This window comes from Ruegeria sp. CDSC021 (assembly GCF_059610845.1).
Genome location: NZ_JBXWOK010000001.1, coordinates 170,398 through 282,211, shown reverse-complemented (window position 1 = coordinate 282,211; position 111,814 = coordinate 170,398). Strand labels below are relative to the sequence as shown.

Annotated in this window: 115 protein-coding genes (2 of these 115 running past the window's edge); 47 read left to right on the top strand and 68 right to left on the bottom strand. The window is 56.8% G+C overall.

Annotated features, from left to right (window positions below):
• The 4 genes from AC2FGB_RS01405 to AC2FGB_RS01390 form a co-directional block, all read left to right on the top strand.
• A protein-coding gene (locus tag AC2FGB_RS01405; RefSeq protein WP_142633305.1) for a DUF2852 domain-containing protein crosses the window boundary here: on the top strand, positions 1-310 show its 3' portion. Its footprint begins 113 nt before the window's first position; 310 of the gene's 423 nt are visible here — the last part of the coding sequence; the start codon falls outside the window, past its left edge; it ends in the stop codon at positions 308-310.
• Positions 311-373: 63 nt separating this feature from the next.
• Complete coding sequence (locus AC2FGB_RS01400) at positions 374-805, top strand: RDD family protein (protein WP_142635100.1); 432 nt, start codon at positions 374-376, stop codon at positions 803-805.
• Between the two features lie 75 nt (positions 806-880).
• Positions 881-1,705 carry an arginyltransferase gene (locus AC2FGB_RS01395; RefSeq protein ID WP_496688360.1) on the top strand — a complete coding sequence of 275 codons (825 nt, stop codon included), beginning with the start codon at positions 881-883 and terminating at the stop codon, positions 1,703-1,705.
• Positions 1,706-1,711: 6 nt separating this feature from the next.
• Positions 1,712-2,101 (top strand): VOC family protein, encoded by a 390-nt coding sequence (locus AC2FGB_RS01390; RefSeq protein ID WP_496693418.1) that lies wholly within the window; start codon positions 1,712-1,714, stop codon positions 2,099-2,101.
• A gap of 136 nt (positions 2,102-2,237) precedes the next feature.
• On the opposite strand, the gene AC2FGB_RS01385 is transcribed toward AC2FGB_RS01390, so the two are convergent.
• The 3 genes from AC2FGB_RS01385 to AC2FGB_RS01375 form a co-directional block, all read right to left on the bottom strand.
• Positions 2,238-4,592 (bottom strand): TRAP transporter large permease, encoded by a 2,355-nt coding sequence (locus tag AC2FGB_RS01385; RefSeq protein WP_496693417.1) that lies wholly within the window; start codon positions 4,590-4,592, stop codon positions 2,238-2,240.
• A gap of 17 nt (positions 4,593-4,609) precedes the next feature.
• Positions 4,610-5,536 carry a TRAP transporter small permease subunit gene (locus AC2FGB_RS01380; protein WP_142633297.1) on the bottom strand — a complete coding sequence of 309 codons (927 nt, stop codon included), beginning with the start codon at positions 5,534-5,536 and terminating at the stop codon, positions 4,610-4,612.
• Positions 5,537-5,655: 119 nt separating this feature from the next.
• A complete protein-coding gene (locus AC2FGB_RS01375) occupies positions 5,656-6,738 on the bottom strand; it encodes a TRAP transporter substrate-binding protein (protein WP_142633295.1) in 1,083 nt (360 codons plus the stop codon).
• Positions 6,739-6,983: 245 nt separating this feature from the next.
• Between AC2FGB_RS01375 and AC2FGB_RS01370 the strand changes: the two genes are divergently transcribed.
• Both AC2FGB_RS01370 and AC2FGB_RS01365 read left to right on the top strand, forming a co-directional pair.
• Positions 6,984-8,417: a cache domain-containing protein gene (locus AC2FGB_RS01370; protein WP_142633292.1), complete on the top strand. Its 1,434-nt coding sequence runs from the start codon at positions 6,984-6,986 to the stop codon at positions 8,415-8,417.
• Complete coding sequence (locus AC2FGB_RS01365) at positions 8,414-9,061, top strand: response regulator transcription factor (RefSeq protein ID WP_142633290.1); 648 nt, start codon at positions 8,414-8,416, stop codon at positions 9,059-9,061. Before AC2FGB_RS01370 ends, AC2FGB_RS01365 begins: the two co-directional genes overlap by 4 nt.
• A gap of 78 nt (positions 9,062-9,139) precedes the next feature.
• On the opposite strand, the gene AC2FGB_RS01360 is transcribed toward AC2FGB_RS01365, so the two are convergent.
• Positions 9,140-9,985: a HalD/BesD family halogenase gene (locus tag AC2FGB_RS01360; RefSeq protein WP_142633288.1), complete on the bottom strand. Its 846-nt coding sequence runs from the start codon at positions 9,983-9,985 to the stop codon at positions 9,140-9,142.
• A gap of 422 nt (positions 9,986-10,407) precedes the next feature.
• Between AC2FGB_RS01360 and AC2FGB_RS01355 the strand changes: the two genes are divergently transcribed.
• The 4 genes from AC2FGB_RS01355 (at position 10,408) to AC2FGB_RS01340 (ending at position 14,156) form a co-directional block, all read left to right on the top strand.
• On the top strand, positions 10,408-12,159 hold the full coding sequence (locus AC2FGB_RS01355) for an acetolactate synthase 3 large subunit (protein WP_496693416.1): 1,752 nt from the start codon (positions 10,408-10,410) through the stop codon (positions 12,157-12,159).
• An 8-nt stretch (positions 12,160-12,167) separates the two neighbouring features.
• The gene (locus AC2FGB_RS01350; protein ID WP_271947534.1) at positions 12,168-12,560 is read left to right on the top strand and encodes a hypothetical protein; all 393 of its coding nucleotides are present in this window, start codon (positions 12,168-12,170) and stop codon (positions 12,558-12,560) included.
• Positions 12,561-12,566: 6 nt separating this feature from the next.
• Positions 12,567-13,127: an acetolactate synthase small subunit gene (ilvN, locus tag AC2FGB_RS01345; RefSeq protein WP_142633282.1), complete on the top strand. Its 561-nt coding sequence runs from the start codon at positions 12,567-12,569 to the stop codon at positions 13,125-13,127.
• A gap of 186 nt (positions 13,128-13,313) precedes the next feature.
• The gene (locus AC2FGB_RS01340; protein WP_496693415.1) at positions 13,314-14,156 is read left to right on the top strand and encodes a helix-turn-helix domain-containing protein; all 843 of its coding nucleotides are present in this window, start codon (positions 13,314-13,316) and stop codon (positions 14,154-14,156) included.
• A gap of 16 nt (positions 14,157-14,172) precedes the next feature.
• On the opposite strand, the gene AC2FGB_RS01335 is transcribed toward AC2FGB_RS01340, so the two are convergent.
• The 4 genes from AC2FGB_RS01335 to prfB all read right to left on the bottom strand — a co-directional run bounded on the left by AC2FGB_RS01335 (position 14,173) and on the right by prfB (position 18,306).
• A complete protein-coding gene (locus AC2FGB_RS01335) occupies positions 14,173-14,952 on the bottom strand; it encodes a DUF2189 domain-containing protein (RefSeq protein WP_271947537.1) in 780 nt (259 codons plus the stop codon).
• Between the two features lie 29 nt (positions 14,953-14,981).
• The gene (locus tag AC2FGB_RS01330) at positions 14,982-16,376 is read right to left on the bottom strand and encodes an amidase (protein WP_496693414.1); all 1,395 of its coding nucleotides are present in this window, start codon (positions 16,374-16,376) and stop codon (positions 14,982-14,984) included.
• A gap of 95 nt (positions 16,377-16,471) precedes the next feature.
• Positions 16,472-17,164, bottom strand: a complete 693-nt coding sequence (locus AC2FGB_RS01325) for a M50 family metallopeptidase (RefSeq protein ID WP_496693413.1) — start codon at positions 17,162-17,164, stop codon at positions 16,472-16,474.
• A 14-nt stretch (positions 17,165-17,178) separates the two neighbouring features.
• Positions 17,179-18,306 (bottom strand): peptide chain release factor 2, encoded by a 1,128-nt coding sequence (gene prfB / locus AC2FGB_RS01320; protein ID WP_496693412.1) that lies wholly within the window; start codon positions 18,304-18,306, stop codon positions 17,179-17,181.
• A gap of 77 nt (positions 18,307-18,383) precedes the next feature.
• Here prfB and AC2FGB_RS01315 point away from each other — a divergent pair, with 77 nt between their 5' ends.
• Positions 18,384-19,217, top strand: coding sequence for an aminoglycoside phosphotransferase family protein (locus tag AC2FGB_RS01315; protein ID WP_496693411.1), 834 nt, complete (start codon positions 18,384-18,386; stop codon positions 19,215-19,217).
• On the opposite strand, the gene AC2FGB_RS01310 is transcribed toward AC2FGB_RS01315, so the two are convergent.
• The 3 genes from AC2FGB_RS01310 to AC2FGB_RS01300 form a co-directional block, all read right to left on the bottom strand.
• Entirely contained in the window at positions 19,211-21,700 is a 2,490-nt protein-coding gene (locus tag AC2FGB_RS01310; RefSeq protein ID WP_496693410.1) for a penicillin-binding protein 1A, read from the bottom strand. The two genes, AC2FGB_RS01315 and AC2FGB_RS01310, sit on opposite strands and share 7 nt — an antisense overlap.
• Before the next feature lie 95 nt (positions 21,701-21,795).
• Positions 21,796-23,016 (bottom strand): N-acetylmuramoyl-L-alanine amidase, encoded by a 1,221-nt coding sequence (locus tag AC2FGB_RS01305; RefSeq protein WP_142633265.1) that lies wholly within the window; start codon positions 23,014-23,016, stop codon positions 21,796-21,798.
• Between the two features lie 66 nt (positions 23,017-23,082).
• Positions 23,083-24,246, bottom strand: coding sequence for a pyridoxal phosphate-dependent aminotransferase (locus tag AC2FGB_RS01300; RefSeq protein ID WP_271947547.1), 1,164 nt, complete (start codon positions 24,244-24,246; stop codon positions 23,083-23,085).
• Between AC2FGB_RS01300 and AC2FGB_RS01295 the strand changes: the two genes are divergently transcribed.
• Positions 24,245-25,627, top strand: coding sequence for a M48 family metalloprotease (locus tag AC2FGB_RS01295; RefSeq protein WP_496693505.1), 1,383 nt, complete (start codon positions 24,245-24,247; stop codon positions 25,625-25,627). The two genes, AC2FGB_RS01300 and AC2FGB_RS01295, sit on opposite strands and share 2 nt — an antisense overlap.
• On the top strand, positions 25,624-26,382 hold the full coding sequence (locus AC2FGB_RS01290) for a DsbA family protein (protein WP_271947549.1): 759 nt from the start codon (positions 25,624-25,626) through the stop codon (positions 26,380-26,382). Before AC2FGB_RS01295 ends, AC2FGB_RS01290 begins: the two co-directional genes overlap by 4 nt.
• A 39-nt stretch (positions 26,383-26,421) precedes the next feature.
• Here the strand turns inward: AC2FGB_RS01290 and AC2FGB_RS01285 are convergent, their stop codons facing one another.
• The 4 genes from AC2FGB_RS01285 to hemA form a co-directional block, all read right to left on the bottom strand.
• Positions 26,422-27,843, bottom strand: coding sequence for a pectate lyase family protein (locus tag AC2FGB_RS01285; RefSeq protein ID WP_142633256.1), 1,422 nt, complete (start codon positions 27,841-27,843; stop codon positions 26,422-26,424).
• A gap of 305 nt (positions 27,844-28,148) precedes the next feature.
• Positions 28,149-29,270 (bottom strand): flavodoxin-dependent (E)-4-hydroxy-3-methylbut-2-enyl-diphosphate synthase, encoded by a 1,122-nt coding sequence (ispG, locus tag AC2FGB_RS01280; protein ID WP_142633254.1) that lies wholly within the window; start codon positions 29,268-29,270, stop codon positions 28,149-28,151.
• A gap of 70 nt (positions 29,271-29,340) precedes the next feature.
• The gene (locus AC2FGB_RS01275) at positions 29,341-30,552 is read right to left on the bottom strand and encodes a helix-turn-helix domain-containing protein (protein ID WP_142633252.1); all 1,212 of its coding nucleotides are present in this window, start codon (positions 30,550-30,552) and stop codon (positions 29,341-29,343) included.
• Between the two features lie 128 nt (positions 30,553-30,680).
• Entirely contained in the window at positions 30,681-31,904 is a 1,224-nt protein-coding gene (gene hemA, locus AC2FGB_RS01270; RefSeq protein WP_496693409.1) for a 5-aminolevulinate synthase, read from the bottom strand.
• A 324-nt stretch (positions 31,905-32,228) separates the two neighbouring features.
• Here hemA and AC2FGB_RS01265 point away from each other — a divergent pair, with 324 nt between their 5' ends.
• Positions 32,229-33,614: a M20/M25/M40 family metallo-hydrolase gene (locus AC2FGB_RS01265; RefSeq protein WP_496693408.1), complete on the top strand. Its 1,386-nt coding sequence runs from the start codon at positions 32,229-32,231 to the stop codon at positions 33,612-33,614.
• A gap of 109 nt (positions 33,615-33,723) precedes the next feature.
• Here the strand turns inward: AC2FGB_RS01265 and lpdA are convergent, their stop codons facing one another.
• Entirely contained in the window at positions 33,724-35,118 is a 1,395-nt protein-coding gene (gene lpdA, locus AC2FGB_RS01260) for a dihydrolipoyl dehydrogenase (protein ID WP_496693407.1), read from the bottom strand.
• A gap of 214 nt (positions 35,119-35,332) precedes the next feature.
• On the opposite strand from lpdA, the gene AC2FGB_RS01255 reads away from it, so the two are divergent.
• Complete coding sequence (locus AC2FGB_RS01255; RefSeq protein WP_271947558.1) at positions 35,333-35,767, top strand: hypothetical protein; 435 nt, start codon at positions 35,333-35,335, stop codon at positions 35,765-35,767.
• On the opposite strand, the gene AC2FGB_RS01250 is transcribed toward AC2FGB_RS01255, so the two are convergent.
• The 4 genes from AC2FGB_RS01250 to AC2FGB_RS01235 form a co-directional block, all read right to left on the bottom strand.
• Positions 35,764-36,342, bottom strand: coding sequence for a DUF924 family protein (locus tag AC2FGB_RS01250; RefSeq protein WP_271947560.1), 579 nt, complete (start codon positions 36,340-36,342; stop codon positions 35,764-35,766). The genes AC2FGB_RS01255 and AC2FGB_RS01250 overlap by 4 nt on opposite strands.
• 108 nt (positions 36,343-36,450) lie before the next feature.
• Positions 36,451-37,725, bottom strand: coding sequence for an MFS transporter (locus AC2FGB_RS01245; RefSeq protein ID WP_496693406.1), 1,275 nt, complete (start codon positions 37,723-37,725; stop codon positions 36,451-36,453).
• A 111-nt stretch (positions 37,726-37,836) separates the two neighbouring features.
• Positions 37,837-38,883 carry a tRNA preQ1(34) S-adenosylmethionine ribosyltransferase-isomerase QueA gene (gene queA, locus AC2FGB_RS01240; protein WP_496688390.1) on the bottom strand — a complete coding sequence of 349 codons (1,047 nt, stop codon included), beginning with the start codon at positions 38,881-38,883 and terminating at the stop codon, positions 37,837-37,839.
• 44 nt (positions 38,884-38,927) lie between these two features.
• On the bottom strand, positions 38,928-42,311 hold the full coding sequence (locus tag AC2FGB_RS01235; RefSeq protein WP_496693405.1) for a YhdP family protein: 3,384 nt from the start codon (positions 42,309-42,311) through the stop codon (positions 38,928-38,930).
• A 68-nt stretch (positions 42,312-42,379) separates the two neighbouring features.
• On the opposite strand from AC2FGB_RS01235, the gene AC2FGB_RS01230 reads away from it, so the two are divergent.
• From AC2FGB_RS01230 to AC2FGB_RS01215, 4 genes are all read left to right on the top strand, one after another.
• Positions 42,380-42,841 (top strand): peroxiredoxin, encoded by a 462-nt coding sequence (locus AC2FGB_RS01230; RefSeq protein ID WP_496688394.1) that lies wholly within the window; start codon positions 42,380-42,382, stop codon positions 42,839-42,841.
• Positions 42,842-42,906: 65 nt separating this feature from the next.
• Positions 42,907-43,743, top strand: coding sequence for a ferritin-like domain-containing protein (locus tag AC2FGB_RS01225; protein WP_425595905.1), 837 nt, complete (start codon positions 42,907-42,909; stop codon positions 43,741-43,743).
• 210 nt (positions 43,744-43,953) lie between these two features.
• Positions 43,954-45,279 (top strand): M23 family metallopeptidase, encoded by a 1,326-nt coding sequence (locus AC2FGB_RS01220; protein ID WP_281994469.1) that lies wholly within the window; start codon positions 43,954-43,956, stop codon positions 45,277-45,279.
• Entirely contained in the window at positions 45,269-45,769 is a 501-nt protein-coding gene (locus AC2FGB_RS01215) for a bactofilin family protein (RefSeq protein WP_271947570.1), read from the top strand. The genes AC2FGB_RS01220 and AC2FGB_RS01215 overlap by 11 nt, the downstream gene beginning before the upstream one ends.
• A gap of 76 nt (positions 45,770-45,845) precedes the next feature.
• Here the strand turns inward: AC2FGB_RS01215 and AC2FGB_RS01210 are convergent, their stop codons facing one another.
• Positions 45,846-46,619: a hypothetical protein gene (locus tag AC2FGB_RS01210; RefSeq protein ID WP_496693404.1), complete on the bottom strand. Its 774-nt coding sequence runs from the start codon at positions 46,617-46,619 to the stop codon at positions 45,846-45,848.
• Positions 46,620-46,796: 177 nt separating this feature from the next.
• Here AC2FGB_RS01210 and aqpZ point away from each other — a divergent pair, with 177 nt between their 5' ends.
• Positions 46,797-47,483, top strand: a complete 687-nt coding sequence (aqpZ, locus tag AC2FGB_RS01205; RefSeq protein WP_271947574.1) for an aquaporin Z — start codon at positions 46,797-46,799, stop codon at positions 47,481-47,483.
• A 59-nt stretch (positions 47,484-47,542) separates the two neighbouring features.
• Here the strand turns inward: aqpZ and AC2FGB_RS01200 are convergent, their stop codons facing one another.
• On the bottom strand, positions 47,543-48,091 hold the full coding sequence (locus AC2FGB_RS01200) for a peptidylprolyl isomerase (RefSeq protein WP_142633219.1): 549 nt from the start codon (positions 48,089-48,091) through the stop codon (positions 47,543-47,545).
• Positions 48,084-48,590, bottom strand: a complete 507-nt coding sequence (locus tag AC2FGB_RS01195; RefSeq protein WP_271947577.1) for a peptidylprolyl isomerase — start codon at positions 48,588-48,590, stop codon at positions 48,084-48,086. Before AC2FGB_RS01195 ends, AC2FGB_RS01200 begins: the two co-directional genes overlap by 8 nt.
• 133 nt (positions 48,591-48,723) lie before the next feature.
• Here AC2FGB_RS01195 and AC2FGB_RS01190 point away from each other — a divergent pair, with 133 nt between their 5' ends.
• The 5 genes from AC2FGB_RS01190 to AC2FGB_RS01170 all read left to right on the top strand — a co-directional run bounded on the left by AC2FGB_RS01190 (position 48,724) and on the right by AC2FGB_RS01170 (position 54,211).
• A complete protein-coding gene (locus AC2FGB_RS01190) occupies positions 48,724-49,914 on the top strand; it encodes a phosphoglycerate kinase (protein ID WP_496693403.1) in 1,191 nt (396 codons plus the stop codon).
• Positions 49,915-50,040: 126 nt separating this feature from the next.
• Positions 50,041-50,340 carry an FtsB family cell division protein gene (locus tag AC2FGB_RS01185; RefSeq protein WP_185956602.1) on the top strand — a complete coding sequence of 100 codons (300 nt, stop codon included), beginning with the start codon at positions 50,041-50,043 and terminating at the stop codon, positions 50,338-50,340.
• A gap of 175 nt (positions 50,341-50,515) precedes the next feature.
• Positions 50,516-51,505, top strand: coding sequence for a pyruvate dehydrogenase (acetyl-transferring) E1 component subunit alpha (pdhA, locus tag AC2FGB_RS01180; RefSeq protein WP_142633213.1), 990 nt, complete (start codon positions 50,516-50,518; stop codon positions 51,503-51,505).
• A gap of 15 nt (positions 51,506-51,520) precedes the next feature.
• Positions 51,521-52,891: a pyruvate dehydrogenase complex E1 component subunit beta gene (locus tag AC2FGB_RS01175; RefSeq protein ID WP_271947583.1), complete on the top strand. Its 1,371-nt coding sequence runs from the start codon at positions 51,521-51,523 to the stop codon at positions 52,889-52,891.
• 15 nt (positions 52,892-52,906) lie between these two features.
• Positions 52,907-54,211, top strand: coding sequence for a pyruvate dehydrogenase complex dihydrolipoamide acetyltransferase (locus tag AC2FGB_RS01170; RefSeq protein ID WP_496693402.1), 1,305 nt, complete (start codon positions 52,907-52,909; stop codon positions 54,209-54,211).
• A gap of 60 nt (positions 54,212-54,271) precedes the next feature.
• On the opposite strand, the gene cysE is transcribed toward AC2FGB_RS01170, so the two are convergent.
• Positions 54,272-55,081: a serine O-acetyltransferase gene (cysE, locus tag AC2FGB_RS01165; RefSeq protein ID WP_142633207.1), complete on the bottom strand. Its 810-nt coding sequence runs from the start codon at positions 55,079-55,081 to the stop codon at positions 54,272-54,274.
• Between the two features lie 84 nt (positions 55,082-55,165).
• On the opposite strand from cysE, the gene AC2FGB_RS01160 reads away from it, so the two are divergent.
• A complete protein-coding gene (locus tag AC2FGB_RS01160) occupies positions 55,166-55,504 on the top strand; it encodes a TraR/DksA family transcriptional regulator (RefSeq protein WP_496688408.1) in 339 nt (112 codons plus the stop codon).
• Here AC2FGB_RS01160 and AC2FGB_RS01155 read toward each other — a convergent pair.
• From AC2FGB_RS01155 to AC2FGB_RS01060, 20 genes are all read right to left on the bottom strand, one after another.
• Positions 55,485-55,781 (bottom strand): DUF7742 family protein, encoded by a 297-nt coding sequence (locus AC2FGB_RS01155; RefSeq protein ID WP_496688410.1) that lies wholly within the window; start codon positions 55,779-55,781, stop codon positions 55,485-55,487. The genes AC2FGB_RS01160 and AC2FGB_RS01155 overlap by 20 nt on opposite strands.
• A 5-nt stretch (positions 55,782-55,786) precedes the next feature.
• The gene (locus AC2FGB_RS01150) at positions 55,787-59,749 is read right to left on the bottom strand and encodes a baseplate multidomain protein megatron (RefSeq protein ID WP_496693401.1); all 3,963 of its coding nucleotides are present in this window, start codon (positions 59,747-59,749) and stop codon (positions 55,787-55,789) included.
• Positions 59,750-60,196: an NlpC/P60 family protein gene (locus tag AC2FGB_RS01145; protein ID WP_496693400.1), complete on the bottom strand. Its 447-nt coding sequence runs from the start codon at positions 60,194-60,196 to the stop codon at positions 59,750-59,752.
• Positions 60,193-61,080 carry a phage/gene transfer agent baseplate hub protein gene (locus AC2FGB_RS01140; RefSeq protein WP_496693399.1) on the bottom strand — a complete coding sequence of 296 codons (888 nt, stop codon included), beginning with the start codon at positions 61,078-61,080 and terminating at the stop codon, positions 60,193-60,195. Before AC2FGB_RS01140 ends, AC2FGB_RS01145 begins: the two co-directional genes overlap by 4 nt.
• Complete coding sequence (locus AC2FGB_RS01135) at positions 61,080-61,712, bottom strand: DUF2460 domain-containing protein (protein WP_271947592.1); 633 nt, start codon at positions 61,710-61,712, stop codon at positions 61,080-61,082. The genes AC2FGB_RS01140 and AC2FGB_RS01135 overlap by 1 nt, the downstream gene beginning before the upstream one ends.
• A 15-nt stretch (positions 61,713-61,727) precedes the next feature.
• The gene (locus AC2FGB_RS01130; RefSeq protein ID WP_496688416.1) at positions 61,728-62,390 is read right to left on the bottom strand and encodes an RcGTA-type gene transfer agent tail tape measure protein; all 663 of its coding nucleotides are present in this window, start codon (positions 62,388-62,390) and stop codon (positions 61,728-61,730) included.
• On the bottom strand, positions 62,377-62,586 hold the full coding sequence (locus tag AC2FGB_RS01125; RefSeq protein ID WP_496688418.1) for a rcc01693 family protein: 210 nt from the start codon (positions 62,584-62,586) through the stop codon (positions 62,377-62,379). Before AC2FGB_RS01125 ends, AC2FGB_RS01130 begins: the two co-directional genes overlap by 14 nt.
• Positions 62,583-62,903 (bottom strand): gene transfer agent family protein, encoded by a 321-nt coding sequence (locus tag AC2FGB_RS01120; protein WP_496688420.1) that lies wholly within the window; start codon positions 62,901-62,903, stop codon positions 62,583-62,585. Before AC2FGB_RS01120 ends, AC2FGB_RS01125 begins: the two co-directional genes overlap by 4 nt.
• A 2-nt stretch (positions 62,904-62,905) precedes the next feature.
• Positions 62,906-63,319 (bottom strand): phage major tail protein, TP901-1 family, encoded by a 414-nt coding sequence (locus tag AC2FGB_RS01115; RefSeq protein ID WP_496688422.1) that lies wholly within the window; start codon positions 63,317-63,319, stop codon positions 62,906-62,908.
• 20 nt (positions 63,320-63,339) lie between these two features.
• A complete protein-coding gene (locus AC2FGB_RS01110; protein ID WP_496693398.1) occupies positions 63,340-63,753 on the bottom strand; it encodes a DUF3168 domain-containing protein in 414 nt (137 codons plus the stop codon).
• Complete coding sequence (locus tag AC2FGB_RS01105; RefSeq protein WP_496693397.1) at positions 63,750-64,088, bottom strand: phage head closure protein; 339 nt, start codon at positions 64,086-64,088, stop codon at positions 63,750-63,752. The genes AC2FGB_RS01110 and AC2FGB_RS01105 overlap by 4 nt, the downstream gene beginning before the upstream one ends.
• On the bottom strand, positions 64,085-64,684 hold the full coding sequence (locus tag AC2FGB_RS01100) for a head-tail connector protein (protein ID WP_496688428.1): 600 nt from the start codon (positions 64,682-64,684) through the stop codon (positions 64,085-64,087). The genes AC2FGB_RS01105 and AC2FGB_RS01100 overlap by 4 nt, the downstream gene beginning before the upstream one ends.
• A gap of 171 nt (positions 64,685-64,855) precedes the next feature.
• Positions 64,856-66,034, bottom strand: a complete 1,179-nt coding sequence (locus tag AC2FGB_RS01095) for a phage major capsid protein (protein WP_281971923.1) — start codon at positions 66,032-66,034, stop codon at positions 64,856-64,858.
• A gap of 35 nt (positions 66,035-66,069) precedes the next feature.
• A complete protein-coding gene (locus tag AC2FGB_RS01090) occupies positions 66,070-66,627 on the bottom strand; it encodes an HK97 family phage prohead protease (RefSeq protein ID WP_496693396.1) in 558 nt (185 codons plus the stop codon).
• A 14-nt stretch (positions 66,628-66,641) separates the two neighbouring features.
• Positions 66,642-66,860 carry a GTA head formation protein, RCAP_rcc01685 family gene (locus tag AC2FGB_RS01085; protein WP_142633175.1) on the bottom strand — a complete coding sequence of 73 codons (219 nt, stop codon included), beginning with the start codon at positions 66,858-66,860 and terminating at the stop codon, positions 66,642-66,644.
• Entirely contained in the window at positions 66,853-68,016 is a 1,164-nt protein-coding gene (locus tag AC2FGB_RS01080; RefSeq protein ID WP_496688431.1) for a phage portal protein, read from the bottom strand. Before AC2FGB_RS01080 ends, AC2FGB_RS01085 begins: the two co-directional genes overlap by 8 nt.
• 167 nt (positions 68,017-68,183) lie before the next feature.
• Positions 68,184-68,996: a class I SAM-dependent methyltransferase gene (locus tag AC2FGB_RS01075; RefSeq protein WP_496688433.1), complete on the bottom strand. Its 813-nt coding sequence runs from the start codon at positions 68,994-68,996 to the stop codon at positions 68,184-68,186.
• A 119-nt stretch (positions 68,997-69,115) separates the two neighbouring features.
• Positions 69,116-70,486 (bottom strand): DNA-packaging protein, encoded by a 1,371-nt coding sequence (locus tag AC2FGB_RS01070; protein ID WP_496693395.1) that lies wholly within the window; start codon positions 70,484-70,486, stop codon positions 69,116-69,118.
• Positions 70,395-70,739: a hypothetical protein gene (locus AC2FGB_RS01065; RefSeq protein WP_281994458.1), complete on the bottom strand. Its 345-nt coding sequence runs from the start codon at positions 70,737-70,739 to the stop codon at positions 70,395-70,397. Before AC2FGB_RS01065 ends, AC2FGB_RS01070 begins: the two co-directional genes overlap by 92 nt.
• A gap of 206 nt (positions 70,740-70,945) precedes the next feature.
• Positions 70,946-71,323, bottom strand: coding sequence for a VOC family protein (locus AC2FGB_RS01060; RefSeq protein ID WP_271947618.1), 378 nt, complete (start codon positions 71,321-71,323; stop codon positions 70,946-70,948).
• 40 nt (positions 71,324-71,363) lie between these two features.
• Between AC2FGB_RS01060 and AC2FGB_RS01055 the strand changes: the two genes are divergently transcribed.
• The gene (locus tag AC2FGB_RS01055; RefSeq protein ID WP_142633164.1) at positions 71,364-71,900 is read left to right on the top strand and encodes a winged helix-turn-helix transcriptional regulator; all 537 of its coding nucleotides are present in this window, start codon (positions 71,364-71,366) and stop codon (positions 71,898-71,900) included.
• 317 nt (positions 71,901-72,217) lie between these two features.
• Complete coding sequence (locus tag AC2FGB_RS01050; protein ID WP_142633162.1) at positions 72,218-73,480, top strand: DEAD/DEAH box helicase; 1,263 nt, start codon at positions 72,218-72,220, stop codon at positions 73,478-73,480.
• A gap of 33 nt (positions 73,481-73,513) precedes the next feature.
• Here the strand turns inward: AC2FGB_RS01050 and mltG are convergent, their stop codons facing one another.
• The 7 genes from mltG to fabD all read right to left on the bottom strand — a co-directional run bounded on the left by mltG (position 73,514) and on the right by fabD (position 79,833).
• Positions 73,514-74,674 (bottom strand): endolytic transglycosylase MltG, encoded by a 1,161-nt coding sequence (mltG, locus tag AC2FGB_RS01045; protein WP_271947623.1) that lies wholly within the window; start codon positions 74,672-74,674, stop codon positions 73,514-73,516.
• Entirely contained in the window at positions 74,675-75,940 is a 1,266-nt protein-coding gene (gene fabF / locus AC2FGB_RS01040; RefSeq protein WP_142633158.1) for a beta-ketoacyl-ACP synthase II, read from the bottom strand.
• A 204-nt stretch (positions 75,941-76,144) separates the two neighbouring features.
• A complete protein-coding gene (locus AC2FGB_RS01035) occupies positions 76,145-76,888 on the bottom strand; it encodes a 1-(5-phosphoribosyl)-5-[(5-phosphoribosylamino)methylideneamino]imidazole-4-carboxamide isomerase (protein WP_271947626.1) in 744 nt (247 codons plus the stop codon).
• Between the two features lie 120 nt (positions 76,889-77,008).
• A complete protein-coding gene (locus AC2FGB_RS01030; protein WP_342781993.1) occupies positions 77,009-77,509 on the bottom strand; it encodes a GNAT family N-acetyltransferase in 501 nt (166 codons plus the stop codon).
• A gap of 177 nt (positions 77,510-77,686) precedes the next feature.
• A complete protein-coding gene (locus AC2FGB_RS01025; RefSeq protein WP_005982462.1) occupies positions 77,687-77,920 on the bottom strand; it encodes an acyl carrier protein in 234 nt (77 codons plus the stop codon).
• 209 nt (positions 77,921-78,129) lie between these two features.
• Complete coding sequence (fabG, locus tag AC2FGB_RS01020) at positions 78,130-78,867, bottom strand: 3-oxoacyl-[acyl-carrier-protein] reductase (protein WP_142633152.1); 738 nt, start codon at positions 78,865-78,867, stop codon at positions 78,130-78,132.
• Positions 78,868-78,894: 27 nt separating this feature from the next.
• Positions 78,895-79,833: an ACP S-malonyltransferase gene (gene fabD, locus AC2FGB_RS01015; RefSeq protein ID WP_271947631.1), complete on the bottom strand. Its 939-nt coding sequence runs from the start codon at positions 79,831-79,833 to the stop codon at positions 78,895-78,897.
• Positions 79,834-80,004: 171 nt separating this feature from the next.
• Here fabD and AC2FGB_RS01010 point away from each other — a divergent pair, with 171 nt between their 5' ends.
• Positions 80,005-81,231, top strand: a complete 1,227-nt coding sequence (locus AC2FGB_RS01010) for a cytochrome b/b6 domain-containing protein (RefSeq protein ID WP_496693394.1) — start codon at positions 80,005-80,007, stop codon at positions 81,229-81,231.
• A gap of 58 nt (positions 81,232-81,289) precedes the next feature.
• Here the strand turns inward: AC2FGB_RS01010 and AC2FGB_RS01005 are convergent, their stop codons facing one another.
• Both AC2FGB_RS01005 and AC2FGB_RS01000 read right to left on the bottom strand, forming a co-directional pair.
• Positions 81,290-81,862: a YceI family protein gene (locus AC2FGB_RS01005; protein ID WP_496693393.1), complete on the bottom strand. Its 573-nt coding sequence runs from the start codon at positions 81,860-81,862 to the stop codon at positions 81,290-81,292.
• 126 nt (positions 81,863-81,988) lie between these two features.
• A complete protein-coding gene (locus AC2FGB_RS01000; RefSeq protein WP_142633144.1) occupies positions 81,989-82,507 on the bottom strand; it encodes a hypothetical protein in 519 nt (172 codons plus the stop codon).
• 285 nt (positions 82,508-82,792) lie between these two features.
• On the opposite strand from AC2FGB_RS01000, the gene rpsF reads away from it, so the two are divergent.
• The 6 genes from rpsF (at position 82,793) to AC2FGB_RS00970 (ending at position 86,511) form a co-directional block, all read left to right on the top strand.
• Positions 82,793-83,146 carry a 30S ribosomal protein S6 gene (gene rpsF / locus AC2FGB_RS00995; protein ID WP_142633142.1) on the top strand — a complete coding sequence of 118 codons (354 nt, stop codon included), beginning with the start codon at positions 82,793-82,795 and terminating at the stop codon, positions 83,144-83,146.
• 28 nt (positions 83,147-83,174) lie between these two features.
• Entirely contained in the window at positions 83,175-83,402 is a 228-nt protein-coding gene (gene rpsR / locus AC2FGB_RS00990) for a 30S ribosomal protein S18 (RefSeq protein WP_005608650.1), read from the top strand.
• Positions 83,403-83,414: 12 nt separating this feature from the next.
• Positions 83,415-84,035, top strand: coding sequence for a 50S ribosomal protein L9 (gene rplI, locus AC2FGB_RS00985; RefSeq protein ID WP_142633139.1), 621 nt, complete (start codon positions 83,415-83,417; stop codon positions 84,033-84,035).
• A gap of 152 nt (positions 84,036-84,187) precedes the next feature.
• Positions 84,188-84,664, top strand: coding sequence for a transglycosylase SLT domain-containing protein (locus AC2FGB_RS00980; protein WP_281994455.1), 477 nt, complete (start codon positions 84,188-84,190; stop codon positions 84,662-84,664).
• A gap of 191 nt (positions 84,665-84,855) precedes the next feature.
• Positions 84,856-85,557, top strand: coding sequence for a helix-turn-helix transcriptional regulator (locus AC2FGB_RS00975; RefSeq protein WP_185956601.1), 702 nt, complete (start codon positions 84,856-84,858; stop codon positions 85,555-85,557).
• A 96-nt stretch (positions 85,558-85,653) separates the two neighbouring features.
• A complete protein-coding gene (locus AC2FGB_RS00970) occupies positions 85,654-86,511 on the top strand; it encodes an acyl-homoserine-lactone synthase (RefSeq protein WP_142633135.1) in 858 nt (285 codons plus the stop codon).
• 97 nt (positions 86,512-86,608) lie between these two features.
• On the opposite strand, the gene tig is transcribed toward AC2FGB_RS00970, so the two are convergent.
• From tig to AC2FGB_RS00955, 3 genes are all read right to left on the bottom strand, one after another.
• Complete coding sequence (tig, locus tag AC2FGB_RS00965; RefSeq protein WP_142635092.1) at positions 86,609-87,940, bottom strand: trigger factor; 1,332 nt, start codon at positions 87,938-87,940, stop codon at positions 86,609-86,611.
• A 183-nt stretch (positions 87,941-88,123) separates the two neighbouring features.
• Positions 88,124-89,248, bottom strand: coding sequence for a porin (locus AC2FGB_RS00960; RefSeq protein WP_246097124.1), 1,125 nt, complete (start codon positions 89,246-89,248; stop codon positions 88,124-88,126).
• Between the two features lie 271 nt (positions 89,249-89,519).
• Positions 89,520-91,226, bottom strand: a complete 1,707-nt coding sequence (locus AC2FGB_RS00955; RefSeq protein WP_496688451.1) for an NAD(P)H-hydrate dehydratase — start codon at positions 91,224-91,226, stop codon at positions 89,520-89,522.
• Between the two features lie 169 nt (positions 91,227-91,395).
• On the opposite strand from AC2FGB_RS00955, the gene AC2FGB_RS00950 reads away from it, so the two are divergent.
• The 5 genes from AC2FGB_RS00950 (at position 91,396) to AC2FGB_RS00930 (ending at position 95,892) form a co-directional block, all read left to right on the top strand.
• Positions 91,396-91,734: a P-II family nitrogen regulator gene (locus AC2FGB_RS00950; protein ID WP_142633129.1), complete on the top strand. Its 339-nt coding sequence runs from the start codon at positions 91,396-91,398 to the stop codon at positions 91,732-91,734.
• Positions 91,735-91,769: 35 nt separating this feature from the next.
• Positions 91,770-93,176 (top strand): type I glutamate--ammonia ligase, encoded by a 1,407-nt coding sequence (gene glnA / locus AC2FGB_RS00945; RefSeq protein WP_142633127.1) that lies wholly within the window; start codon positions 91,770-91,772, stop codon positions 93,174-93,176.
• 105 nt (positions 93,177-93,281) lie between these two features.
• Positions 93,282-93,926 carry an MSMEG_1061 family FMN-dependent PPOX-type flavoprotein gene (locus tag AC2FGB_RS00940; protein WP_281994452.1) on the top strand — a complete coding sequence of 215 codons (645 nt, stop codon included), beginning with the start codon at positions 93,282-93,284 and terminating at the stop codon, positions 93,924-93,926.
• Between the two features lie 65 nt (positions 93,927-93,991).
• Positions 93,992-94,780, top strand: coding sequence for a lytic murein transglycosylase (locus AC2FGB_RS00935; protein WP_281994451.1), 789 nt, complete (start codon positions 93,992-93,994; stop codon positions 94,778-94,780).
• A gap of 197 nt (positions 94,781-94,977) precedes the next feature.
• Positions 94,978-95,892: a hypothetical protein gene (locus AC2FGB_RS00930; protein ID WP_281994450.1), complete on the top strand. Its 915-nt coding sequence runs from the start codon at positions 94,978-94,980 to the stop codon at positions 95,890-95,892.
• 37 nt (positions 95,893-95,929) lie between these two features.
• Here AC2FGB_RS00930 and AC2FGB_RS00925 read toward each other — a convergent pair whose 3' ends face one another.
• A complete protein-coding gene (locus AC2FGB_RS00925; protein WP_496693392.1) occupies positions 95,930-96,673 on the bottom strand; it encodes a heme-dependent oxidative N-demethylase family protein in 744 nt (247 codons plus the stop codon).
• Between the two features lie 122 nt (positions 96,674-96,795).
• On the opposite strand from AC2FGB_RS00925, the gene dddP reads away from it, so the two are divergent.
• Positions 96,796-98,139 (top strand): dimethylsulfonioproprionate lyase DddP, encoded by a 1,344-nt coding sequence (gene dddP, locus AC2FGB_RS00920; RefSeq protein WP_496693391.1) that lies wholly within the window; start codon positions 96,796-96,798, stop codon positions 98,137-98,139.
• A gap of 4 nt (positions 98,140-98,143) precedes the next feature.
• Here the strand turns inward: dddP and AC2FGB_RS00915 are convergent, their stop codons facing one another.
• A complete protein-coding gene (locus tag AC2FGB_RS00915) occupies positions 98,144-98,326 on the bottom strand; it encodes a hypothetical protein (protein WP_496693390.1) in 183 nt (60 codons plus the stop codon).
• A 232-nt stretch (positions 98,327-98,558) separates the two neighbouring features.
• Between AC2FGB_RS00915 and AC2FGB_RS00910 the strand changes: the two genes are divergently transcribed.
• Positions 98,559-99,773: a bifunctional alpha/beta hydrolase/OsmC family protein gene (locus tag AC2FGB_RS00910; RefSeq protein WP_496693389.1), complete on the top strand. Its 1,215-nt coding sequence runs from the start codon at positions 98,559-98,561 to the stop codon at positions 99,771-99,773.
• A 6-nt stretch (positions 99,774-99,779) separates the two neighbouring features.
• Here the strand turns inward: AC2FGB_RS00910 and AC2FGB_RS00905 are convergent, their stop codons facing one another.
• From AC2FGB_RS00905 to AC2FGB_RS00885, 5 genes are all read right to left on the bottom strand, one after another.
• The gene (locus AC2FGB_RS00905; protein ID WP_496693388.1) at positions 99,780-100,118 is read right to left on the bottom strand and encodes a hypothetical protein; all 339 of its coding nucleotides are present in this window, start codon (positions 100,116-100,118) and stop codon (positions 99,780-99,782) included.
• A 10-nt stretch (positions 100,119-100,128) separates the two neighbouring features.
• Positions 100,129-100,686 (bottom strand): hypothetical protein, encoded by a 558-nt coding sequence (locus AC2FGB_RS00900; protein ID WP_246097122.1) that lies wholly within the window; start codon positions 100,684-100,686, stop codon positions 100,129-100,131.
• Positions 100,687-100,822: 136 nt separating this feature from the next.
• Positions 100,823-101,410 carry a biotin transporter BioY gene (locus AC2FGB_RS00895; protein ID WP_142633110.1) on the bottom strand — a complete coding sequence of 196 codons (588 nt, stop codon included), beginning with the start codon at positions 101,408-101,410 and terminating at the stop codon, positions 100,823-100,825.
• 75 nt (positions 101,411-101,485) lie between these two features.
• Positions 101,486-101,908, bottom strand: coding sequence for a DUF6314 family protein (locus AC2FGB_RS00890; protein ID WP_496693387.1), 423 nt, complete (start codon positions 101,906-101,908; stop codon positions 101,486-101,488).
• Positions 101,905-102,336 (bottom strand): hypothetical protein, encoded by a 432-nt coding sequence (locus AC2FGB_RS00885; protein WP_496693386.1) that lies wholly within the window; start codon positions 102,334-102,336, stop codon positions 101,905-101,907. The genes AC2FGB_RS00890 and AC2FGB_RS00885 overlap by 4 nt, the downstream gene beginning before the upstream one ends.
• Between AC2FGB_RS00885 and purB the strand changes: the two genes are divergently transcribed.
• The 4 genes from purB (at position 102,327) to AC2FGB_RS00865 (ending at position 106,550) form a co-directional block, all read left to right on the top strand.
• A complete protein-coding gene (gene purB, locus AC2FGB_RS00880) occupies positions 102,327-103,631 on the top strand; it encodes an adenylosuccinate lyase (RefSeq protein WP_496693385.1) in 1,305 nt (434 codons plus the stop codon). The genes AC2FGB_RS00885 and purB overlap by 10 nt on opposite strands.
• A 182-nt stretch (positions 103,632-103,813) precedes the next feature.
• Positions 103,814-104,359 carry a tetratricopeptide repeat protein gene (locus AC2FGB_RS00875; RefSeq protein WP_496693384.1) on the top strand — a complete coding sequence of 182 codons (546 nt, stop codon included), beginning with the start codon at positions 103,814-103,816 and terminating at the stop codon, positions 104,357-104,359.
• 69 nt (positions 104,360-104,428) lie between these two features.
• On the top strand, positions 104,429-105,520 hold the full coding sequence (locus AC2FGB_RS00870) for a flagellar motor switch protein FliG (RefSeq protein WP_281994443.1): 1,092 nt from the start codon (positions 104,429-104,431) through the stop codon (positions 105,518-105,520).
• 106 nt (positions 105,521-105,626) lie between these two features.
• The gene (locus tag AC2FGB_RS00865; protein ID WP_142633100.1) at positions 105,627-106,550 is read left to right on the top strand and encodes a lysophospholipid acyltransferase family protein; all 924 of its coding nucleotides are present in this window, start codon (positions 105,627-105,629) and stop codon (positions 106,548-106,550) included.
• Here AC2FGB_RS00865 and AC2FGB_RS00860 read toward each other — a convergent pair whose 3' ends face one another.
• Entirely contained in the window at positions 106,551-107,252 is a 702-nt protein-coding gene (locus AC2FGB_RS00860) for a DUF1223 domain-containing protein (RefSeq protein WP_281994442.1), read from the bottom strand.
• 227 nt (positions 107,253-107,479) lie between these two features.
• Between AC2FGB_RS00860 and acnA the strand changes: the two genes are divergently transcribed.
• Positions 107,480-110,170: an aconitate hydratase AcnA gene (gene acnA / locus AC2FGB_RS00855; RefSeq protein WP_496688480.1), complete on the top strand. Its 2,691-nt coding sequence runs from the start codon at positions 107,480-107,482 to the stop codon at positions 110,168-110,170.
• A gap of 172 nt (positions 110,171-110,342) precedes the next feature.
• Here the strand turns inward: acnA and AC2FGB_RS00850 are convergent, their stop codons facing one another.
• The 4 genes in view from AC2FGB_RS00850 to AC2FGB_RS00835 are tightly spaced (at most 15 nt apart) and all read right to left on the bottom strand, a layout consistent with a single transcriptional unit that may run on beyond the window.
• On the bottom strand, positions 110,343-110,996 hold the full coding sequence (locus tag AC2FGB_RS00850; RefSeq protein WP_496688482.1) for a hypothetical protein: 654 nt from the start codon (positions 110,994-110,996) through the stop codon (positions 110,343-110,345).
• 15 nt (positions 110,997-111,011) lie between these two features.
• Positions 111,012-111,551 (bottom strand): DsbE family thiol:disulfide interchange protein, encoded by a 540-nt coding sequence (locus AC2FGB_RS00845; protein ID WP_496688484.1) that lies wholly within the window; start codon positions 111,549-111,551, stop codon positions 111,012-111,014.
• Positions 111,544-111,702, bottom strand: a complete 159-nt coding sequence (gene ccmD, locus AC2FGB_RS00840) for a heme exporter protein CcmD (RefSeq protein WP_281971899.1) — start codon at positions 111,700-111,702, stop codon at positions 111,544-111,546. The genes AC2FGB_RS00845 and ccmD overlap by 8 nt, the downstream gene beginning before the upstream one ends.
• Positions 111,699-111,814 carry the 3' portion of a heme ABC transporter permease gene (locus tag AC2FGB_RS00835; RefSeq protein ID WP_142633092.1) on the bottom strand. Its footprint extends 658 nt past the window's final position, so only the last 116 of its 774 coding nucleotides appear in the window; its start codon lies beyond the right edge, outside the window; the stop codon is at positions 111,699-111,701. The genes ccmD and AC2FGB_RS00835 overlap by 4 nt, the downstream gene beginning before the upstream one ends.

Here is a 111,814-nt window from a genome sequence, read left to right as displayed (position 1 = left end):
CTTTATCTTTTTCTGGCCCGTCGGCCTGGCCCTTCTGGCCTACATGATCTGGAGCAAACGTATGTTCAACAAATCCTGCAGCCGTCGCAAATCCTGGCACAGCCACATGAGCGCAATGAAACCCTCGGGCAACAGCGCATTCGACGCCTACAAGTCCGACACTCTGGCTCGGCTGGAGCGTGAGCAACAGGAATTCGAAGCGTTCCTGCATCGCCTGCGCGAAGCGAAAGACAAGGCCGAATTCGACCAGTTCATGGATGAACGCGTCCGCGAGAACCGCGAAAGCGATGAAACCGGCGATAACGCCTGATCGACCTTGCCCTGTTCCGACAATCGGGACAGGGTATTTGAAACATCTACCGGAATGACCCGTATGCACTCCTTGCCAGACCCGAACCGACAGCCCGAGTTTTACCAGTCCGTCACGACCAAACGGTTCCTGGCCTGGCTGTTCGATATCGCCTTTATTTCGCTGCTTTGTACCGTCGCCATCGTCCTGACCCTCGGGCTAGGCGTACTGATACTCGCCCTGATTTATGCGGTGGTCAGTTTTGTCTATCGCGTCGTCACAATCGCCAACGGCTCGGCCACTCTGGGTATGCGTTTCATGGGGGTCGAACTGCGCGACGCTTTTGGTGAACGAATGGACACAGGTAAAGCGGTCGCACACACAGCCGGTTATTTTGTCAGCATGGCATTTCCGGTGCTGCAAATCATTTCAGTCATCATGATGCTGACCGGCGCGCGCGGCCAGGGCCTGACTGACACCCTTCTCGGAACTGTTATGATTAACCGTCGCGCTTAAAAGACTGTCGCGTGAATCACTTGGCGGCTCCGGGAACGGTTGTTATCATCCCGTTTCAGGAACCATAGGACATTCATGCGACACACGCTGCCAATCGCGCCGCAATTCTACGTTACGGCCCCTCAGCCTTGCCCTTATCTTGAGGGCAAGATGGAGCGTAAGCTGTTCACAGCGCTGCAGGGCGAAGGCGCAAATCAACTGAATGACTCCCTTTCCCAGCAAGGGTTTCGACGGTCTCAGAACGTCCTATACCGCCCTTCCTGCACCGATTGCGCCGCGTGTTTGTCCGCGCGGATTGACGTTTCGGCCTTTCAACCCAGCAAAAGCCAGAAACGCGCGGTCAGGCGGAACTCATATCTGCGACGCCGGGCGAATTCCCCATGGGCTACCGACGAACAGTATGACCTGTTCCGCACCTATCTTGACACCCGACATGCGGATGGCGGCATGGCGGATATGGACGTCTTCGAATTTGCAGCCATGATCGAAGAGACCCCCATACGCAGCCGAGTGGTCGAATATTCAGACCCGGAATCCGGCAATCTGATCGCTGTCAGTTTGACCGATGTCTTGGATGACGGGCTGAGCATGGTCTATTCATTCTATAGCCCGGAACAGCCTCAGAATTCACTGGGCACGTACATGATTTTGGATCACATCGACATCGCACGCGAGGCGGGTCTGCCCTATATTTATCTTGGCTACTGGGTGCCTGGCAGCCCGAAAATGGGATACAAATCCCGCTTTGCAGGGCTGGAAGTTTACAGTCAGGGCGAATGGAAACGGGTCAAGGATCCCTATGACATTGCACATGACGGCCACCACCCGCTGTCCACAGCCCCCATCGCCGAACAGGTTGCCAGCATCCAACTGCCTGATCGTCACCCGACCAAAGGCTGAAACCTGATGCAACAAAGCCTCCACGCCGTTACGCTTGTCGTGCCGGATTACGATGATGCCATCGCCTTTTTCACGCATACACTCAGCTTTTCCCTGACGCAGGACATCGACTTGGGCGCTGGAAAAAGATGGGTCCGCGTAAGCCCACCCGGATCCACCGGGGGCTCACTTCTACTCGCCAGGGCCATCGATGCAGATCAGAGAACCGCAATCGGCAACCAGACAGGTGGTCGGGTCGGCTTCTTTCTGGAAACAGACAATTTCGACCGCGACTATAAGGACATGCTGGCCAAAGGCGTCCATTTCGAAGAAGCCCCGCGCCATGAACCATATGGAACCGTAGCAGTCTGGCAGGACCCGTTCGGAAACAGATGGGATCTGATCCAATTCACCTGATCCGCATCTTCATCTGGCCAAAAATACCTCGGGGTTGAATTGACCGCAGGCCAAGAAGGGGCTGGCCCCTTCTACCTACAAACAAAGCAAAGGGGGCCAGCTGGCCCCCCTTTTCATTTGAACACCTGATCTTTGATCAATTCGGGATCAGATCCGGCACGATGGTCACAATCGCAGGGAAGAACCAAAGGATTCCGATACCGACCACCTGGATCAGCACAAACGGTACAATCCCACGATAGATGTGGCCGGTGGTCACTTCTTTCGGCGCGACCCCGCGCAGATAGAACAGCGCAAATCCAAAAGGTGGCGTCAGGAACGAGGTCTGCAGGTTCACCGCCACCATGATCGTCACCCATTTCGGATCAAAAGACCCGCCATAGATTACCGGGCCTACAATCGGGATCACGATGTAGATGATTTCTAGGAAATCCAGTACGAACCCAAGGAAGAACAGCACCAGCATCACGATCAGGAAGACTGTGAATTCATTGTCAAAGCTCTTGAGGAACTGCTGGATATAGTGCTCACCGCCGAACGAGATCACCACCAGATTCAACAGCTGTGACCCGATCAAAATGGTGAACACCATTGAGGTCACCTTGGCGGTTTCCCGCACCACCGGGGTCAGTACGCCGCTGGAATACAGAACCCAACAGCCGAACAGCAAACCAAACAGGGCATACAGATAGGCCGCATAGGCTATGATGAAGGCAATCCAGGTTTCGGCCGAGGCGCTGCTCTGATTGATGCGCAGATCAAAATTGACCCCCATCAACAGGGCAATGACCACGGCGAAGGTGGCCCAAATGATGACCTTGCCGGACCGCTCCTGGTCTTGCAGCTTACGATAGGCCGCCAGCATGATCGCGCCACCCGCGCCCAGTGCCGCCGCCGGGGTCGGGTTGGTCACCCCGCCCAGGATCGACCCCAGCACTGCGATGATCAGAACCAGCGGTGGAAAGACCACCCGGATCAGATCATTGGTGGCACAGCGCGCCGCAGCCTCTTTGCAGCCATAGATGGCCAAGGCAAAGGGCAACGCCAGCATCACAAAGGTCAACCCTGACGACGTTGTTGGCGACACGAACAGAATATCGACAAGCAACATCAGGATCAGACCAATGGACCCAAGGATCAGCGGCTGTGGCGACCGTGACGGCGCAATGCCCCGACCCAGCACAATGGTCAGACCCAGCAACAGAACCATCACCGCAACACCCGTTCCAATCGGAGCGGCGTTGGCAATCTTCTCTTGCTGCGCGGTGGCCAGTTCTTCCTCGGTCAGACGGGTCGATTCTGCGGCACCACCTGCGTCATCAATGGCCGTTTGCTCGGCCACGGCCTGATCCCAGGCGGATTGACCATGCAGCTCAATCATCGAGGCTTTGCAGGTTTCGGAAACGTTGGTCCGCAGCGATGCGCCCTGCCCGATATCAGAGAAAGCCGAGACCGAGACGTTCTGGCTGCCGATAACCCCCAGATTGCCCAGCAGAACTGTACCCACGATCAGCGCGACAGGCGCACCCAGCAACCAGGTGAAACCTTCTGAACGGGTAATGGGCTCTCCGCTGCCGCCGGTCATGGGCACCGCAGGCGCCTTATGCGGGTTGAGCAGCGCATAGCCAAAGGCATAAAGCGCATATAGCAGCGCCAACATGATCCCTGGCAGCAAGGCGGCCTGGAACAAAGTACCGACCGAGACAACCGCAGGCTCACCCAGATAGGTCAGTGCGTCCGTGCATCCTGCGTCAACCGCGCGGGTCTCTTGAGCCGTCGAATACAAGTCACCGGCCAGCGTTCCCAGCAGAACAATCACGATCGAGGGCGGGATGATCTGCCCCAGCGTACCTGAAGCCGCAATGACACCCGTCGCCAATTCAGGCGAATAGTTGTTGCGCAGCATGGTTGGCAGCGCCAGCAAGCCCATGGTCACCACAGTCGCGCCCACGATCCCGGTTGAGGCCGCAAGAAACGCCCCCACGACCACAATCGAAACGGCCAGACCACCCGGCAACGGTCCAAAGACGCGCGCCATTGTGGTCAGCAGATCATTGGCGATCTTCGACCGTTCAAGCGTGATGCCCATCAGCACGAACATCAAAACCGCCAGAAGGGTTTCAATGGACTGACCGGCCAGAACCCGCTCGTTCATGCGGTTCACGATGAACGACACGTTGCGGTCCAGCGCGGTTTCCCAGCCCGAGACAAAAACAGGCTCGGCAATCCTTGGTAAGTCCGGGAAGCGGAACACTGATATGGTATCGGGTTTAACCCCGGTGCTGACCAGATCCCGATACGCCGCAGAGCCGGTGTCGATCGCCTGGTGAATCAGCAAACCTGCGCTGTCCAATGCGGCGATGATGCCGAATGAGATCACTCCTGCCCCGCCGATGGCGAAGGCCACCGGAAAACCGGATAGAATACCTCCGAAGAGGCAGAAAAATACGATAATGAGGCCTATCTCGACGCCATCAAGTCCGAATAGCATTGTCTGGTTCTCCGTCCCTAATGCGCGCCTTCGTAGGCTTCTTCACCCTCGCCAAGGCTGTCCTTGTCGAGGTATTTTCCAACACTTTCCGGGCCTTCCACATATTCCAGATACGAGCGGTACAGGAATGCAATCGCGTGCAGGAACACCATCGCTGCGAAGGCGATTAGTAGGATCTTGAACAGGAAATAGCCGTTGAATCCGTTGGGGCTGAACCCGATGGTTTCCACGTTCCAGCGCAGCGCGCGGGACTTGGCCACCAGCCGGTCCAAAGTATCACTGGCCGAGGGCTTCGGCACGATCAGATGCCGCCACATGAAGTACCAGCCATACATCCAGGTCAGCACCGCCATCGGCATCATGAACAGTATGGCACCACACATGTCGACCACACGTTTGGCGCGGTGGCTGATGCCCGCATAGATCAGGTCAACGCGGACATGGCCGCCCTGTACAAAGGTGTAGGTGCAGCACAGGCACACGACCATGGCGTTATACAGTTTCAGCTCTTCCGCGAACCAGCTGATATCCATCTGAAACGGGATACCCAGCCCAAAGGACATATCCGGGCGGGTAAAGACCCGCTGCATGAACACGATGATGATCTGCTGAACCACCATCAAAAGGCCTGCCCAGGCGAAGAAACGCCCCGTCGTGTTGGCAAAGCCTTCAAGCCCGCGCACCATCGCCCACATGAAGTTGCGGTAGTACAGACCAATGGCCGTCAACACCAGAAACAGCGTGAAAACCACAAAGAAGAACTCGACCGACCCGCCGTAATAGACAAAGCGCATGACTGCTTCTTTGTCCGACCAGTCCAGCCAGAGTTGCGGATGCGTGATGGCGTATCCGAAATTAATGAAGGCTTCGGCAATGCTCTGAATGAACCATATCAGTCCATTCCACAGGGCGCCGAAGAACGAGATACCGTTTTCGTCCTGCATGTTGTCCCCAGGTCGCGTCAGTTGCACATCTGAGAGTTACAGTTTGTCCGACCGTCAGATGCGCAACGGGAAAGGCTCCCCCGACATGCGGGGGAACCGATTTCAAAGATCGAAGTGACTTAGCCGCGAACGCGGTCGCGCTGCGAGGTGTAGACACCCGACGACAGATTGTTCCAGGCCGAAGACGCGGCCATGGATTCCATCGCGCTGTCGTGGATGCGCTTGAACAGCTCGTCGCCCATGTTCTCGTCCAGGACTTCCTGGCTTGCGGCACCAAACGCGTCCCAAACGCTGTCCGGGAACTCCATGACCTTGACGCCACCAGCCTGCAGACGCTGCAGCGCCGCGCCGTTGTTGGCCAGGAATTGCGCTAGGTTCCACTGATGGCATTCACCTGCGGCGATCTCGATGATCTTCTGCTGCGAGGCAGACAGGCTGTCATAGACCTCGCGGTTGGTTGCCAGCGAAAGACCCGCACCCGGCTCATGGAAGCCCGCGGTGTAGTATGTCTTGGTGATTTCCTGGAAACCGGCTTTTTCGTCAGCCCACGGACCGATCCACTCGGTTCCGTCGATCGCGCCGGATGACAGCGCCTGATACACTTCGGAGCCCGGAATGTTCTGCACGGATGCGCCCAGTTTACCCAGAGCTTTACCGCCCAGCCCCGGCATGCGGAACTTCAGGCCGTTGAAATCTTCGGGGCTGTTGATCTCTTTCGAGTACCAGCCACCCGCCTGCGCACCGGTGTTACCAGCCAGGAAGGATTTAAGGCCAAAGATTTCGCCCAGCTCGTCATGCAGTTCCATACCACCGGCATGGTAGTACCAGTTCACCAGTTCCTGGGCGGTCATACCAAACGGAACAGCGGTAAAGAATGCATAGCCCGGATGCTGACCCACAAAATAGTAGTCTGCCGCGTGGTACATGTCGGCCTGACCGGATGATACCGCGTCAAACACTTCGAACGCGCCAACCAGCTCACCGGCTGCTTTGATCTCAACGTTCAGGTTGCCGTCCGACATGGTGGTGATGCTGTCGGCGCAACGCTGCGCGCTGTCGAACACACCTGCAAGGCCACGGCCCCAGGATGTGACCATGGTCAGCGTGCGCTTGCCCTGTGCATAGGCCGGTGCCGCCAGCGTGGTCGCTGCAGCAGCCGAGCCGCCCAGTGCGGATGTTTTCAGAAATGAACGACGGTCCATATGAGTGATCCTCCCCTTCATAATCATGACCCGGATTGTCCGGGCCTGTCGTATTCAACAGCGGCAAGACTAGTCACAAGGAAGTGAAAGGGAATACCTACTACTGCGTAGAAACGCGGCTTTCTGCGCGAATTGCACAGGCAATAACGGCCCAATCATAGCAAAACAGGGATTTTTGGTGCCGTTTTCCCGCCAGACGCCCAATCTTTTTGCAATTTTGCTGTGGCTTGCGTATCGATTCGTCCATGCAAAGACTTCGACAACTGGTCTCGTTGACCTATGCTCAAAAGCTGTCGCTGGTGGCGGCGATCCCGCTGGTCGTGGCGGTGGCCGCGATTGCGGTGATGGTTGCCTATGAGGCGCGCGCCACTGCCGAGCGCGAAATTGAAGCACTGGAACGCTCTTTGATTCAGGCCAAGAAGGAAGAGCTGCGCAACTATGTGACTCAGGCGCGCAATGGGTTTGCCTATATCTACGGGCGCGCGGCTCCGGATGACACCGCCGCCAAAACTCAGGTCGCGCAAATCCTGTCGGCCATGATCTATGGGCAGGACGGGTTCTTTTTCGTCTATGACTATGACGGCACCAATCTGGTCAGCCCCCGTCAGACTGAGTTCATCAACCGAAATTGGGAGGGTCTGACCGACAGCGACGGCACACCGGTGGTGAATGAGTTCATCCGCCTCGCCAGGCAGGGTGCGGGTTGGCACAGCTTTATGTGGCAAAAGCCCTCGACCGGGGAAGAGGCGCAGATGATCGCCTATGTCGTCGGCCTTCAGGATTGGCGCTGGGTCGTGGGCACCGGGGTATTCATCGATGACATCGTTGCTGCAGTTGCCAGCGCACGGGCCGAGGTTGAAGCGCGCGTGCAGCGTACCTTCATGTATATCGGTGCCATTGTTCTGGCCGCTGTTCTGATTGTCTTTGCCTCAGGCATGTTGCTCAACATCCGCGAAAGACGTCTGGCCGATGCCAAACTTAAACAGCTGACCCAGCGGGTATTCGACGCGCAAGAGGAAGAGCGCGGCCGTGTGGCACGCGAGCTTCATGACGGGATCAGTCAGATCCTTGTGGGCGTGCGCTTTGCGTTGGACAACGCCCGCCGTCGCCTGTCGCGCGGCGATGATGTGGGCGCGCATGATCCACTGGACAAGGGGATCGAGCATCTGGGAACCGCCATCAGCGAGGTCCGCCGCATCAGTCGCGACTTGCGCCCCGGCGTGCTGGACGATTTGGGCCTCGGCCCCGCGCTTGAGGCTCTGACAGATGATTTCCGCGAGAGAACCGGGATCGAGACCGATTTCTCGACCGTTGTTTTCCGCAACCGGCTGGATCAGGATAGCAAGATCGCCCTCTATCGCATTGCCCAAGAGGCCCTGACCAATATCGAACGCCATTCCGGTGCCACCCATGTCACCATCGATCTGCGCGGGCACAAGAAAGGCGCAACCATGCGAATAACCGACAATGGCCGCGGTTTGCGCAACTCTCCGGGTCGGGGCAGTACCGGGATTGGGTTGCGCAATATGCAGGAACGGATCGAGCAACTTGACGGATCGCTGCGTATTCTGTCATCACGCGGCCACCGCAGCGGCACAGTGATCGAGGTCAGCCTGCCACTCAGCCACCTGTTGCCGCCACAGGAAGACGCAACTCCGAACCGAAAGGCCGGTACATGAGCGACCAGACGATCCGGGTCCTGATTGTCGACGATCATCCAATGGTGGCCGAGGGGATCCAGTCGATCCTCGAAAGCTATGATGACATTACCGTGGTCGGGACACTCAGCAGCGGAAAGAAAGCGGTTGATCAGGTTGCCGATCTGAAGCCTGACGTCATCCTGATGGACCTGAACATGCCCGGGCTAAGCGGTCTGAGCGCAACCGAGATCATCCTTGAACGCATACCGGACACCTGCATTCTGATCCTGTCCATGCATGACAGCCCCGAATATATTTCGACTGCTCTCAGCCATGGTGCAAAAGGGTACGTGCTCAAGGACGTCCCAACGGATGAAATCAAAAAGGCCATCGACGCCGTCATGCGGGGGGAACAATATTTGTGCACGGGCGCAAGCGGTTCCCTCAAACCCAAAGGCGACACAACGCGCGAGGCTTTGACCGGGCGCGAGCAGACGATCTTGCTGGAGCTGGCACAAGGGAAATCGAACAAGGAAGTCGCCCAAACACTTGATATCTCAGTGCGAACGGTCGAAACCCATCGCAAGAACATCAAACGAAAATTGGGCATATCCTCAACTGCCGGCCTGACCCGCTATGCGCTGGAGCACGGCGTTCTACAGGGCACCAGCCCAGGGTTCTGATCCCGTAGCGCGGCACGCGCTGCTCGGCCTAGCCGCCGCAGGCAGGCGGGCAACGGGCGAGAGCACTCTTAGTTACCGTCAATCCAGAAGGGCGTCGCGCCGGACTCCTTCCTTGTCATGGTGATGCTGAAGAACACGCCCATATAACTGACGGGTCCGTTCCACCCCACCGCACATGCCTTCGGTTTCGACAAAAGAAAAGATCCCGACATATCGTCTGCGCTCTCCTTTCACGGGAGCGACCCGGTGCAAGGAATAGCGCCCTTTGAAAATCTGCAGATCCCCTGGGTTCAACACCAACTGGTGCACCCGTGTCCGATCACCGCCCAGAACCGCAGAAACAGCCGCGAAATTCTCATCCTCGGCGCTTCGCAGGTTGGGGGCATATTCGAATTCACCACCGAATTCTCCATTCTGAATGGCCAGCGTCACGGTGTAGTTGTTGGTGTCAAAATGCCAGGGAAACCCCTGCCCTTCTTCGACCACGTTGATGATGACATCAGCCAAAGGATCATCGTAGCGAAAGAACCGGTCTTCGGACTCGTTCAATGCCGTTCGAATGAAAGGTAAAAAACCAGCGAACTCATAAATACGTCGCAGCGGTCCGGATTTGGAAAAACTGTCCGCTGGCACAAAGGCATTCGACCGATCATAAAATCGACGCACCGGATGGCTTGGCGCCAATGCCGGGTCGTCTTTGGTGAAATACGGATTCGTTCGGCTAAATGACCTATGTGCACCAACGGCAGTCTTATCGGCTTCTTTCAGCAAACGCGCCACGCCATCCTCGTGTACGAAACCTGGAAGAACAGCACAGCCGTCCCGATCCAGCTCGCGCCTCAGATCACCTATCAGCTGCTCATATGCCCATGAACCGGGGCGGTCTATCGGGTATCGCCCGAGATCAACCAGATCCTGCAACATGTTCGGCCTCCCTCGCCACTGCAATTAAGTCCAGCGTGACTCAGCCTAAAATCACGATCATGCCCGTTTCGGACATCGGCATGACGCATTTCGACACTTCCGTGCCACTCGCCAAGCATTGCAAAGGGCCGAAAATCCCGAAAGTTCCGAACATGCGTCAAAATGCGCAATAAAATGTCGCAAAATACCACCCAGAAGTTAGAAAATTGGTGCAATTGCCTGTTGACGCCCCTTTCCACCGCCCATAATGTCCAACCCACGCAAAAAGGAGCCTCTGGCGATGAGAACGCTAGTCGTAATCGTAGGAACCACGCGCATGGGCCGGTAACGGTAAACCATAATCGAACCCATGCGCCTCCGAAAATCTCGGGGGCTTTTTTTATGCGAAACGCAAGACACATGTCGCGAACGGAGCAAAGCAGATGACACGTGAGATGACCGGCGCAAAGATGGTAGTTCAGGCCCTCAAGGATCAGGGCGTGGACACGGTATTCGGATACCCCGGTGGCGCCGTGCTACCGATCTATGATGAGATCTTTCTGCAAAACGACATTCGCCACATTCTGGTGCGTCACGAACAGGGTGCGGTTCACGCCGCCGAAGGCTATGCCCGCTCGACCGGCAAGCCCGGCGTTGCACTTGTGACCTCGGGCCCCGGCGCTACCAATGCGGTGACCGGGCTGACAGATGCGCTTCTGGACTCGATCCCGATTGTTGTTCTGACCGGACAGGTTCCAACCTTCATGATCGGCTCGGACGCCTTTCAGGAGGCTGATACTATTGGCATCACCCGCCCCTGCACCAAACATAACTGGCTGGTAAAGGACACGAATTCGCTGTCCGATACCCTGCACGAGGCGTTCCATGTCGCCACCTCGGGCCGCCCTGGTCCGGTTCTGGTCGATATCCCCAAAGACGTTCAGTTCGCAACCGGTGACTATAGCGCCCCAAAGCCCTCGACCTCGCACTACCAACCGATAGTGAAGGGCGATCTGGAAGAGATCACCGAGTTGGTTGCTGCGATTGAGATCGCCAAGAAACCCGTCTTTTACACCGGCGGCGGCGTCATCAATTCGGGCCCGGCAGCCAGCCAGTTGCTGCGGGAACTGGTAGACGCAACAGATTTCCCGATCACTTCGACCCTGATGGGTCTGGGCGCCTATCCGGCGTCGGGCAAAAACTGGCTTGGTATGCTGGGCATGCACGGGTTGTATGAGGCCAATCTGGCGATGCATGATTGCGATCTGATGATCAATATCGGCGCTCGTTTTGATGACCGCATCACTGGACGGATCGACGCGTTCTCGCCCGATTCCAAAAAAGCGCATATCGACATCGACCCGTCTTCGATCAACAAGGTGATCCGCGTTGATATCCCGATTGTTGGCGATGTGGCCCACGTGCTTGAGGACATCCTCAAGGTCTGGAAATCGCGCGGTCGCAAGACCAACACCGCAGCTATTGCGAAATGGCAGGAACAGATCGGCGAATGGCGCAAGGTGAACTGCCTTGCCTATACCAACAGCGAAAAGACCATCAAACCGCAATACGCGCTGCAACGCCTTGAAGAACTGACCAAAAAACATGACCGTTACATCACGACCGAGGTTGGCCAACACCAGATGTGGGCCGCTCAATACCTTGGCTTCGAAGATCCCAACCGCTGGATGACCTCAGGTGGTCTGGGCACGATGGGTTACGGATTCCCGGCCTCGATCGGTGTTCAGATGGCACATCCCGACGCGCTGGTGATCAACGTGGCTGGTGAGGCCTCGTGGCTGATGAACATGCAGGAAATGGGCACTGCTACGCAGTATCGCCTGCCGGTAAAACAGTTCATCCTGAACAACGAACGCTTGGGCATGGTGCGCCAGTGGCAGGAACTGCTGCATGGCGAACGGTATTCGCATTCCTGGTCCGAAGCGCTGCCTGATTTCGTCAAGCTCGCCGAGGCGTTTGGCGCCAAGGGTATCTTGTGTTCTGACCCCGCCGATCTGGACGATGCGATCATGGAGATGATCAACTATGACGGCCCCGTGATCTTCGACTGTCTGGTCGAAAAGCACGAGAACTGCTTCCCCATGATCCCGTCGGGCAAGGCCCATAACGAGATGCTGCTGGGCGAGGCCGAGACGCAGGGCGTGATCGATAGCAAAGGTTCGGTTCTGGTATGACAGCGCAGATGATCAGTTTTGACGCAACGCGCTTCCAGCCTACCCCGGACGAGTTGAACGAAGAATCTGATGATTTCATCAATCCGGATGTGTTTGGCAAGGAACTCAGCATCTTTCTGAGTGAAGAGCTTGCCGCATCCGGGTTTGAGGTTTCCTTCGCCTGTGCCGAGGACTGGGGATGGTATCACGAAATTGATCACGACGAGCCGTTTGCCCTGGTTTTCGGCTGCTCAAACTATGGTGATGGCCATCTGGTTCAGTTCTCACCAAAGACTGAGCATGTGAGAAAGATGTTCAAGAAATACCACGCAGCCCCCAAGGTGGATGCATTGCGTGGCGCAATTTGGAAAATTCTGGAGAATGCCGAAGGTGTATCGAACCTTCGCTACGAAGAGGACTAGCTCAGCATGTCTGCCCTACATATCAAAAAAGGCTCCACCCGCCATTCGGCCTATAACCTACGACCCACGTTTTCCGACGTGCAGGAACGCCATACCATTGCAGTTCTGGTCGAGAATGAACCGGGGGTTCTAGCCCGCGTCATCGGCCTGTTCTCGGGCCGTGGTTATAACATCGAAAGCCTGACCGTGGCCGAGGTTGACCATACCGGCCACCTCAGTCGCATCACCATCGTCACCACCGGCACACCGCAGGTGATCGAACAGATCAAGGCGCAGCTGGGCCGGATCGTATCGGTACGCGACGTGCATGACCTGACGGTCGAAGGCGCGTCGGTCGAGCGGGAATTGGCCATCATCAAGGTGGTCGGCGACGGCGACAAGCGGGTCGAGGCGCTACGTCTGGCCGATATTTTTCGCGCCAATGTCGTGGACAGCACGTTGAATTCGTTCATTTTTGAGATCACCGGCGCACCTGACAAGATCGACGCCTTTGCCGATCTGATGCGCCCGCTGGGTCTGATCGAAATCGCCCGAACCGGCGTTGCAGCCCTGTTGCGCGGCGATTGACCAAAACTGCCCCGCCGGCGCATCCAGTTGGCGGCGGGGTATCGGCAATACCCAATTTGCAAGATCACAATACGCCAAACGTGAACATCAACGTCACATTTGCCCAAAAAGTTTAAGCTAAATCAGAATTAACCTATTGCGTCTGTGCATCATCGCGTTAGCCTTCAAGGGTAGCGCGGCGTTGGGATGCGTCCGCTGGGTCATCTGTACGATTTCAGACAGCGCCTGGTTTGTTGGCCAGTTGTGTCGCGGTTATTCGGAATACACACAAGTACCGGGACGAAAATGACGAACGACAGCCGCAGCCCCGACGACCTACGCAGGATGTTCGGCGCCAATCTGAGAACTCTTGCTGGACAATATAATTCAGTTTCCGAGCTGTGCCGCCAGCTTGGAGTGAACCGAACTCAGTTCAATCGCTATCTTGGCGGCGAAAGCTTTCCCCGACCCGATGTCCTTGACCGAATATGCCGCTTTTTTGATGTTGATGCTCGGATTTTGCTCCATCCCTTGGATCAGATTGACCAACCGTCCAAGCACCCGGCTGCGGTCGCCCTGACCGATTTTCTGGGGTCCACCCCTGCCACCCTGACTGAAATTCTGTTTCCCGGCGGGTTCTATTATGCGACCGAGACAGAACTTGATGGCACAAAACCCCTGAGACACAGGCTTTTTCACGCCAGAAGGTTACCGCAATGTACTTTGGTTAGAGGGTTTGAACCAATTTCCGAGACACCCGGAGCATCAGTCGCAGAGCGCGAAGTACAGGGTATCGTGGCCTGTGCCGGGCGGCAGATTTATATGCTCATGTCCTGTCGTGCGTCTCAGAAAAGTAGGATCTATCTGGTGACACGTGGAATTGAAAATCAAACAAACTGTTGGCGCGGTGTCGCAATTTGCCTGTCAAAAACTACAGCTACCGCAACGACGACACGGCGGATATTGCTCAGACATTTAGGGGACGACACCTCGACAGTCCTGGCCGCCGCGCGCATTGCACGCCGACCAGAAGTCATGGCCCGCGCTTGACAACGAACCTGGCGTGTTAACCCGCGATTTCCCCGCCCTGAGAGATCAGCCAGTATAGGTGCCAACTGGCGTGCCCCAATAGCGGCAGTACGATCAACAAGCCGAAAAACCAGGGAATCATTGCGGCAAACGTCAGAACCGCAATCAGCGCGCCCCACCCCAGCATCAATCTGAGGTTTGCGGCCACATAGCTATAGCTGGCAATCATTGCGGTCACAAAATCCAGCTCTCGGTCCAAAAGCATCGGAATTGAAAGCACCGTGATCATGTAGAGGATGGTCACAAAAATCGCGCCAACAGCTGTTCCAACCGCCAACATCGTCAACCCGTTTGATGTAAGGAACACCTCAAGGGACGAAGACACATTGGTCATGGTCGATAGCCCCATAAAAAGGGCAAAGATCATGTGGCCAAGAAAGAACCAGAACAGAAACATCACAACGATGATGGCGCAGATCGAAGGTAACTGACGGCGGCTTTGACCCAGGATTACGCCAAATATGGCCCGAGAATCCAAACCTTCACCCTCTTGAATGCGCCGCGATACCTCATACAGCCCCACCATGGCAAAGGGGCCCAGCATCGGGAAACCGATTGCGGCCAAAATCAGCCAATAGGTCGTTCCGGTCGTGAGAGTGACCCAAACCATCAGCCAACCCATCAAAACATAGAACCCGGAAAAGAGCAGCCCAAAGAGCGGAGCGCGGCGAAAATCGCTCCAGCCTCGCCTTAGGGCCTCGTGCAGCATTTCGACATCTACCCGCCCCATGTTCGGAACACCAAACTGTTTGTCCATGGCTTTTATCCTTCGTATCCGGTCGATTTTCAGGCGGGTCGTTTTTGCGGCCAACTGGTGGCAGAATGATATGCAGATCCGATGGACAAAATGCGAGAATCCGCTCCGCGCGGACCAAAGATCTGCATTCCCATCGGCAAGCCTTCGGCTCCAAATCCAACAGGAACCGAGAGGCAAGGCAGTCCGATCAGGCTGACCGGCACCACGACCTGCATCCAACGGTGATAGGTATCCATCCGGGTGCCGTTGATTTCGGTGGGAAATGCAAGCTGCAAGTCGAAGGGCCAGACCTGGGCCGACGGCAGGATAAGCGCATCATAGTCCTGGAAAACTTCGGTCGCACGTCGGAACCACTCGGTTCGCACAACACTGGCACGATGGACCTGCATCGCTGTCAGCGCCAGACCACGGTCCAGTTCCCATTGCGCAGTATCCTTCAGTGACGCGCGGTGTTCTGTCAGAGACGCAAGACCGGCGGCCACGCTCCACGAACGCAATGTAATCCAGCTATTCCACATCTGGTCTGCGTCAAAGGGCGGTGTGAGGGGTTCGACCTTGGCCCCGAGTTGAGTGAACACCTCGAGCGCGTCACGGCAAATCTCGCGGATACCAGGTTCGAATGGAAAGGCTCCGCCCCAGTCATCCAACCACCCGATACGCATTCCGGTCAGATCTGCGGGTTGGACCGGAGACACGGTTTCCCCCGGATGACCCAAAGGTTGAGACGGATGAGTGCCGCTGATCACATCAAGCAATAGACCAATATCTTCGGGGCTCCGCGCCATCGGGCCCAATGTAGAAAGCTGGTGCAAGTACCCGTCACCGTCGGGTTCGTTTGGCACCCGCCCCCAACTGGGCCTGAAGCCATAGACGTTGTTCCATGCCGCAGGGTTGCGCAGGCTGCCCATCATGTCAGACCCATCGGCCAGCGCCACCATGCCAGACGCCAGCGCAACTGCTGCCCCACCGGATGAACCGCCGCAGGTACGCTCGGGGTCATATGGGTTGCATGTGACGCCATATACAGGGTTGAACGTATGTGAGCCCAACCCGAATTCCGGGGTATTGGTTTTACCGATCAGGATTGCCCCGGCCTCTTTCATCCGCTGGGCTAACAGATCGTCTGTTTCCGGAATGAACCCATTCAGGATTGGTGATCCTTGGGACGAAACGACGCCCGCAACATTCACCAAGTCTTTGACGGCAATCGGCAGACCATGCAGCGGACCACGGTTTGGTCCGGCATCAACAGCACGGGCCTCGGCCATCAAATCATCAGGATCACGCATTGCCACGATTGCATTCAGGCGCTCGTTCACTGCGGCGATCCGCTCTAGCGTCAGTTGCATCAGCTCAGCCGCCGATAAACGCCCAGAGGACAATGCACTCAACAATTCCGCAGCTGTTATTTGGCCTAGATCCATCCCTGGGCTCCACCTTTTTGGTCAGCCTAGCCGGAGCGTATCCTCATTTAAACCCTCAGTTTGAATGCATCTTTTTTAGCAAAGACCACCCGAAGTCACTTGGATCGAGACTCAAAATGCAAATTGCTGTCGTGCCCAAGAAAGTGTTTTACGCACAAAAGGATGGAAAGGACGCTTAACACAAGCCAGATCCCGCCCCACATCATGGTCGTGCCGCCGAATTCTTGGGCCAGCATGTAGGCATCCGAGCGGACACCCGAGCGCCGGATCGTGTCATCAAAGATATCATAAGGCACATAGATCACGCTGGTCAGCCCGATCACGCGTAAAGCCAGATCACAGATCGGCCGACTTAGATAGAACGCCATGCCGATCATTACCGCCCCAACACCTGCACAAAACGCCATGGCAAAGGGATCGCGAACATAAAGCGCTGTTACCAACAGCATCACGCCGCCAAATCCACCCAGCACCGCCCGGTCCCAATGCGTGCGCAATGCTATCAGCAACAACCCCATCCCTAGCGCCAGCGACCCGAGATAACCGGCGGACAGGCTGAAGAATCTTTGCCCACCACGCGCTGTGACAAGACCACCCTGCTGCGGTGAGATCGAGAAGCTCTCGACCGAACCACCGGTTAGGACGACGGTTATCGCGTGCGACAGCTCGTGCAGGAAAACGATGAGTATCTTCAGAGGCACCACAATCGGCGTAGACCAGAACACAAAAACCAAAGCGACAAGCGCGATCAGTTGCCAATGTCCTTTGATCAGCTTCATCATGGGCATCGAACGCGCTGCTATCAGCCTTCGCCCTGCGCTTCGGACCGGCTTTTGCCAGCCACGTTCAAGGCCAGTGTGGCGGCCATGAACCCGTCAAGATCCCCATCCAAAACCCCCTTGGTATCCGAGGTTTCATGGTTAGTCCTCAGGTCCTTCACCATCTGGTAGGGCTGCAGAACATACGACCGGATCTGGTTGCCCCAGCCCGCATCGCCCTTTGCCTCGTGGGCTGCATTGATGTCAGCATTGCGGCGGTCCAGCTCTTGCTGGTACAGGCGGGATTTCAGTGCTTTCATCGCAATATCACGGTTCTGGTGCTGGGATTTCACGGATGATGTAACAACGATCCCGGTCGGGATATGCGTGATCCGCACGGCCGAGTCCGTGGTGTTCACGTGCTGGCCTCCTGCCCCCGAGGACCGGTAGGTGTCGATGCGAATCTCGGACGGGTTGACCTCGATCTCGATATTGTCGTCCACCACCGGGTAAACCCAGACCGAACTGAACGAGGTATGCCGTTTGGCCGCCGAGTCATAAGGTGAAATTCGCACCAGCCGATGCACGCCGCTTTCCGATTTCAGCCAGCCATAGGCGTTGCGGCCAGAAATTTTGTACGCCGCGGATTTAATACCCGCCTCTTCGCCCGAGGTCTCGGATTGCAACTCGACCGTATAGCCCTTTTTCTCGGCCCAGCGGACATACATCCGCGCCAGCATCGAAGCCCAGTCGCAGCTTTCGGTGCCGCCTGCGCCCGAATTTATCTCAAGGAAAGTGTCGTTGCCGTCGGCCTCTCCGTCCAGCAGCGCCTCAAGCTCTTTCTTGGCGGCCTTGGCCTTCAGCTTACTGATTGCCTCTTCGGCGTCGGTGACGACTTCTTCGTCCTCTTCCATCTCACCCAGTTCGATCAATTCCATATTGTCGCTGAGGTCGGTTTTGATGGATTCATAGATTTCAATAGCATCGACCAGCATCTGCCGCTCGCGCATCAGTTTTTGCGCATTCTCGGGGTTGTCCCACAGGTTTGGATCCTCAACCCGGGCATTGAATTCCTCAAGGCGATGGGGTGCGGTTTCATAGTCCATGCGCTGCGCCAGCAGCTCTAGCGACTTTTCAATTTCCGCCACGGTATTCTGGGTTTCGGCGCGCATGGTTACGTCCCAACTTGCTCAATCAGGCCTGCGTGATAGCAAGAGCGTGGGGCCACCACAAGACAGCGGAGACCTGAATGCATATTGTTCCGGGTGATATCATGGATTGCTGGGGATTATGCCGTGCCACACTGATCGCCGAAGCCCAGCATGCGTTAGTCTGGAAAGTTCACGCGCGGGACTATGGGCCGGCTGCGCTAAAGCTATACCACCGCGCAGATCGCGGGAACGAAGCTGCTTCGACCAGGCTTTTGTCGCTCTGGCGGGATCGTGGCGCGGTTGCCATTTATGCCGAAGCGGGCAAAGCCGTATTGATGGAGTGGTTGGAGGGTCCGACACTGGGTGACATCGCGCGTGACGGAAACGCCGAAAGCGCGCTGCAGGTTTTCTCGGATATGGCCCACCGCCTTCACCAAAAGCCCACGGATGCGTTCGACGAGCTGCGACCATTGCACGAGGTATTCAATCCACTGTTTGACTGCACGTTTGCCCGCGATTGCCCTGATGCGCTACAACGAGATGTGATCCGCGCAACGGAACTGGCATCAAACCTTCTGACGAGCCAACCGCAGGTGGTGCCGCTGCATGGTGACCTTCACACCGATAACGTAATTCAAACGCCTTCAGGGGCACGGGTAATTGATGCAAAGGGGTATCTGGGCGATCCTGCTTTTGAACTTGCAAACGCATTGCGGCACCCCAAAGGCATGCCCGATCTGGTTCGCAGCCGCGACCAGATCGAACGCTGCCTCCAGCTTTACTCCGGAGCGTTAGGTGTGTCGCGGAAACGTCTTGCCCAATGGGCCGCTGCAAAATGTGCGCTATCCATCATGTGGCGCGGCCATGGGATAGTTTCAGCAGCGCCTGAGGCAACGCTCTTGAACCTATTGTTGCGCGCGGCGGATCAATAAAGCCCGCCGCCCTGCAAATCGCCCTGGCTGGCATTTGGGCCAACGGTGATGGTGTCGCCGGTCGACGTGGTCACCTGACGACCCGAGCTGTTGACCTCTTCAAACAGCGGCAGGTCGGAACCCATCGCAAAACCACCGTCATAGATGCGGTCGATAAAGCCGTCGGCGCCATCGCGGAAATACTCGGCCACGACAAAGTCTCCGGACGCATCAGAGGGCAAGCGCGCACCGCTGAACCGGTCGATTTTGATAAAGTGACCACCCGGTGGCACCTCGAACGGACCTCCGCCGTATTTCTCGACAGCTGTCTCCATGAAGCTTTGGAACACGGGACCGCACAAAGTGCCACCATAAGCGCCCCGGCCCATCGGGCGCGGACGGTCGTAGCCGATATAGCAGCCAGCAACGATGTTCGAAGTAAAGCCGATGAACCAGGCGTCTTTGGATTCATTGGTTGTCCCGGTCTTACCTGCGGTCGGCACCGGCAGATTGACAACACGGGATGCCGTCCCACGATCCACGACACCTTTCATCATCGACGTCAGCTGATAAGCGGTGATCGCATCCATGACCTGACTGCGGTTGGTCTCGATCGTGGGGGATTCATCAGGTTCCAGCCAGGCCGAATTACAATCCAGGCACTGGCGGTCATCGTGGCGATAGATTGTCTTGCCGAACCGATCCTGAATACGGTCTACCAGAGTGGGTTCAACCCGCTCGCCGCCATTTGCGAACATCGCATAGGCCGCAACCATCTTGTACAGCGTCGTCTCTTCGGACCCCAGCGAGTTGGCCAAGAAAGCACCCATCCGGTCATAAACGCCAAAGCGTTCCGCGTATCCGGCAACCACGGGCATCGTGACTTCTTGCGCCAGACGGATGGTCATCAGGTTCCGCGACTGTTCAATCCCGGTACGCAGTGGCGTCGGCCCGTAGAATTTGTTGGTCGAATTCTTGGGTCGCCACAGGCCCTGCGGTGTGTTCACTTCGATCGGAGCGTCGACCACAATGGTCGCAGGGCTATACCCGCTGTCCAACGCAGCGGCATAGACGAAAGGCTTAAAGCTTGACCCGGGTTGACGCTGCGCCTGCGTGGCACGGTTGAACACAGAATCCTGATACGAGAATCCGCCCTGCATCGCCAAAACCCGGCCCGAGTTCACATCCATCGCAACAAAGCCGCCCTGAACCTCGGGGACCTGACGGGCCGACCATAGGCCTTCTTCCCCGGCCATTACCAGAATGACGTCACCGCGTTTGAAGTTGTCGAAGAAGCTGCCCTGCATCCACTTGATGTCCGAGCGCGGGACGATGCCGTCAGCCGGACCATTTTCAATGCCGACGGTCAGGGCCTGCTCACCGACATCCAGTACTACTGCGGGATACCACTGCGTTGGCAGAACCACATCACGGGGGATTTCCAAAATCGCCAAGGCCTCACGCCACTGCACCTCATCCGCCAGAATTTCTTCGGCGATCACTTCGTCAGTCCCGTGCCATTTTCCACGAGATCGGTCGTATTTCTGCAGCGCCTCGCGCAGGGCGTGCGCGGCTTTGACTTGCATTTCCTCATCCACAGAGGCGCGGACAGTAAAACCACCTGTGAAGAACTCGCCCTCGCCGAAATCTTCGCTCAGCTGGCGGCGGATTTCGTCGGTGAAGTAATCCCGCGGCGGCAAGGCGGTGCGGAAACTTTCGAAATCACCATTCTGAACAGACCGCAAAGGCATCTCGACCTCGGCCTCATAGGTCGCCGTGTCGATATAACCGTTTTGGTTCATCTCGCGCAGCACGTAATTGCGCCGGTTCACAAGGCGTTCTTTCTGCCGAACCGGGTGATAATCCGACGGCGCCTTGGGCATAGCCGCCAAAGTGGCGGCCTCATGCGGAGCCAATTCCTGAAGGGTCTTGTTGAAATAGGTTTGCGCTGCTGCGGTTACACCATACGAGTTCTGGCCCAGAAAAATCTCGTTCATGTAGAGTTCTAGGATCTGTTCCTTATCCAGCGTGTTCTCAAGCCGTGTGGCCAGGATGATCTCTTTGATCTTGCGCTCGGCCCGACGGTCCCCCGACAACAGGAAGTTCTTCATTACCTGCTGTGTGATCGTCGATGCACCCCGTACATTCTCGCCCTTGGATTTCACTGCCTCGACACCAGCGGCAATAATCCCGCGCGGATCATAGCCCTTGTGGTTATAGAAATTCTTGTCTTCGGCCGAAATAAAGGCCTGCTTAACCAGTTCGGGGATTTCTTCTGACGGGGTGAACAGACGGCGTTCCTGCGCAAATTCGTCGATCAGCTGACCCTCGCCAGAATAAATCCGGCTGATCGTGGGCGGTTTGTACTGCGCCAGGGATTCGTGACTGGGCAGGTCGCGCCCATACATCCAGAACACCGCGCCGATAACCAGCGCAGCCATAAAAATACCCAAGGTCACGAGGCTGAATATCGCCCCGAAAATCGAAAGAATGAAACGGATCACGTTACTGCCTTTTGCTCGCGGTGCCGCCTATATAGTGTCGCACCTGTGCAGGGTCAAAACACCATGGCCAATAATAGCCGGTTTGCGCCACGGGGTCACTGTCCAATCAGGGATCGTTTTACCATATCGTCCTGGCGCCATTTCTCTAGCCCATCCCGAATACCGCGCGCCATTCCCATGCGCCACTCCTGATTTCGTATATTTTTCAAATCTCTAGGGCTGGAAAGGAAGCCAAGCTCAATCAGAACGGAAGGAATATCCGCTGCCTTCAGAACCGAAAATGAGGCGGTGCGAATTGGCTTGTTGTTCATCGGACCGCCCTGTTGCGTCATTCCATTCGCCAGCATTTGTGCCAACGCATCCGTACGCGGCCTGGTTTCCTGACGCGCAAGGTCCAGCAGAACATCTGCAACCTGATCATCCGCACCGCTCAGATCGACGCCCGAAATCAAATCACTGCGGTCGTGCCGCTCGGCCAGTTTGTGGCTTGCTACATCCGAGGCATCTTGAGACAGCGTATAAACGGCCGCGCCATGAGCCCGCCCTTCTGTCAGAATGTCGGCATGTATAGAGATGAACACATCTGCACCTGCACGGTGTGCCAATGCAATACGACGTTCAAGAGAAACGAACTGATCATCGGTCCGCGTCATCTCAACCTCGTATCCGCCCGTGCGCAATAGCATCTCGCGCAGCTCTCGGGCAAAGGTCAGCATCAGCGTTTTCTCATCATCACCGTCAACTTCGGCGCCGGGATCAATTCCTCCATGCCCGGGATCCAACATGACACGCAAAGTTCCGTTGCCCTGCCCCCTAGGCGTGACAGATGTTACCGCCGGTTCCGGCAAATCCCAGCCGGTTTGCCGGGGCGTGCCAGCGCTGGCTGCGAAACTGTCGAAATCTGTCCCTTGCAGCCCAAGCGTCAAATGCGCGGCCCCAGTCGCAGAGTCCACTCGCATATCCGCCGTCTCGACCATCAGAGGCGCGCCCAACTCTAGCACCATGCGGGACCAGCCCGGTACGTAAGAGCCGAACTGCACACCACTGATACGACCAGTCTGTAGAAAGCGGTCACGATCAAGACCGGTCCAGTCTACCTCCTGGAAATCCAGGATCATCCGATACGGGTCGCGCAGGGTAAAAACGCGATAAGGCACCCCCTGGCTAAGCCCAAGCTGGATGCTTACACCGGACCGCCCGTCATCAACAATCGAACTTTGGTCTGGCAAAACACGGGCGAGTGCGCTGAAATCCTGCGCAACGGCGGTACTGCCTAGCGCCCAGATCAGCGCGATGGCGTAGATAATTCTGCTCATGGCCTCAAGTTTTCCCGAGATCGATTGAAGCGCAGCCTACCCGACCCGCACTTGGATGTGAACGCTTTAGGCTTGGGCAGAAATCAAGCCCCGATCAGCCATGAAACGCTGAAGCCGCCGCAGCCCCTCTTCGATATCCCCAGTCGAACGTGCATAGGAAAAACGGATGGTGCCGTGCCCGCGCTGAGGATCGAAATCCAGCCCCGGAGTGACCGCCACGCCGACCTTATCCAAAATCTCAGCCGCAAAGGCACGGCTGTCGTCGGTCAGGTCAGACACATCGGCGTAGACATAGAATGCCCCATCAGGTGGCGCGATATTGGTGAAACCGGCTTTGGGCAGACCGTCCAGCATCAGCGCCCGGTTCCGCCGATAGACATTAAGATTGGCCTGCAATTCCTCATCACAATCCATCGCCGCCAGCGCTGCCACCTGGCTGGCGTGAGGCGCGCAGATAAACATGTTCTGCGCAATCCGCTCAACGACGCGCACATGATCCTCAGGCACAACCATCCAGCCAACGCGCCAACCTGTCATAGAGAAATACTTGGAGAATGAGTTGATCACATAGCACTCATCTGTCAGCTCCAGCGCGGTGACGGCTTTGGCTTCGTATTCCAGACCGTGGTAAATCTCATCACTGATGAAAGACGCACCCTGCCCCTGAGCGGCCTCGATCAGCGTCCCCATTGCGGAGCGATCCAGCATGGTGCCTGTCGGGTTGGCGGGCGAGGCCACCATCAGTCCCTGCAAATTTAGCCCTGCGAAATCGGCTGGCACCGGCTGCAGGCGGTGTTCCGGAGCGGTGGGCAGATCAACCGCGACCAGCCCCAGGGCCCGCAATATCTGCCGATATGACGGATAGCCGGGGGCCCCAATACCCACGCGATCCCCGCTGTCGAACAGCGCGGTGAACGCCAGCAGAAATCCGCCTGACGAACCGGGGGTTACCACCACCCGTTCGGGATTGAGATCGACATTATACCACTCGCCATACATCTGCGCGATCCGGCGGCGCAGTGCTGGCAGACCCAATGCAACGGTATATCCCAGCGGGCCTTGCTCCATTGCCTTAGCCAATGCCTCGGTCGCCCCTTTGGGTGCGCCGGTTCCAGGCTGGCCGACCTCCATGTGGATGATGTGGCGGCCAGCTTCTTCGGCTTTGCGGGCAGCCTCCATCACGTCCATCACGATGAACGGATCGACCCCGGACCGGGTTGAGTTTCGCATGGCCATCTCCCATGTTGCAATCATGGCTTTTGAACGCGTATCCAGGCTGGCGTCAATCCCAGCCCTGTTGCTGTTTGCAGTGACTTGGCTCGTAGGCGCTGTTCAGGCCCAAAGCCTGATCCGTGATCCAGATATTGAACACGGTCTGCGAGAGTTGGCCTTTCCCGTTCTGCGCGCCGCCGGTCTGAATACCAACCGGGTCCAGATACTGGTGGTCAATGACAGCACGTTCAATGCCTTCGTTCTGGATTACAATGCGATCTATCTGAACTATGGGCTAATTCTTTCAGTTGAAAGCCCCGAGATGTTGCAAGCGGTTATCGCACATGAGGCGGCCCATATCGCCAACGGGCACTTATCGCGCCGTTACGAAAACCTGAATGCAGCACGGCAAAAAGCCGGGCTTGGGACGGCTTTGGCACTGATTGCTGCAGCTGCTGGCGGCGGCGAGGCCGCATTCGGAATTGCAGCCGGTACTAATTCGGCAGCCCTGCGCAGCTTTCTTGGCCACACCCGCGCTGAAGAGTCCTCGGCGGATCGCAGCGCAGCAAGCTATTTACGTTGGGCCGGCATCTCGCCCAGTGGCATGGTGTCTCTGCACCGTAAATTCGCGGGGCAAGAGCTGTTAAACACGGTCAACCAGGACCCATACATGCGATCACACCCCACCAGCCGCGAGAGGCTGCGCGCCGCCGAGGCGTTTCTGGAAGAGTTCGGCGATAAAGCCAAACCCAGCCAGAATGCCGATTACTGGTTCGCAAGGGCGAAAGGTAAGCTTTCGGCCTTCATCCGCTCGCCCACATGGACGATGCGGCGCGCCAAAGAAGAAACCGCCCAGGACATACGACTGATGCGCGAGGCAGCAGCCCACCATCAAAACCGTGATCTGACCAAAGCGCGCGCTGCGATTGATGGTGCTTTGGCAATCCGGCCCAATGACCCCTATTACTATGACCTCAAAGGCCAGATCATGCTTGAAAACCGTCAAGTGGCTGATGCGGTAGCAGCATATGGCAAAGCCGTTGAATTGGCGCCGAATAACCCACTTATCCTAGCCGGATTCGGGCGGTCCCTGTTGGTTCAAGGTAAGACATTGGAAGCCTTGGCCATTCTTGAAAAAGCACGGGCCAGAGATTTTCGTAACGCAAGATTGATGCAAGACCTGGGTGCAGCTTATGCCAAAACAGGCAATACTGGCATGGCATCGGCGGTTACAGCCGAAAGATATGCCCTGCAGGGCCGTTTGGATGACGCCGGTATTCACGCGAAACGCGCGGTTGCGCAGTTGCCGGTCGGATCACCGGGTTGGCAACGGGCCCAAGATGTGTTGATTGCGTTTGAACAAGCAAACAAGAGTAATTCGAAAAGGAAACGGAAATGATCCTCAGACACGCTGCACCAGCCCTTCTGGGGCTTTCCCTGATCGCAGGATCGGCGCAGGCCCTGGACCTGAGCCAGCTGACCGACGCCGAAAAACAACAATTCGGAGAGCAGGTACGCGAATACCTCCTAGAAAACCCCGAAGTCATCATCGAAGCGATCAACATTCTGGAACAACGCAACGCCGTGGAAGAAGCGCAGGCGGATAAAGAGCTTGTCGCCAGCAATGCTGATGAGCTTTTCAACGACGGGTACAGCTGGGTGGGCGGCAATCCGGACGGAGATATTACTCTGGTCGAATTCATGGACTATCGCTGCGGATATTGCCGCCGTGCGGTTCCCGAAGTGGCCAGCCTGCTGGCCGAGGATGGCAATATTCGGCTTGTGATCAAAGAGTTTCCGATCCTCGGAGACGCGTCGATGATCTCATCCCGCTTTGCCGTTGCCGCCAAACATGTTGCCGGGGACGATGCCTATAAACAGGTTCACGATGCCCTGCTCGAATTCACCGGGGAACCGTCGCCGGTTACTTTGCGCCGTATCTCGGACGGGCTGGGTTTAGACAGTGACGCGATTCTGGCGGCAATGGACAGCGAACAGGTCACCGAGGAAATCCAAAAGACCCGTGAATTGGCGCAGCGGATGCAGATTTCGGGCACGCCTTCGTTTGTGCTGGGCACCGAAATGCTGCGCGGGTACCTGAAAGCAGATCAGATGCAGCAAATTGCGAATGCCGTTCGCGCCGAGCAAGGCTGATTTGGCAGGCCGGTTCCGCAACAGGAGCCGGCCATTCCGTCAGGGCATCGGGTCGCCAGCAAGGTGGCTTAGATATTCCTCTAGATTAGACCAGCCATCGCCGTCCCGGTCCGCCCAGACATCTGAGGGATCATTCGGGTCCAGGCCAGTCCGCCCTGTTTCCCAAGTATCAGACATTCCGTCCCGGTCAGTATCAACTGCCGCGTGAACAATGGGCAAATCCGGCCAACCGCCCACCTCGCCCGGATCGTTTATCCGATGTCCATCACAGCCGCGGACGTTTTCGATCACCATCGCATCCAGACTGTCCAAAGCTTGGTCATCCCCGTGCCGGGCCCCCACGGTTCCAAGAACGGTTTCGTATGTCGTGCTCACCTCGGCAGGTTCAACCGACAGCGGCTGGTGAGGTTCAGCCACAAGGAATTCGACCGCCGCATCATCCGCAATCTTGCCCTTCACTGATCTGTCGCATAGCAGCTCAATACGGCTGTCCAGATGCAGGTTATCTTGTTCGAAAACCGAGATGCTGAACCCTTTGTCTGCGCCATAAGGGAACACCTCGAATGCGGCGGGGGGCGGCCTGTTCCGTGTACTGGGGCCCGGCAGGACGACGTTTCCCACATAGGCGATCCATGTGTCGCCGTAATGGTTCCAGAACTCACCGAATTGCGAGGTCGCGTCGTAGAACACGTTGTTAATAATGTCGACTTGCCCAGATGGTGACGACTGGATGTCTGGATTTCTGTCGCGGTTATGGGCAAACAGGTTTTGATACAGGGTGACCCGCCCACATTGCCTTGCCGTTCCATCATCGGAACACAGCAGAGCACCTTTTGAATGCTTTCCCTTTGTATGGGTGGACTTATCCAGAGCCAGGGCTGAGATGCTGCGGGCTATCGTGATATCTTCGCTTGGCAGGTTTTCCGTTCCAACGCCCAGATTCTCATCCGTGGCAAATTGGATCGAGACACGGTCAACGTAGATATTCGAACTGCTCTCTATGGAAAGCCCGTCCACGTTCGACGAGGGCTTGTAACTGGGTCCAGGCCGAAATTTGAGGTTCCGCAGCAAAACGTCCTGCGCCTCAAAAATCATCAGGGGTGAATCCAGAACCTTGCCAAGTTTGATCTGCACCCCCTGTCCCGGCGCGGTCTGTCCGGAGATATAGGTGTTCGAAGCCACTTTCATCTGGGTGTCTACAGTGATCGTCCCTGAAATATCGAAAACGCAAACCCGTCCGGAGCCGTCATTTTCGACGCACTCACGCAGGCTGCCCGGGCCGGTATCGTCCAGGGTTGTGATATGAAACACTTCGCCGCCACGCCAACCCGTAGCGTTCTGCCCATATCCCACCGCACCGGGAAATGCGGGCTGATCGGCCACTACGCTATCTGCCACCATGAAACCCGAACACCCGGCGATCACTGCACCCAGGCCGAAGGCTTTCAAGTTACGGCGCATTGCATAAGCCCCCTGTTAGAGTCCGGACCGCAAAGACCGAGGGCCGAAGAGGCAGGAGACAATCTAATCTTCAAACGATCGCTTACTGGCATACGACTAAGAAACCCATGAAACAAAAACAACAAATCTAAGCGGGAATGAAAATCTCATTCCTCACAATAATGTGGACCAACAGCGTCGCGTTTTCAATGAGGTGTCTGGGATTGGGGTCCACCAGATACACGCGGCCAATAACATGCAGGCCCTATGAATTGACCCTGCATGCCTGCCGAACTGGTCATTCAACGGCCAATCAAGCTGGAAAATTACTCAGCGGCTTCCTGCGCAGCGTCCAATTCAGCGGCCTTCTTCTCGACCTCTTCAACAATGTGGTCGACCATCTGATCGTTGGACATCTTGTGGCTGGCCTTGCCCGCCAGATACACCATACCCGATCCGGCACCGCCGCCGGTAAAGCCGACATCGGTCATCAGCGCTTCGCCCGGGCCGTTCACGACACAGCCGATGATCGAAAGGCTCATTGGTGTTTTGATATGTTCAAGACGCTGTTCCAACGCCTCGACCGTTTTGATCACATCGAACCCCTGCCGCGCACAAGAGGGGCATGAGATGATATTAACCCCGCGATGGCGCAGGCCCAGAGATTTCAGGATCTCGAACCCTACCTTGACCTCTTCGACAGGATCCGCGGACAGGCTGACGCGGATCGTGTCGCCAATGCCCATCCACAGCAGATTGCCCAGACCAATCGCCGATTTAATGGTGCCCGAAACCAGTCCTCCGGCCTCGGTAATACCCAGATGGATGGGGGCGTCCGTGGCCTCGGCGATGCCCTGATAGGCAGCTGCCGACAGGAAGACATCGCTGGCTTTCACGCTGATCTTGAATTCGTGGAAATCGTTGTCCTGAAGAATACGGATATGCTCTAGCCCGCTTTCAACCATCGCTTCGGGGCAAGGCTCGCCGTATTTCTCGAGCAGATGCTTTTCCAAGCTTCCCGCATTCACCCCGATCCGGATCGAGCAATTATGGTCACGCGCAGCCTGAATGACCTCTTTCACCCGACTTTCATTGCCAATGTTGCCAGGGTTGATCCGCAAGCATGCTGCGCCTGCCTCGGCGGCCTCGATCCCACGGCGATAGTGAAAGTGGATATCCGCCACGATAGGTACCGGACTTTCGCGCACGATCTCTTTCAGCGCCTTGGACGAGGCCTCATCCGGGACCGAAACGCGCACGATATCCGCACCCGCCTCTGCGGCAGCCTGCACCTGAGCCACAGTCGCCGCAACATCCGTCGTCAGCGTGTTGGTCATCGTCTGCACCGCAATCGGAGCGTCACCTCCGACGGGGACGTTTCCAACCATGATCTGACGAGATTTGCGGCGGTAGATATTGCGCCATGGGCGCACGTGATTAAGGGACATGTGGACGGGTCCAAGACTGTCTGAGTTGGTCTTTAAATAGTCAGCCTAACTGGCCACTGCAATGGCCAGATCATTCTGTCGGTGCGGCAGAGCTTTGCGCCTGAAGTTCCGCAACCAATTGCTTGAGGGCGACGTTTTGCTCGGCTTCAAGATCAGCTACCGTATAGCGTTCGGAAACCGCATCCTTGGACAGAACGACACCTTTGGCGACAGTTCCTGGTGCTCCGACCGGGCCGAAATGGTCACCATTCATCGAGAAATAGACAGATCCAGCGGCACCTGCACGTAGGTTAGGCGGTTCTTCTGTCAGCGGTACCTCGAATGTACTGCCCTGTTCGACGGTTCCAAGCGTACCCTCGAAGATGATACTTCCATCCGCAGCGGTGACCCGCATCCACGCCGGATCAACGGCGACGATTTTCAGGGTCGTATCAATCTGTTCAACCACCTGCGGCAATGCCGGGCGAAGAACCGTATGGACTTCAGCAACCTCAACCTTGGGCGGCTCAGGCGGCTGGAAGGTGCCAACGGTACGCGGGTCCAGTGTTGAAATCGGTGCATCACGGGCAACGAGCACCGGCAAATCCAGGGCCTGTGGGCGATACAGCCTATCCAGAGCCTCAGCCGAGGGGGTGTCGATCAGCGCGACTTGATCTTCGGTGGTGCCACGCGCCGCCTCAAGCGGGTCCAAATCAGACAAGACAACCGGAGCCTGTTCAACCGGGCTTACCTGCACTTGCTGAATCCGGTTCAGGACGGACCATCCGCCATACCCAATACCGCCGATCACAGCCAACAGAACCAGAGACGACCCGATAGCACGCGGCTCGATCTGGCTGACCAACGATTCCCGTCCGGGAATATAGGGAGTGTTTGGCGAGATAAACGGATCGCGGCCCATCGGACCGCGAGCCGGCAAGCTGCCCGAGGTCTTTCGAACCACCGACGCCTCGGCCGACATGCCATGTGCGACCTCAAACCCGCTTTCCTTACAAAACGCAAAGAAAGTTTCGTCGGGGTTCATCCCCAGATAGCGGGCATAAGAGCGCACATACCCAGCGATAAATCCGGGCGTATCGAAGGCGTCCGGGTCGGCATCTTCTATGGCTGCAATGTAGTTGGCTTTGATCCGCAGTTCGCGCTGCACATCCAGTAGGGATTTGCCCATTGTTGCGCGTTCACCACGCATCATGTCGCCCAGCCGCACCTCATAGTCGTCAAAGCCCTTGGGCCTGACGTCAGTGTCGCCTTCGGATCCGCGCTGTGATCTGCGCCCAATCATCCCTGCTGCCCCATTCTGCCTGTGCGTGTTTCACGCCGTGGTCGAATCATTAAAAGAATGATTCGCGCCGTAGTTTTGTTAGCGTAATTTTAGCACGCGGCATACGAATTGCACACTTTAGCGTTAGGTTAACCGGCAAGTTCGGCGCGATTTAGCGCACAATGTGACCAAAGTTCGTCCATCGCCTGGATCAAACGGTTCATTTCGCCAGGTCCATGAACCGGGGACGGTGTGAAACGCAGGCGTTCTGTTCCACGCGGAACAGTGGGGAAATTGATGGGCTGAACGTAGATTCCATAGTCATCCAGCAGCATATCGCTGAGTTTCTTCGTGTGCACGGGGTTGCCGACAATCACGGGCACAATGTGGCTGCCGTGATCAATCAGTGGCAGGCCCATCCCCTTGAGCCGAAGCTTGAGGATCTTTGCTTGCGTCTGATGCTGCTCTCGCAATTCGGACGCAGTTTTGAGGTAGGCAACCGAAGCTGCGGCACCCGCAGCAACGGCAGGTGGCAGGGACGTCGTAAAGATGAAGCCCGGAGCATAAGACCGCACAGCGTCACACATTTTAGTGCTGGCCGCGATATAGCCCCCCATGACGCCATAGGCTTTGGCCAATGTGCCGTTGATGATGTCGATCCGATGGGCAAGACGATCACGCTCGGTCACGCCACCGCCGCGCGGTCCGTACATGCCAACGGCGTGGACCTCATCAATATAGGTCAGCGCACCAAATTCATCGGCCAGATCACATATCTCTTCAATCGGGCCAAAATCGCCGTCCATCGAATACACCGACTCAAAAGCGATCAGTTTGGGCGTTGCGGGATCATCCGCTTCAAGCAGTTCGCGCAGATGGGCGACGTCATTGTGGCGGAAGATGCGCTTGGACCCGCCGTTGCGGCGCACCCCTTCGATCATCGAAGCATGGTTCAATGCGTCAGAATAAATGATCAGACCAGGAAACAGTTTCGGCAAAGTGCTGAGTGTCGCGTCATTTGCGATATAGGCGCTGGTGAACAGCAACGCAGCTTCTTTGCCGTGCAGATCGGCCAGCTCGGCCTCAAGCCGTTTGTGGTAAACCGTGGTGCCCGAAATGTTGCGGGTTCCACCTGATCCGGCGCCTGCGGCATCCACGGCCTCGTGCATCGCCTCCAGCACCACAGGGTGTTGCCCCATGCCAAGATAGTCGTTGCCGCACCAGACAGTGATATCTTGCTGCGATCCATCGAGGCGCGTGCGCACCGCATGCGGGAAATGACCATTGCGACGTTCGATATCAATGAAGGTCCGGTACCGTCCTTCGTCATGCAGCCTTGCGATCGCTGAATCGAGCTGAGCAGTATAATCCACCGGTTTCTCCTTAGTTGCCCGACCGATATTACGGCGACCGAACGTCTTCTTCTGCGCAGGATACGAATCTGCACCAGAGCATTTCCCACTGCCTGCTTGATACCGCAAGCACAGTGAAAGCTTATTTGATTTGCATCAAATATCCGCTCTGACCCTGACCGACAAGTAAAGTTACGCCCCTTGGACGCGAGGAAACGACGCAGGCACAGCACATTATCTCATCCGGGTTTCCGATATTATACCAGATTCCTGTCCTTGCGGGCTAGACGGCAAAAGTGGCGCTGATAGGGTTCCGGAAAATCCAAATCAAGCAGGAGCCCTCTTATGTCGCTGGACGCTGTTCTGAACCGCATCGACGCCGATTTGCCAACCTCAATCGACCGCCTGATGGAACTGCTCCGCATTCCGTCAATTTCCACCGATCCGGCCTTTGACCAACAGGTCAACCAGGCAGCTGACTGGCTGGTATCTGACCTGAAAAACATAGGAATTCAGGCTGAAAAACGTGAAACCACCGGACATCCCATGGTGGTCGGGCATATAGGTGAGGACAACAGCGCGCCCCATGTTCTGTTCTATGGCCATTATGACGTGCAACCCGTTGACCCGCTGAACCAGTGGAACCGGGATCCGTTCGATCCGGCCATTGAAGAAACCGAAAATGGGCCAGTTATCCGGGGTCGGGGCTCTTCGGACGATAAGGGACAGTTGATGACCTTCGTCGAAGCGTGCCGCGCATGGAAGGCAGTCCATGGCACCCTGCCCTGCCGCATCACCTTCTTCTTCGAAGGCGAAGAAGAATCCGGTTCGCCGTCGCTGGTCCCGTTCCTGCGTGAAAACGTGGCCGAGTTGAAAGCGGATCTGGCATTGGTATGCGACACTTCGATGGTCTCGCGTGGGGTGCCATCAATCGCGTCTCAGCTGCGCGGGATGCTCAAGGACGAATTCACCATCATCGGTCCGCGGATCGACCTGCACTCGGGCCATTACGGCGGACCGGGGCTAAACCCGCTGCGAGAGCTCTCCAAGATTGTCGCCTCGTTCTATGACGACGAAACCGGTCGCGTCGCTGTCGACGGCTTTTATGACGGGGTTCATGAGGTCCCGGCCGAACAGTTGCGCCAATGGGAAAACTGCGGGTTCGATGAGGCGGATTATCTGAACTCGGTGGGGTATTCTCAGCCACATGGCGAAAAAGGATATTCGACATTGCAGCAACAATGGGCGCGCCCGACGCTTGAGGTAAACGGGCTTTGGGGCGGTTATAACGGCGCCGGTTCGAAGACGGTCATTCCCTCACAGGCGCATTGCAAGATCACCTGCCGTCTGGTGGGTGACATGAACCCTGACGCCTTGCGCGACCAGATTCGCAAGCATGTAGAAGACCGCCTGTCACCCGACGCGAAAGTACAGTGGGACAACGATCTTGAAGGCTCGCCCGCATCCGTCATGAATATCAACCGCCCCGAATTCGAAGCCGCCCGAGGCGCATTGTCCGATGAATGGGGGCGCGAGGCTGTCTTTACCGGAATGGGCGGATCGATCCCTGTGGTCGGCTATTTCAACACGGAGCTGGGCATGGATTCCATGCTGGTGGGCTTTGCCAATGATGACGACGCCATTCACTCACCGAATGAGAAATATGACGTCAAAAGCTTTCACAAGGGCATCCGGTCCTGGGCACGCATTCTCGACGCGCTGACCCGATAAGCAAATCCGGGAATCAAAAGGCCAGATGAAGCTTGGCTCGCTGCTTCATCTGGCCAAAGATACTTTTGGTAATGTGCCGCAGATCGGCAGAGGTACCCCCTGCCCTGAGTTACATATGGATCACGCGCCCGTAAGCGTCCAAAACGCTTTCATGCATCATCTCGGACAAAGTCGGATGCGGGAACACTGTGTTCATCAGGTCCTCTTCGGTGGTTTCAAGCTGGCGCCCGACCACATACCCCTGAATTAACTCAGTGACTTCCGCGCCAATCATGTGGGCGCCCAACAGCTCTCCGGTTTTGGCGTCGAAGACTGTTTTGACCAGCCCTTCGGGCTCTCCAAGCGCGATTGCCTTGCCGTTGCCGATGAAGGGAAAACGGCCGACCTTGATGTCATAGCCAAGCTCTTTCGCCTTTGCCTCGGAATAGCCGACCGACGCAACCTGCGGATGGCAATAGGTGCAGCCCGCGATGCTTTCGGGCTTGACCGGATGGGCATGTTTCCCGGCGATCAGATCGGCCACCATGACACCCTCATGGCTTGCTTTATGCGCCAGCCATGGCGCTCCGGCGATGTCACCGATGGCGTATAGACCCTCAACGCCCGTGCGACAGAATTCGTCAGTCACAACATGGGTCCGGTCGATTTTGACACCCAGCGCCTCAAGACCCAGATTTTCGATATTGCCTACGATGCCCACCGCAGAAATCACGGTGTCAAAGTCGTGCTTTTCGACTTTTCCCTTCACCTCGATATGCGCGGTGACTTTACCCTTAGCGCGGTCCAATTGCTTGACCATCGCCTTTTCCATGATCTTCATGCCCTGTTTGATAAAGGCTTTCTTGGCGAAGGCACTGATCTCGGCATCCTCGACGGGCAGAACCCGGTCCATGACTTCAACCACCGTCGTATCTGCACCGAGGGTATTGTAGAAGCTAGCGAACTCGATCCCGATTGCACCCGACCCGATGACCAGCAATTTCTTTGGCATCCGCGGCGGCTGCAGGGCGTGTTTGTAAGTCCAAACCAGATCACCATCCGCTTCCAGCCCGGGAAGCTCGCGGGCGCGCGCGCCGGTTGCCAGAACGATGTTCTTGGCTGTCAACTCTTCGCTGCCCTTGTCGGTCTTGACGGAGACCTTGCCCTTGGCCGGGATCGTCGCCTCGCCCATGACAACCGTCACTTTGTTCTTTTTCAGCAGGTGACCGATACCGCCCGAAAGTTGCCCGGCGACACCGCGCGATCGCTTGACCACAGCATCCAGATCATATCCGATCTTCTCGGCCTTCAGCCCAAAATCCTTTGCGCGCTCCATCAGGTGAAACACTTCTGAAGACCGCAGCAGCGCCTTTGTTGGGATGCAACCCCAGTTAAGACATATCCCCCCGAGATGTTCGCGCTCGACCACGGCGGTTTTCAAACCAAGCTGTGCTGCGCGAATGGCTGCGACATACCCGCCAGGACCAGCGCCGATTACGATCAGATCAAAAGATTGTGCTGCCATGTTTCCCTCTCGGAGCAGGTCATTTCCAAATTAGTTTACCATTAAACTAATATCAGCCACCCTTCAACACTTAGTCCCCGCGACAAAAGCTACGCAGGGTAAACCCATACGGATTGCAGAGGTTCGAGCCTATACCGCACCCGTTCAAAACGCTAGAAGATAGCTAAGTATCCCAGTTGCTCCATTCTAAATCCATTTACGCGAAAGGCATAACATGGCTAAAACGCTGAAAGATCTGGTCCTCGCCCTAATCAACGCCACGCTTATCCTGGTGGCCTTGTGTTTGTTTTTGGGCTGGAAGCTGACCACAACAGCGCAGTCCCTGATGTCTGATTTTTCACAGAAGGTTCAGATCGTCGCCCCTTTGCGCGAAGAGGTTCAAGGCGTGCGCAGTGAATTGGCAGCACTTCGCACTGAACTCGCAACTATACAAGTCAATGGCGGGCTTGCCGACACCGCCACCGCCCAACGGGTCTCGCAAACGCTCGACCGCCTGAGCCAAATCGAAGATACGCTACAGGTGGCGCAGTCTCGTATCGTTGCGGTTGCCGAAACGCCTGACGCCTTTATCAGCACCGCAATAGAAAAAACGGCCGACACTGTGGCCGACCGTATTATCACAATCAAAGGATGTTCGGTCGAAGGCTAACCTGCGGCCTGAAGCTCTCGGACGGTGGACCCGTACCCGCCCATGTTTACATAGGCGGCCTCATGTTCGGTCATGGGGCGCGACAATGCTTCGTTACGATAGGGGAAACGGCCGAACTTTCGGATCACCTCCCTATGCGCCCTTGCATGCAGCAGGTTGGTTGACTTGGCTCCGTCGATATTCTGGCACATCAGGCGTACACAACGCTCTTGGTCACACAGATTTTCTGAGTGCATCAGTGGAAGATAAAAGAACTGCCGCGCGGGCTCGTCAATCTTCATATCCCAACCCTTGTCGATGGCGCATTTCGCTGCAGACAAGGCTGCCCTGTCAGTGGCGAACGCCTTGCCGCTGCCGCGGAACATATTTCTAGGAAACTGGTCCATCAGAATGATATAGGCCAGTGCCCCGCTGGGGTATGTCAGCCAGAGAGAGAACTTTCCCTCATTGGCAATTTCCCATGTAGACAGAAATTTTTCGCGGATCTCTGCGTCTAGCGCTTCATCCTCAATATACCAACCATCTGGACCCACTTGATCCAGCCAAAAACTCAATACTTCTTCAGGCCCTACCATTGCCTTGCTCCGTCGTTTTGCCCTCCCCAGGGACGTAACGTCATTTAAGGCTGATTTACAGATTTGTGACAGTAAAAAATTGCAACACTTGCGACATAATTTCGTGTCCTAGGCTACATCTTGCGTTTCCTGATCGGCTTCGGCGGCTTCGATAGCCACCTCTTGCGCCAATTCGAACGCCACCGGCGAGGCCGTTGGGTAAAGCGGAGACATCGTGCCCGTCTCGTCCACAGGAATCGCCGCACGTTGTGTCATGCGATACATCGCATAGACCGCAGTGGCTGCAAGCAGTGCAAAGATGATCAGGAAAAAGCCCGACGGTCCGAACACGTCATCGCCCATCAACCACCCGGTAATCAGCGGGCCGGCAATGGCGCCCATTCCATTGATGAAGACCAGTCCGCCAGAGGCCGCGGCCATATCCTCATGCTCCAGAAAGTCATTCGTATGCGCAATCAGCAGCGAATACAGCGGGTTAGACATGCCGCCAATCACAAAGGCCGAGGCCAGAAGGAACGGAAATGAAGTCGACCCGAACATCATCGCAGTGGCCGCCCCGCAAGCACCAATGATACCCGCCAGCATGATCAGGAACCGGCGATCCATCCGGTCCGAGAACCAACCCAGCGGATATTGCAGCAGAATTGCTCCGATATAGAAGGCGGCCACGAAGGTCGAAATCTCAACCAGTGTCAGCCCAGCGCGCGCGCCATAGACCGCCGCCATACCAAACTGGGCCGAGAACACTCCGCCCAGCAGGAACATGCCGACGCAGCCCAGTGGTGATTTCCCCATCAGATCACGCAATGTCATGGGCTTGGTCGTGTCAAATGCCGGTGTCGGTGAAATCGACAGCAGAATCGGAGCAAAGGAAACCGAAACCAGAATGGATGCGATCACAAAGGTTTCGTAACCAGCAGGATCGCCAACCAGCATAAGCCCCTGAGCGGTGATGATCCCAGTCATCTGTACGATCATATAAAGCGAAAGCGCCTGGCCCCGGTTCTCGTTATTGGCCGCGTTGTTCAGCCAGCTTTCGGCGGTGACATACACGCCCGAGAAACAAAACCCGATCACGACACGCCCCAAAGCCCACGCGACTGGCTCGGTCAACATCGGATACATGATCATCACGGCCGAAATAAATGAAGCGAGCGCAGCAAAGACCCGCACATGCCCCACCCGCCGGATCATCTCCGGTGCAAGGCGAGAACCTCCGAGGAAACCTACGAAATAAGCTGACATCACAACAGACATCTGAAGGGTCGAAAACCCTTCGATCTCGCCTCGGACGCCCAGGATTGTGCCCTGTAGGCCATTGCCAATCATAAGCAGGCCCATGCCAAGAAGAAGTGACCACGCGCTGGTAATGACCTGAAGCATAGAGGCCTCCGAGATTGCTAACCTGAACTAGAGATTCGTTTTTATATCAAAAACGGCTTTGAACCAGCTTGTCTACGACATCGAAACGCAACGATCCCGACAACACGCCGCTCAAGGGATCAAAAGCGACCCATCCCCATATGAAAAGAACCGATAGTTCTGCGCAATCGCGTGCTCATAAACCTCTTGCATCCGATCCTGCCCCATCAAAGCTGAAACCAACATCAGCAGCGTGGATTTCGGCAGATGGAAATTGGTGATCAGCGCATCCGTGACGTAAAACTGAAAGCCCGGATAGATGAAGATGTCGGTATCGCCCTCCCAGGGTACGATCTGCCCACTGCGGGCGGCGCTTTCGATCAATCGCAGCGCGGTTGTGCCCACCGGAATGACACGGCCACCTATGGCTTTGGTTTCACGAATTTCACTGACGGCTTCCGCACTGACCCTGCCCCATTCTGCATGCATCTTATGGGTCGTCACATCCTCGACCTTGACTGGCAGAAACGTTCCGGCACCGACATGAAGCGTAACGTAGGAAACAGAAACGCCGCGCGCGGTAAGCGCCTGCATCAGCGCTTCGTCAAAATGCAGCGACGCGGTGGGCGCGGCCACGGCCCCGGAGTTGCGCGCCCAGATCGTCTGGTAATCCGTCTTGTCCTGCGCATCGGCAGGACGCTTGGCGGCAATATAAGGCGGCAGCGGCATCGCGCCGGCCTGTTCCAGCGCAGCATCGAAATCCTGCCCCGTAAGGTTAAACCGCAGAAAGGCCTGCCCGTCCGCCACCCTATCCAACTCAGCGCTCAGTTGATCCGAAAACCGGATAACCTCACCTGTCTTGACCTTCTTGAGCGGTTTGATCAACGCGGCCCAGGTGCCGTCTGCCTGCGGATCAAGCAACGTCGCTTCGATCGACGCAGACACCGGCCCTTGCGCACTGTCGCGATGACGCCGCCCGGTGAGGCGTGCCGGGATGACCCGCGTATCATTCAACACCAGCCGATCACCGGGTCGCAGCCAGTCTGGCAGGTCAAAGACGTGCGCATCCGAGATTGCATCGCCCTCGGCCACAAGCAAACGCGCCGAGGACCGCGGGTTGGCAGGCCGGGTGGCAATCAAATTCTCGGGCAGGTGGAAATCGAAATCGCTGAGTTTCATGGGCGCGCCTTACAGGGTCGTATCAGATTCGGCTATATCCCTGTTCAGTTGTCTTTTGGCGGCGATCCAAAGGTGCGCTTGGGCTCATCCGGCTTGGCTTTCTGTGCATTTGGCCCATCCTGAACCTTCGGCGCGGGCTCCCTTAGAAGGTTGCGCAAGAACAATGGCGCAAGCCCTGACAGAGGGTTGACCGAGACAGAGGGTGATTTCAAAGGGCCGGTCAGAGTATAATTGAACGCGATCACACCTTCACCTTTTTTGGTGAAGACACTTCCAATCGCATTCACCAGATAGATTGGGGAAATCGCGCCACGCAAGTTCAGCATTTCGCTAACCGTGTCGATTGTCCCGTCGAAGGACAATCCCATCGAAGGACCGACGGCGCTGCCGCTGAGAACCTTGATTTCGGTCGGAGTAATCCGCATTCGGCTTTCGATGCTCGAGAAAAAGATGCCTTGCCCAGCCATTTCATCCACAAGCCCAACAAGGCTGATTGCGTTCAGCAAGGCAGCCATGGCCGGGGCGTCATGAATTCGGGTGTTCACGATCTTCATGATGACATCGAAGTTCCCGGCCCCGCCGACCGGTTCCAGTTGCAGGTCCAGTTTGCCACCGCGCGCCTGGGTTATCATTTTGGCCGATCTCAGAACGTCGCCTGCATCACCAGAGATTAGATTGACTGCACTGCGCCCTCCGCGCGGGGTCACCTGCCCGCGCACAGCAGCACCGCCGTTTACATTCGCCGTGAACGCGCCGCTGACACCGCCAGTTGTCGCAAATTTTCCCTTGAACCCGGTCAGGGCGATCGTCTCTGTAATCTGGAGGCGATCCAACACTACATCCAGCTCGGGCCCCTGCCCGGAACCACCGCCACCACCTTCGGAGGATCCAAAGGTCGCGCCCCCCAGATTCATCACGCCCCCTAAAACCCTGATGTCGGGCAAGGCTGACCCCCGTGAAATCAGCTCCGCCGGAACCGCAAGCCAGTTCCCCAGTTCGAATGAGCTGAACTCTACACGATCGAAAGCACCATTTTTGAAATTAATGGAGGCCAGGCTTCTCAACCCCGCCGCATCCAGCCGAAGTGTATCCACGCGCATCTGATCGCCCAGCGTTGCCTCGACATCGATCGACCCCTTGGTACCAGCGCCTTTGCGCCACCCGAGCTCGGGGATAGACAGCACTACGCCTTCCAGATCCGATGTCGCCGTCAGTTTCGGGGGGCGGCCAGCACCGATGCCCAAGGTTATTTCGGCAACGCCTTTTCCAGTCAGCATACCCTTTGGTAACCCGGCACGCAGCTCGGTCACCAACCGGGGCGAAATCTCGATCTGCCCTTTCAGTTCACTGGGTTTCGGTTCTCGACCCCCAATAGGCTGGCGCCAGGTTGCCTGCAGGGGCACGTCGCCTAAATATCCGTCGCCGCCGACTTCGACAGCGGATTGATCACCTGAAATAGTCAACTGAGGCGCGCTGACGACAAAACCTTTGACCAAGCGATCACTGTGCACATCACCAATCTTACCAGTAAAGTGAAACTGGGTTTCATCGAACTTCAGCCCCTTCTTCATCGGCAGAGATAAGGTGCCTGACAGTTCCACATCGCCAGAGGCCACATCCACGGGCAAATTTGCCTTTGTCATCAGCTGCAAAGGGGGACGATCCATCAAAGACAAGGCGGCCGTTGCCGAGCCCTTGGCCTTGACGCGCACAATCGCCGGCGAAAGCTTTTTGATCGACGTATCTGGAATTATGAAGGATGTTCCTGACCCGTCTATCGGGCCGCCCTGATCGGCAATGACAACCGCTTTCTCGGCTGTCACCGTAAACCGTTGGTTGATCAGGCTGGCCTGCCCCTGAGCGTCCTGGACCGGCGGTAAAGTTTTGGCAAAGCGGACTTTGGCGTCGTCGAACCCGAAGTCCAAGTAAATGTCCGGCTTGGTGTCCGGCTTCAACCGCAATGCAAAATCGACATCCGAGAGCCGGCCTTCATATAAATTGTCGGACACCCATTTACGCGGCTTTTCGGCAAGTAATTGGGGCCAGTATCTCAGCAACTGGCCTGACTCCAACTCGTCCAGATGGGCCTCGAGGTACCCCGACCAACCTTCGGCTTCACCATTCAGATTACCCCTAGCACGCAGCGTTAGGTTTTCGTCTTCAACCGTCATCTGTCCGAGGCGCAACTCGAACGGGGCCAGCTTCATCTTCAGATCAAGGTCGGCACGCGCCAACTTGAGGGGTTCCGGAAACAGACCAGCCGGGTTGATGTCGATGCTGCTGAGACGGAGTTGAGAGGTCAGGCTTTCCAGCAGTCCATTCTCGATACCTCTCAAAAAGGCCCTTCCCTCGGCCTGAACGGCCCCCCAGGCGGAGACTACAGAAACCTCGTCGAAATCCAGCTCCTGCCGACTTGGGTCATAGCTGAAATAAGCCCTGGCGGATTCAAACGGAATCGGTTTTGTCTCTTGGTTGGCTTGCACCGCGCCTGCCGCAAGGTTCAGGGTCGCAAATAACGGCCCCAGCGCCGCGTTGCCATCAACACTGCCGCGCACCGCGCCCGAGATCGGAGCGTCAAGGACCTGCAACCATGACAAGGCTAGGCTTTGACTTGCAATATCCTCGGCAGGCAGGTCGGTTATCGCAAAGCCAAAGCTTGCCTGGGGCGTTCCAAGTACGCTGGTATAATTTACCTCAATCGAACTGGCATAATCGCGCCCTGTCAGAACAGAGAACCCGGTGGACATGCGCATTTCGTCACCGGTACGGATGATCGAAATATGTCCGCCGTCGAAAACCCAGGCGCGCGACAGGCGCAAATCCTGATAGTCCAGCGTCAACGACTCAAGCTCGACCGACCTCAGCCCCGACAGCAGCGGTGACAAAAAGACATCGTCAGATTCCTCGATCAACTCGATCAATGTCCGCGCCCGCTGAACCGGTGCACTGCCAGAACCGACTGTCAACGAAAGCGCCCCGTCCAATCCGCGGGTCAATGCGATTTGGGCATCGCGCAGGGTAATCGTGCGCGGCCGGATTTTCCCCCGTAGCAGCCACCGCATCGACAACCGTGTGCGCATATCCGCCACTTGCGCGATCTGTTGTCCCGCCGCGTCGCTGATCGTCACATCCGTCAGCCGCAAACGTGGCAGCCAGTTTTCGTTGACGATAAAGCTGGCGTCGCCAAAGCGGATCTTGATCCCTCCAAGGCTTTCATCCAGCCGTTTTTCGGCCTGCGCCCGCATCCAGTCGGGCGCGTGCAGTTGTTTGCCAATCAGAAAGAACCAGCCGCCAAAGGCCAGCAGGCAAAGCAACAGGAAGGTTCCGACGATCCCCCACGCAGCGATGCGGCGGCGTGACCGACGGCGGCGGGGTTTCCCGTCCGGGCCTTCTTGTGTATCTTCTTGCCGCGCCAAATTCCGACCCACGCCCTATTACCTGCTTGCACCGCACCATGATGTCAGGCAGCACTTAAAAACCTTTAGCGGAGTTTCCAATGCCCGACGTTACAGACATCGCCCCCGGTTTCACTTTGCCCCGCGACGGCGGTGGTGAGGTTACGCTGTCAGACCTGCAAGGCAGCGCCGTCGTTTTGTTTTTCTATCCCCGTGATGATACGCCGGGCTGCACCAAGGAATCCATCGGTTTCTCGGAACAACTTCAAGCCTTTGCTGATGCCGGCGCCCTGGTTTTCGGCATCTCGCGCGACACGGTGGCTAAGCATGACAAATTCGTCGCCAAACACGGTCTTACGACGCCACTTTTGTCCGACGAAGGCTCGACCGTTTGCGAGGATTACGGTGTGTGGGTCGAGAAGAACATGTACGGGCGCAAGTCGATGGGGATCGAGCGTTCAACCTTTCTGATTGACGCCGACGGTAAGATCGCTCGCATCTGGCGAAAGGTCAAAGTGCCCGGCCATGTGGAAGAGGTACTGGAAGCCGTGCGCGCGCTGTAACCCTCTTCACCGCGGTCGTCATCCGGATTATTACCCGAACAAATCTTGAAAGCGGAGATATCCCGGTGTCGAAAACACTGACCCAAATGGCGACCGAAGTTCTGACCACAGCAGACGGGCGCGAAAAGACCGCCCTGTCCAAGCGCCATGCCGCAGCTTGGTTTGCGGCGCGATCAGGGGACGCTCCTGCGATTGAAGTGGGCACCGCAACACCGCCGTTGAATCCCGCCCGACCGGACAAACCAGATTTGCTGTCCCCCCGGGATGTCCCAAGGCGCCGCCCCGGCTCCGAGGCTGGGCGCATCGCCCTGCTACACGCGGTCGCCCATATCGAACTGAACGCGGTTGATCTGCATTGGGATTTAATCGCCCGATTTGGCCATGTCCCTATGCCTATCGGTTTCTACGACGACTGGGTCAAATGCGCCGAAGAGGAATCGCGCCACTTCGAAATGGTCTGTGATTGCCTGGAACAGATGGGCAGTCATTACGGCGCCCTGCCCGCCCATGCGGGTATGTGGCGCGCTGCCGAAGATACAGCAGAAGATTTGATGGGCCGTTTGGCCGTAGTGCCGATGGTGCTTGAGGCGCGGGGTCTGGATGTGACCCCCGGCATGATTGACATCTTCCGCAAGGCCAAGGCTGAACAGGCCATTGCCGCGCTCGAGGTGATCTACGCCGAAGAAGTCGGGCATGTTGCTTACGGGTCCAAGTGGTTCCATTTCCTTTGCGGACGCGAGAACGCTGACCCAAAGGGTATCTTTCACGATCTGGTCCGGCGCTATTTTCATGGCGTTCTTAAACCGCCCTTCAACGAAGAAAAGCGGGCCGAAGCCGGGTTACCGCCGGATTTCTATTGGCCGCTGACCGAAGGCCTGCCGCCGCCCGGCTCTGCCCGCTAGGTCGGCATGCACGGTCATAGCGGTCTTTGAATCATCCTCCAGTTGATGTAATCGGCAATTTCTCGCCGAGAATTGGCGGGATTAACCCTGTTTGTTGTGTGAACTAGTTAACAAACTTGCCCAAATCGGACGTCCCCTCTATTCAGTTGCCCCAAGGGACGGAGACCACTCACAACCGATCCCGAATTTGGGGATCGAGAGGTAAGGCGCGTGCGAGCACGTCTGGCAATCAAACTACATTCGCTGCTTGAGCAGCACTTCCCGGAACGCCGGGTCTTTCTGAAATCTGACAATGACACACGGTTCATCCGGCTCAGCTCAGAGACACAGATCTTTGCAGTTGCTGGTGTTGCCCTGTTTGTTGGCTGGACTGCGGTCACTACGGCAATCCTGTTGATGGACAGCATCGGATCAGGCAACTTCCGAGAACAGGCCAAGCGCGATCAGGCGACATATCAGGAGCGGCTGAATATTCTGTCAGCAGAGCGTGACGTGCGCGCTCATGAGGCTCTGATGGCTCAGGACCGGTTCAACGCCGCGCTTGAACAGATCTCTGCGATGCAATCCGAGCTGCTGGCGTCCGAAAACAGCCGCCGTGAGTTGGAAACGGGGATCGAGGTAATCCAGTCCACCCTGCGCACCACCATGAAACAACGGGAATCTGCCCGTCAGGAGCTTGCGGCGCTGCAACAATCAGATTCCGATGATGGGCTCACGTTGGCAAACACTGCCAGCCCCGAACAGATGGAATTTATGACCGTTGCTCTGACCCGCACCGCGCAGGAGCGTGATCAGATCGCAGCCGACGCCCGGAACGCACTGGATCAGCGGGACGATCTCGAGCTTGAGATCCGGCTGATGCAGGAACGCAGCGACGAGATTTTCCGTCAGCTAGAAGAAGCAATGATCATCTCGGTTGAACCGCTCGACAAGATGTTCCGACAGGCAGGTATGCCAACTGACCGTATCATTGAAGAAGTACGGCGTGGCTATAGCGGCATGGGTGGCCCCCTCACCCCAATTTCCTTCAGCACGCGCGGTGAGGACCTGACCCCCGACGAGATCCGCGCGAACACTCTGTTGCAACAGATGGACCAGCTGAACCTCTATCGTATCGCAGCAGAAAAGGCCCCGTTTGCCAGCCCGGTGAAAGCGGCTGTCCGCTTTACCAGTGGCTTCGGCACGCGCCGTGACCCAAAAACGGGCGGTCGCCGCATGCATAACGGTTCCGATTTCGCCGGTGCACTTGGAACTGATATCTTTGCGACCGCCGACGGCGTAGTCACCCATGCGGGCTGGCAATCGGGTTTCGGGCGTCTGGTCAAAATCCGGCACGCCTTCGGAATTGAGACACTTTACGCTCATAACACCAAGTTACGGGTTAAGGTTGGCCAAAGGGTCTCGCGCGGGGATCATATTGCTGATATGGGTAACACCGGACGGTCGACCGGAACGCACCTGCACTATGAGGTCCGCGTAAACGGAAAACCAGTTAACCCAATGACTTACATCAAGGCTGCAAGAAATGTTTTCTAAGAGCAAAATCAACGAGCCCGGAACCAATGCCCCAGAGGCCGCCAAGCCTGCCGCTCCGGCCACTCCGGCAACCCCTGCACCGACGGAAACCAAGGCCAGCACCGCGCCCAAACCCAAGCCACCCGCATCGGTCCTGTCTTCGGATCTGCACATCACCGGAAACCTGAAAACCTCGGGTGACATTCAGGTCGAAGGTACGGTGGAAGGTGACATTCGTGCGCATCTGCTGACCATCGGTGAAACGGCGACCATCAAGGGCGAAGTCACTGCAGATGACGTTGTCATCAACGGCCGTATCGTTGGCCGCGTGCGTGGCCTGAAAGTGCGCCTGACCTCGACCGCACGGGTCGAAGGCGACATCATTCACAAGACAATCGCCATCGAAAGCGGCGCGCATTTCGAAGGCTCCGTTCAGCGTCAGGACGATCCTCTGAACCCTGGCCGCAGCGGAAAACCGGGCGCTAACCCGGCTGCTGACGTCAAACAGTAATCCTGACAGACTGACAGGAACCAACGCCGCGGGACAGCCTGCGGCGTTTTCTTTTGCAATTCTGACCGAAAGGCTTTCACTGATCAGGTTGGTTCCAGGTCGCATTGGCCTCGATCACTTCTGCGACCATCAGCGCCTTTTCGGACAATTCTGGTGGCGTGCCATCATCAAAGGCAAGCTGCTGCATTCTTCGATACATGACTTCAGACGTGTAAAAATCAAATGCAGCCGTGCCGTCCGGGCTTTCCCAGAAGGCCGTGATCCAAACCGAGGGTGCATACCCGTAACACCAGTCCTGCCAGAACCGTTCTGCCAAAGTCGCCGTTTTAACTGCGGCTACTTGCGCCAAAAGGCCATCCATTGGCCAACCCCCGAGGCGAAACATGCAAAGCGTATCGTCCAGACATTCTTCTGAGCCCCCTTCGATCGCCTTCAGAAGAAAACGTTTCTGGAAATCGTCCAGGACACGCCACTCCTCCGACGACCAGTTCCGGGCCTGTCCCGTCGGATACCGGCTCAGGCTGACTTCGATCCCGACAGAGCTTACCTCTTCGCCACAGGCCAAGACCTCTAGCACACGCGGCAAAAGATAGGCCCAGGTATTCTTGGCAATCCCTCCCGGATCACTCGCTGCAAAATACCAGTCCTGAAGATAGTGCAACGGCAGTTCCTGAATGGGCGGGTGAAAGAAATCAGCCTCGATATCCGGTTCCATGCAGCACCCTTCGCAGACCTCGATATTGCTTGGCTTTGGACGTTTAAAAACGCGATAAGCATCCTGAATGAGCGGGAAGAACGGATCATCCGGCAATAACTTGGCCTTAACCGGCTTATTCGTCTTTGACGTCATCGTAGGCTGAACCCATATTTCCATGCCACACCCATAGGTCTATCTGCCCACTTTTGACGTGGCAAGCGCGCTCAAATACCCCTTCATTCTCCGCCGAATTTCTATGTGTGATGAGTAGCTTCGATATTTCTGTGTTTTGGATTACACTACAGCCCGTTGGTTTTCGGAGGACTTTTCATGTCAACAAAACTCATGGCTGAATTTTTCGGTACATTCTGGTTGGTGCTTGGCGGTTGCGGCAGCGCTGTTTTAGCGGCTGGCGTCGCGGATGTCGGTATCGGCTGGTTGGGCGTATCTTTCGCCTTTGGCCTAACAGTGCTGACTATGGCATTTGCCGTTGGCCACATTTCAGGCGGGCATTTCAATCCGGCAGTCAGTCTGGGTTTAATGATCGGCGGACGGTTCCCGGCTAAGGATCTGCTGCCCTATTGGATTGCTCAGGTCATCGGAGCCATTGCAGCAGCGGCTGTTCTGTATCTGATCGTCAGCGGCGCACCAGATTTCGCCGGGGTCGGAGGCTTTGCGTCCAATGGCTATGGCGAGGCTTCACCCATGGGCTATTCGATGATGTCCGCCTTGGTGATCGAGATCGTGCTGACGGCATTTTTCATCCTGATCATTCTGGGCGCGACCTCAAGCGGTGCTCCGGCAGGGTTCGCGCCGATTGCCATCGGTCTGGCGCTGACGCTGATCCACCTGATCTCGATCCCGGTGACCAACACATCTGTCAACCCGGCACGGTCAACCGGTGTTGCCCTGTTTGCCGATGGGCCGGCGCTGGCTCAGCTATGGTTGTTCTGGGTTGCCCCGCTGATTGGTGGCGCGATTGGTGCGCTGATCTGGAAGGCCATGTCTGACGACTGACCCAAGCGCACGCTTACAAAAAGACCCCGGCACCTGACCAGGCACCGGGGTCCTTTTATCTATTCGGTCACGGTGACCTTTTTCATCGCATCCGGCTGGCCGATTACGGCTCCGTTCGGGCCTTCGCCTCGCTTGATCGCATCAACAACGTCCATACCGTCAGTAACCTGACCGACAACCGTATATTGACCGTTCAGGAACGGCCCAGGTTCAAACATTATGAAGAATTGCGAGTTGGCACTGTCGGGATCCTGCGCCCGCGCCATGCCAATAACACCACGATCAAAGTTATAGTCCGAGAACTCAGCTGGCAGATCCGGCCGATCCGAACCACCAGTACCGGCACGACGCATATCGCCACCCACCCGACCGTGTTCAACGTCACCGGTCTGAGCCATGAAGCCGTCGATCACGCGGTGAAACACCACGCCATCATACTGACCAGCAGCGGCAAGGGCGCTAATTTGTTCAACATGCTTGGGGGCAATATCGTCAAACAGATCAACGGTTACGGTGCCATTGGCCCCCTCGCCCTCAATCTCGATCTCAAGGCCCGTGGCCAGTGCAGGACCGGCCAGCAGGACAAATGCGGCGGCCAGCTTATACATCGGCAGCCACCTTGACGCTGATCATACGATCCGGGCTTGCGGGCGGCTCGCCCCGAACGATGGCGTCCACATGCTCCATCCCGTCGATAACACGGCCATAGACCGTGTATTGGCCGTTCAGGAAATGGTTGTCGCTAAAGTTGATGAAAAACTGCGAATTGGCCGAGTCCGGATTCTGCGACCGAGCCGCGCCTAACGTGCCGCGATCATGCGGCAGTTTCGAAAACTCTGCCGGAACATTCGGCAGCGATGACCCGCCTGTGCCTGCACTGCGCAGGTTGAATCCGTCTTCCATATCGCCGTGCTGCACGTCACCGGTTTGCGCCATGAAACCGTCGATCACACGGTGAAATGCCACGTTGTCATATTCACCGCTGCGCGCCAGTTCCTTCATCCGAGCGCTATGCTGCGGGGCCACATCTGGCAGCAGCTCGATGACGACATTGCCGCCCTTCAGCTCGATGATGATTGTGTTTTCGGGATCCTTGATCTCGGCCATGTGGCCCTCCTGTCGTTTATCTTGCGCAAATACCTATGCGCCACGCACGCGAAAGCCAAGTGACGCATTGACCTGAGGGCAAAATGCAGGAAAAGAACCGCCTAGATCGGTTGCCAAACACGAGGATCGCGCGATGGGCTGGAAAACACTGGACGATATGGACCTGAACGGTAAGCGCGTGCTGGTGCGCGTGGATATCAATGTGCCCGTGGTGGATGGGGTCGTGACCGACGCTACCCGGATTCAGCGCATCGTACCCACAGTACGCGATATTCTCGCTGCAGGTGGCAAGCCTATCCTTTTGGCCCATTTCGGACGCCCGGGCGGAGAGCGGCGCGAAAGCCTGTCGCTGAAACAACTTATCCCCACATTGGAAAGCGCCTTTGGTGCGCAGGTTCTGTTCGCAGCCGATTGCGTCGGCACCGAGGCCGAGCTTGTCGCAGACACTCTGCAAGCCGGGCAAGTATTGCTGTTGGAAAACACCCGTTTTCATGCTGCTGAAACCAAGAATGATCCTGATCTGGCTGCTGGCATGGCCAAACTGGGCGAGGTCTATTGCAACGACGCCTTTTCCGCTGCGCACCGCGCCCACAGCTCAACCGAAGCTATCGCTCGCCTGCTGCCTGCCTGCGCTGGTCGGCTGATGCAGGCCGAGCTGCAGGCACTTGAAAGCGCCCTTGGCGCGCCCGAGCGTCCGGTGACAGCGGTGGTCGGTGGGGCAAAAGTGTCAACCAAGCTAGAGCTGCTGGGCAACCTGATCGACAAGGTGGATCACCTGATCATCGGCGGTGGCATGGCCAACACCTTTCTGGTGGCACAAGGTATCAGTGTCGGCAAATCGCTGGCCGAAACCGCGATGAAAGACACTGCCGCAGAGATTCTTGCCAAGGCGGAAAACTCTGGATGCCAGATCGTTTTGCCGTGTGACGTGGTTGTCGCAAAAGCCTTCCAGGCCAATGCGCCGCATCAAGTTTTGCCCGCAGACCAATGCCCCGAAGACGGCATGATCCTGGATGCAGGCCCCAAGAGTGTCGCCGCTATCACTGAAATCATCAGCCAAAGCCGAACCCTGATCTGGAACGGCCCTTTGGGCGCCTTTGAACTGGAACCCTTCGATGCCGCAACGAATGCGGCCGCACTGAAGGCTGCCGCGCTCAGCCGTTCGGGCCAGTTGGTCTCGGTCGCGGGCGGTGGTGATACCGTAGCCGCCCTGAACGCGTCCGGCGCGGCGCGGGATTTCACCTATATCTCGACAGCAGGCGGCGCATTCCTGGAATGGATGGAAGGAAAAACCCTGCCCGGCGTCGCCGCGCTGGAACAATAAATTCAGCTGCACGGGTAATTTTGCGAATCGGGGGATTCACAAGCCGAATCACCTGTGACATAGTGCAGTCAGATGCCAAGCATAATGGCACGACATTGAGGCAGACTTCATACGGCGGTAAACAGAGTGTCCCGTTCCCATCGGCCCGGTTTGGGCTCAGTTGCTTTTTTCTCGGTGGCTTTCATGCTGGGTGTGTATTTCACCTTTGCTGCCGTCCAGGGAGACTATGGCCTGTTTCGACGGGTCGAGATTGCAGCGGAACGGGATGCTCTGTCGCGCGACCTTGCAGCGTTGAGCACCGAAATCGCCGAAATGGAAAATCTGACCCGCAGGCTTTCAGACACCTATCTTGACCTCGATTTACTGGATCAGCAGGCGCGCTCGATCCTTGGTATGATCCGCTCGGATGAGATTGTCATCCGCTGAGCGGGACCAAAATTCTTCGTCGGAAATCCTTGCTGTGGTAACGCATACGTCCCTACCTGAACGGTTTTCCGCGTGTCAAACCACAGCGCAATATTTCCACTCGCCAGAAAGCCTCAAATGTTCTATTAGATAGTTTAACGCTAAACTATCTTGCCGAGAGGGGGAGATCGCCACAATGGCTGCGCGAAAAACCACAAAGAAACCAAACGTTTCTGCGGAAGAACTCAAGACCTATTACCGTGAAATGTTGCTGATCCGCCGATTCGAAGAAAAGGCTGGCCAGCTATACGGCATGGGTCTGATCGGTGGTTTCTGCCACCTGTATATCGGTCAAGAGGCAGTTGTTGTGGGACTGGAAGCAGCCGCCGAAGAAGGTGACAAGCGGATCACCTCTTATCGCGATCATGGGCATATGCTGGCCTGCGGCATGGATCCGGGCGGCGTAATGGCAGAACTGACCGGGCGCGAGGGCGGATTGTCCAAGGGCAAAGGCGGTTCGATGCATATGTTCTCGAAAGAGAAGCATTTCTATGGCGGTCACGGCATCGTCGGGGCGCAGGTTCCTCTGGGTGCCGGTCTGGCCTTTGCCGACAAGTATCAGGAAAACGGCCGCGTCACCTTCACCTATTTCGGGGACGGTGCCGCCAACCAGGGTCAGGTCTATGAGACTTTCAACATGGCCGCCATCTGGGAACTGCCGGTGATCTTCGTGATCGAGAATAACCAATACGCGATGGGGACATCCCAGGCGCGGTCGACTTCGACCAAGGATATCTACCACCGGGGCGAGGCGTTCGGCATCCCTGGCGAGATCGTCAACGGCATGGATGTGCTAGCGGTCAAAGAGGCCAGCGAAAAGGCTGTTGCCCATTGCCGCGCGGGCAAAGGTCCGTACATTCTGGAAATCAAAACCTATCGCTATCGCGGACACTCGATGTCCGACCCGGCCAAGTACCGCACCCGCGAAGAGGTTCAGAAGGTGCGCGAACAAAGCGACCCGATCGAACATGTCCGCGAGCTGCTGCTTTCCGGCAAACACGCGACCGAGGATGACCTGAAGGCGATCGACAAAGAGATCAAGGAGATCGTCAATCAAGCCGCTGAATTCTCGAAAGAAAGCCCCGAGCCGTCGCTGGACGAGCTTTGGACAGATATCTACGCCTGAGAGGACGATTAAGACATGGCAACCGAAATTCTCATGCCCGCCCTTTCCCCCACGATGGAAGAGGGCACCCTGGCCAAATGGCTGGTCAAGGAAGGCGACACCGTATCAAGCGGCGATATCATGGCCGAAATCGAAACAGATAAGGCCACGATGGAGTTTGAAGCCGTTGATGAAGGGATCATGGGCAAGATCCTGATCGCTGAAGGCACCGAAGGGGTCAAAGTAAATACCCCTATCGCCATCCTCGTCGAAGAAGGCGAAGACGCCTCCGCCCTGCCCGCGGCTGCACCCGCAGCCGCAGCGACGACCGAAGCCGCCCCTGCTGCGGTTGAGGCCCCTACTCCTGTCTCTGCCCCAGCCGCACCTAAGGTAGATCTGTCCCCAGATTGGCCAGCTGATGCCGAGATGAAGTCCGAAACCGTGCGTGAAGCCCTGCGCGACGCCATGGCCGAAGAAATGCGCAATGACGGTGACGTCTACCTCATGGGTGAAGAAGTCGCGGAGTATCAGGGCGCTTATAAAATCTCGCAAGGTTTGCTGGATGAGTTTGGCGCCAAGCGCGTAATCGACACTCCGATCACCGAACATGGTTTTGCCGGGATCGCAGTTGGTTCGGCCTTTGGCGGGTTGAAACCGATTGTCGAGTTCATGACTTTCAACTTCGCCATGCAGGCGATTGACCAGATCATCAACTCGGCCGCGAAGACGCTCTATATGTCCGGCGGTCAGATGGGCTGTCCCATCGTGTTCCGGGGTCCGAACGGTGCCGCCGCCCGCGTGGCCGCGCAGCACAGCCAGGACTATGCAGCCTGGTATATGCAGATCCCCGGCCTCAAGGTCGTCATGCCCTATTCAGCGGCCGACGCCAAAGGCTTGCTGAAATCCGCGATCCGTGACCCGAACCCGGTGATCTTCCTGGAAAACGAAATCCTCTATGGCCGCTCATTCGAAGTACCGCAGGTGGATGACCTGAGCATTCCGTTGGGCAAGGCCCGCATCTGGCGCGAGGGCACAGACGTGACCATCGTCAGCTTTGGCATTGGCATGCAGTTCGCACTGGAAGCTGCAGACAAGCTGGCCGAGGACGGTATCAGTGCCGAAGTGATCGACCTGCGCACCATCCGCCCGATGGACACAGGCGCAATCATCAATTCGGTGATGAAAACCAACCGTCTTGTGACCGTCGAAGAAGGCTGGCCGCAAGGCTCGGTCGGCAGCTACATTTCATCGGTGGTGATGCAGGAAGCGTTTGATTACCTCGACGCGCCTGTCATCAACTGCACCGGCAAGGATGTTCCGATGCCCTACGCAGCGAACCTCGAAAAACTGGCGCTGGTGACCACCGACGAGGTGATCGCAGCCGTCAAACAAGTGACCTACCGGTAAGGGAGCAACAGACAGATGCCCACCGAAATTCTGATGCCCGCCCTGTCGCCGACCATGGAGGAAGGCACGCTTGCCAAATGGCTGGTCAAAGAGGGCGACACAGTCTCCTCCGGAGATCTGCTCGCCGAAATCGAAACCGACAAGGCCACGATGGAGTTCGAGGCCGTTGACGAAGGCACAATCGGCAAAATCCTGATCCCTGAAGGAACCGAAGGGGTCAAGGTCAACACCGCCATCGCGGTTTTGCTGGAAGAAGGCGAAAGCGCTGATGATATCAGTGCAACGCCTGCAGCGGCTCCGGCGGCGGCGCCAGCCGCCACGGGCAACGAGGCCTCCGCTCCAGCGGCGTCCGAAGCGCCCGTCCCCGCCCCGGCAGCGCCGGTCAAGGCAGATGGCGGTCGTATCTTCGCCTCGCCCCTGGCTCGTCGCATCGCTGCGCAAAAAGGTCTCGACCTAGCACAAATCAGAGGATCCGGCCCACATGGGCGTATCGTCAAGGCGGATGTCGAAAGCGCAACCGCAGCCCCTGCTGTGGCGGCTGCCCCGGTACAGGCCGCAGCAGCACCCGCAGCCTCAGCTACGCCAACCGGCCCCTCGACGGATATGGTTATGCGGATGTACGAATCCCGCGATTACGAAGAGGTCAAGCTGGACGGGATGCGCAAAACCATCGCCGCGCGCTTGACCGAGGCCAAACAAACCATCCCGCATTTCTATCTACGCCGGGATATCAAGCTGGACGCACTGCTGAAATTCCGCGGTCAGTTGAATAAGCAACTTGAGGCCCGTGGCGTCAAACTCAGCGTCAATGACTTCATCATCAAGGCCCTGGCCAATGCGCTGCAACAGGTACCCGAATGCAACGCCGTCTGGGCGGGAGATCGGGTTCTGCAGCTGAAACCCTCGGACGTGGCCGTTGCCGTCGCGATCGAAGGTGGCCTGTTCACGCCGGTCCTGCAAGACGCCGACACCAAGTCGCTGTCAGCGCTTTCAACCGAGATGAAGGACCTGGCTGCCCGTGCCCGCGAACGCAAGCTGGCCCCGCATGAGTATCAGGGCGGTACATTTGCGGTCTCGAACCTAGGCATGTTCGGCATCGACAATTTCGACGCTATCGTGAACCCACCGCATGCGGGCATTCTGGCCGTCGGCACTGGCGCAAAGAAACCAGTTGTTGGTGACGATGGCGAACTGACGGTTGCAACAGTCATGTCGGTTACGATGTCGGTCGATCACCGGGTCATTGACGGTGCCCTCGGTGCGCAGCTGCTGCAGGCGATCGTCGACAATCTGGAAAACCCGATGGTCATGCTAGCCTGATATCTGGCTAAAAAAAGGCCGCCTCTACTGGGCGGCCTTTTTCTTTAAGAACCTTCAGATCTAGTGATCTTTGCCCAGCATATGATCCATCGAGATCGAGGGCTGGTCACATCCTGCTTCACCGACGATCTTGGCCGGAATACCGGCAACAGTTTTGCATGGTGGCACCTCTTGCAGCACCACCGAACCGGCGGCAATCCGGCTACAATGGCCCACTTTGATATTGCCCAAGACTTTGGCGCCGGCGCCGATCAAAACGCCATCACCAATCTTGGGGTGACGTTGCTCCTCTTCTTTTCCGGTCCCGCCCAGCGTGACCGAATGCAACATCGAAACATTGTCGCCAACGATGGCCGTTTCACCGATCACGATGGAATGAGCATGGTCGATCATGATCCCCTTACCGATTTTGGCAGCCGGGTGAATGTCGATGCCGAAGATTTCGGAGGACCGCATCTGGAAGAAATAGGCCAGATCATATCGCCCCTTGAGCCATAGCCAATGGGCGACGCGGTAGGCCTGCATCGCTTGATAACCCTTGAAATACAGAATCGGTTGCAGAAGACGGTGGCAGGCCGGGTCCCTCTCGTAGACCGCCATCAGGTCTGCGCGGGCGGCCTCAATCAAATGGGGATCGTCAGCATAAGCTTCGTCCACGATCTCGCGCAGAACCATCATCGACATTTCGTTCGAGCATAGTTTAGCGGAAACGCGATAGGACAATGCTCTGGTCAGGCTGCGATGATGCAGAATACAGGCGTGCACCAATCCACCCATCAGTGGTTCATTCTCGACCGCGGCCTGAGCCTCGGTCGTGATGCGATCCCAAACGGGATCTACAGGTGTGACATGACTGCGCTTTTCCAACATGGCTTTTGATCCTTTGCTGCGCCTAGAATGCCATTTAGTGGCTAAAACGCCAAACGCAAACCCGTGATCGGCAAAGCAACGAAAATGAATGAGGCTGACCTGAAGCAAATCAACGAGAAAATCCGTGCCAGGATGGACGAATTGGAGCGCCAGTCGCAGGCCGGGAAAGATGCGCAATCTGTTGTTGAACTGGATCAACAATCTATCGGTCGTCTGAGCCGGATGGATGCGCTACAGAACCAGGCCATGGCCAAGGCGCACCAAGTCAATCGGGACCTGGAATACCGACGCCTTTTGGCCGCGCTGAAGCGGATTGAAAGTCAAGAATACGGATTCTGCGAAGATTGCGGCGAGCCGATTCCAAATGGCCGACTTGAATTGGACCTCGCCGCAACCAGATGTGTCAGCTGTGCTTCTGGTTAATGCGGAACCGGATCAAATGACGCAGCACCGTCTCAAAACACCGGCAATACTGCAGATCATCGAATGAGGGTTCGGCGGCAAGGTGCCGGTTTCGCGCCGCAGCCATTAACGAACCGTTGCCGAACAACGGGTGTAGCCGCCCTGTTTTACTTACATGGCCATCAGCCGTTTCAGCTTCGGCAATCATACGTCGGCATAAACGGTCACGCTGATCGGGCGGCGCGTTCAACAAAACACGCGCCGCCGCGCTGACATCTCCGTGCAATACGGGCCGCACCGCGCCTATCCGACCTGCAGCCTGACAGGCAATCCGGGTCCGTAAGCCGCAGATATCTGCGAAACCGACACCTCATAAGACCCTGTAACAGTATCCGTGGCCTTCATGGATGACGTATAGTGCCAATCCGGCTGGGCAACGACCTCTTCGCGGATCAGGCTACCATTCTGCCGAACCTGAACAAGGTAGGCTTCGGTTTCTTCATTCAACGGCACATCCAGCCCGGACCAGTCATCGCCATCCAGACGTGTCCGCCGCACCCATGAGAACACGTCCCTCGAGCTGGATTGCTGCACGCGAAGATGAGAGGGGGCATAGGGCCGCAAACCATTGCCTTCAAAGGCCTCGACCAGATGCTCGTAAGAGGGATCTTCATACCCTCTGGTTGCAGGGCCAATGCGATAATGTTTGGTCAGGCCACGTTCCGACCGCAACAACCCTGTCTGGAAGACACGTTCGTCCAACAACACGAACATTGATCCTTCGGGCCAGAGATCGGGCATAATCGCATCTGTCCCCAGCTGACCGCGCAACCGCCCGGACACGGAGTAGGCACCTGTCGATTGCAAAGCCGCATCCGCGAATTGGAACACCTCCCAGTTGTCCGGCGTTCCGTCGCCAATCGCCGCAAGATTTGCCCCGCTTAACAAGGCAGACCGTGGACGGGACTCCAGGACGCCATCTACAAGATTGACACGTAAGGCATCGCCCTCGTCCCAAAGTCCGGCACTGGCCCTTCGCATCGGGCTTTCGGTGAAGCCTATTATGGCCTGCCCTGTTATCACCTGTTGCAACGCGTAATCCTCATCGCTTGATGCGGCGTACACCGCAACGCTTCCTGGCCAGGGGTCTGCTGCAACCGCAAGATATGGCGCATGCGGCACTTCGGAACCGGTGATCAGAGGCAGGTCCAAGAATACCGGCAGCACCGGCACCGGAGCGACAAATGGCTTCGTCGTAACTTCATCAGCGGGGGCATCTGGCGGTGTGTAAACGCCGGGCTCGATCCTGACAGCCTCGGCCAGTTGCATTTCGACCTGTTCAAGCCTGTCAATGCGATAGCGCGCGTCCTGCCCACCACTGACCAGCCGCACAACATCCCCTGCCCCGACATTCAAAAGCGAAGGCGGTAATGCAAACCTAGCCGTTTCACGCGAGACACGCGCCTCACTCAGCCAGCGTTCCACCGTTTGACGCCCCTCGGCCCGCGTCATGGACAACGGCATCTCATTTACCGATACCGAATGGGTTTCATCATCAGGCAACACAGCCTCTTCCGAGGCTATTTCATGGTCAGCATCAGACTGAACAAAGCGCAGCCTGACACGGCCAGACATTTCCGCCTCAGCCTCGCGGCGATATTCCACGTGTCCGTCAATGTCCGAAGTGATGGCCAACTGCTCTTCATTCAGGGTCAGGGCACGTGCGCCATCCCGCATCTGAAAGATCAGTTTTCCTTCGCGTTCAAGCGCATCGAAACCATACCGCAGCATGAGCGGTTGCAATGCCGAACGGGCATCCGAAACCTGTTCAACCGCATAGCCCTGAACGGAACCGTAAAGGCCCGAGACATCAATCTCGGTAACACCAGCAGCATGGCAAAGCTCGGTCACAACAGAGGCCAGCGTTCGTGAGCCGGAACGCCCATTAAGCCAATGGCCGCGGGCATAGTTGGCCCCATCGCTCCACTGGCTGCGCAGGTTTGGAAAGGTCGGATAGGGCCGCGCATCCCACGCCCAGACATAGGCATTGGACACGTCCACCATCGGGCCGCCATAGCTGGATGAAACTGGATTGATATCTGCGTCCGACCAATAGCCAAGAACCGCCCTGAGGTATTGCGTCTGCAGAAAGTCGTCCCGAAGCCCGTTTGAATATTTCGGCAACCCGGATTCTGAAGATTTAGGGTCTAGAAACTTGTTGGGCTGGTTGGTGCCTTTGTCTACTGCCGCACAACCGAGCTCAGTGAACCAGATGGGCTTGGACTCTGGCAACCAAAGAGTCGGGTTATCGCTACGCACACCATTGATTCGCTCGTGATGCGGTTGTGACCACCAGTTGCGAACGTCCTTATAACGCCAGATCCACGGCTCGTTATGTGAACCATCTCCGATCGGCGTACGGATTTGTGCCGCCTCTTCTTCGGGCGAGGCATAATACCAGTCATAGCCTTCGCCACCTTCGATGTTCCCACGCAGATAGGAAAGATCGTAGATGGATTTTGCGCCGGCATCCGCATCCACGTGATCTTCACCGTCCCGCCAGTCGGACAGAGGCATGTAGTTGTCGATACCGACGAAATCTATGTTGTCATCCGCCCAAAGCGGATCGAGGTGGAAGTAGCGATCCCCACTGCCATCATTTGGCTGGTAGCCGAAATACTCGCTCCAGTCCGCCGCATAACCGATCTTTGTGTCTGGCCCCAGAATACTACGCACTTGCCCTGCCAAAACGCGCAGCTGCTCAACGGCCGGAAATCCGTATAGGCCACGAATCTGGGTAAGACCGCGCATTTCCGAACTGATACAGAAGGAGTCCACCCCACCTGCCGCCTTACACAAGGCAGCGTAGTGAAGAATAAATCGGCACAACCCCCATTCCTGCGGGCCAGAGTAGGAAACCGTGCCGTTTCCGATAACAAAATCATCCGCTCGCGCCTGACCAAAGAAATCGGACACCTGAACATCGGCCTCTGCCATCTGGTCCGGAGACCCGTCCCGCCCAGGCGCAACGCTCAGGGTGATGCGACCGCGCCAGGGAAGGTGCGGCTGATCGCTGGCATCTGACCACGGGTCGGGCAATCCGTTTCCACCGATCTGATCCATCAGGATAAACGGGTAGAACATGATCCGCTTCCCCTCTTGCTTAAGGTGTTGGATCGCTTGAATGACCGACGCGTCCGCTGGTGTCGCGCCATAGACGGGCTCGTTATTTTCCTGACGAACGATCTGGGCGGTTGCCCTTGTCAGCCCCGCGACACCCCAGGGCATATTTTTGCCTTCGATACCATTTTGCAGAACCTTTGGTTGTATCTTGCATTGACCGCATCGCAGATCACTTCCGAACCAGGACACAACCAAAGAGGCGGCTTCACAGCCCGGAAGTTCACTTTTCAAGGCTTGTGTGGACGTCACGAGATCAGGCAAACCAGAGGTTGAATTCACATTGGCCGCCCAACTGCGGCCGCGGCCTTTTGTGTAATTCACCTGCTGGGACGCCAGTGCATATTCACCGGTCCCAGGCATTAGCGCCACGCCTCGTACAATACGTGACAGGGAATTTTCGGTATCAGGCAAACCAGGCTGCTCTTGCCGTACGACCTCGAACGAGAACTGCGGGACGCGGTTTCCAAAAGCGCCCAGATTCAAATCTTCGATCACAATATAGGCGGTGCCACGATAGGCCGGGACAATTCCAGTACCTTCGATTGCTTCGATCAACGGATCGGGCAGCTGATCGTCGGTGCCAGGATAGACGCGCATATTCAAACTGCTGCGCTCAATCTCTTCGCCATCCGCCCAAACACGCGGCACATCAGAGATCTGTCCCGCCCCCAACGCAACCGCCAGCGAAACTGAATAGCTATAGCTGTTGGTGGTCGTCGTAACCTCGGGCTGCTTGGGGGATCCCTTGCCACCCCCAACCGATTGCGTGGTAGAGCTGGTGCTGCGGGTTTCCAGAAAATCCGAAGCCCAGATAACCTGCCCCCCGACACGCATCCGACCAAAGATGTTGGCGACAGCGGCGCCCTCGCCCGTCTGAGTAAGGCGAAAACGGTCCAATCGGCCCGTTTCTACAACTTCGCTGCCGCTGCCCATGACCGACTGGCTCATCAAACGCTGGTCGATGACACGCCCAAGAGTGGCACCAATGGCACGGCCGATAACTGCCGTAGACAGCCCTGCAACCGTGCCACCAATGGCTCCGCCAACTGCGGCACCCGCCGCAGACAGTAATATCGTCGCCATCTAGATATCCTCCTTGGGGAACTCAAAACAAGAAACAACCCGCCGTCGCCACGGGTCGCTCAGGGCGCTTTCAACGACGCCATGTCCAGAATACGCGTGAATGAAACGAGGGATGCCGCCACAGGTGCTGACAATCCCCAAATGCTTGGCAACGCCACTTTCGCGCATACGAAACAGCAACACGTCCCCGACCGAAAACCGCGCCGGATCTTTCTCGATAAGATGGCGGCGTGCTGCGGCCCACATACGCTCTTCGCCCTGCGGCTCAGACCAGTCCATGCTATAGATCGGGGCGGCCTCGGGTTCGTGCCCAAGCACCGAGCGCCATACGCCACGTAGCAGGCCCAGACAGTCCGTACCGACGCCTTTGACCGACGCCTGATGGACATAGGGGGTGCCCAGCCAGCTTCTGGCCTCATCAACAATGCTTTGCTTTGTCGGGATCATCGTCTGCTGCCCCCCCTGTTTGCCCCGTTTTTCTTGGGAACCGCCATCACCCAATCTTCGGAAGGCAGGTCAGGAAAGCCCTGAAAATTCGTGATATTATTGAACTTCAAGCGGCAGGTCGTCATGCGCTTGTCGCAACCTGCGGTCAGCCTCACCCTGTCGCCTTCGGCCAATCCTCCGCTGATTGCGGACCACAGTATGATCGAACGGCCATCGTCAGTCTTTTGGTCCTTCTTGACCGCCCGCCACAGCCCAGCCGCACGGCCTGTCACCACATCAAGCCGTCCACGTTCAAACCATGCCTCAAGGTGAGTTTCCGCCCCTCGCAGCTGCAAAATACTGCCCCCCGTCAAACCGACGATTTCGGCTTCGTCAGAATATCCCGGGGCATCGGTGTTGAACCCGCACGCCTTGTCGCCCAGCACGGCTGTGCAGGGCTTTTGGTAAATCCGGCCCAAAGGTCGGTTCAACTTATCTGTCAGGCCCCGCAGTTCGGCATGAAAAGCCCCACCTGCCCGTCGCAATTCACCAATTGATCCGCGGAACTGCAACATTCGCTGCGATGGATCGGCCCAGTTCACAAGCCATGCCCGCACCTCGGCCCCGTCGAAGCGACCGGATTCGATATCCTCTTCGGTTACTGCGACATCCGATAACGCACCCATTGCTTCCGAGTTATCAATGGACAGCCCCGTTGCCTGCTCGATCGCGGCCGCCGTCAGACCCGAACTTGCATTGAAGTCCAGGCCTTCAAAGCTCAGCTTCAGGTCATGGTCGGTAAAGCCAAGCTGAACACCGTCTGTGCGCGTAATCGCCCAACACCGACAGGTCGTTGTCAGGCCGCTCTGCAGATGGGCCTGCAGGGCCTGTTTGTCACCAGCCATCAGACACGCACCTCGACCACTGGCACGTTCGGAACGTCCCCTGCCTGAAAACTCGCGACACTTGTTTGGATCTTGTCGGTGTCAAACCTCACTGGCACATCGAATTCAAAGCCGGCGGTGATATCAACCCGTTCAGGCGGAGGCGAATAGAACGTGACCAACCCCGAGTTCAGATCCACCTCGAAGTCGACACCTTCACGCATCTCATCCTGCTCGACGCCTACGCGGACGGTTCCCAATACGGGTTTGACGACCGGCCTTACATAACTGAATCCACCCGAGGAATAGGTCTTTACCAGCTGGAATTCTGTCGCTACGCCATCACCTTCCGCAATGATCTGGTCGCCTTGGGCAACTTCGCCCGTAGCCGCACCGGATTTGAAATCGGACCAGTCTTTCCAGCGAAATCCAAACATCTGCCCCTGCCTCGCCTCGAAGAACGAGACCAACGTTTCGATGTCATCCAAGGATCGCATACCCAGACCGGCATCATAGCGACGCCGCGAATGCGCCCAGGGGGTATTGCGCTCTTCGAACCCATTCGCCAGCGTCACAATATCCGTGCGCCTCTCGGGCCCACCGACCGAACCAAAACTCAGGCTGGCCGGAAATCTCACCTCGTGGAAATTCATGGTCTGCTCCTTGATCTACCTATTGCGATTGCCACGGCCCAGCGCGCGGCTCATCTGGGCCGCGATCTGGCTTTGGCTTCGACGGAAACCCTGCACGTCCGGGGTCGTGATGTTCATCACCACGTTCACCGCAGAGCCTCCGCCAGACATGCGCACGCCCAACTTCCCATCGGTACCGCGGGCCAGCGGCATGATGGCCTCGGGGCCAGCCTCGCCCATCAGCCCGGTGCCGCCACGCATTGGAAACGTGGTTGGACCGCTGATCACTCCGCCGTTGGCAAAGGGCATCACCCGTCCCTGACTGAAACTGCCGCCGTCAGCAAAAGGAAGAATGCCCTTCACAAAACCTCCGATCCCATTGGCTAGAAGGCCGCCGAAATGATCCGTGACCGGTTTGATCGCGGCAGAATAAGCGGTGCGGATCATCGAGTTCTTCAAAACGTCCAGCGCATCGGAAAGGTTCATTCCGTCCATCACGACGCCATCGAACGCCCGCCGCAGGCCGCCGGACATGCCACGCTCCAGCGTTGCAACATCCTTGCCCGTTTCCTCAAAGGCTGCTTTGATGCGCTTCATCTGCCCATCAAATGCCGCGGCCATCGACGCCGCATCACCCAACGAGTCGCCAAGCGCCTCGCCTCGCTCCTGCAGGTCGTCCAACCCGTCACGATCCGTCATCACGCTCTCCTATTGTCTTGTCCGGATAGGCCGCCAGCAACGCATCCAGACCCATTCTGTTCATCGAAGGCATGCCCGCGCCCTGCCCCAGCATCAGCCGCAACTCGGCCGGGGTAAGGCTCCAGAATTGATCCGGTGTCAGGCGTAGGCTGAGGTATCCGGCCCGCATCAATGCGGGCCAGTCGAACCCGCTCATGCCTGCCCCTGCACCATGAAGGCCCTTGCCAACAGCTCGGCCGCTGCACGTGCGCCGTGCATTGGCCCGCCCTCAATCTCGGCACTCAGCAGATCGGCGCGGGTGACATTGGCCCCGCCCCCCCGCAGCCCGGCGACGATAAGCGCCAGAACATCACCGCTGGAATAGGCGCCGCCTTCGAACCGTTGCACCAGTTCAACCAGTGTCCCTGTGCCCAACTCCCGTTCCAGTTCCGCCAAAGCGCCCAACGTCAGCTTCAGAACCCGTTGCTCTCCATCGATGGTCAGTGCCACCTCTCCCGTCCACGGATTGGCCATCGTTACAGCGCCGTAAAGGTCAGAGCACCGGCGCTTGCCATGCTCATTTCATAGGTCGCTTCGCCATTGTGAGAGCCCGCATATTCGATGCCGGTCACCTGGAACGCACCCTCAACAATCCCGAAATTCGGGATGATGATCTGGAAACCCGGTGTCTCACCGTCAAAGAACAGCTGTCGCGCGCGCTCATCCGTTCCTGCGTCCTTGAATACGCCCGAGCCCGAAATCGAGGCCGACTTGACCCCCGCGCCAGACAAAAGCTCGCGCCAGCCACCCTGGCTTTCCAGGCTGGTCACATCGACACTTTCCGCGTTGAAACTGACCCGCGTGGCACGCAGCCCCGCAATGGTCTCGAACAGGCCTGAGCCGTTCATATCCACTTTGACCAACAGGTCTTTTCCGTTCTGGGCAGCCATTTGCTCTCTCCGTTGATTACTTAATCGTCTTCCACGCGGGCGCGGAATCTCAGGTCGATCTGGCGGATCGCGCCGCCCGTTCCGGTCCGACGGGCCGAGGCACGTTCGAACCACAGCCCGACCAATCGGCCTCGATCCAGGGTCAGCCCCGCACTGTCCAAGGCGTCACAAACCGCCCCCGCCAGCGTTTTTGCTGCACCGAACCCGGCAGCTTCGGACACGACAGACACCGTGAAACGATGGACGGCACCGGCCCCCGATCGGTCCGAGGCATCGCGCACCTCTTCCGGGCCCAGCGTCACATAGGTTTGCGGCACTGAACCCGCTGGAACGGCGTCATAGATCGCTCCACCTGAAAGAGTGCTGATCTGTGTGTCTTCCGACAATTTCTGGTAGATTGCCGCCTGCAACGCGGCTGAAACGCCATAGCTCATACCGCCACCTCCTCATCCGCAAAGCAGATCAGGTACTGGCCGCGCGGGTCTCGCTCGGCGACGGCGCGGATAACGAAACGGCGTGTGCCTTCCGCAAACCGCTGATCCGGCGAGGGGCGCATGCTCGATCCTTCTGGCGTGCCACGAACCACAATCCGGTAGCCGACACGCGAAACCGGCAACCCTGCAACATTTCTCTCTGACCCGCTGCGCGCAGTGACTTCGGCCCAAACCGAGCCCAAGGCGACCCATGTTTCCAGATACCCACCGGCGCCATCAGCGGTGCGCACAGAGGATTCAAGCAACAGTTTTCTATTCAGCCGGGGCGCCTTCATTGGGCCACCCCTGCACCAAAACGAACCACACGATAGCGTTGGATCAGGCTGGTCACGCCAAAGGGCATACAGCCGGCACCCAACGTGGTCTCATCCCGGTATTCATAGTAATGCGCGGCCAACAACAGAACCGCCTGCCCAAGATCTGCCGGCAAGTTTGACCATTCCCCGGCAATACCGGCGATAAACGCGATCTTCACGGATCCGCCGGTCGAAATAGCGGGCAAGACAGCCCCGGCAGGGCGTATCCGCGGGCGCTGGCTATCGCGATCCAATCTGTATCTGTCAGACGAAACGGCGGTTTCAGTACCCGCTGCATCCGTCAAACTGACCGTATTGATGGTCGAGACCGGCGCCACAGGCAGCACTTCGCCCGCAGGGTCACGCCAACTGTTAAGGCTCCAGGAAAACTCACGCGTGATAAGTACCTTCCCGGTACGCGCCTCAATCGCAGCAATCGCCGCCCTTAAGAAGCCCTTGAGCACTTCATCCTGCACGCTGGCACCAGTAAAGCCTGTTCCCAGCCTCAAATGCGCCTTGAACTGATCCACCGGCAGCGCCGCATCCGCGATGGCGGTTTCTTCGATCAACATCATCCATTCACTCCGCAATCTCGGACCCCTCCGGGGCCGTAACTTCAGGAATTGACGGGCACGCGCCGCCCCACGTTGCTCGGACGGAGGGGAGCAGCTAGACAACGCAGGGGTCTCACCCCGACCCGCGCCCGCCGCCCCGAGAGGCGAAGGCCCCCCGGGTTTCAGCCCGCTTTAGGCGGTGCCGAATTTCACGAGTTTGATCGCAGCAAAGTCGCTGACATCACCGCCGACGCGCTTGGTCGCATAGAACAGAACATGCGGTTTGGCGCTGAAGGGATCGCGCAATACGCGCAGGTCCGGGCGCTCGGCGATGGTATAGCCCGCCTGGAAGTCACCGAAGGCAATCGAGAAACTGTCGGTTCCCGCATCCGGCATATCTTCGGCGATCAGCACCGGATAGCCCATCAGACGTGCCGGCTCACCCGCCGCCAGACCGTCCGACCACAAGAAGCGGCCATCGCTGTCTTTCAGCTTGCGGATCAGACCAGCAGTTTTCGAGTTCATCACGAAGGTTCCGTTGACCCGGTACTGCGCACCCAGCGCATAAACCACGTCCACAATGGCATCCGCCTCGACACCGCCATCGATGCCGGTGGGGACATAACCAATGTTACCCCAATCCCAAACATCGTTGTCGACCTTGGCGTGGTTCAGAATACCCTTGGGTTTGTCCGCACCGTCGCCGTTGATAAAGGCCGAGGCCTCGGCGCGTGCAAACTTGTCCGCGATACGGCCGGCCAGCCAACCCTCGACATCGAACGCGCTGTCATCCAGCAGTCGCTGCGAGGCTTTGGGCAGTGCGCTCAGCTCGTGCAGCGGGATCGAGATTCGGTCAATCGACGGGGTGCTGGTTTCGCTCGCCGCAGCATTTTCATCTGCCCAGCCCGCACCGACATCCGTGTGGTCGATCAAAACATCGAACGAGTTCGCCTCGACATTTACGATCGAAGCAATCGAGCGGATAGAGGCCGTAGATTTCAGCACCGATTTGATGATCTCGGCGGTTTGCGGGTCAATCAGGTACCCACCGTCACTGTTCACAGCGCTCGAGAGGGATTTCACCTCCATCTCAAGACCACGCAGGCCGTCATCCTCACCCGAACGCACATAGGCATCAAAGGCCTTCTGATGCGGTGCGCCGTCCTCGATTGAGGCCGCAAGATGCGGGCGTGCCGCGATGGTTGATTTACGATCCAGCATGGTCAGTCGCTCTTCTGTCTGTTGCAATTTTGTCTTAACTTCAGCCTTGAGGCCCTTGAATTCGTTCACGAAGCCAGTCATCGCCTGCTTCACCTCCTGAACCAGGGGCACACCCTCTCCGGTCAAGGCCGGGGTTTCGGTCTTGCTCATCAGCACTTCCTTTTTGGGGGTGAGGTTTCGGCGCGCTAGGTTCGCGCCAGCTCCTGCCGGGCGTGATCAAACACCTCGGCAATACTGCGCCAGGTGTTCTCGGCCTCGGGGTCCACCCCCTTTGCCGCCACCCGCGCACTGGGCAGCATCGGGAACGTCACCAGCGACACCTCCCACAGCTCCAGTTCGGTCAGGACCCGCTGGCCCTTGTCATTCTTCACGGCGCGCTTGGTACGATAGCCAATCGACAGGCCATCCATTGCGCCCGCCCGGATCAACTCGGCCGCCTCGCGGCCCTTTTGCGTGCTTTTCAGCAGACGGCCCTTGACCCACAGGCCCCGGTCGTCCTCGCGCACCTCGTCCCAAACCCCGATGGGTTGCGCCGGATCGTGCTGCCACAGCATCTTGACCCTTTGGCCCGCTGTAGCCAGCCCCTCAAGGGAACCGCGATACGCACCTTTCTGCACCACGTCACTGCCCTGATCCACCTGTCCAAACAGGCTGGCATAACCTTCGATCACCGCGTCCTCGGTCACCGAAAGGCCCTCTCCGAACCGTGCGAACTTATGCTCCAAATCCATATTCTTCTCCATGTAACCTGCTGAATTCATGGTGTTACTGAAAGGAATGACTGAAACGCCTGCGCCAGGATCACCGCTGCCACGCCATACACCGTCAGCCACAACCGCCTCTCCAGCCGCTCCATCATCTCTTCGATCTGATCCAGCCGCCTGCACAGATGTTCATGCTGGATCTCGGCCACCCGCTCATGCGCGGCCAGCCGCAAGCCTGGCGCGCAATCGAATGGCGGATATCCTTCAGCCATCCGCACGCTCCGGCAGCCCCAGCAAGGCGCGCTTTTCGGCATCGCTCAGGAATTCGGCCCCATTGACCCGCGCCCATTGCGCGTCCCGTTCCGCCGACAGCGCAGGCACCTGATCCAGATCGGGCTTCAGCACCAATTCCTCACCGGAAAAACCCGCCAGCCACTCCGACACCGCCGCCGCCACCCGCGTCACCAGAGGCAGCACTGTCAGGCGATAGAACGCCCGGTTGGCCTCCTGATAGTTCGAATAGGTCGCGTCGCCTTGTATCCCCAGCAGCATCGGCGGGACCCCAAAGGCCAGCGCGATCTCGCGGGCGGCGGCTTCTTTAGTCTTTTGAAACTCCATGTCCGAGGGCGAGAAACCCATCGGCTTCCAATCCAAGCCCCCCTCCAGAACCATCGGGCGACCCGCATTGCGCGCCCCGCGATAGTTCTGCTCAATCTCGTCCGAAAGGCGCCGGAATTGATCCTCGGCCATCACCCCATGGCCATCACCGCCCTTCCACACCAGCGCCCCCGAAGGCCGCGCCGCATTGTCCAGCAGCGATTTCGACCACCTAGACGCGCTGTTATGCACATCAATCGCCATCGCCGCCGCCTGCATCGGCGAGAACCCGTAATGGTCATCCTGCGGGTGAAACGATTTGATATGACAGATGTTCTCCGCCGCAAACCGGTGCTTTTTACCGCCCACCGCGTAATCATACGCCTTGGGCCACCCATCCGCCCCCGGCACCACGCTCATTCGGTCGGATCGCAACACATGCAGCTCAACCGGCAGGCCCTCATCAGCCTGCACAGCCTCAACATAAGCATTCCCCGACAGCAGCAACTGCCCGAACAGGGCCTCCATCAACTCCGCCCGCCCCTGTGCCGCATTCGGACGGCGCATCAGCGACAGGATCGGATGCACATCGAACCGCTGCGCCTGATCCTGCAGCACCAGAGGCAAAGCCGCCGCCGCCTCGGCAATCAGCTTGACCGAGCGAAACCCCACCGGGTTCCCCGAAAACCCCGTCCGCGTCAGCGTCACCGCATCCCGAGGGCTCCACGCCACGCGTCCACCCGTCTGCCACGCCACCACAGGCCCAGCCGCGCTCGCCTTCGCTTCAGGTGCTGCCTCAGCCGATCCACGACGCAAGAAATCGAATACCATCTGTGCTCCTTTCTGCCGCCGCTCTGCCCGGCTTGTTGAAAGGAGTTATGACGCAGAGAAGTTTATGCCTCGGGAATAGAACGTACGGGGGTAGGGCAACGGGTTGGAATTCTTACTAATTCACAACGCAGAAGCGAATAGAGTGGGTAGAAAAATCAATTTGGCGTTTACGGTCTCGCAAGAAAAACATGCCCCTGAATTTTGCCGGACACCGGCCCTTTACCAAACAGCTTTTCGATGTCGGCGGCGGCGGCGTCTGTAATTTCAGTCAATGAGCCCGCAGCACGTTCTTCCAACTCATTTCTAAGCGGTGTCCCCTGGCAGTAAGCCACTGCCGGAGCTTGCGGATTGCTCGCTCGGCTTTGCTCGGAAATGGTCAGTGTTTCGATATCCGTAAAACCAGCTTCCTTAAGATCATCGACAATTGAATCAATATTGCCGTGCCCATGGGGCGTTCTTGCTAAAAACACTGGGGGATCTTCCGGGAAAAACCGAGATGCCGTCTTCGTCACGCTATGCGCAAACTCATTCTCTTCGATACTGTCCCAAACATTGAAGATAAAACACCCGCCATCCTTCAAAACACGAAGGGCTTCTTTGTAACCAGCTACTTTGTCTGGAAAAAACATCACCCCAAACTGGCAACAGACAACGTCAAATGTATTTGCCTCAAAGGGCAACGCCAACGCATCCGCCTGCTTCCATTCTATTCGATTGGCTTTCGGTTGCTGCGTTGACGCTCTGTCCAACATCGGTTGATTTAAATCAGTAACCACATAACGAATTTCGTCGCTCAGCAGCGGGGCCAACGCACGTGTTACTACTCCGCTACCTGCGGCGGTCTCCAAAACAGCTTTGGGTTTGGTATCAGCGACTCTCTTTGCCAAGTCTGCGGCATAAGATTCGAAAATCAATGGAACCAGAAATTCATCATAAATGTCTGGAATTGAGCCGGTGAAGTTTTTGTCACTTGTAGACACTACGAAATCCCTCCCCGACCCCGTGGTCGCAAAGGGTGTATTCCTAGCATAAATCGCTGGCCACGTCACTTCGGACCGCGATCAGTTCTTCAACCGCCACTCTCCGCCTGTTTTTATCCTCACAAACTCCGCACCCTAGGCCGCCGATACGCCCCCGCACGCCCCACAACCAACTCATGTAACGCCCAGACCAGAGCGTCGACCCGGTCGGGCGAGCCCTGCCCTTCGAACCCGCGCGCGGTCATCTGGAACATCTGCTCCTCCAACGCGTCCAGCCCCGCCATATGCGCCACCCGCCCCTGTTCGTACAAAGCCGCTACAGGTTCGGCCCGCGCGACCTTGCCGCGAGACGCCCGCACCGCGCGATAAGGGACCAGAGGGTCCACCTGCCGCACCACCTCCTCGACTAGTTGCCCGCCCTGATTGACCTCGGCCACCAGCCGCTCGGCCCCGAACTCATCCATCGCGTCAATCGCCGCCTGCGCCCAGCCAGCCGGACCCGCGCCTTGCACTGTGCGGTCGGCCAGCACGTAAGCGCGCCACTCCTCGGGCGGCCCCTGCACCTGCGCGCCAACAACCACGATCCCGCAGGCATCCGCGCCAGAACCGGACGTCACCGCCGGGTCCAGCGCCACGACGATGCGATCCAACGCAGGAACCTGTGCGCATCGCGCCGCCTCCAGCATCGAACCGGTCCACAGCGCGCCTTCCGCATCCGACAGCAACACCCCGTCCAACTCCTGCCGCCCCAGCCGCGTCCCCGTATACCGCGCGCGCACTTCGTCCAAAAACGACTCCGCCAGATTGGCCCGGTTCGCCTCGGTCGGCGCATGGGTCTGCACCGTGGACGGAGACGCCAGCAAGTCCTTCAAAACCTTCACATTGCGCGGCGTAGTTGTCACACAGACCCGGGGCTGATCCCCCAACCGCAAAGCAAACTGCAGCATATCCCATGTCTCCCCAGCCTTTTTCCACTTGGCCAGCTCGTCAACCCAGGCCGCATCGAATTGTGGCCCGCGCAACCCCTCAGGATCATGGGCCGAGAACGCCTGCGCCTCGGCCCCATTTGGCCAGACTAGTTTTCGCTCTGACGCCTTCCAAATAGGTCGACGATCCGGTGGTGAGCATTGCAATATCCCACTATCGCCAAAGATCATCACGTCGCGCACCTGATCAAACGTCTCGCCAAGCAGAGCCACCCGGCGCGCCTTACCCGTGTCCAACGGCAAAGACCCCTCGACCATAGACCGCACCCATTCAGCCCCGGCCCGGGTCTTACCGGCTCCGCGCCCGCCCATGATCACCCAGGACCGCCAGTCACCTTCTGGCGGCAATTGATGCGGCAGCGCCCAGAACTCAAACAGGAAAGGGAGGGCGCACAGCCCCCCCTCCCCGATCTCACTCAGAAATCTGTCCTGCACCGCAACAGGCGCGGAGGCGAGCCAGCCTGCACCCGATCTCAGATCGTGCCCGATCAAGGTCGAGCGCATAGCCCCCTTGAGCAACTCCGGCTTGTCTGTGATGTTGTTCGACAAAGCTTGTCTCCACTTTTTGGCAACTTCGGATCAGCCCCTCAAGCTGTCCCAGTTGCTTACCTGCACCAGCAATATCTGCATCCTCCCCGGCACTGATCTGCCTGCGCAGTTCTTCCGCTGCTTTGCGCAGACCGCGAATGGATGTCTCAAGTGACTGCAACAAGTCAGCCGTTTGGGAAATCCGCTCTTCCGGGGTAATCAATGTCATGTTTGCGTATTGACCTCATGCGTGAGTTTTCTCCGCACGAGAGAAACGAAAAACGGCCGCCGGATGTTACCCCGAGGCCGTTGCTCACTTCTTCTAGCATGACACAGTTCGTACCAAATTAAGTTCGAAAAGTCAATGAATTGCGCAACACCCACGCAACAGGGAACGTTCGGTGCAGGTTAACAATTTCTTCCCCGCGCGCGTCTTTAGCTGCTGCCAGTCAAATCCTGTGCCAGCATCAGCGCATTCATATCCGGATCATAAAACGTGGCCGTGCTGACCATTCCTTCGATCGTTTCCGTCGCACCGTCGAATGCCACCCCTGCATCCTCTAACGCACTGCGCGCGGTGGAGATATCGGCGACCTCAAACACTGGAACACAATTTCCCGGTGAGGGCTCGGCCTGCTCTCCTAAACCCAATGTGACGCCATCCACATTGGTGCGCATCTCACTCCAACCCGCCTCGTCTATGTGATGGGAAAGTTCAAACCCCAATTTGTCGCTGAACCATTCGGCGCTTGCATGGCGGTCCCGAACCGAAATCGCAAGGGTGATCGTGTTTTTCAAAGAAACAAGGGGCATCAATCTTTCCTTTTGAGCTAAATTATATTAACTATACTTTATGGACATTAATTTGCTTGTCAAGCTGACCTCCCGAGCTTGGTCGCTGAATATTCTGGCACTCATGCATTCCGGCACTCCTGGCAGGCAGGCCGCTCTGCTTGCTGCCACCAGCGCAGGAAGAACTGCCTTCGCGGCAAGTCTGGACCATCTCATACGCCTTGACCTGATCGAAAGGAATCCGGGCCACGGGCACCCATTGCGCCCTGAATTCCGATTAACCCTGCCGGGGATCGAAGCCGCCAGTATGGCCAGCGCAATCGTAAACGCCGTTCCGGATGACACCAAGTTCAAGCTCGTCCGTAAATCCTGGACCGTCCCGATCCTGGCACTCACCGGCACTCCGCACCGCTTTTCCGCCATCAAATCGGATTTGGTATCGATCACGGATCGGGCGCTATCGTCGTCCCTTCAACAGCTAGAGGCGCTCGACTGGATCCGACGGGACATTGAAACTGCCGCGCGGATGCCCTTCCCTACATATCGAGCTGTAAGAACAGGTTTTGCGATCAACCAAGCGGTCAATCTCACTGCTTAAAGGTTGCAGACAGCCCACAACGATCCTTTTCGCCGGATGTGATCTATAACGCACAGCTTGACATTCCGCCCCGCAACCTGCATGAGCGCCTTAACAAAGCGCTGACGCGTGAGCATTGGCAGGTCCGACCTGCTCCACAGCGCTCGATTCACCCCATAGTTCCCCTTCACGCAGGGTTCTGAATGCGACGGCCGGATGCCGCAGGAAACGCCTGTGCATCCAGAGTCTTAGCGTAACCCTGTTGGCATCGCATATTGCGCTGCTGATTTATGTCGCCCGTGGTGATCCAGTCGCCAGGGGCAAAAAAGGAATGATATTTGTTCGACTTTGATATGCTGGGTCTTGCCCCGGCCCTGAATGACGCATTGAAACGCGCCAATTTTTCACAACCCACTCCGATTCAGAACCAGGCAATCCCCATGGCATTGCAGGGGCACGATATTCTGGGCCTTGCCCAGACCGGCACCGGTAAGACGCTGGCTTTTGGCCTACCTCTGATCGACCATCTGCTGGCTCAGACCGGCAAGCCTGCGCCGAAAACCGCCAAGGCTCTGATCCTTGCCCCGACCCGTGAACTGGTCAACCAAATCGCAGATAGCCTGCGCAATTTGACCACGAATACGAAGCTGCGTGTGGCGACAGTTGTTGGCGGTCAGTCCATCAGTAGGCAGATTTCGTTTCTGGCACGCGGCACAGACATTCTGGTTGCCACCCCTGGTCGTTTGATCGACCTGATGGAACGCAGAGCAGTCGACCTCGGCTCGGTACGTCATCTGGTACTAGACGAAGCCGATCAGATGCTGGACATGGGCTTTATTCATGCTCTGCGCCGGATTGCACCGCAGTTGGGCACGCCCCGCCAAACGATGCTGTTCTCTGCCACTATGCCCAAGCAGATGGAAGAACTCAGCCAGGCCTACCTGACAAACCCGCAACGCATTCAAGTGTCCCCTCCGGGTAAAGCCGCCGACAAGATCACCCAATCGGTTCATTTCCTGAGCCGCGCGGAAAAACCGAGCAAACTGCGGGAGATTTTATCTGCGGACAAAGAAGCTCTGACGCTGGTGTTTTCGCGTACAAAACATGGCGCCGAGAAGCTGATGAAGGGTCTCGTGGCCGACGGCTTCAACGCCGCCTCGATCCATGGCAACAAAAGTCAGGGACAGCGTGACCGGGCGATCAAAGCTTTCCGCGCAGGCGAAATAAATGTCTTGGTGGCAACAGACGTGGCCGCTCGCGGCATCGACATCCCGGGCGTTGCCTATGTCATCAACTACGACCTACCCGAAGTGCCGGATAACTACGTCCACCGCATTGGCCGAACCGCCCGTGCCGGTCGCGAAGGCGAGGCGATCGCTTTCTGTGCACCGGATGAACTGGATCAACTGAAGCAGATTCAGAAACTGATGAAAATTGAGGTTCCGGTCGCCAGCGGCACAATGCCCGAGTTCGCCGAACCCGCAAAATCGCGGAAAGGCGGAGGGTTCCGTCGCCGTGGTCCAAAACCGCAAGCAGCTAACAAGTCGGGCAATCCCGGAGGCCCAAAACGTCGGCGACCGCGTCGATCCTCCGCCGCCTAAATCTAAAAGGCGCCGCTATTAGCGGCGCCTTTTTTAATTTCCGGTGCTTTGGCGCTCGGCCTCAATCTCACGCCATTTGGCGACGTTTCGATTATGCTCATCCAGTGTCTCGGCAAAAGCATGTCCGCCGGTGCCATCTGCAACAAAGAAAACAAAATCAGTCGCTTCGGGCGAAACTGCGGCTTCAAGACTTGCAAGACCAGGATTTGCGATAGGTGTTGGCGGGAGCCCATCAATCACATAAGTGTTCCAAGGCGTTGCACGGCGCAGTTCGCTGCGGCGCAGGCCTCGGCCCAACGTGCCCTGCCCCTTGGTGACACCATAGATTACAGTCGGGTCCGTCTGCAGCTTCATGCCTCGCTCAAGCCGGTTTACAAATACGCTAGCGACCTGTCCACGCTCATGCGGAACACCAGTTTCCTTTTCGATGATTGACGCCAAAATCAGCATCTCTTCGGGGGTATTGATTGGCAAATCATCCTGCCGCCCTTCCCAGGCGGCGTTAATGCGCAGTTGCTGCTTATCCTGCATCGACTGCAGGATTGCCGCCCGATCGGCACCTCGCACAATGTCATAGCTGTCCGGTGCCAGCGCCCCTTCGGCCGGTATTTCAGGGATTTCCCCCGTCAACGCGTCGATCTGCTTAAGACCCTCGACCACTTGCCAGGATGTAACACCTTCAGCAATCGAGACCCGGTACCGTGTGTCTGAGTCTTCGCGCTTTTGGGTATAAGCCGCGGGTATTTCTTCTTCCGCTACATCGAACGATGCGATTTCATCGAAGTCCAATGTTGCGGGGTTCAATTCGCGTACACGGGTTTGTATGCGGGTTACACCGATCCGGTACTCAATCTCGGATCCGCAGGTACTGGCCCCGCTCCGCGTAATCTCATCAATGATCTGCTCCATCGAAGCACCCTCGCGGACCAGAAAGCTGCCTGCCTTCAGCTGAGGTGCCTTGTCGGTATAATCCGCCGCCATACGGAATATCGTAGCGCTGCTGATCGCGCCCTGATCCTCCAGCTGTCGGCTGACCTGCGTCATGTTCGAGCCACGTTCGACCTGCAAACACATCGCAGTTTCCAGAGGGCCCGCATTCTTGTATCGCGCCTGCCCCCATAAAATCAGTCCACCGGCAAGAAACAGGCCGACCACCAGGATGGTCAGCATGTTGGAGGCCATCGCGCGCCACATTTAGCTGACCTTTCCGAAGATCACACTTGCATTGGTGCCGCCAAATCCAAACGAGTTTGACAACGCCACATCAATCTTGCGCTCACGCTTGGCATTCGGAGCCAGATCAATCGGTGTCTCGACCGCTGGGTTGTCCAAATTGATCGTCGGTGGCGCAACCTGATCGCGGATTGCGAGGATCGAGAAAATGGCTTCGATCGCGCCTGCAGCGCCCAACAGATGGCCCGTGGCCGATTTGGTCGAACTCATGGTTACATTCGCCGAATGCTCGCCCAGGAGACGCTCGACCGCACCCAATTCAATGGTATCGGCCATGGTCGATGTGCCATGCGCGTTAATATAGTCTAGGTCCTTCGGCTCCAGCCCCGCGCTGCGTAGCGCTGCGTTCATAGAACGCTCTGCGCCATCGCCGTCCTCACTGGGTGCGGTGATATGATAGGCATCACCGGACATGCCATAGCCCAGAACTTCGGCATAGATTTTCGCGCCACGCGCTTTTGCGTGTTCGTACTCTTCCAGAACAACGATGCCCGAACCTTCACCCATGACAAAACCGTCTCGGTCGACGTCATAGGGGCGGCTGGCTGCTTTGGGGTTATCCGCGTATTTGGTCGACAGCGCCTTGCAAGCGTTGAATCCAGCGATACCGATTTCGCAAATGCACCCTTCGCCACCACCGGCAACCATTACGTCAGCGTCACCGGCACGGATAATGCGGCTTGCGTCACCAATAGCGTGAGCACCGGTCGAACATGCAGTCACAACCGAATGGTTCGGGCCTTTGAATCCATGGCGGATCGACACCTGACCCGAGGCCAGGTTAATCAGCGCGCCTGGAATAAAGAAAGGCGACACCCGTCGAGGGCCCTTGTCACGGATCAGGTTAGCCGTTGCTGCAATGGAGCCCAGCCCACCGATACCTGAACCGATAAGAACACCAGTGCGCAAACGCGCCTCTTCATCCTCGGGCAGCCAGTCGGAATCCTTGCAGGCCATTTCAGCAGCTGCAATCGAGTACAGAATGAAGTCTTCGATCTTGCGCTGCTCTTTCGGCGGCATCCAGTCGTCAGGATTGAATGTCCCGTCGGTGCCGTCGCCTCGCGGAACTTCGCAGGCATACGTTGTGGTGACCCCACTTGCCTCAGCATCAAATTGCGTGATCGGGCCTGCACCGGATTCCCCATCCAGCAACCGCGACCATGTTTCCTCGACCCCGCTGGCCAATGGAGTGACCAACCCAAGACCGGTTACAACGACTCTGCGCATAAAATGCCTCTTGCCTGCTTCCTGTTTGAGAAACGCTCATACCCCGGGCCGGGGTGCGGGGGCAAGAGCAAGGCGCAATCATCATACAAGCAGATTGAGCGGAACATCTACAGTATACACTCTTGCAATGCGGCTCCTGGCCAGATGAAAGCCCGCCCTTTCACTGGACATGAAAGGGCGGAACCTGTTGTTTTGGAAGAAATCTTACTGAAACGCCGCAACCGGTTCGTGCGCTGTGCTGGCAACATTCAGCGCATCTGAAAGCTCGAGCGTCTTTCTGAACAGCGCGCGGCCAACCAAGGCGCCCGAAATATTCGGGATATAAGCCAACCGCGAGATATCATCTGTCGTGCGGACCACACCGCTTGCGATGATCGGTGTGCGAGATGTCTCTGCCAGCCCCGAGATCAGGCCCAGCTGTGCCTCAACGTCTTCCATGTCGCTATCGATATCAGTGACCAGAATTGCCGCAAACGGCGTTTCTGAAAACGCTTCGATAAAGGCCTCTGGTGTAAACGCACTTTGACTACGCCAACCGTCGGTCATCACCGAGCCTTGCCATACGTCCACGGCCAGAACGATTTGGTCCGGGTAGAGTTTGGCCAGTTCTTTCACCAGATTTGGATCCCACGCAGCCATAGTGCCGATAACAATCCGGCCTGCGCCCTTGTCGATCCAATGCTCGACTTGCTCGCGCGATCTCATACCACCTGCCAACTGCACAGGGATTTCGGCAGAACGGATGATCTCTTCAACCAACTCCGAATTGGTATCGCGCCCTTCAATCGCGTCAAAATCGGTCAAGTGCATCCACTCGGCTCCAGCATCGGCCCAACTGCGTGCCGTTTCTGCGGGATTCACGTGCCAAATCATGGCCTCATCCAGACGACCCTTGTCCAGTGTGACACAGCGGCCGTTCTGCAGTTCCATCGTAGGGTAAATCCTCATGAGCTTGCTCCTCCGCTCAATCGCAACGTCAATAAAGGATACCATACCCTCAACCCTATCGGCGAGAATTTCCAGTTTCGGCAAACCAAAGGCAATTTGCGGCACGATCAAAGAGAAAGGTTAAGCCAGTTTGGGCGGCCCGTTTCTTTTCAGCAGGTTCACCTGACTTCCCATATAGTCGCGCTCGGCCATGAGCTCATAACCAAGCTTTGCCGCCAGATTCTGCGACGCGTGGTTTTCAGCATCAATCAGGGAAACCAGTGGTCCAGGCATTATTCTGTCAAACCAGTCATGTGCGGCCTGAGCCGCTTCAAGACCAAATCCCTGCCCCTGGGCTTCTGGTGCCAATAGCCATCCGGCCTCGGGAAAGCTGTCGAAGTCGTCGCCTAACCCTCGGTTACGATAGAAAAAGCCAGCTTGACCTATCATCTGACGATTCGACTGTCGAAAGACGGCCCATTGGCCAAAACCGGCCATCTGCCAGTGGCCGGCATTCCTCAGAAAGGATTCCCACGCTTCGCCCCGCGATAGCGGTTCCCGGCCAAGATGGCGCACAACACAAGGGTTCCGCCAAATCTCAGCGTAACGACTAAAGTCGTCGGGACGCATAGCGCAAAGCATCAGACGTGCCGTATTTATCATCGGGGTGGATCGTAGCATGCCCTGCCCGCTCAGAATTTCCTGCCTCGCGTAAATGGTTGCGGGTCAATAGCTATCTGGCAAGCGCGAATTCCGGCTGGGCAAAAAAAACGGCGCCTCCGTTGCCCGGAAGCGCCGTTTTAGCGGATAAAGAAGGTCTTAAGACGCTTCAGAGATGAATTTGACGGCGTCGCCAAAAGTTTGGATGGTTTCGGCTGCGTCATCAGGAATCTCGATGCCGAACTCTTCTTCGAAGGCCATAACCAGTTCAACAGTGTCCAGGCTGTCTGCACCCAGATCGTCGATGAAGGACGCGTTTTCGGTCACTTTATCTTCTTCAACACCCAAGTGCTCAACAACGATCTTTTTAACGCGATCTGCGACGTCGCTCATGTCTATTCCTCATTTCATTTCAGGGCATAGTGCCCGGTTCTGCCCTTGCCCGCTCAGGCTGGCCTTGATGTGCCCGTTCTGGGCGGTTTAGGTCCCCGATTACCGGGTAAGTAGAAGGTTGACCATCCGGCCAGCCCCTGCATATGTGCGCCGCCTATAACACAGACAACGCCCGAGGCAAACGCTTTCGCGCCCACCTCGATCCGCGCTCACAACATGGCCATACCGCCGTTCACATGCAAGGTGGTTCCGGTAACATATCCGGCTTCGGCACTTGCAAGATACAGCACAGCCGCAGCAATTTCCGAGGGGTCACCCATACGACCGGCAGGAACCTGCGTCAAAATCCCAGATTTCTGATCCTCGGTCAGTTTGTCGGTCATTGCAGTCGTAATGAAACCGGGTGCCACCGCATTGGCGGTGATTCCACGGCTGGCAACCTCATAGGCCAACGATTTGGTCATGCCCACCATGCCTGCTTTGGATGCAGCATAGTTGGCCTGTCCCGGGTTCCCTGTCGCACCCACCACCGATGAGATATTAATGATCCGGCCCCAGCGCGCTTTCATCATGCCCCTCAAAACGCCTTTGCACAGCCGGGCAGTAGATGTCAGGTTGACGTCGATCACGCTCTGCCACTCCTCATCGGACATGCGCATGAACAGATTGTCTCGCGTGATCCCGGCATTATTCACCAGGATATCAACCGATCCCATTGCCTCAGCAGCCTGCTTCGGAAGGGCTGTCACCGCCTCGGCATCACTCAGGTTGCAGGGCAGAACATGGGCGCGTTCACCCAATTCGTCGGCCAGAGCCTGTAGCGGCTCAACTCGCGTTCCAGACAAAGCCACAGTTGCACCGGCCGCATGCAAACTTCGCGCAATTTCGCCACCGATCCCGCCCGATGCACCGGTGATCAGTGCATTCTTACCTGTCAAATCAAACATTCGGTCTTCCTCTTGATGCTCGGTGTCTTACGATTCGGCCTGAGTCACATTCTGCACGTCATCAGGCGTACCGACAGCTTTACCAACGATCGCACGGTCAATTTTGCGAATCATACCGGACAGAGCTTTGCCCGCCCCGATTTCCCAAGTTTCACTCACGCCTTGCGCAACCATGTACAGTACGCTTTCGCGCCAGCGAACCGAACCTGTGACCTGCTCGATCAGCAACCCACGGATCAGATCGGGATCTGTGACAGCCTCGGCCCGCACATTGGCAACCAATGGCACGGCAGGAGCTTTGATTTCGACATTTGCCAGGGCTTCGGCCATGACATCAGCTGCAGGTTGCATCAATGCACAGTGGAAAGGTGCGCTGACGGGCAACATGACCGCGCGCTTGGCGCCTTTTTCTTTGGCGATTTCGGCGGCGCGTTCCACAGCAGCCTTTGCGCCTGATACCACGACTTGTGTGGGATCATTGTCATTGGCAGCCTGACAAACTTGACCCTGGGCAGCTTGGTCTGCAACAGCGCGCACAGCATCAAGATCCAATCCAAGAATAGCGGCCATTGCGCCCTCTCCAACGGGAACCGCACTCTGCATCGCTTGCCCGCGGGTGCGCAAAAGGCGCGCCGTATCAGCGACCGACAATGCCCCTGCCGCAGCGAGCGCGGAGTATTCCCCCAGCGAATGCCCAGCGACAAAACCAGCATCTGCAATCGAAATCCCATTGGCCTCCAGGGCTCGCATCGCAGCCATCGAGGTCGCCATTAGCGCTGGCTGCGCGTTCTGGGTTAGGGTCAGGTCCGCAATATCACCTTCCCAGATCAGATCGCTCAGCTTTTCCCCGAGCGCCTCGTCCACCTCGTCGAATACAGCCTGTGCAGCCGGATAGGCCTCGGCCAGAGCCTTACCCATACCGATAGTCTGGGCACCTTGCCCCGGGAAAACAAATGCGCGTGTCATTGCAACCTCTTGGATGACGTTAGGTTGCCGCGGGGTGTAAACCGACAGACCGCGCGGCACAAGCTTTGCCTGATCTCTGCACTTTGGCACCGGCTCTGTGCATCCCTTGCTATTGTGTCCTAGGCTTGTAGCGGTAGGTTGTTGCATACGATCCACCTTCCGGAGCCTCAGATGCCTTCGTCAAACACCTTCTCAAGCTATGGAAGCGTAACCAAGACTTTTCACTGGCTGACCGCGTTACTTATCTTCACCGCATTCCCTCTGGGGTGGGTCGCCAACGGATTGGCCCATGCGATTTACGATCCTGCAATAGCCACAACCGAAGATGACATTGCACGCGCCGCCAGCCTTTTTTCTCTCCATAAAACCGTCGGGGTCACTGTTTTCTTCGTCGCGCTCGCGCGTATCTTGTGGGCGATAACGCAGACCAAACCCGGCCTATTGAACGCAGAGAACAAGCCCGAGGCCTTTGCAGCTGAAACCGTGCATTGGCTGCTTTACGCATCTTTGGTTCTGGCCCCATTGACTGGGTGGACTCATCACGCTGCCGCCGAAGGTTTCGCTCCGATTTTGTGGCCCTTCGGACAGGGCCTACCCCTTGTACCAAAATCCGAGTATCTGGCAGAGCTGACCGGAAGCCTACATTGGCTGTTCGTCTGGACACTGGCCGGGTCAGTCGCGCTGCACGTCGCCGGGGCGCTAAAACACCACATTATCGATAAAGACAGCACGCTGCGCCGAATGATGCCGGGCGCCTCGGATGCACCGGAACCGCCAAAGCAAAGCCATTCAATGACGCCCGCTTTGGCCTCTTTGGCCATTTGGGGTGCCGTTCTGGTCGGAGGATGGTCAATCGGCGCGTTTGACCACCAATCTACAGCTAGCACAGAGGTCGCAGAACTGACCCAGGTACAGTCCGACTGGAACGTCCAGGAAGGCAATCTAAGCATTACCATCACCCAGCTGGGCAGCCCGGTAACCGGCAGCTTTTCCGATTGGACCGCTGCAATCGCTTTCGAAGATCCGCCCACGCCGGGCTTAGCCGGATCAGCAGATGTCACAATCGCGATAACGTCGCTCAAGCTCGGGACAGTCACAGATCAGGCAATGGGTGCTGATTTCTTCGACAGTGCGCAATTTCCAACCGCTCAATTCAAAGCTGATCTCTTCAAAACTGAGGACGGGTACGAAGCGCGCGGCGCGTTGACCATTCGCGACAAGAGTGTGGACGTAGTGTTGCCATTTACTCTCGACCTTCAGGATGACAGCGCAGCTATATCAGGACAGCTTGATCTGAACCGGCTGGATTTCGACATCGGCACTTCGCAGTCGACCGAGGATTCGCTGGGTTTTGCTGTTACAGTATCAGTTGATCTTACAGCAAAACGTGGCAACTAAGAAAATGGGCCGCCGAAGGGTTACTCCGGCGGCCTCGTTTCAACTCGTTGCAATGGTATTAGTCGGCCTTCTGGGCTTCGACTGAAATCTGAAGTTCGACTTCGTCACTTACGAATGGCGCGAACTGACCAAGGTCGAACTCACTACGCACCAAGGTGGCGGTGGCGTCGAAACCGGCCCAGGGCTTTCCTGCCATAGGATGTTCACCCACTTGGTTCAGCTTGGCATCCAGAACAACCGATTTGGTCACGCCGTTCATAGTCAGATCGCCAGTGATGTTGGCAGTGTTTTCGCCCGTGACTTCGATACCAGTAGAAGTAAAGGTCACCATTTCTCCTTCGGTCACACCAAAGAAATCTTCGGACATAAAGTGGTCTTCACGTGGCTTCCAACCGGTAATCATCTCAACCACTGGCATGGAAACTGTAACACTGGATGCAGCCGGGTTTTCCTGATCGAACATGATCTCGCCTTCAAACCCCGAGAACATGCCATGGGTGGTCGAGAAGCCAAGGTGGTTATAGCTGAAAAGAACTTGGCTGTGGCTTGAGTCCAGAACGTATTTTTCGGCGCCGGCAAATGCCGTTGTGGCCGAAACCGCGAGCGCTGCTGCAAGAAGGGTGGATTTCATGATAATCTCCGCAATTTTGTAGATGCAAACCTCTTGGGTTGCTCGACAACGAAAATGTGCTGCCCTAGGGCAGCACACAAGTAATATTATTTCACAATATCTGTTCTTAATTGAACAGAATAAAACTCAGGCGAAAATTGTTACACTTCCGCTAAGTTGACCTTTAAGCGCTCGGCTGACATCCGCCGATTCAAGCGGCAATTTCATCAACAGGCTGCCGTCCACATCGAACAACTCGATCTGGTCTTCAATGAAACGGGCACCACCCAGGCTGTCATAGCTCCGGCGCAAAACTGTCTGCGGGCGGCCATTTTCATTTTTTTGCAATACCCGGACCTCGCGGCGGATCGGGTCAAAATACGCATCAGGACGCGCGTCCAGAACTTCGATCGTCAGAAGGCTGACACCTACCAGAAGGAACATCAGAGAAGCCGCCAATTTGATCGGCCAGACTTCAGCGGCCATTGCCGTGCTGGGCATCAACCACATGGAAAAGGCAGAAACTATCAGTAGCGCACCAGCCACACGGGCCAGAACCATCCGAGCTTTCCAATTTGGTGCAAAGCTAATGAGCACCGGCACTGACTTTTCAAAACTTACGCCTGTGGCGGATTTCTCGAAGGTATTTGTGTTAATCGCGGTCATTTTCAGTACCCTGTTTCTCAGGTTGCCGTTCCAACTTTTGTCAGTCCGGTTAATTTCCGGTATACAAAACAACTTTGAGCCGAAAAGCGTCAGGAATTGGGCAGCGCAGAGGAAATAGCGCGACTTCACAAAGGCATCTGTGGCAGGCCTTGCCCCCAGCGTACAAACGTGTATATCGGGCCATCCTTCGCAAACGATATGAATCGCGCAGCCTCTCGTGGCAGGGTCGCGAAGGACGAAACGGCCCCGCCTATGAAATGCGCCTTGATAGAAACAGGAGTGCACATGCCACTATATGAGCATGTAATGATCGCGCGTCAGGATTTGTCCAACGCGCAGGCAGAAAGCCTCGTCGAACATTTCGGCACCGTTCTGGCTGACAATGGCGGCAACGTCATCGACAGCGAGTACTGGGGCGTCAAGACGATGGCCTACAAGATCAACAAGAACCGCAAGGGTCACTATTCCTTCCTCAAGACCGACGCTCCCGCTGGCGCCGTTCAGGAAATGGAACGCCTGATGCGCCTGCATGACGACGTTATGCGCGTTCTGACCATCAAGGTAGACGAGCACAACGAGGGCCCTTCGGTCCAGATGCAGAAGCGCGACGAGCGCGAAGGCCGCCGCGAGCGCCGTTGATTAACGCCTGAAGAAAGGACACTAAACCATGGCCGCAAAACCATTTTTCCGCCGCCGCAAGGTCTGCCCGTTCTCGGGTGAGAACGCGCCGAAGATCGACTATAAAGACACTCGTCTGCTGCAGCGTTACATCTCTGAGCGTGGCAAGATTGTACCTTCGCGCATCACCGCCGTTTCGGCGAAAAAGCAGCGTGAACTGGCCCGTGCTATCAAGCGCGCCCGCTTCCTCGCCCTGCTGCCCTACGCCGTTAAGTAAGGAGATACTGACATGCAAGTTATCCTGCTGGAACGCGTTGCGAAACTGGGTCAGATGGGCGACGTCGTTGACGTCAAGTCCGGTTATGCCCGCAACTTCCTGTTGCCTCAGGGCAAAGCGCTGAGCGCATCGGACGCCAACATCGCGTCGTTCGAAGCCCAGAAAGCGCAGCTTGAAGCCCGCAACCTGGAATCCAAGAAAGAATCTGAAGCGCTGGCTGAAAAGCTGGACGGACAGCAATTCATCGTGATTCGCTCGGCCTCGGATGCCGGCGCACTGTACGGATCGGTCACCCCGCGTGACGCCGCAGACGCCGCTACCGAAGCAGGTTTCACTGTCGACAAGAAGCAGATTGCCTTGATCGCACCGATCAAGGATCTGGGTCTGCACACAGTCGCAGTTAAACTGCACCCCGAGGTTGAAGTGAAAATCGAAATGAACGTTGCTCGTTCGCAAGAAGAAGCCGAACTACAGGCATCTGGCAAATCGATTCAGGAACTGGCCGCCGAAGAAGAAGCCGCCGCAGAATTCGAAATCGCCGAGCTGTTCGACGATATCGGGTCCGCCGCTTCCGACGACGACGATCTGGTTGCTCAGGATGCTTCGGCCGAAGAAGACGAAGCTAAAGCCTGATCCTCGGGTTTCGAATTGAACAAGAAAGGCCGCACGATCTGTGCGGCCTTTTTTATGCCTCCGCCCGGCGAAATCCAGCTTGGGCCCCGGCCTTTGCTTGCGGTCATCAATAGGTTTCCTATCATCGCATAATAACTATTCGGAGACGATCAATGACATTTCTTCTGCGCCGCAGTGTATTGGCATTATTGATAATTGCACCCTTTGCGGCGTGCGGAGGGCCCGATACCCCAACCCAGAACACGTTTGATCCTCCGCTCTATCCCAACGAAACACCGGAACTGCGGGCCTCCATAAACAAATGGGCCGACCACTACGAAGTGCCGCGCGAACTGGTGCACAAGCTAGCAATTCGCGAAAGCACCCACCGACCTTGGGCTGTGAATCGGCCCTATTATGGCTTGCTGCAAATCCTGCCGGCCACAGCTCGTTCAATGGGATATACTGGAAACGCCAAAGGCCTTTTGGATGCAGACACAAATCTCGAATTTGCCGGGAAATATCTGCGGGGCGCTTGGCTATTGTCCGACGGCGACCAGCAACGCGCCATATTCCTTTACGCAAAAGGGTTCTATCCCGAAGCCAAGGCACGTGGGATGCTGGTCGAAACAGGGCTACGTCCGGAATAACCGGATTTACCCCGAAACGAATCATCTGAGACATGCTGTTTCGGACCATTCTGTTGCCATTACATCGCAATATGACTACACAAGGCGAACAATTTGCTTGCACAATGCCCTGTGGTTGACGCAACGTATACCCCTAAGGACAAGTCTGGCATGTCTTGGGGGAGAGATATGCCGCCACAAGGGTTGGACAGGTGAAACTTATAGATTTGGCCGCGGTCGACCACACAGAGAAGTCGGCCGCTGACGTTATAAACGCCGTCTGCGAAGAGCTTGGCTTCGACTATGCGTCTTATGCCACCTTTAACCCTGTGAAAGGTGATGTGCAGGGCTATGCAAACTATCCTGATGAGTGGAAAATCCACTATGGCAGCCAGGGCTTTCATCACTTCGATCCGACGCTTTATCAATCTGTCCTAAGCATTGCACCCGTTGATTGGGGACGCTTTGATCAGGACGAGAAGTTCAACGCGGTGTTCCGTGACGCCCATGATTTTGGCATTAGTTCCAGAGGGTTAACAGTTCCTGTTCGTGGACCTTATGGTGAATGCGGACTGTTAAACGTTACCCGGGACTGTTCGGATTCCGAATGGGATAAGCTAAAGAAACATGTCATGGGTGATCTGCAACTTGCTGCCGTTCAAGCCCACGATACTGTTATGCAATCCGGCTTGCTGGCCAAAGCTCTTTACCTGCCCACGCTGTCCACACGCGAACAGGAAATCCTCCAATGGGTAGCTGACGGAAAGTCGCAACAAGATATCGGTGATATTTTGTCTATTTCACACCGTACCGTCGAAGTTCATATGCGGTCCGGGCGTGAAAAGTTGGGCGCACTGACCACCTCACAGGCTATTGGTCGTGCGATCGGCCTGGGTCTAATTGCCCCTGGTTAATCAAAAAAAAGCACTTCTACGGGAAATCCCTAATAGTCTGCGCTTATTTCTTGGTTAACCTAATCCCTACGGTAACCAGACTGTAGGGGGATGGAAATGATCATCGTTATTGATGGTATTAATCAACATAAGTTCAAAGATGTCTTGGATGACATGTTCAAACTGCGCGCTCGTGTTTTCGGCGATCGCCTTGGTTGGGAGGTCAATATTGAGGATGGGCGCGAGCGCGACCACTTCGATGATCTGCATCCAGCACATGTAGTCAGCATCGACGACGAGGGGGACGTTGTCGGGTGCATGAGACTACTGCAAACCAAAGGACCGCATATGCTGTCCGATGTTTTCCATTCGATCCTGGATGGAGAACCTCCAATTCGGAGCGCGCAAGTCTGGGAAGCCACCCGGTTCTGTGTCGATACTAAAAAACTGGGCCGAGGGCGCGGTGAAAATTCTGTATCCTATGTGACCAGCGAAGTTATGATTGGCTCTTTCGAATATGCCAAAGCGGCTGGCGTTCTTGACTCGATCGCGGTGATTGATCCAGTTATGAACCGCGTTCTGCAAAGGTCCGGTAACGCGCCTTATGACTACCTCGGCAGTGCTAAGCCCATGGGTAAAGTCGTAGCCATGGCCGCTTTGATGGACTGCTCAGATGAGAGAATTTCCGGAATTCGGGAATATGCGAACATCGCTCACGATGTATTCCTGACGGACGAGCAGGCAATAGATCTGTATGCCAGAAACAAAACACCGGCAGATACAGGTGTGGCGAATTACGACCACCAGCCACTAAGCCAGATGGAAAAATACTTTGTCGAACAGATGAATTCGGCAACCACAAAAGCCGAAGCCGAAGCTGTATTGAACCTGATCGAAGCAGTTTCGGATCGGTTCACCCCAGAGCAGAAAACTGCTCTGCTAAGGACCCCCCGTGCTTTTGCTCATGAGGCCTGACCCCCTCACCTCATAGCATAAAGCCACCCACACGGAGCCGTCTTTTTCAGACGGCTCCGTTTTTTGTGCCCATAAGAATTCTATGGGCAGAAGAGGATTACTCCTCTTCCAATGCCTCTACGGCTTTCTGCAGGTCGTCTTTGCTGACTTCTTTATCCGCAACCTGGGCCAGCTCGACGATATAGTCGATGACTTTGTCTTCGAAGATCGGCGCGCGCAGTTGCTGCTGCATCTGAGCGTTCTGCTGCACGAACTCAAAGAACTGGCGTTCCTGACCAGGGTATTGGCGCGCCTGGTTCATGATCGCTTGGGTCATCTCGGCATCGGTGACTTCAACTTCGGCCTTCTGGCCCAGCTCGGCCAGCAACAGGCCAAGACGCACGCGGCGTTCGGCCAGCTTGTTGTGCTCGTCAGTCGGTTCGATCTCTTCGTGGTCGTGGCCTTCCACTTCCGGGTTTTCTTCGTGCCACAGCTGGTGTGCGATCTGCTTGGCCTCGGCATCTACCAGCGACGGTGGCAGATCAAACGAAACCTTCACGTCCAATGCGTCCAGCAGAGCACGCTTCATCACCGCCCGCGAAGCACCGCTATATTCCGCTTCCAGACGTTCTGAAATCTGGCCTTTCAGCGCTTCCAAGTCTTCTGCACCAAATTTGGTGGCCAGCTCATCGTTGATCTCGGCGGCGACGGGTTCTTTCACATCCTTGACGGTGCAGGTAAACACAGCGTCTTTGCCGGCCAGATGCTCGGCACCGTACTCTTCGGGGAAGGTGACGTTTACGTCTTTTTCTTCCTCGGCCTTTACGCCAACCAGCTGCTCTTCGAAACCGGGGATGAAGCTATTGGAACCCAGAACCAGCGGATAGTCTTCAGCGGATCCGCCCTCGAACTCTTCGCCATCAACCTTGCCGACAAAATCGAACACAATCTGGTCGCCGTCCTTGGCTTTCGAGCCTTTGCGGCGGGATTTGAAATCCTGCGCGGTTTCGGCCAGGTTGCCCAGCGCTTCTTCAACGGCCGCGTCATCGGCTTTGACAACCAGCTTTTCCAATTCAACCGATTTCAGGTCGACCTCAGGGATGGCAGGCAGGGCCTCATAAGACATCTCGACATGTACGTCGTCGCCTTCTTTCCAATCCTCATTGGTCATCTTCACCTGAGGCTGAAGTGCCGGACGCTCACCGCTGTCTTCGAAATGCTGGTTCATTGCACCGTCGATGCTTTCTTGCATCGCCTCGCCAAGCAGACGCTGACCGAACTGCTTTTTCAACAGTGCCATCGGTACCTTGCCTTTGCGGAAGCCCTTCATCTCGACTTCAGGCTGTGCTTCGACCAGTTTCTCGTTAACTTTGTCGTCCAGCTCAGCTGCGGATACGACAATGTTATAGCCGCGTTTCAGACCTTCGTTCAGCGTCTCGGTAACCTGCATTATGGTAGTCCCCATAGGATTCGGGGCGCGCAAAACGGCGCGCCGGGCAAATTTGAGGCCTTCTATTTGCCCAGCCGCCCGCGTGCAAGGGGCAAAGCCCGGATCAGCCTTGTTTTGCCGCCGATTTGACCAAAAAAACGCCCCGGACCTGGCCGGAGCGTTCTTGAGGAATTGTTCGCGGGATCAGAACTTCCAGCGCGCACCCAGCACCCAAGCCTCGTTGTCATCGAAACTCGTGGTGTCATCAAAATCATGGTTACGGTATTTCAAGTAGGCATCGGTATTAATACTGTCGATGCGCTGTACCACAGCGATACCCCAGGCCTTAGTACTCGAGCCGTCGATCGAGAAATCAGATCCGTCGAAATAGTCGATGCCGATACCAGTCTTACCCCATGACACCCAATCGTCTTCATACGCAAGCTTCGCATACCAATAATTCGGGTCACTGGCACCGCTGGAAGTGTCATCTCTTGTACCCAAAGCTGCGGTTACACTGAAACCACTGGGCAGCAGAACCGAGGCGGACCCGATTGTGTCTTTTCTCTCCCCGGATCTGCTATCGTAATCGCGCACGGCGTAGGCGAGGGATGCAGCAATCTCCACCCCGTTGGATAAGGTATTTCCATAGGACACCGACACATCGTAGTAATCATCGTCATCGCTGCTGGACAGGATGTTTTGACCATAGGCTATGGCTGCTGAAAACCCATTGAAATCCGGCGTGTCATAGCGAATGCGCCCGCGCCGTGATCCATCGAAGTTATCAGAGGTGTCACCAACGGTAATGCCGCTGAGCATACCATCAGCCTCACGGTAGAAAAATGCGCCATTCTCATCGTTGGTAAAGGAATAGAGCGCGGTACCAACATAGGACAGATCGGATTCTGCCGCCCCGTCCGAGGCCATGCTGCCCTGCCCGGCAGAGAACTTACCAAAGCCCCCCTTCAGCGCAAAATCGACATGCCGAATATCTTCGCGGTTCCAGCCATCGGTGTTTGTCCCATCCTGATTGGCGCTCCCCGTGCTGGGCAGGCCCAGACCGGATTCGAACCGGAAGGTAAACTCATTGCTGCCATAGGGTTGCATCAAGAACAGCCCGACCCGGCTGTTTGACAGATCATTGTCCAGCAAACGGGTTTCCGTTTCATCGCCGTCGTCAACCGAGACAATGACGGGGTTAAACTGGCCATATAGCTCAACATAACCGCCGCTGTTATTGTTATATCTAAGCTCTGCCGCTGCTGGGATGGCCGATGCAGCGGTCAGGCAGGTCGCAATCGTGCTTATTGATACTTTCTGGGTCATAGTCATTCACCATAATGGATCCATTTACGGGCACTGCTCGCTTGTGCGCGATTTCTCTATGATCCCCTGTCTCGGGCCCATTCAGCTCGCGCATCTTGTGCGAATATAACCGCAGCTGAAGGGTGTTAATTTGATCTACTTCAAAACGATAGAATATATGTCATCCAAGTCACCCAGACCGCTTGCCGCGATACTGACGCCTGACCTGAATTTCACCATACGCTCATTTTGGGGCATCGAATACTGCAGCGGCGGATTTTCGCCGAGGCGATTAAGAACCCACTTCCCGCAAAACCCGTGGCAACTGTTCGGGCAAATCTTCGGCGATCAACCCCGGCCCGAAAGATCGCGCACATTCCACATGCAGCCATGCCGCAGTTTCCGCGGCCTGCAAAGGCGAGAACCGCCGCGCCAGCAACCCGGTGATAAACCCCGCCAACACGTCCCCGGCCCCGGCTGTCGCCAACCAGGGCGCCGCACGTTCATAAACGGCCGAATTCACTGAGCATTGCCCGTTCGGATCCGCAATCACGGTATCGGGTCCCTTGAACAAAACCACGCACCCTGCCCGCCCGGCAGCCTCTCGGGTGGCGTCCACTTTGGAATAGGCCGGACCCTTGATGGGAACCGCTTTCAGTTTTTCCGCAATGTCCGGGAACAACCGTGCAAACTCGCCGCCATGCGGAGTGAGAACACAGTTTTCATGCAGCATCTCGAACAGGGCTGCAGGATCATCCGCAAAAGCCGTCAGTGCGTCAGCATCCAGAACCGTCGCCCGCTCCGCAGCCAACGCAACCGGCACCAGATCGCGCGCACGGTCCAGCCCCAATCCGGGGCCGAGACACAGAGCGTTCAGCCGCTCATCCTCTAGGATTTTCGAGAGACCATCCGCGCTCTCGACCCGCTGCAACATGACCGCCGTCACTTGCACCGAAACCTCCATCTGAGCCGCAGGAGGCACGCCCAGAGTCACCAGCCCCGCCCCAATCCGCAGCGCCCCCCGCGCTGCCAGCCGCGCAGCGCCGGTTTTGCCGGGGCCTCCGGTCATGATCAAGGCGTGGCCGTGCGAGTATTTGTGCTCAAACGAAGCCTTGCTGAGACTCTGTGGCAATCCACTTTCATCTACCAATCGAGACAGCACTCTCCCCAAACGTCGCTCGCTATGCAGATCAGCCAAAGACATGCGCGAGATCGAACCGAGATCGCTTGGTGAAGACAGCCCAATGTCAACTATGACGGTCTTTCCACAGAACTGGGCCCCTACGTCCAGAAGATGTCCACGCTTTTTGCTATGAAACGTCACTGTTAGGTGGGCGCCAACAATTACACCTTCGTCCCCCAGAATCCTACCGCTATCAGCGCAAAGACCAGACGGAATGTCGACCGAAACGACGCGCGGCCACCACGGATCGGCATCCGCCTCTGAACCTATCTGAAGCTTGGAAAGAGCAGGTTTCAATCCACCAATCTGACGTATCAGCCCTGTTCCAAACAAAGCATCCAATATCAAATCAGGGCCTTGCGAACTTGACGGTCGGGCTGCGTGTTTCTCCAACTTGGAAACTTCACGTTTGGTCGGTGTCGGCAGGGTAAGCTTAGAAACTTCACCCAGCTCCAGCCACCGCTCATAATTCACCCGCGCATCCGGCGGCAGCTTCTCTAGGTCGCCATACAGAAACACCGCGACCTCCCACCCTTGCTCCCGCAAAAGCCTGGCCACGACGAACCCGTCCCCACCGTTGTTTCCTGGCCCACACAAGACAACTGCCCGCAACGGATCCTCTTCATCTGGCCGCGGATACGTCAGGGAACGCGAGGGGCTGGCCCCTCGCCTGTCCAACTCTGGCCACTCCTCGAAAATCGCCTCGACAACACCCTGCCCAGCCCGTTCCATCAGCTCAAGACCGGTCACCTCACCGGACTCAATGGCCGCTTGTTCGATCGCCCGCATCTGTGCTGCAGTCAGTAAATCTGTCATGCTGAACCCTCGTGCGATTCAATTTTGACTATTTTTTGTGCAAACTGTTCAAAATTTCACCGGCCACCCAATTTCCATGCAACCCGGCATCGCCATTTTCTCATTCACATTGCCGCCCGATCTTAGACGTGGTCAGTGCCATCCTGACAAGAGTTAAAGGGAGCCCGGTATGAAGAAGATCGAAGCGATCATCAAGCCGTTCAAACTGGACGAAGTGAAAGAGGCGCTGCAGGACGTCGGAGTCCAGGGCCTCAGCGTGATCGAGGTCAAGGGGTTTGGCCGTCAGAAAGGTCACACTGAACTTTACCGCGGCGCGGAATATGTGGTCGACTTTCTGCCCAAGGTGAAGGTCGAGGTTGTGCTGGACGACGATCTGGTCGATGCCGCCATCGAAGCCATCGTTTCCGCCGCCAAAACCGACAAGATCGGCGACGGCAAGATCTTTGTCTCACCCGTCGAACAAGCAATTCGCATCCGTACCGGCGAAACCGGTTCGGACGCACTGTAACAAGACCAAATCTTCAATTCAGAGGAATCAAGAGAATGAGCAAGGACGCAGTTCTTCAGCTAATCAAGGACGAAGGCGCCGAATATGTCGACGTCCGCTTCACTGACCCGCGCGGCAAACTGCAGCACGTCACCCTGGTAGCCGATCAGGTAGATGAAGACTTCCTTGAAGAAGGCTTCATGTTCGATGGCTCTTCCATCGCTGGCTGGAAGTCCATCGAAGCCTCGGACATGAAACTGATGGTCGATACCAACAGCGCCTATGTCGATCCGTTCTACGCAGAGAAAACCATCTGCGTGCATTGCTCAGTTGTCGAGCCCGACACCGGCGAAGCTTATGAGCGTGACCCGCGCGGCACCGCCCAGAAAGCCGAAGCCTACTTGAAAGCAACCGGTATCGGCGACGTGGCCTATATGGGTCCTGAAGCCGAGTTCTTCCTGTTCGACGACGTTCGTTTTTCCAACAGCATCAACAAAGTATCTTACGAAGTTGATGCAACTGATGCGTCCTGGAACACCGACACCGAATACGAGATGGGCAACATGGGCCACCGCCCGGGCGTTAAGGGCGGTTACTTCCCGGTCAACCCGATCGACGAAGCCCAGGATCTGCGTTCGGAAATGCTGTCGACCATGAAGCGTCTGGGCATGAAGGTCGACAAGCATCACCACGAGGTTGCGTCGTGCCAGCACGAGCTTGGCCTGATCTTTGACAGCCTGACCAAACAGGCAGATGAGCTGCAGAAGTTCAAATACATCATCCACAACGTGGCGCATGCATACGGCAAATCGGCGACCTTCATGCCGAAGCCAATCGCAGGCGACAACGGTACCGGCATGCATGTGAACATGTCGATCTGGAAGGACGGCAAGCCTCTGTTTGCTGGCGACAAGTATGCTGATCTGTCGGACGAGGCACTGTTCTTCATCGGTGGTATCCTGAAGCACGCCAAGACATTGAATGCCTTCACCAACCCGGCGACCAACAGCTACAAGCGACTGATCCCCGGATTTGAAGCCCCCGTCCTGCGTGCTTACTCGGCTCGTAACCGTTCGGGTTGTGTCCGTATTCCGTGGACTGAAAGCCCGAAAGCCAAGCGCGTCGAGGCCCGCTTCCCCGATCCGGCAGCGAACCCCTATCTGGCGTTTGCCGCTCTGCTGATGGCCGGTCTGGACGGCATCAAGAACAAGATCGATCCGGGCGAAGCCATGGACAAGAACCTCTACGATCTGCCTGCCGAAGAACTGGCCGACATCCCGACCGTTTGCGGCTCGCTGCGTGAGGCTCTGGAAGCTCTGGCATCGGATCACGACTTCCTGCTGCAGGGCGACGTGTTCACCAAAGACCAGATCGACGGCTACATCGCGCTGAAGATGGACGAAGTCGAAACCTACGAACACACGCCGCACCCGGTTGAGTACGGCATGTATTACAGCTGCTGATCCAGAATTTTCGTCGAAAATTCTAAAGGGGCGTCCATCGGGCGCCCCTTGTTTCGTTTGGCCCGATCTTTCACACTTGCCATTACCCCGGTTAGGAGAGATCGCATGTCAGCCGAAACCGCATTCGCCCCGTTCTCGGATTTCGTCACTTCGAAAGAGGAACTGGAACGCATCACCGGCGCGCCCCTTCCCCAGATCATCGCCAAGGAACAAGCCGCGCTGGACGGCATGTGCCGCGACTTTATTGCCAAGTCGACCTTCTGCCTGATCGCTTCGGCCAATCCGGGTGGTTATCTGGATATCTCTCCTCGTGGGGATCCCGAAGGGTTTGTTCGGGTGATCTCAGACACTCTGATCGCCATTCCCGACCGCCCAGGCAACAAGCGGACTGACACGTTTCACAATATAATACAGGACCCGCGTGTTAGTGTGATCTTCCTAGTGCCTGGCAAGTTGGAGACTTTGCGCATCCGAGGAACCGCGCGCATATGTATTGACCCGGACTTGCTGAACAGTATGGCAGTGAATAATCGCGCGCCTAAGCTAGCCCTTATGATTCATATCGAGACCGCTTTTGCACATTGCCCTAAATGCGTCATCCGGTCGGATCTGTGGCAACCTGAAAACTGGCCAGATTCATCAGGGCTTCCCAATATGAACGCCATGATGGTCAAGCACGCCAAAATCGACAAAACGCCGGATGAATGGTTTGATAGCCTGAAGGGCACCGGGGAACTCGACCTTTATTAACCCCTTTTCGTGTGCGGCTTCCCTGCCTAGGCTGCCCCTGTCATTTCATTGGATCGGATTACAAGATGCTTCGGCTTGCTCTTATTTTGGCAATTTCTCTACCTGGCTTTGCGGCAGCGGCCCCCTGTGGCAACACCGGAAATGGATTTGAGACCTGGAAGCGGGATTTCGCGAAGCAGGCCCAGCGCGCGGGAGTAAAAAAGAAGGGATTGCAGGCGCTGAGCCAAAGCCAATATGCCACCCGAACCATTGCTGCGGACAGAAACCAAAAGAGTTTTAAATACTCGCTGGACAAATTCATGCAGATACGCGGCGCGGATACTATCGTTGCACAAGGCCGCAAGCGCAAAGCAAGGAACCCTCAGTTCTATGCGACGCTTGAGCGTCAGTATGGGGTACCAGCAGGCATCCTGATCGCTATCCACGGAATGGAAACAGGATTTGGGAATTTCATGGGTGACAGTCAGGTTGTGTCAGCAATAACCACTTTGGCCTATGATTGTCGCCGATCCGAGTTCTTCATCCCCCACGCTATCGGAGCACTGAAGCTGGTCGATCAAGGCAGCATTACGACCAACACCGTTGGTGCCAAACACGGTGAACTGGGACATACACAGTTTCTGCCGGGCAATGCCTTGGAATACGGTGTTGATGCCACCGGTGACGGTCAGGTCGATTTCTACAACATGACCGATGCGCTGGCCTCGACCGCTAATTTCCTGCGTAAAAAGGGCTGGAAGCCCGGACGCGGATATCAACCGGGCCAACCGAATTTTGCGGTCATTCAACAGTGGAATGCCGCGACGGTGTACCAAGAATCCATCGCAATCATGGCTGCTCGAATCGACGGATGATTGTGTCGGTCTGTCATGTAGGGCGACCGCAATTCAGACACATTGTCGCCACAGACGCTAAATAGCCCTTAAAATGCCTAGGTTTCCAATGCGTAATCAATCTTGCCGATTTCTCATTTTTTTCCATTTCCGCCCAATTCTTTCCCTTATCTGTTGATAATTTGAGTCATCTGACGGAATGCACAAAGGAATGCGCAGTGACTCCGAAGCACAGCTATCACGGCGGCCTGCAGTTCACAGGCAAGACCAATGGCGCGATCGAGCGGTTTGGTGCCATCGTGGCGGCGACCCTGGAAGATTACGGCCATCTTATTGAGCGCAAAACGATCTTGAACACGACCGAGGCGAGCATCGTCTCAAGTCAGTACCTCGTGCGCCTTACGCTGGATACCCAACTGGCTGAAACAGAAGACCGGTTTGAACGGCGGGACCGTGCGGCCGGTCTGAGAACCGTCTCGAAACCCCGGGTGACCCTGCCCGAAAACCGGTTGACGGTCACAATTACCCCAGTATCCGCCTTGCTGGACGACAGCGAGATCTCGGAGCTTATGCTTGTTGTGATCCTGTATCGCATGGTTGATATCTGTGCGACTCAGCGCGTGGAATGGCTGTCTCCGAATACAGTCCTGACCATGGAACAATTCATGAGTGCTTTTGACACTCTGGCGCCCGTTAAACAGCGGGACAGAAAACAAATTTTCGAATCCGTTTCCGGGCCGTTTGCAGGTCTTGAATTAACGGAGACAGAAGATCTGGATGAGCCAAGAAACAAAACGCAGACCTCACATGCGCGGCCAATCCAGCTGTCAGACGAGCAGTTGCTTAGCATTGCTTTTCGGACAGAACCGATCGAGCAGAAACCGGATGATCGGACCGACACTCCCCCCCTCGACCACGAGAAACCCAATGATATCCTGCGACTTACCAGTTGGGGACTTACGGGTGCCGTGGCCAGCGTGTCGGTCCCGATCGCGGCCTCGATGGCTGCCGTCAACCTGATCCGAGGTGAAGATTTCCGCCTGAATACTCAGGTACTTGCCTATTCGGTTGCAATATCAGCGCTCAGCACCAGCGGTGCCTTTGCCGGTGTGGCAACTGCTTTAGGCATGTAGGCTAATTCCAATAAGACCCTCCTAAGAAGCCCCGCCGTCAGGTGGGGTTTTCTTTTTGGCGAAGGCTTCCAGCCTCAAGAACATAGGTGTGGATCGAAAAAACCACAGCCCGCGTTTTCGGCAGCCGCAACAATGTTTGCCTCTCGCTGCGCAAATAGCACGCGGCTCCGGGTGAACTGACCTCGCGCGGTTCTGTAGCGCTTCGAGGCTGATGCAGATCGGCATCCTCATACCACAGCGCATTAAACCGCCAGAGCGGCTTATCGGGCTGAATTCCATCAAACAACCGCTGGACACGGCGCGCGATGCTTTCGTCGTAGCTGTTGACCGGTACATGGATGTCGATCAGGGGACGCATGAATTTTTCTGACAGTCGCCAACTGGCTGGAAAACACAAAACCGCGCCAGTCAAAACATGTTCGTCCCCTTGCTTTTGCAAGATACAGATATCCTCCTGCACCAGTCTGCAAAGGGTTTCCATTGGGGCCTGCCGATCAATCTGGACCTTCTGCCCATCGGCTCTCGTGACGAGGTCTGAGCATCCGGGGTACGCATATTGCAACACCAGGTCCAAGACTTCTTGTGCGGCTGGTTCGGCTTCGAGCGCCAGCGCAAGAACATCAGCGTGACGCTCTTTCAGCAACGCTTCCCGATATTCCATCTGGGCCGCGAACGCTTCGTCCTGATGCAACCAAGTTTCCATACTGGCGGGCTGAATACCCGGCAGCGGGCGGGGTTTCAAAGGATCATAGGGAGTAGAGGTCTGCAAAATGGTCGTCATGAACCCGACCTAACATCGGCACTTCGACTTGTCGGTCAAAAAGCGACGGATGGCGGTCGCAAATTATCAAGACGCTGAAAGAATGCTTCTTCACGCTCGATAGACAGGCAGGGAGGGCTACTATGAACCGTCACCATAGAGATATCCGCAAGATCGACCCCACCAAAGGCACAGCGCTTGGGGACGGCACGCCCAATGATTTGGACCGGATCGAGATCGGCCCCACACAGCTGGCCTTCGCCGAATGGGAAGCCGCCGGGCTGTCCTTGCCGAACCTTGAGAGGATGCGTGAGTTTAGGTGGAAACGTCTGACCAAGGCCATCGTTGATCGTGGCTATGGTGGCTTGTTGATGTTTGATCCTCTGAACATTCGATACGCCACAGACAGCACCAACATGCAGCTCTGGAACACGCATAACCCCTTCCGCGCGGTGCTGTTATGTGCCGACGGGTATATGGTGATCTGGGATTATAAAAACTCACCTTTTCTAAGCAAATTCAACCCATTAGTGAAGGAACAACGTTCGGGCGCCGACCTGTTCTATTTCGATCGCGGCGACAAGGTCGATGTTGCCGCGGATGTACTCTCGAACGAAGTGCGGGCGCTGATTGATGCGCATGGCGGCGGTAACAAGCGGCTGGCTGTGGACAAGATCATGCTGCACGGTTTGCGCGCCCTTGAGGCCCAGGGGTTCGAGATCATGGAAGGCGAGGAAGTCACTGAAAAGTCCCGCGCCGTGAAAGGCCCGGACGAAATTCTGGCGATGCGATGTGCCAACCACGCCTGCGAGACCGCGGTGGCCGAGATGGAGGCATTTGCCCGCGCTAATGTCGGAGACGGAAGAACCTCGGAAGACGACATCTGGGCCATTCTGCATGCCGAAAACATCCGGCGCGGCGGGGAATGGATCGAAACCCGCCTGCTGGCCTCAGGCCAACGCACCAACCCGTGGTTTCAGGAATGTGGTCCCCGGATCACGCAAAAGAATGAAATCATCGCCTTCGATACCGATCTGATCGGGTCTTACGGCATCTGCATCGATATCTCGCGCACCTGGTGGATCGGGGACGAAAAACCCCGCCCGGATATGGTCTATGCCATGCAGCACGCGCATGAGCATATCATGACCAATATGAAGATGCTGAGACCCGGTGTTACGATCCCTGAACTGACCGCCAACAGTCACAGGCTGGATGACAAGTTTCAGGATCAGAAATACGGTTGCCTGATGCACGGCGTTGGCCTGTGTGACGAGTGGCCTCTGGTCGCCTATCCGGACAAGGCCGTTGCAGGTGCCTACGATTACCAACTGGAACCGGGCATGGTTCTGTGCGTCGAAGCCGCGGTTGGCGAGATAGGTGCAGATTTCTCAATCAAACTCGAAGATCAGGTTCTGATCACTGAGGATGGGTATGAAAACCTGTCCACCTATCCCTTTGACCCACAGCTTATGGGGCTGGCCTGACCCCTCAGTTCGGCCAGTTTGACCGTTTGACGTTCCCATGCCAGTCCTCGATTTCCGCGCTGGCAAAAGATGTCGGCTGTGTCCAGCTCTGACCCGCGGCAAAACTGACGACCGCAGTTACGGCGATAGCGATCAGTAAATCTACTCGAAGATTTGTGCCATGTGGCTGAGAAGTGAGATGTACCATTGTTGCCTCCGTGGCTGGTTGTGTTCGACAGGCTCAAGATGAGGGTGGCATTCGCTTTATTAAAGTGAATGTTTGATTGGCAATGCATCACAAAAGTTGATGCAATCTATCGCACCAGAACTCCGCCGGCCCCTGACCCAGTCTCACCTTCCCGTGACGCTTCTTACATAGGGGTTGAGACCCCTCGCTGGCGGCCACAATATTGAGGCACCTCATGACGTAAGGAACTGCCATGCCCACCGAACGCATCACCTTTGCCGGTCACGACGGCCACCAACTGGCTGCACGCCTCGACCTGCCGGACGGGCCTGTCCTTGCTACGGCATTGTTTGCCCATTGCTTTACCTGTTCAAAAGATATCCCGGCCGCGCGCAGGATCGCAGCCCGTCTGGCAGCGATGGGTATCGCGGTATTGCGGTTTGATTTCACAGGCTTGGGTCATTCAGACGGCGAATTTGCAAACACCACTTTCACCTCGAATGTTGAGGATCTGATCGCCGCCTCACGGTATCTGGCTGGACGGAACATGTCCCCGTCTCTGCTGATCGGGCATTCTCTCGGAGGGGCAGCGGTTCTGCGCGCCCGAGCTGGTATTTCGAGTGTTAAGGCCGTTGTTACGCTGGGCGCACCTGCCGATCCAGGGCATGTCTCGCACCATTTCGACGCCGCACTGTCGGAAATCCAACAAGAGGGATCGGCCGAGGTCACTTTGGGTGGTCGCCCGTTCCGTATTGGCAGAGCGTTCGTCGAAGATATCGCCCAATCCGCGCTAACCCCTGCGATTGCGGATTTGAAGGCAGCGCTGCTGATACTTCATGCGCCACGCGACGAAACGGTTAGTATCGACAATGCAAGCGCGATCTTTCTGGCAGCCAAACATCCCAAAAGCTTCGTGACGCTGGACGACGCTGATCACCTGATTACGCGCGCGGCGGATGCGGAATATGCTGCAGATGTAATAGCGGCTTGGATTACGCGCTATGTGGTGCTGCGCCCGCCTGCCCCACCACCGGGTGCGCCCGAAGGCGTAGTGCGGGTGACAGAGGCCGATCCCAACGGATTCCAGCAAGACATTCAGTCCGGCCCCAAGCATCATGCTGTTGCGGACGAACCGGCCTCATATGGAGGCACCGACCGCGGTATGTCGCCCTATGGCTTTGTGTCATCGGGTCTGGGAGCCTGTACTTCGATGACAATCCGGATGTATGCGCGGCGCAAGGGCTGGCCACTAACAGGCATCACTGTCGATGTTTGCCATAACAAGGTCCACGCACAGGATGCGGGTCTGATCACTGACAACAAGGTCGATCTGTTCCGCCGCAAAATCCGGCTCGAGGGCCCCTTGGATCAGGATCAGCGCGCACGTCTGCTTGAAATCGCCGACAAGTGCCCTGTTCACAGGACACTTGAAGGAACAGCGAAAATCACGACGGAATTGCTGTCGTGATCCGCATCAGCGCCGCCGCGGTGACGGGCGGTGAATAGGCGGCCGGGCAACTGGTGGCCGGGCAACCGGTGGACGTGCCGGGGGCTTGGCGACAGGGGGGCGTGGGCGCGCCGGGGGCTTGGTGACCGGAGGTTTGGGTTTGACCGGAGGCTTACCCTGCGGTGGACGATTTACATCAATGTCCACATCAACGTCGTGATAGTAGTCGTTCCAAAGCATCGAGTCATAGAACGGATCATATCCGTATCCCACACCAACCGTCACGCCGTCGCAGGCAGACAAGGTGATACTGGTCAAACCGAATACCAGCGTGGCGATCGACCGTTTCATCAGCTTACGAGTCATCCAAACCTCCTCACTGAAGCGACCGGAATGACGCGAATACGGCATTCAGGTCGTCCACATAGCCAGGGTCGGCGCCGTCTCTTAATACGGCCACTGCTACAGCCACGCGATCACGCGGCAAGTCAATCACTGTGGCCGTGAAATTTATCCCCCGCCGATCACGGGTGCCGGTACCGCGGATAACCCGCGCTGGCAGACCTCCGATCCGGGTTGCGACTGTTTCCGAAACGATCGGATCTTTGACCAGAAACTTGTCGATATCCTGAAGGTATCGCAGGCCACCGTCGATGGATGACACACCAGATGGCGAGACAAATCCAATCCATACGTTGTCATCCGTTACCGGTTTGATCCCCATGACCCGGGCAACCGCGCGGGGATCGTTCAGCTCGGTGTCATCGACCTCACGCGGGCCGCCAGTACGAACCGACCAAAAATCTGGTACCGCAAAGCTGAACAAGGCGCGCCCTTCATCAGTATAGGTGATCGGTGTTTCGGCTTTTGCACTCCCTGCCCCGGCGCAAACAACCGCGCAGGAAAGGGTTACAGCCCTCAATAGATTAGGCATATCTGAATAACCTGTTGTTTCTATTGCTACAGCTTGAACTGTGTCGACCGGTTTTGTCCAGCCTCTTGTTGGCGCAACAAAAAACCGCGCCGGGATCGCTCCGGGCGCGGTTCATGTCAACTAGGTTGACTGTGGTTTAGGTGCGGGCGTCGCCCACCAGCTTCCACAGGCCGGGGATCAGCAGCGCGGCCAGCGCGAGCTTGATCGCATCACCCACCAGGAATGGTGTCAGGCCCCATGCCAGGATCGGCTGGTCCCAGCCATAGAGCTGGCCCAGCCACAGCAGGCCGGGGACATAGATCAGAACGTTGGCCAGTACCAGCGCCAGCGCCATTTTCACGACCGAACGGTCCCAGCCGCGCGCGGCCAGCGTACCCAGCATCAGGGTTGCCAGCACATATCCGACTAGGTAGCCGCCTGTGCCACCCATCATGTAAGTAAGGCCGAATTTTTCAGCCGAAGAGCCCGCGAACACGTCAAAGCCCAGCGCGCCGATCAGCAGATAGCCCATCATGGTTACCAGACCCAGCCGTGCGCCATAGGCGGTGCCGATGGTCAGAACCGCAAATGTACCCATGGTGATTGGAACCGGCCACATCGGCACTTTGATCTTGGCGGCGACGGCCAAGGCAACGATGCCCAAAGCAACCAAAACCACCTGTTTGACGCGCAGCGCCGTCCCTTCACGTGGGCCAAATGCATTGGCCAATACGTTCGCATTCATGTTGTTTCTCCCTAAACGGATCGAGATTCTGCAACAGGAATGCCCTGTCAGCGCCGCATCTGCAAGATGATTACGCTACCGCAGCATGTATTCCGTATTCATTTCGTATGATTTCCGGGGGCCGGACACGGTCCAACGGACCCTCCAGCAGGGCCAGCCTGAGAAATCATAGACTGCGTCATAGCTGTCTGGCGAGCAATTATGATGGTCCGCAGCCTGCGTCACACCCAGCCTGAGCGTGTGAAAATAGCGCCCGTCATCAAAATGCACCGCAACGCTTTCGCCCTTGTCGTGCCACAGGTATCGGCGCGTTCCCATCATCTCGGGCTGGCCCGGAATGCGCAGAGTTACCGTCTCGTCATAGATCAGACCGTCTTTGGACCTGGTGAATCGCGCAGAGCCATCGGCCAAAACCACCTGCCCGGCCCGCGCATCCCGAATGTTGCGTGACAGGCTCCAGCCTCCTTCGAAGTCGGTCAGTTCGTTTGGAAAGGTCATTCGGGATAATACCCGTCTGTGATCTCGCCTGCGCCGTCAATAAATCGAATGATGACACCGCTTTGCAGAACATTATAACACGCCCAGATATCCGAAGGCGGCCAAACCGAGCAATACTGATCGCCCTGCACGGCCCACTTTCCGGTGCTGGGACGACCCGAAAAATAATGGGTCACCCCGCTTTGGTCGAATGTTTGCCAGATGCCGTCGCCATAAGTTAGTTTTTTGCCCGACAAGGCTTCGGCAATTTCATCACCCGTCAGCGGCCAGAACTCTGTCGCTGCCGCAACACCAGGCCAAAGGGATAAAATCAGGGCAAACCGTCTCATCACCGCACTCGCGCCTTGTTCCGTAGGGCGGCTGGGTTTAAACCGCGCCGCAACGACCTCTGCCAAATCATAAAAAGGTGCCGCTGCCAATGATTCCACGTTATTCCCGCCCCGACATGGTCGCCATCTGGTCGCCTGAGACGAAGTTCCGCATCTGGTACGAGATCGAGGCCCATGCCTGTGACGCCATGGCCGATCTGGGCGTGATCCCGCGTGAAAACGCCGAGGCCGTGTGGAAGGCCAAGAATGTGGAATTCGATGTGGCCCGCATTGATGAGATTGAGGCTGTCACCAAACACGATGTCATCGCTTTTCTGACCCACTTGGCCGAGCATGTCGGCAGCGATGAGGCGCGTTTCGTGCATCAGGGCATGACCAGCTCGGACGTGCTGGATACCTGTTTCAACGTTCAGCTGACCCGCGCTGCCGACATCCTGATCGCCGACCTCGAAGGTTTGCTGGCCGCTCTGAAACGCCGCGCGATCGAACATAAGGACACTGTCCGCATCGGCCGCAGCCACGGCATCCACGCCGAGCCCACCACAATGGGCCTGACATTCGCGCGCTTCTATGCCGAGATGGATCGCAACCTGTCCCGCATGCGCGACGCACGGGCCGAGATTGCAACAGGTGCGATCAGCGGCGCGGTCGGCACCTTTGCCAATATCGACCCTCAGGTCGAAGAGCATGTCTGCGACAAGCTGGGACTGGTGCCCGAACCGATCAGCACGCAGGTCATCCCCCGCGATCGCCATGCCGCGTTCTTTGCCACGTTGGGCGTGATCGCCAGCAGCATCGAAAACGTTGCCATTGAAATCCGTCACATGCAGCGGACCGAGGTTCTTGAGGGGGCCGAGTTCTTCTCGATGGGGCAGAAAGGGTCTTCGGCGATGCCGCACAAGAAGAACCCTGTACTGACCGAGAACCTGACCGGGCTGGCGCGCATGGTGCGCGCGGCGGTGATCCCGGCGATGGAGAATGTGGCGCTCTGGCACGAACGTGACATCTCGCACTCCTCGGTGGAGCGCATGATTGGGCCGGACGCCACGATCACACTGGATTTTGCTCTGGCTCGACTGACGGGCGTGATCGACAAAATGCTGATCTTCCCCGAGAACATGATGGAGAACATGAACAAGTTCCCCGGTCTAGTGATGAGCCAGCGGGTTCTGCTGGCGCTGACGCAGGCAGGGGTCAGCCGGGAAGAGGCTTATGCTATGGTTCAACGCAACGCGTTGAAGGTCTGGGAACACCGCACAGACTTCAAAGAAGAACTTCTGGCGGATACTGACGTGACCGCCGCCTTGAGCAAGGAGGAGATCGAAGAGAAATTCGATCTCGGCTATCACACCAAACATGTCGATACGATCTTTGCCCGGGTGTTTGGCGAATAAAATTTCGTAAAGACTCTGCAATACTGACCCGCACAAAATTTTTGTGCGGGTTTTTCTTTGCTTGATCACGGCAGGATCATTCCCGCTTTCTAACTTGTGAATAAATTCGCGCGATCAGTTGTTAGCTTTTGTATAGAACGCGCTATGCTTATTCTGAGCAGCCCTACGAACGGAGACCAATTATGCGCCTCATCCTAGCTTCGGTTATTGCAATTCAGGCCCTTACATTTGCCCCCATGGTTCATGCCGCAGGTGGCGGCGGGGGATCGACGCCGCCAAAAACAACAAACACCACCAAGAAATGTCTGTTCGGACGGGTCTATGATGAGGCCGCGGGCAAATGCGTAAAGCCCAGCAACACCAATTTCACTCAGGATCAGCTGTACCACGCCGTGCGTGAACTGGCCTATGACGGGCAGTTCAAAAACGCCCAAGGCGTGCTGCGCGTGATGGACCAGAATGACGATCGCGTCTTGACCTATTGGGGATTTACCTATCGGAAGATGGGCAAGCTGGAACTGGCCAACCTGTTCTATGAAGGTGCAATTAACGCAAATCCCGACAATATCCTGGCACGTTCCTATATGGCGCAAGGCTTTGTCGCCGAGGGCAAAACTGATCTGGCGATTGCGCAGTGGCGTGAAATCAAAGCACGTGGCGGCGAAGGAACCTGGGCAGAGGTTTCCCTGCGCGAGGCGGTCCGCACCGGACTGACCTACAACTACTAAGCTTCAGCCTTTCTTTACCCGACTCTCTGTAATCTGCCTGTGGAACAGGAACTTTGGCACCGCAGGCAGATGCAGAACACAAACACATTGGTACAGGTGGCCCCGGGGGCTTCTGCCCAGCTGGCCAAAGAAAACGATGACGACCTTCGCTTGGTGGCCCGCAGCCTCAGCAGCCGACAAAAGGCGGCGGTGGTTGTGCGTCTCTTGCTGAATGATGGGGCGGACATTCCGCTGGAAGAGCTCCCCGACGATTTACAGGAAAAGCTAACCCACCAACTGGGCAAAATGGGCCTTGTCGACCGGGTTACCTTGGACGCTGTTGCCGGTGAATTTGCAGATGCGCTGGACAGTGTTGGCCTGTCCTTTCCACATGGTCTGGCGGGCGCTTTGGATGTGGTGAACGGCAAAATCGCCCCGGCAACTGCGGCGCGTTTGCGTAAAGTGGCCGGCATACGCCAGATCGGCGATCCTTGGCAGCGATTGCGAGAGATCCCTACAGAAGATCTGGCCGAAATGGCGCAGGCCGAAAGCACTGAGATTGCGGCCGTGATGCTATCGAAACTTGAAACCGCCAAAGCTGCGCAACTGCTAGGGCACCTTCCCGGCCCAGTTGCTCGGCGTATTACCTATGCGGTTTCGAAAACAGCAAATGTCAGCCCAGAGGCCGTCGAGCGGATCGGATGGTCGCTGGCGGCTCAGATGGATCAGCGCCCTGCCACAGCGTTTGCCGACGGACCGGGTGCCCGCGTTGGCGCGATACTGAATCAGTCCGCTGCTTCGACCCGGGACGGCCTGCTGAGCGCATTAGAAGAAGAGGACGCCGATTTTGCCACCATAGTTCGCCAATCCATTTTCACCTTCGCCCATATCCCGTCCCGCATTCTGCCCCGTGATGTACCGGCCATTCTACGCGGTGTGGAACAACCCGTCCTGGTTACAGCGCTCGCCGGTGCAGAAACGGAAGGAGACAGGGCATCGGTTGACTACCTGTTGTCCAACATGTCGTCGCGTATGGCCGAAAACCTGCGCGAAGAAATGGATGAGGTCGGAAAAATCAAACAACCCGATGCAGAGGAGGCGATGACCCAGATCATTGGCGCCATCCGGACACTTGTCGATGAGGGAACCATCACGCTCCGGGATGATGACGGCGACGAATAAAGAGAGAAAGCGCGCCAAAATTTCTGGCCGAGCAGAAAGCTTGTGGTTACCGCGATCGGCTTGTATGTCTGACCCGGCAATTCACAACAGACGCCGAGACCTTCTGATGCCCGTTGAAAAGTCTGAACTAAGCAGGTCCGAGCTTGGCAAATACTATGTATCCGGCATGTTCCTGAAAGGCGTTATCAAAGCGTTACGGTTGCTGCCCTATGAGACACGCATTGCCACAATGGGCGCCATAGCGAGAAACCTTGCACCGTTGGTCGGGTTCTCGAAAAGAGTACGCAGCAATCTGAAACTCACCTGCCCGGACCTGACTGAATCCGAAGTGAAACGCATCTGCAAGGCCGTTCCTGACAACGCCGGACGCGCGATCATGGAGCACTTCTCGCCCGAGGATTTCACAGAACGCCAACGCTTTGCCAAAGTCACGGGTACGGGCCTTGCTGCCTTTGATTCCGCCTTGGCAGAGGGGCGACCTGTGATGATGATCACTGCGCATTTCGGCCATTACCTGGCCGCGCGTATCGCCCTTCAAGAACGCAGCGGTCAGCCTATTGGCTGCCTCTACCGTCGAATGGCGAACCCCTACTTCAACGACATGTATGTCGATGCGTTCTACAAAACCGGCGCCCCGATGTTCGAACAAGGCCGTCGCGGGATGGTCGAAATGGTGCGGACACTCAAAAAAGGCGGGATCATCGCTATTGTGTCAGACCTGCACGCACATGGCGGGGAAGAACTGACTTTTTTCGGCAAACCGGCCGTGACGTCGGTTTTGAATGCTGAACTGGCAATGAAATACAAAGCCGTCCTGATTCCGTGCTATGCGGTGCGTCAGCCCAATGGGGTTGATTTCGAAATCATCCTGCACGAACCGGTCCCACATACGGATCCAAAGACGATGACCCAGTTCACCAATGATGACCTCGAGGCCGTTGTCCGACAGCATATGGGTCAGTGGTTCTGGATTCATCGTCGCTGGAAAACCTGGAACGGGCTAGGCGTCCAAGCCAAAGACATGCCCTGATCAGCGAACGCGTGCTGCCGCAATAATCGGCCCATGGCCAACCCCTTGCACCAACACAACGGCCGGTAAACCTGACGTCAAAGATACCTTATAGGTCTTAGGCGCTGTCCCGTCCCATTGCCCGGCTACTGTCCAGGCCTCGACCACATTGGCATAATCCAGTTCTTGTCCGGCCAACTCTCCGCGCCGGATCGAAGCATGGCGCATTGGCGTGTATTGCACCACCCGGATGTCATAGACCTGATCCGGTGGCAAACTGATCGAGGAAACGCCGACAGTTACGTTATCTCCTGTACGCGAGGCCGAAACCGACGCCTGCGGAGCGGCCTTGGAATGGTCGCCGATCAGGTAATCCAGCTTTGCCGTATCTGCCCCTACAATATCCTGCTGACCATTCACTACCATCTGAGGCGTATAGATCACCGTACGCCCGGAATTTCCGGCATAGCTGCGCTGACGCTCAGTATGGGTGGGGTCGGCATATTCATCCTCCCATCCGATATAGTCCCAATAATCCACATGCAGCGCCAACCCGATGACGTCATCCCGATTGGCCAGATCGTGCATGATCCGGTCAGCCGGGGGGCAGGACGAACATCCCTGCGAGGTGAACAGCTCCACCACTACGGGTCCGCTTTCTGCAATGGCCGAAGTAGCCAGGAATAGGGACGCCAACGCGGTTGCGGTTGCAGATTTGAACATGTTTGCTCTCGGGTTTCATGGGGTGCATTACTGGTTTAGACGGAACGCTGATCAAGCACCAATCAAGGTTTCTTGAGACCGGTGACACAAAGTTTTCGCAAAAATGTGTGCAATGGTATACAAAAATTGCCGCACCTGGTCTGTTGGACCTTGAACCGCGCGCTTGGGTGATGCAGATAGCCCTCAGCGAATCCCATATTCCACGTCATTTGAGAGGGAGGCCACAGATGCCCATCAAAGTCGGACAGGATACCGCCAAGACACGCCGCAGCCTGAGCGTGAATGGCAAGTCCATCTCGTATTACTCGATCCCCGCCGCGCAAGAGGCCGGCCTGGGTGATTTCTCGAAACTGCCCGCCGCCCTGAAGGTGGTGTTGGAAAACATGTTGCGGTTCGAAGATGACGGATTTTCCGTCTCGGTCGACGACATCAAGGCGTTTGCCGAATGGGGCGCCAAAGGTGGCAAGAACCCCCGCGAGATCGCCTATCGCCCTGCCCGCGTGTTGATGCAGGATTTCACCGGCGTTCCGGCGGTGGTCGATCTGGCCGCCATGCGCGATGGTATCAAGGCTCTGGGCGGTGACGCGCAGAAGATCAACCCGTTGAACCCCGTTGATCTGGTCATCGACCACTCGGTCATGATTGACGAATTCGGCAACCCGCGCGCGTTCCAGATGAATGTTGACCGCGAATACGAACGCAACATGGAGCGGTATCAGTTCCTGAAATGGGGTCAGGGTGCCTTCAACAACTTCCGCGTTGTGCCCCCCGGAACCGGGATCTGTCACCAGGTAAACCTGGAATATCTGGCGCAGACAGTCTGGACCGACACGGATCAGGATGGCAACGAGGTTGCCTATCCCGACACGCTGGTCGGCACCGACAGCCACACCACCATGGTCAACGGCATGGCCGTTCTGGGCTGGGGCGTCGGCGGGATCGAGGCCGAAGCCGCTATGCTGGGTCAGCCGATCTCGATGCTGATCCCCGAAGTCGTGGGCTTTGAGCTGACCGGTGATCTGGTCGAAGGCACCACCGGAACCGATCTGGTTCTGAAGGTCGTCGAAATGCTGCGCGCAAAGGGTGTTGTGGGCAAATTCGTCGAATTTTTCGGCGAAGGTCTGGACCGTCTGCCGCTGGCCGACCGGGCAACCATCGCCAACATGGCCCCGGAATATGGCGCGACATGTGGTTTCTTCCCGATTGACGGTGAAACGCTGCGCTATCTGCGTAACACCGGCCGTGACGAAGATCGCATCGCGCTGGTCGAAGCCTATGCCAAGGAAAACGGCTTCTGGCGCGACGCAGATTACGCACCGATCTACACCGACACCCTGTCGCTGGACATGCGCACCATCGTTCCCGCGATCTCGGGCCCAAAGCGCCCCCAGGATTATGTTGCTCTGACCGGTGCCAAGGCGGCGTTCACCAGGGAAATGGCCGAGACGTTCAAGCGACCCATGGGTAAGGAAGTCGCCGTCAAAGGCGAAGACTATACCCTGGAATCGGGCAAGGTTGTGATCGCCTCGATCACCTCCTGCACCAACACCTCGAACCCGTATGTCATGATCGGCGCTGGTCTTGTGGCCCGCAAAGCCGCAGCCTTGGGTCTGAACCGTCAGCCTTGGGTCAAAACTTCGCTCGCACCGGGATCGCAGGTTGTTTCTGCTTATCTTGAGGCCGCTGGCCTGCAGGAAGATCTGGACAAGATCGGCTTCAACCTTGTCGGCTACGGCTGCACCACCTGTATCGGCAACTCGGGTCCAATCCAGAAAGAGCTCTCTGAGGCGATTGCCGAGGGCGATTTGGTAGCCACGTCGGTCTTGTCGGGTAACCGCAACTTCGAAGGCCGTATCAGTCCGGATGTTCGCGCCAACTACCTGGCCTCACCGCCACTGGTCGTGGTCTATGCGCTGGCCGGTACGATGGATATCGACCTGACCTCAGAACCGATCGGTCAGGACAAGGACGGCAATGATGTCTTCATGAAAGACATCTGGCCAACCCAGCAAGAAGTGGCGGAATTGGTCGAACAGACGGTCACCCGTGAGGCGTTCCTGTCGAAATATGCAGACGTCTTCAAAGGCGACGAGAAATGGCAAGCGGTCGATACCACCGATGCCGAAACCTATGACTGGCCACCGACCTCGACCTATATCCAGAACCCGCCCTACTTCCAGGGCATGGGGCACGAGCCCGGCACCATTTCGAACATCGAAGGCGCCAAGGTTCTGGCCATTCTGGGCGATATGGTCACCACCGACCACATCTCACCCGCTGGTTCCTTTGCGACAACCACACCCGCTGGCAAGTACCTGACCGACCGTCAGGTGCAACCGCGCGAGTTCAACTCTTACGGGTCGCGCCGTGGCAACCACGAGGTCATGATGCGCGGCACCTTTGCCAATATCCGCATTAAGAACGAGATGCTGGACGCGGTTGAAGGCGGCTATACCAAAGGCCCCGATGGCGAGCAGACCTCGATCTATGACGCGTCGATGGCCTATCAGGAACAGGGCACACCGCTGGTTGTTTTCGGTGGTGAGCAGTATGGCGCGGGTTCGTCACGTGACTGGGCGGCCAAGGGCACGGCCCTGCTGGGCGTCAAAGCGGTCATCGCTGAAAGCTTTGAGCGTATCCACCGCTCGAACCTGGTTGGCATGGGCGTTGTGCCGTTCGAATTCACCGGTGGTGACTCGCGCAAGACGCTGGGGCTGAAGGGTGATGAAACCGTCTCGATCCACGGTCTGGATACGATCCAGCCGCTGCAAGAGGTGCCCTGCACCATCACTTTCGGTGACGGTTCGGAAAAGACCATCACCCTCAAGTGCCGCATCGATACCGCGCCCGAGATCGAATATATCGAAAACGGTGGTGTGCTGCATTACGTGCTGCGGAACCTGGCCAAAGCGGACTAAGACCTTTCAACGAATAAAAAGGGGCGTCCAACCGGGCGCCCTTTTTAGTTTCAGAACCCTGATGACAAGAGCGATTTAAGCGAATACCGTTGCCCTTACAGGCAGGCCGCACCCGCATCATTCACTTGAAAGTAAGACGTGACGCGCCTATATATTGGTCACACAGAGGAGACTATGAATCATGCTTTTTGGCCCTGATCCGATCCAGGTTTGACGTCAAAGCCGTTAATCTGGCTGATAATTCACTCTCATCACCGCTCAGGTGCCCGGACAGATGTTCAGGGCGCCTTTTTAATTTGAGATCGGTATAGTTGCGTTCCATCTGCGTCAGAATGCTGTGACCGGCCATTTCGCAAGCCTCACTCGTATTATACAGGCCGCGGATCGTGCCCACTTTGCCCGGCACCGATATCTTAAGAAAACTTGCGTTATGCAGCCCTTCGATCTGTGTTCGGATCTTTTCAAGACCGCCATAGAATTTCACGAATTCCGAGATCAGCCCGTCTTCCAGAAAATGCAGATCTTTGATGCCTGATCTATAGACATCGGTATGCCGGGCGTCGGTGACATGCGGGATGTACCCCTTCTTTTGAAACAGGGATTCGAATTGCGTCAGAGGCGGCGCGTTTTCCAGAAACCGCGTCAGATCGCTTGTGTTGAAATCCACCTCGGCGAAAAGCGCCCGCAACAAAGCATCCCGATCTTCACGACGTTGTTTTGTTTTTTGCCAGACCTCCCACATGCGGGTGCCGAACCATAGAACTACGGTAACAGCACCAAGGCGGGTGATTGTGACAAGATCGTTCAGAAGTCCGGTATTATCCATCAATCCTTACCAGCGTTAATCGGCCGCAGCCTTTTCCAGAGCGGGCCTGATGGTTTTTTCGATGACGCGCTGGGTAATCGGCCCGGCAAAACGCAGGATAATGGTTCCGTCGCCATCGACCACATAGGTTTCCGGCACGCCGTAAACACCCCAGTCCAGCGCCATGCGCCCCTGTTCATCCCGTCCGATGGCCGAATAGGGATCGCCGAGTTCATTCAGGAAAGCCTCGGCATTTTCCAGCTTGTCCTTGTAGTTGATGCCATAGACAGGGATGCCTTCATCCGACAGGGCTTGCAGGTTCGGGTGCTCTACCCGGCAGGGCGCGCACCAGCTGGCCCAGTAATTCACCAGCTTGACCTCTCCGTCGCGCAGCGTTGCATCGTCGAACTGCGGTTTGCCTGCAAACTCAGTCAACACAACCGGCGGCGCGGTTTGACCCTCACGCGCCGAGGGCAAAGCGTTTGGGTCATCGCGGAACATGCCAATACCGGCAAGGACCGCAAAGGCGCCAAAGATCAGCGGGGGCGCAATCATCAGGGGCGAGATCTTAGCCATTGCGCTTTATCCTTTGTTCAACTTTTTCCAGCTCAGCCTGCGCCCTGCGGCCCCTCATCACGCTGACCAGAACCAGCGCCAGCAAAAGCCCGATGGAAACCACATAGGACCAGAGCACCGTATCGGCATATTTTCCAAGATCAGGGATCATCCGTTTGCCCTTTCCCGCGCCAGCAGAGTCTTGGTCCGACGCGTGCGAATTTCAGTACCCGTGCGGTAAAGTACCAAGGCGATGAACAACAACACGAACCCGACAATGCAGA

What these genes read in the sequence shown, in the direction of transcription:
- purB (WP_496693385.1), top strand. Translation starts at nt 102,327, where the DNA reads ATGATTCCACGTTATTCCCGCCCCGACATGGTCGCCATCTGGTCGCCT.
- AC2FGB_RS01305 (WP_142633265.1), bottom strand. Translation starts at nt 23,016, where the DNA reads ATGAGCAGAATTATCTACGCCATCGCGCTGATCTGGGCGCTAGGCAGT.
- AC2FGB_RS00905 (WP_496693388.1), bottom strand. Translation starts at nt 100,118, where the DNA reads ATGACTCGTAAGCTGATGAAACGGTCGATCGCCACGCTGGTATTCGGT.
- AC2FGB_RS01035 (WP_271947626.1), bottom strand. Translation starts at nt 76,888, where the DNA reads ATGAGGATTTACCCTACGATGGAACTGCAGAACGGCCGCTGTGTCACA.
- AC2FGB_RS01275 (WP_142633252.1), bottom strand. Translation starts at nt 30,552, where the DNA reads ATGATTGGGCGCAGATCACAGCGCGGATCCGAAGGCGACACTGACGTC.
- AC2FGB_RS01255 (WP_271947558.1), top strand. Translation starts at nt 35,333, where the DNA reads ATGGCTAAAACGCTGAAAGATCTGGTCCTCGCCCTAATCAACGCCACG.
- AC2FGB_RS00940 (WP_281994452.1), top strand. Translation starts at nt 93,282, where the DNA reads ATGTCAGCCGAAACCGCATTCGCCCCGTTCTCGGATTTCGTCACTTCG.
- AC2FGB_RS01120 (WP_496688420.1), bottom strand. Translation starts at nt 62,903, where the DNA reads ATGGCCAATCCGTGGACGGGAGAGGTGGCACTGACCATCGATGGAGAG.
- AC2FGB_RS01195 (WP_271947577.1), bottom strand. Translation starts at nt 48,590, where the DNA reads ATGGCCGAGATCAAGGATCCCGAAAACACAATCATCATCGAGCTGAAG.
- AC2FGB_RS00955 (WP_496688451.1), bottom strand. Translation starts at nt 91,226, where the DNA reads ATGACAGATTTACTGACTGCAGCACAGATGCGGGCGATCGAACAAGCG.
- pdhA (WP_142633213.1), top strand. Translation starts at nt 50,516, where the DNA reads ATGGCTGCGCGAAAAACCACAAAGAAACCAAACGTTTCTGCGGAAGAA.
- AC2FGB_RS01150 (WP_496693401.1), bottom strand. Translation starts at nt 59,749, where the DNA reads ATGGCGACGATATTACTGTCTGCGGCGGGTGCCGCAGTTGGCGGAGCC.
- AC2FGB_RS01395 (WP_496688360.1), top strand. Translation starts at nt 881, where the DNA reads ATGCGACACACGCTGCCAATCGCGCCGCAATTCTACGTTACGGCCCCT.
- AC2FGB_RS00870 (WP_281994443.1), top strand. Translation starts at nt 104,429, where the DNA reads ATGCAGAACACAAACACATTGGTACAGGTGGCCCCGGGGGCTTCTGCC.
- queA (WP_496688390.1), bottom strand. Translation starts at nt 38,883, where the DNA reads ATGAAACTCAGCGATTTCGATTTCCACCTGCCCGAGAATTTGATTGCC.
- AC2FGB_RS00935 (WP_281994451.1), top strand. Translation starts at nt 93,992, where the DNA reads ATGCTTCGGCTTGCTCTTATTTTGGCAATTTCTCTACCTGGCTTTGCG.
- AC2FGB_RS01370 (WP_142633292.1), top strand. Translation starts at nt 6,984, where the DNA reads ATGCAAAGACTTCGACAACTGGTCTCGTTGACCTATGCTCAAAAGCTG.
- AC2FGB_RS01105 (WP_496693397.1), bottom strand. Translation starts at nt 64,088, where the DNA reads ATGAAGGCGCCCCGGCTGAATAGAAAACTGTTGCTTGAATCCTCTGTG.
- cysE (WP_142633207.1), bottom strand. Translation starts at nt 55,081, where the DNA reads ATGTTGGAAAAGCGCAGTCATGTCACACCTGTAGATCCCGTTTGGGAT.
- mltG (WP_271947623.1), bottom strand. Translation starts at nt 74,674, where the DNA reads ATGTGGCGCGCGATGGCCTCCAACATGCTGACCATCCTGGTGGTCGGC.
- AC2FGB_RS01025 (WP_005982462.1), bottom strand. Translation starts at nt 77,920, where the DNA reads ATGAGCGACGTCGCAGATCGCGTTAAAAAGATCGTTGTTGAGCACTTG.
- AC2FGB_RS00980 (WP_281994455.1), top strand. Translation starts at nt 84,188, where the DNA reads ATGACATTTCTTCTGCGCCGCAGTGTATTGGCATTATTGATAATTGCA.
- AC2FGB_RS01400 (WP_142635100.1), top strand. Translation starts at nt 374, where the DNA reads ATGCACTCCTTGCCAGACCCGAACCGACAGCCCGAGTTTTACCAGTCC.
- AC2FGB_RS01390 (WP_496693418.1), top strand. Translation starts at nt 1,712, where the DNA reads ATGCAACAAAGCCTCCACGCCGTTACGCTTGTCGTGCCGGATTACGAT.
- AC2FGB_RS00970 (WP_142633135.1), top strand. Translation starts at nt 85,654, where the DNA reads ATGATCATCGTTATTGATGGTATTAATCAACATAAGTTCAAAGATGTC.
- glnA (WP_142633127.1), top strand. Translation starts at nt 91,770, where the DNA reads ATGAGCAAGGACGCAGTTCTTCAGCTAATCAAGGACGAAGGCGCCGAA.
- AC2FGB_RS01070 (WP_496693395.1), bottom strand. Translation starts at nt 70,486, where the DNA reads ATGCGCTCGACCTTGATCGGGCACGATCTGAGATCGGGTGCAGGCTGG.
- rplI (WP_142633139.1), top strand. Translation starts at nt 83,415, where the DNA reads ATGCAAGTTATCCTGCTGGAACGCGTTGCGAAACTGGGTCAGATGGGC.
- AC2FGB_RS01060 (WP_271947618.1), bottom strand. Translation starts at nt 71,323, where the DNA reads ATGCCCCTTGTTTCTTTGAAAAACACGATCACCCTTGCGATTTCGGTT.
- AC2FGB_RS01325 (WP_496693413.1), bottom strand. Translation starts at nt 17,164, where the DNA reads ATGCCCATGATGAAGCTGATCAAAGGACATTGGCAACTGATCGCGCTT.
- AC2FGB_RS00850 (WP_496688482.1), bottom strand. Translation starts at nt 110,996, where the DNA reads ATGGATAATACCGGACTTCTGAACGATCTTGTCACAATCACCCGCCTT.
- AC2FGB_RS01055 (WP_142633164.1), top strand. Translation starts at nt 71,364, where the DNA reads ATGGACATTAATTTGCTTGTCAAGCTGACCTCCCGAGCTTGGTCGCTG.
- AC2FGB_RS01355 (WP_496693416.1), top strand. Translation starts at nt 10,408, where the DNA reads ATGACACGTGAGATGACCGGCGCAAAGATGGTAGTTCAGGCCCTCAAG.
- AC2FGB_RS01170 (WP_496693402.1), top strand. Translation starts at nt 52,907, where the DNA reads ATGCCCACCGAAATTCTGATGCCCGCCCTGTCGCCGACCATGGAGGAA.
- lpdA (WP_496693407.1), bottom strand. Translation starts at nt 35,118, where the DNA reads ATGGCAGCACAATCTTTTGATCTGATCGTAATCGGCGCTGGTCCTGGC.
- AC2FGB_RS01215 (WP_271947570.1), top strand. Translation starts at nt 45,269, where the DNA reads ATGTTTTCTAAGAGCAAAATCAACGAGCCCGGAACCAATGCCCCAGAG.
- AC2FGB_RS00925 (WP_496693392.1), bottom strand. Translation starts at nt 96,673, where the DNA reads ATGACGACCATTTTGCAGACCTCTACTCCCTATGATCCTTTGAAACCC.
- dddP (WP_496693391.1), top strand. Translation starts at nt 96,796, where the DNA reads ATGAACCGTCACCATAGAGATATCCGCAAGATCGACCCCACCAAAGGC.
- prfB (WP_496693412.1), bottom strand. Translation starts at nt 18,306, where the DNA reads ATGCGCGCCGAAACCCAGAATACCGTGGCGGAAATTGAAAAGTCGCTA.
- AC2FGB_RS01110 (WP_496693398.1), bottom strand. Translation starts at nt 63,753, where the DNA reads ATGAGCTATGGCGTTTCAGCCGCGTTGCAGGCGGCAATCTACCAGAAA.
- AC2FGB_RS01210 (WP_496693404.1), bottom strand. Translation starts at nt 46,619, where the DNA reads ATGACGTCAAAGACGAATAAGCCGGTTAAGGCCAAGTTATTGCCGGAT.
- AC2FGB_RS01380 (WP_142633297.1), bottom strand. Translation starts at nt 5,536, where the DNA reads ATGCAGGACGAAAACGGTATCTCGTTCTTCGGCGCCCTGTGGAATGGA.
- AC2FGB_RS01290 (WP_271947549.1), top strand. Translation starts at nt 25,624, where the DNA reads ATGATCCTCAGACACGCTGCACCAGCCCTTCTGGGGCTTTCCCTGATC.
- AC2FGB_RS01160 (WP_496688408.1), top strand. Translation starts at nt 55,166, where the DNA reads ATGAATGAGGCTGACCTGAAGCAAATCAACGAGAAAATCCGTGCCAGG.
- AC2FGB_RS01265 (WP_496693408.1), top strand. Translation starts at nt 32,229, where the DNA reads ATGTCGCTGGACGCTGTTCTGAACCGCATCGACGCCGATTTGCCAACC.
- fabD (WP_271947631.1), bottom strand. Translation starts at nt 79,833, where the DNA reads ATGACACGCGCATTTGTTTTCCCGGGGCAAGGTGCCCAGACTATCGGT.
- AC2FGB_RS01130 (WP_496688416.1), bottom strand. Translation starts at nt 62,390, where the DNA reads ATGACGGATCGTGACGGGTTGGACGACCTGCAGGAGCGAGGCGAGGCG.
- AC2FGB_RS01145 (WP_496693400.1), bottom strand. Translation starts at nt 60,196, where the DNA reads ATGATCCCGACAAAGCAAAGCATTGTTGATGAGGCCAGAAGCTGGCTG.
- AC2FGB_RS00910 (WP_496693389.1), top strand. Translation starts at nt 98,559, where the DNA reads ATGCCCACCGAACGCATCACCTTTGCCGGTCACGACGGCCACCAACTG.
- AC2FGB_RS01250 (WP_271947560.1), bottom strand. Translation starts at nt 36,342, where the DNA reads ATGGTAGGGCCTGAAGAAGTATTGAGTTTTTGGCTGGATCAAGTGGGT.
- AC2FGB_RS01245 (WP_496693406.1), bottom strand. Translation starts at nt 37,725, where the DNA reads ATGCTTCAGGTCATTACCAGCGCGTGGTCACTTCTTCTTGGCATGGGC.
- AC2FGB_RS01125 (WP_496688418.1), bottom strand. Translation starts at nt 62,586, where the DNA reads ATGAGCGGGTTCGACTGGCCCGCATTGATGCGGGCCGGATACCTCAGC.
- rpsR (WP_005608650.1), top strand. Translation starts at nt 83,175, where the DNA reads ATGGCCGCAAAACCATTTTTCCGCCGCCGCAAGGTCTGCCCGTTCTCG.
- AC2FGB_RS01065 (WP_281994458.1), bottom strand. Translation starts at nt 70,739, where the DNA reads ATGACATTGATTACCCCGGAAGAGCGGATTTCCCAAACGGCTGACTTG.
- AC2FGB_RS01300 (WP_271947547.1), bottom strand. Translation starts at nt 24,246, where the DNA reads ATGCGAAACTCAACCCGGTCCGGGGTCGATCCGTTCATCGTGATGGAC.
- rpsF (WP_142633142.1), top strand. Translation starts at nt 82,793, where the DNA reads ATGCCACTATATGAGCATGTAATGATCGCGCGTCAGGATTTGTCCAAC.
- AC2FGB_RS01285 (WP_142633256.1), bottom strand. Translation starts at nt 27,843, where the DNA reads ATGCGCCGTAACTTGAAAGCCTTCGGCCTGGGTGCAGTGATCGCCGGG.
- AC2FGB_RS01365 (WP_142633290.1), top strand. Translation starts at nt 8,414, where the DNA reads ATGAGCGACCAGACGATCCGGGTCCTGATTGTCGACGATCATCCAATG.
- AC2FGB_RS00875 (WP_496693384.1), top strand. Translation starts at nt 103,814, where the DNA reads ATGCGCCTCATCCTAGCTTCGGTTATTGCAATTCAGGCCCTTACATTT.
- AC2FGB_RS01090 (WP_496693396.1), bottom strand. Translation starts at nt 66,627, where the DNA reads ATGGAGAAGAATATGGATTTGGAGCATAAGTTCGCACGGTTCGGAGAG.
- AC2FGB_RS01000 (WP_142633144.1), bottom strand. Translation starts at nt 82,507, where the DNA reads ATGACCGCGATTAACACAAATACCTTCGAGAAATCCGCCACAGGCGTA.
- AC2FGB_RS01010 (WP_496693394.1), top strand. Translation starts at nt 80,005, where the DNA reads ATGCCTTCGTCAAACACCTTCTCAAGCTATGGAAGCGTAACCAAGACT.
- AC2FGB_RS01005 (WP_496693393.1), bottom strand. Translation starts at nt 81,862, where the DNA reads ATGAAATCCACCCTTCTTGCAGCAGCGCTCGCGGTTTCGGCCACAACG.
- AC2FGB_RS01230 (WP_496688394.1), top strand. Translation starts at nt 42,380, where the DNA reads ATGCCCGACGTTACAGACATCGCCCCCGGTTTCACTTTGCCCCGCGAC.
- AC2FGB_RS00890 (WP_496693387.1), bottom strand. Translation starts at nt 101,908, where the DNA reads ATGACCTTTCCAAACGAACTGACCGACTTCGAAGGAGGCTGGAGCCTG.
- AC2FGB_RS00960 (WP_246097124.1), bottom strand. Translation starts at nt 89,248, where the DNA reads ATGACCCAGAAAGTATCAATAAGCACGATTGCGACCTGCCTGACCGCT.
- acnA (WP_496688480.1), top strand. Translation starts at nt 107,480, where the DNA reads ATGCCCATCAAAGTCGGACAGGATACCGCCAAGACACGCCGCAGCCTG.
- AC2FGB_RS01375 (WP_142633295.1), bottom strand. Translation starts at nt 6,738, where the DNA reads ATGGACCGTCGTTCATTTCTGAAAACATCCGCACTGGGCGGCTCGGCT.
- AC2FGB_RS01360 (WP_142633288.1), bottom strand. Translation starts at nt 9,985, where the DNA reads ATGTTGCAGGATCTGGTTGATCTCGGGCGATACCCGATAGACCGCCCC.
- AC2FGB_RS01295 (WP_496693505.1), top strand. Translation starts at nt 24,245, where the DNA reads ATGGCCATCTCCCATGTTGCAATCATGGCTTTTGAACGCGTATCCAGG.
- AC2FGB_RS00895 (WP_142633110.1), bottom strand. Translation starts at nt 101,410, where the DNA reads ATGAATGCGAACGTATTGGCCAATGCATTTGGCCCACGTGAAGGGACG.
- AC2FGB_RS00845 (WP_496688484.1), bottom strand. Translation starts at nt 111,551, where the DNA reads ATGGCTAAGATCTCGCCCCTGATGATTGCGCCCCCGCTGATCTTTGGC.
- AC2FGB_RS01140 (WP_496693399.1), bottom strand. Translation starts at nt 61,080, where the DNA reads ATGGCTGGTGACAAACAGGCCCTGCAGGCCCATCTGCAGAGCGGCCTG.
- AC2FGB_RS01095 (WP_281971923.1), bottom strand. Translation starts at nt 66,034, where the DNA reads ATGAGCAAGACCGAAACCCCGGCCTTGACCGGAGAGGGTGTGCCCCTG.
- ilvN (WP_142633282.1), top strand. Translation starts at nt 12,567, where the DNA reads ATGTCTGCCCTACATATCAAAAAAGGCTCCACCCGCCATTCGGCCTAT.
- AC2FGB_RS01115 (WP_496688422.1), bottom strand. Translation starts at nt 63,319, where the DNA reads ATGGCTGCCCAGAACGGAAAAGACCTGTTGGTCAAAGTGGATATGAAC.
- AC2FGB_RS01190 (WP_496693403.1), top strand. Translation starts at nt 48,724, where the DNA reads ATGGGCTGGAAAACACTGGACGATATGGACCTGAACGGTAAGCGCGTG.
- fabF (WP_142633158.1), bottom strand. Translation starts at nt 75,940, where the DNA reads ATGCGCAGAGTCGTTGTAACCGGTCTTGGGTTGGTCACTCCATTGGCC.
- AC2FGB_RS00950 (WP_142633129.1), top strand. Translation starts at nt 91,396, where the DNA reads ATGAAGAAGATCGAAGCGATCATCAAGCCGTTCAAACTGGACGAAGTG.
- aqpZ (WP_271947574.1), top strand. Translation starts at nt 46,797, where the DNA reads ATGTCAACAAAACTCATGGCTGAATTTTTCGGTACATTCTGGTTGGTG.
- AC2FGB_RS01030 (WP_342781993.1), bottom strand. Translation starts at nt 77,509, where the DNA reads ATGCTTTGCGCTATGCGTCCCGACGACTTTAGTCGTTACGCTGAGATT.
- AC2FGB_RS01350 (WP_271947534.1), top strand. Translation starts at nt 12,168, where the DNA reads ATGATCAGTTTTGACGCAACGCGCTTCCAGCCTACCCCGGACGAGTTG.
- AC2FGB_RS01385 (WP_496693417.1), bottom strand. Translation starts at nt 4,592, where the DNA reads ATGCTATTCGGACTTGATGGCGTCGAGATAGGCCTCATTATCGTATTT.
- ispG (WP_142633254.1), bottom strand. Translation starts at nt 29,270, where the DNA reads ATGTCCCTTAATCACGTGCGCCCATGGCGCAATATCTACCGCCGCAAA.
- AC2FGB_RS01200 (WP_142633219.1), bottom strand. Translation starts at nt 48,091, where the DNA reads ATGTATAAGCTGGCCGCCGCATTTGTCCTGCTGGCCGGTCCTGCACTG.
- AC2FGB_RS01335 (WP_271947537.1), bottom strand. Translation starts at nt 14,952, where the DNA reads ATGGACAAACAGTTTGGTGTTCCGAACATGGGGCGGGTAGATGTCGAA.
- AC2FGB_RS01080 (WP_496688431.1), bottom strand. Translation starts at nt 68,016, where the DNA reads ATGGTATTCGATTTCTTGCGTCGTGGATCGGCTGAGGCAGCACCTGAA.
- AC2FGB_RS01330 (WP_496693414.1), bottom strand. Translation starts at nt 16,376, where the DNA reads ATGGATCTAGGCCAAATAACAGCTGCGGAATTGTTGAGTGCATTGTCC.
- fabG (WP_142633152.1), bottom strand. Translation starts at nt 78,867, where the DNA reads ATGTTTGATTTGACAGGTAAGAATGCACTGATCACCGGTGCATCGGGC.
- AC2FGB_RS00900 (WP_246097122.1), bottom strand. Translation starts at nt 100,686, where the DNA reads ATGCCTAATCTATTGAGGGCTGTAACCCTTTCCTGCGCGGTTGTTTGC.
- AC2FGB_RS00860 (WP_281994442.1), bottom strand. Translation starts at nt 107,252, where the DNA reads ATGTTCAAATCTGCAACCGCAACCGCGTTGGCGTCCCTATTCCTGGCT.
- AC2FGB_RS01085 (WP_142633175.1), bottom strand. Translation starts at nt 66,860, where the DNA reads ATGGCTGAAGGATATCCGCCATTCGATTGCGCGCCAGGCTTGCGGCTG.
- ccmD (WP_281971899.1), bottom strand. Translation starts at nt 111,702, where the DNA reads ATGATCCCTGATCTTGGAAAATATGCCGATACGGTGCTCTGGTCCTAT.
- AC2FGB_RS01135 (WP_271947592.1), bottom strand. Translation starts at nt 61,712, where the DNA reads ATGAATTTCCACGAGGTGAGATTTCCGGCCAGCCTGAGTTTTGGTTCG.
- AC2FGB_RS01340 (WP_496693415.1), top strand. Translation starts at nt 13,314, where the DNA reads ATGCGTCCGCTGGGTCATCTGTACGATTTCAGACAGCGCCTGGTTTGT.
- AC2FGB_RS00865 (WP_142633100.1), top strand. Translation starts at nt 105,627, where the DNA reads ATGCCCGTTGAAAAGTCTGAACTAAGCAGGTCCGAGCTTGGCAAATAC.
- AC2FGB_RS01315 (WP_496693411.1), top strand. Translation starts at nt 18,384, where the DNA reads ATGCATATTGTTCCGGGTGATATCATGGATTGCTGGGGATTATGCCGT.
- AC2FGB_RS01100 (WP_496688428.1), bottom strand. Translation starts at nt 64,684, where the DNA reads ATGATGTTGATCGAAGAAACCGCCATCGCGGATGCGGCGCTGCCGGTG.
- AC2FGB_RS00915 (WP_496693390.1), bottom strand. Translation starts at nt 98,326, where the DNA reads ATGGTACATCTCACTTCTCAGCCACATGGCACAAATCTTCGAGTAGAT.
- tig (WP_142635092.1), bottom strand. Translation starts at nt 87,940, where the DNA reads ATGCAGGTTACCGAGACGCTGAACGAAGGTCTGAAACGCGGCTATAAC.
- AC2FGB_RS01175 (WP_271947583.1), top strand. Translation starts at nt 51,521, where the DNA reads ATGGCAACCGAAATTCTCATGCCCGCCCTTTCCCCCACGATGGAAGAG.